The organism is Mycobacterium colombiense, from assembly GCF_001665835.1.
Taxonomy (GTDB): domain Bacteria; phylum Actinomycetota; class Actinomycetes; order Mycobacteriales; family Mycobacteriaceae; genus Mycobacterium; species Mycobacterium colombiense_A.
This window is the reverse complement of record NZ_LZSX01000098.1, coordinates 1-82643: the sequence shown is the minus strand read 5'-3', so window position 1 is coordinate 82643 and position 82643 is coordinate 1. Positions and strand designations below refer to the sequence as shown.

Sequence of the window (82643 nt, the reverse complement as noted above, 5' to 3'; positions counted from 1 at the left end):
CGCCGAGCCCCGACCGTTGTGCCGACCGCACCGCGATGATGCCCCGACGCACGCGCACCCGCGCCCAAAACCGGGCCGCCCGAATCACGGCCGAGCGCAAGCACAATCGCGAGGCACGGCAACCGAAACGTCGAGAGCGCGAGGCCGCCTACTTCGGTCCCGCGCCACCTGCCGACGGCGGCGAGGATCCGCCCCCGTTCTAAGAACGTTGCGCTGGCCGCCACGCGAGGCCGGCGCCGACATCTCCCTGTACTGCCGGCTGGCCGGGGTCCACCATCGACCTGAACGGGTGCAGTGGCTGACACCTAATCGGGGGAACCACCGCCCTTCTAGCTGCCCTGATGTGCCATGATGTCCAAGCTGTCAAGACTCAGGGAGCAGCAGTGGATCTCAATTTTTCGATGGTCACACGACCGGTCGAGCGGCTGATCGCCACCGCGCAGAACGGGCTGGAGGTCTTGCGGCTGGGGGGCTTGGAAACCGGTAGCGTGCCGTCGCCGTCCCAGACCGTCGAGAGCGTGCCGATGTACAAGCTGCGGCGGTATTTCCCGCCGGACAGCCGGCGCGGCCCGTCGCCCGTCGGGCCGCCGGTGCTGATGGTGCACCCGATGATGATGTCGGCGGACATGTGGGACGTCACCCGCGACGAGGGCGCGGTGGGGATCCTGCACGCCCACGGGCTTGACCCCTGGGTCATCGACTTCGGCGAACCCGACAAGGTCGAGGGCGGCATGCGTCGCACCCTGGCCGACCACATCGTCGCGCTCAGCCAGGCCATCGACACGGTCCGGGAAACAGCCGGCAGCGACATTCATCTGGTCGGCTATTCGCAGGGTGGCATGTGGTGCTACCAGGTCGCCGCCTACCGGCGCTCGAAGAGTCTGGCCAGCATCGTCACTTTCGGTTCGCCGGTGGACACCCTGGCCGCCCTGCCGATGGGCATCCCGGCAAACTTCGCCGCGCCGGCCGCGAACTTCATGGCCGACCACGTCTTCAGCCGGCTGGCCATCCCGAGCTGGATGGCGCGCACCGGCTTTCAGATGCTCGACCCACTCAAGACCGCCAAGGCGCGCGTCGACTTCCTGCGCCAGCTGCACGACCGCGAGGCGCTCCTCCCGCGCGAACAGCAGCGCCGGTTCCTCGAACGCGAGGGCTGGATCGCGTGGTCGGGCCCGGCGATCTCCGAACTACTCAAGCAGTTCATCGCCCACAACCGGATGATGACCGGCGGGTTCGCCGTCAACGGGCAGATGGTCACCCTCACCGACATCACGTGCCCGGTTCTGGCGTTCGTCGGCGAGGTCGACGACATCGGGCAGCCGGCCTCGGTGCGCGGCATCCGGCGCGCGGCACCGGACGCCGAAGTCTACGAATCCACCATTCGCACAGGGCATTTCGGTTTGGTCGTCGGATCCAAGGCGGCGCAACAGAGCTGGCCGACCGTCGCCGAATGGGTGAAGTGGCTGTCCACCGGGGGCGACAAACCGGACAGCATCGACCTGATGGCCGATCAGCCCGGCGAGCACACCGACAGCGGGGTCGCGTTGAGCTCCCGGCTGGCGCACGGCCTCGGGGAAGCCTCCGAGGCGGCGGTGGGGCTGGTGCGCGGCGCGGCCAACACGGTCGTCGCCGCCAACAAGTCCGTGCGCACCCTTGCTGTCGAAACGGCCCGCACGCTGCCACGCCTGGTCCGCCTGGGCCAGATCAACGACCACACCCGGATCTCGCTGGGCCGCATCATCGAAGAGCAGGCCCACGACGCGCCGCAGGGCGAATTCCTGTTGTTCGACGGCCGGGTGCACACCTACGACGCGGTGAACCGGCGCGTCAACAACGTCGTGCGCGGCCTGATCGACGTCGGGGTGCGGCAGGGCGACCGGATCGGCGTGCTGATGGAGACCCGGCCCAGCGCTCTCGTGGCCATCGCCGCGCTGTCCCGGCTCGGTGCCATCGCGGTGGTGATGCGGCCCGACGCCGATCTGGCCGCCTCGGTGCGGCTCGGCGGGGTGACCGAGCTGCTCACCGACCCCACCAACCTCGAGGCCGTGTTGCGGTCCGACCGCCAGGGGCTGCGGCAGGTGCTGGTGCTCGGCGGCGGGGAGTCGCGCGATCTGCACCTGCCCGAGGACTCCGACGTCATCGACATGGAACAGATCGACCCGGACGCCGTCGAACTGCCCGGCTGGTACCGCCCTAACCCGGGACTGGCCAGGGACCTGGCGTTCATCGCATTCAGCGCGGCCGGCGGCGAGCTGGTGGCCAGGCAGATCACCAACTACCGCTGGGCGGTCTCGGCCTTCGGTACCGCATCGACGGCCGCACTGGACCGCCGCGACACCGTCTACTGCCTGACGCCGCTGCACCACGAGTCGGCGCTGCTGGTCAGCCTGGGCGGCGCCGTCGTCGGCGGCACCCGCATCGCGCTGTCGCGCGGCCTGGACCCGACCCGATTCGTTCAGGAGGTGCGCCAGTACGGCGTCACCGTGGTGTCCTACACCTGGGCCATGCTCCGCGAGATCGTCGATGATCCCGCGTTCGTGCTGCAGGGCAATCACCCGGTGCGGCTGTTCATCGGTTCCGGTATGCCGACCGGACTGTGGGGGCGCGTCGTCGACGCGTTCACGCCCGCCCACGTCGTCGAGTTCTTCGCCACCACCGACGGGCAGGCCGTATTGGCCAACGTGTCGGGCGCCAAGGTCGGCAGCAAGGGCCGCCCGCTGCCGGGTGCCGGGCACATCGAGCTGGGCGCCTACGACGCCGAGCACGACCTGATCCTGGAGAACGAGCGTGGCTTCGTGCAGATCGCCGAACCCAAACAGGTGGGGGTCCTGCTCGCCGCCTCCAACGGCCCGATCGATCCGAACGCCTCGGTCAAACGCGGCGTCTTCGCCGCCGGTGACACCTGGATATCGACCGAATACCTGTTCTACCGCGACGATGACGGCGACTACTGGTTGGCGGGCCGGCGCGGCTCGGTGGTCCACACCGAGCGCGGCCTCGTCTATCCCGAGCCGGTCACCGAGACGCTGGGATGCATCACCGGTGTCGACCTCGCGGTGACCTACAACGTGCCGGTGGGTGACCACGAGATAGCGGTGTCGGCGGTGACGCTGTTGCCGGGAGCCTCCATCACCCCGGCCGACCTGACCGAGGCGTTCGCCAAGATTCCGATCGGCCTGGGGCCCGACATCGTGTGCATCGCGCCGGAGATGAATCTGAGCGCGACGTACCGCCCCACCGTCAGTGCCCTGCGTGCGGCCGGCATCCCGAAGCCGGGACGCCATGTCTGGTATTTCGATGTGGCGGCCGACCAATACCGCCGGCTGACTGCCGGGGTCCGTTCCGAGCTGGCTGGAGCGCAGTCATGATCGACGATGCACTGCTGAGCATCCTGGTGTGCCCGGACGACCGGGGCCCGCTGGTGCTGGTGGGATCCGAACTGCTCTACAACCCGCGGCTGCGGCGCGCCTACCGCATCGAGGATGGCATCCCGGTGCTGCTGATCGACGAGGCCCGCGACGTCGACGACGACGAGCACGCCCGGCTCATGGCACAAGGCCGTCCGGCAGATCCCCGGTGAGGTAGCGCTGCAGATTCGGCGCGATGGTCTGCGCGATCTGCTCGGGCGGCAGCGACGCGAACGGCTCCAGTCGCAGGATGTAGCGCGCCATCACCACGCCCACCAGCTGTGACGCGACGAACTGGACCCGGGTGGTGCCGCTGCCCGGCGGATTGTCCACGCGCGGGCCGATTTCCGCCGTGATCACGTCCTCGATGAACGTGCGGAACAGGTTGATCTCCTCGCCGGCCAGGACGGACCGCAGCGTGGCGATGAACGCCGCACCGATCTCGGAATCCCACAGCGGCAACAACATTGATGGGATCCGATAGCCGAGCTCGTCGACCGGCATCTCGCGCAACCGGCCGACGATGTCCATCGGATCGATCGGGATGTGCACGGCCGCGGCGAACAGCTTCTCCTTGGTGCCGAAGTAGTGGTGCACCAACGCCGAATCTACCCCGGCCGCCGCGGCCACCGCGCGGATCGAAGTGTTACGAATCCCGTTGCGCGCAAACAGCTCCCGGGCGCTGTCCAGGATGCGGTCGCGGGTGCCGGAGTTGCCGGCCGGGCGCCCCCGCCGCCGGCGCCCGGCGCTGGTGGCCGTCATGCTAGGACCCTCCATGACGACCCGCTGCGCCCGGCTGCGCCGCGCTTGCGATCGCCACTAGGGCGTCCGCCGTCGCAGCGTGGCCGCGGCCAGGCACAGCGCCGCCAGGGCGAAGCCCAGCACCACGACGATGTCGCGCACCGCGATGAACGTCAGTTCCGGGTGCGCACCAACCTGCTGCAACGCCTCCAGCGCGTAGCTGGCCGGCAGCACATTGCTGATCCATTGCAGCCAGTGTGGCATCAGCGCCCGCGGCACGATGATGCCGGCCAGCAGCAGCTGCGGCACCATCACCAGCGGAATGAACTGCACGGCCTGAAATTCGGTGCGGGCGAACGCACTACACAGCAGGCCCAAACCGACGCCAAGCACGGCATTGACGATCGCGATGACGAACACCCACATCGGGCTGCCGGCGGTGTTGAACCCCAGTAGCCAGAACGACACGATGCACGCCAGAGTGGCCTGCGCCGCAGCGGCGATGGAGAAGGCGGTGCCGTAGGCGATCAGCAGATCCAGGCGGCGCAGCGGCGTGGTCAGGATGCGCTCCAGCGTCCCGGAGGCCCGCTCGCGCTGCATGGTGATCGCCGTGATGATGAACATCACGAACAGCGGGAACAGGCCCAGCAGGATCAGGCAGGCGTTGTTGAACGGGGTCGGCCCGCCGGGGCGGTGCGGGGCGTTCTGGAACATGAAGTACATCAGGCTGATCACCAGGACCGGCACGAGCAGGATCATCGCGACACTGCGGTGATCGCCGACCAATTGGCGCAGGATCCGCGTCGTGGTCGCGGTGTAGCCGCGCAGGCTCAGCCCGCTTCGCGCATGGCGCTGCGCTTGATGATGGACAGAAACGCGTCCTCCAGTGACGTGCATCCGGTGTCCTCTCTCAGTTGGGACGGGGTGGTGTGGGCGACCAACCGGCCGTCGCGCATCAGCAGCAGGTCGCCGCAATGGTCGGCTTCGTCCATCACGTGGCTGGAGACCAGCAGCGTGGTCCCGGCACGGGCCAGCTCGGCAAACTGCTCCCAGAGATCCGCGCGCAGCACCGGGTCCAGCCCCACGGTGGGCTCGTCGAGCACCAGCAGGTCGGGCTGGCAGACCAGCGCGCACGCCAGCGACACCCGGGTGCGCTGACCGCCGGAGAGGTTGCCGCACAAGGCGGTCCGATGATCGGTCAGCCCGACACGGTCGATGGCGGCGTCGGCGGCCTGGCCGTCGAATCCGTAGAGCGCCGCGAAATAGCGGACGTTGTCCACGATCCGCAGGTCGTCGTAGATCGTCGGGTCCTGCGGCAGGTAGCCGATCCGATGGCGCAATTCGGCGCTGCCGGCCGGTTCGCCGAGCACGGTGACGGTGCCCTTCGAGATGATCTGGGTGCCGACGATGCAGCGGATCAGTGTGGTCTTGCCGCAGCCGGACGGCCCGAGCAGGCCGGTGATGCTGCCCGTGGCGATCCGCACGGAGAAGTCATGCAGAGCTGGGCGTTTGCCGCGGACGACGCGCAGGTGATCGATGTGCACCGCCGGTTCCCCGGGGCCGGTAATTAATTCATCATTGGATGAACTCATCATGCGATGAATAATCGTCCCGTCGCGCGGGGTTGTCAAGGTCGACATTGCGCGAGAGGCAGTCACCCATGTGGTGACTTGCGACACCGCTCGCGCAGTGCGGAATCGCCGCGTGGTCGGGAGACGCCGCGGGCGGGCGGCGCCGGATGCCTAATTCCGACGGCTAATTGAAGCGTTCGCCGGTGGCCGGGCGGCGCTGCGGCAGATGTCCGTGCACGCCTTCGGCGTAGGCGGTTTCGGCGTGCTGCGTGAGATCGACGCCCGTGGTCTCGTCTTCGGCGCTGACCCGGAAACCCATCAGCCGGTCGATGACCTTGCCCAGCACGAACGTCATGGTGAATGCGTAGAGCGCGACGGCCGCGATCGCCAGCGCCTGCTTGCCCAGCTGGCCGACGCCGCCTCCGTAGAACAGGCCCCGCGGGCCGGCCGTCATCACCGCCGTCGCGAACAGGCCGATCAGCGACACACCGACCACGCCGCCGACGAAGTGCACGCCCACCACATCGAGCGAATCGTCATAGTTGAAGCGCAGTTTCGCGCCCACGGCGAAGGCGCACACGACGCCCGCCGCCAGCCCGACGACCGTCGCGCCGAGCGTGTTGACCGTCCCGCAGGACGGGGTGATGGCGACCAGGCCGGCGACCACACCCGATGCCGCACCGAACGTGGTGGGCCGGCCGTCGCGGATCTGCTCGACCGACAGCCAACCGAGCATGCCCAGGCAGCCGGCGACCAGGGTGTTGAGGAAGATGGCCGCGGCAGTTCCGTTGGCGGCCAAGGCGGAACCGGCGTTGAACCCGAACCAGCCGAACCACAGCAGCCCGACACCGACGAACAGCAACGGCAGGTTGTGTGGCCGCATCGCGTCTTTCTTGAACCCGATTCGCGGCCCGAGCACCAGCGCCAGCGCCAGGGCGGAAGACCCGGAGACGATCTCGACGACGAGCCCGCCCGCGTAGTCGAGGACGCCCAGCTTGGCCAGCCAGCCACCCGGCCCCCAGACCCAGTGCGCGACAATCGAATACACGGCGACCGCCCACACCGGAACGAAGACCATCCAGGCTGCGAACTTGGCGCGGTCGGCGATCGCGCCGCTGACCAGGGCGGCCGTGACGATCGCGAACGTCAACTGGAACGTGGCATACAGCAGTTCGGGGACGGTGCCGTGGACGGTGTCGGGGGTGATTCCGAGCATCCCGAAATGCCTGAGGTTGCCGACGAGCCCGCTGCCCCCATCCTCGGAGAACGCGATGGTGTAGCCGACCAGCAGCCACGCCACCGTCACCAGCGGTATGGAGATGAAGCTCATCATGATCATGTTGAGCACACCGGTGGTACGGACCATGCCGCCGTAGAAGATCGCCAGGCCGGGGGTCATCAGCAGAACCAGTGCGGTGCTGGCCAGCAGCCACGCGGTGGCGGCGGGATCGATCGCATGCATGAGGTGGGCTCCTTCTCGCGGCCCTGAGGTCACGGGACACCGGGATACTGCCACGTCGGGCCTGCCGGTAGGTTCGTTGGGTTCAGAAAAGAGGATTCAGGATCTGATGTGGTCGAGGCTCGAGGACGATTTCGCGAAGGCGCGGCTGCGGCCCAGCTGTTAGTCGACCCGGTCGAGGCCGCGCGCCGGTTGCTGGGCGCCACCCTCACCGCGCGCGGTGTGAGCGGGATCGTCGTCGAGGTCGAGGCCTATGGGGGAGTCCCCGACGGTCCCTGGCCCGACGCCGCCGCGCACTCGTACAAGGGCCTGCGTGCCCGCAATTTCGTGATGTTCGGGCCTCCGGGGCGGCTCTACACCTACCGCAGCCACGGCATTCACGTCTGCGCCAACGTTTCGTGCGGACCCGACGGCACCGCCGCCGCGGTCCTGCTGCGCGCCGCCGCCATCGAGGACGGCACCGACGTCGCGCGTGCCCGCCGCGGCGAGCTGGTGCACACCGCCGCGCTGGCGCGCGGCCCGGGCAACCTGTGCTCGGCCATGGGAATCACCATGGACGACAACGGCATTGACCTGTTCGCCCGCGACAGCCCGGTGACGCTGGAACTGCACGAACCGCTGACCGCGACGGCCGGCCCCCGGGTCGGCGTCAGCCAGGCCGCCGACCGGCCGTGGCGGTTGTGGCTGCCCGGCCGCCCGGAGGTCTCGGCGTACCGGCGCAGCCCCCGCGCGGCCGCGCCGGGCGCCAGCGACTAGCCGGACCGATCTCGGGTGGAAGGATCTTGGATCATGGGCGACATGATCATCGACGAGCTGGGCTGGCGCGGACTGATCGCGCAGTCCACCGACCTCGATGCGCTGAGCGCCGAGGCGCAGCGCGGGCCGATGACGGTGTACGCCGGCTTCGACCCCACCGCGCCCAGCCTGCACGCCGGACACCTGGTGCCGCTGCTGGCGCTGCGCCGGTTCCAGCGCGCCGGCCATCGCCCGATTGTGCTCGCCGGCGGGGCCACCGGCATGATCGGCGACCCGCGCGAGGTCGGCGAGCGCACCCTCAACGAGGCGGACACGGTCGCCGAGTGGACCGAGCGGATCGGCGGGCAGCTGCGGCGCTTCGTCGACTTCGACGAATCACCCACCGGCGCCGTCGTCGTCAACAACCTGGACTGGACCAGCCCGCTGTCGGCGATCGAGTTCCTGCGCGACCTCGGCAAGCACTTCTCGGTCAACGTGATGCTGGACCGTGACACCGTCCGGCGGCGCCTCGAGGGCGACGGCATCTCCTACACCGAGTTCAGCTACATGCTGTTGCAGGCCAACGACTACGTCGAGTTGCACCGGCGCTACGGCTGCACGCTGCAGATCGGCGGCTCCGATCAGTGGGGCAACATCGTCGCCGGCGTCCGGCTGGTGCGCCAGCAGCTCGGCGCGTCGGTGCACGCGCTGACGGTGCCGCTGGTGACCGCCGCCGACGGCACCAAGTTCGGCAAGTCCACCGGCGGCGGCAGCCTGTGGCTGGACCCCGAACTGACCACGCCCTACGCCTGGTATCAGTACTTCTTCAACACCGCCGACGCCGACGTGATCCGCTACCTGCGCTGGTTCACCTTCCTGACCGCCGACGAGCTCGGCGAGCTGGAGCAGGCGACGGCCGAGCGGCCCCAGCAGCGCGCCGCCCAGCGGCGATTGGCGCGCGAACTGACCGTGCTGGTGCACGGCGAGGCGGCCACCGAGGCCGTCGAGCACGCCAGCCGGGCGCTGTTCGGGCAGGGCGAACTGGACCGCCTGGACGAGGCCACGCTGGCGGCGGCGCTGCGCGAGACGTCGATCGCCGAGCTCAAACCCGGTGGCCCCGACGGGATCGTCGACCTGCTGGTCGCCAGCGGCCTGTCAGAGAGCAAGAAGGCCGCGCGGCGCACCATCGGCGAGGGCGGCGTCTCGGTCAACAACGTCCGCATCGAGAGCGAGGACTGGGCGCCGCAACCGTCCGATTTCGTGCACGGCAAATGGCTGGTGCTGCGCCGCGGCAAACGCACCGTCGCCGGGGTCGAAAAGGTCTAACCCGGCTAGCCCTTTCAGGGCAGGAACCACGTGCGCAAAACGCGTGCGTGTACAGATCTTTACCTCACCGTGTCGTTGACGTGATCCTCGGCGACCACTGTTGTCACGGTGATTTTTGCGACGCGTGTGCGGTTGACCGTCCTGCCGATTCTGGGGGTGATCACCGGCCTGGTGTCGCTGGCCGCGGTCCTGTCGGCGCCGATCCGCGCCGACATGCTGGGCAACGCCTTCCTGTCCGCGCTGACGAACGCCGGGATCAGCTACACCCAACCGGCCACCACCACGGCGATGGGACAGTCGGTGTGCCCGATGCTGTTCGAGCCCGGCGGGTCGTTCGACGATGTGACCTCCAAGATGGCCGAGGGCAACGGATTGTCGTACGAGATGGCGGGCAAATTCACCATCGTCGCGATCGCGACCTACTGCCCGGCGGTGATCGCACCGCTGCTGAGTAACCGGCTGCAAAGCTAGGCGCGGGGCTGCCCGTATTCTCGGCAGCGTGGTCGACGACAGGCAAGGGCAGCGCGACGAGCGGCGGGGGCGGCCGGCATCCAATCGCTGGTCGGGTCCGGGCCGTGCGCGCCCGGCCCAGCCGCAGGGCGCCGCACGCCGGGATGCCCAGGCCGATCGCGCGCCGCACGACGGCCCGCCGATCCCGCCCGGCGTGGAAGCCAAGCAGCTGGCACCCGACATCCGCCGCGACCTGAGCACCCTGGACCGCGCCACCGCCGACGCGGTGGCGCGCCACCTGGTGGCCGCGGGCGAACTGCTCGACGAGGACCCCGAGGCCGCCCTGCGGCACGCGCGGGCGGCACGCGCCCGGTCCAGCCGCATCGCCGTCATCCGGGAAGCGGTCGGCATCGCCGCCTACCACTGCGGCGACTGGTCGCAGGCTCTCGCAGAGTTACGCGCGGCCCGCAGGATGGGCAGCAAGTCCTCGCTGCTGGCCCTGATCGCCGATTGCGAACGCGGACTTGGCCGCCCGGAGCGGGCGATCGAACTCGCGCGAGGGCCGGAGGCCGCCGACCTCAGCGGGGACGACGCCGACGAACTGCGCATCGTCGCGGCCGGCGCGCGCGCGGATCTCGGCCAGCTGGAACAGGCGCTCACCGTGTTGTCCACGCCGCAGCTGGATCCGACCCGCACGGGCACGACGGCGGCGCGGTTGTGCTACGCCTACGCCGACACCCTGCTGGCGCTCGGCCGCGGGGACGAGGCGCTGCAGTGGTTCCTGCACTCCGCGGCCGCGGACGTCGACGGCGTCACCGATGCCGAAGACCGCGTCAGTGAACTCGGCCGATGACGGGGCCGAATCACACCAAAACCCTTGCACAGCAATATGACTGCCTGCTGATCGATCTGGACGGCACCATGTTTCGCGGCCATCGGCCCACCGAGGGCGCGGTGCAGGCGCTGGCCGAGGTGCGCAGCCGCGCGTACTTCGTCACCAACAACGCGTCGCGCAGCGCCGACGAGGTGGCCGCGCACCTGACCGACCTGGGTTTCACCGCCGTCGCCGCCGACGTCGCCACCAGCGCGCAAAGCGCGGCGCGGCTGCTGGCCGACCAGTTGCCGCCCGGCTCGCCGGTGCTGATCGTGGGCACCGAGGCCCTGGCCAACGAGGTCACGGCCGTCGGACTGCGCGCGGTGCGCAGCTACGACGACGACCCGGCCGCCATCGTGCAGGGTCTGTCCCAGACCATCGGGTGGCCGGAACTGGCCGAGGCGGCCCTGGCCATCCGGGCCGGCGCGCTGTGGGTGGCGTCCAACGTCGACCTGACCCTGCCCACCGAGCGCGGGCTGTTACCCGGCAACGGATCGTTCGTGGCCGCGCTCCGGGCGGCCACCGGCGGCGAGCCTCAGGTCGCGGGCAAGCCGGCGCCCGGGCTGCTGCGGGATGCCGCGGCGCGCGGCGACTTTCACGCCCCCCTGGTGATCGGGGACCGGCTCGACACCGACATCGAGGGCGCCAACGCCGCCGAGCTGCCCAGCCTGATGGTGCTCACCGGGGTCAATTCCGCGCGGGACGCGGTGTACGCCAGGCCCGGCCAGCGCCCCACCTATATCGGCCACGACCTGCGCTCGCTGCACACCGGCGGCGAGTCGCTCGCGATCGGGCCGCAGCCGGGCTGGCGGGTCGAGGTCGCGGACGCGACGATCACCGTCAGCGGTGACGGGTCGGACGACGGCGACGGCCTGTCGATCGTCCGCGCGGTCGCCGGCGCGGTGTACGGCGCGGCCGGCTCCGGCTCCGGCGAGGTGCGCATCGAGGCCGCCGACGACCGGGCGCGCGCCGCGCTACAACGCTGGTCTTTGGTGCGCACCGACTGACGGGTGACTAGCGTAGTAACGCGATGACTATCGATCCCGATGAGATTCGCGCTGAAATCGACGCCCTGCTGGCCCGGCTGCCCCAGCCCGGGGACGGGGAAGACCCCGAGAAGGTGCCGTCGCTCGATGAGCTCGAAGAGATAGCACGCCGCCTGTCCGAGGCGCACGACGTGCTGCTGGCTGCGCTGGAGTCGGCGGAGAAGGGCTGAGTGCGCGGATGTCTCGACGCGCCCGCGTTGACGCCGAGTTGGTCCGGCGCGGCCTGGCCCGGTCCCGTCAGCAGGCCGCGGAGTTGATCGGTGCGGGGAAGGTGAGCATCGACGGGATGCCGGCGCGCAAGCCGGGCACCGCAGTCGCCGTCACCGCGGCCCTGACCGTCGCCGAGGACGGCGAGCGCGGCTGGGTCTCGCGCGGAGCGCACAAGCTCATCGGGGCGCTGGACGCCTTCGAGATTTCGGTCGCGGGCCGCCGCTGCCTGGACGCCGGCGCGTCGACCGGTGGCTTCACCGAAGTCCTGCTGGATCGCGGCGCGACCGAGGTGGTCGCCGTCGACGTGGGATACGGCCAGCTGGCGTGGTCGCTGCGCAGCGACGCGCGGGTGGTCGTCGTCGAGCGGACCAACGTTCGCGACCTGACGCCGGACGCGATCGGCGGACGCGCCGACCTGGTGGTCGCTGACCTGTCGTTCATTTCGCTATCCACGGTGTTGCCGGCGCTGGCTGGATGTGCCGCACCCGACGCGGATATCGTTCCCATGGTGAAGCCGCAGTTTGAGGTGGGCAAGGGCCTGGTCGGTGCCGGGGGTGTGGTGCACGACCCGGGCCTGCGCGCTGACGCCGTGCTGGCGGTCGCCGGTCGTGCGGGCGAGCTGGGCTGGCACACCCTGGGTGTGACCGCCAGCCCGCTGCCGGGTCCGTCGGGCAATGTCGAGTACTTCCTGCGGCTGCGCGCCCGGACCGATCGGCCGCTGGCCGGCGACGAGCTGGTGAGCGCGGTGCGGTGTGCGGTGGAAAGCGGGCCACAGTGAACGAACACGCTCCACGCACCGTGTTGATGGTGGTCCACACCGGCCGTGACGAGGCCACCGAGACCGCGCGGCGCGTGCAGAAAGTGCTGGGCGACAACGGGATCGCGCTTCGTGTGCTGTCCGCCGAGGCCGTCGACAAGGGGCCGCTGCACCTGGCCCCCGACGACATGCGCGCCCTGGGCGTCGAGATCGAGGTGGTCGACGCCGACCCGCAGGCCGCCGAGGGCTGCGAACTGGTGCTGGCGCTGGGCGGCGACGGCACGTTCCTGCGGGCCGCCGAACTGGCCCGCAACGCCAACATCCCGGTGCTGGGCATCAACCTGGGCCGCATCGGGTTTCTGGCCGAGGCCGAGGCCGAAGCCATCGACCGTGTGCTGGATCATGTTGTCGCACAAGACTATCGGGTGGAGAAGCGGTTGACGCTCGACGTGATCGTGCGCCACGGCGGCGGCGTCTCCGTGCACGGGTGGGCGCTCAACGAAGTCAGCCTGGAAAAGGGCCCCCGGCTGGGCGTGCTCGGGGTGGTCCTCGAGATCGACGGGCGCCCGGTGTCGGCGTTCGGCTGCGACGGGGTGCTGGTGTCCACCCCCACCGGGTCCACCGCCTACGCGTTCTCCGCCGGCGGCCCGGTGCTGTGGCCGGACCTCGAGGCAATCCTGGTGGTACCCAACAACGCTCACGCGCTGTTCGGCCGGCCCATGGTCACCAGCCCGGACGCCACCATCGCGATCGAGATCGAGGCCGACGGGCACGACGCCCTGGTGTTCTGCGACGGCCGGCGCGAAATGTTGATCCCGGCGGGCAGCCGGCTGGAGGTAAAACGTTGCGACACACCGGTGAAATGGGCCCGGCTGGACAGCGCCCCGTTCACCGACCGACTGGTCCGCAAGTTCCGGTTGCCGGTGACCGGGTGGCGCGGGAACTGACGGCTCAACCCTGGTGCTGACTGAATGCTGACCGAAATCCGCATCGAGTCACTCGGTGCCATCAGCGCCGCGGTCGGGGAGTTCGGCCGCGGCCTGACGGTGCTGACCGGCGAGACCGGTACCGGCAAGACCATGGTGGTGACCGGGTTGCATCTGCTCGGCGGTGCCCGCGCGGACGCCACCCGGGTGCGGTCCGGCGCGGATCGGGCGATCGTCGAAGGCCGGTTCACCACAATCGATCTCGACGAGGCCGTGATCGTGAAGCTGGACGACATGCTGGACGCGTCGGGCGCCGAACGCGACGAGGACGGCAGCGTGATCGCGCTGCGTTCGGTCAGCCGTGACGGGCCGTCGCGCGCCTACCTCGGCGGCCGCAGCGTGCCGGCCAAGTCGCTGGGCGACTTCACCGCCGGGCTGCTGACCCTGCACGGGCAGAACGACCAGCTGCGGCTCATGCGGCCCGAGGAGCAGTGCGGCGCGCTGGACCGGTTCGCGAAGGCCGGGCCCGCGCTGGAGCGCTACTGCAAACTGCGCGACGCCTGGCTGTCGGCGCGGCGCGACCTCCTCGACCGCCGCAACCGGATGCGCGAGCTGGCGCTGGAGGCCGACCGGCTGAACTTCGCGCTCAACGAGATCGACGCCGTGGACCCGCAACCCGGCGAGGACGACGTCCTGGTCGCCGAGATCCTGCGGCTCTCCGAACTGGACACCCTGCGCGAGGCCGCGGCGGGGGCCCGCGCGGCGCTGTCGTCGGATGAGGCGGACGGCTCCGGATTCAGCGCGACCGACAGCCTGGGAAAGGCAAGGGCCGCACTGGAATCGACGGATGACGCGAAGCTGGTGGCGTTGGCCGGCCAGCTCGACGAGGTGCTGACCGTGGTCGTCGACGCAGCCGGAGAGCTGGGCGGCTTCTTAGAGGAGCTGCCGGTCGATGCCAGCGCGCTGGAAGCCAAACTGGCCCGGCAGGCCGAACTGCGCACGCTGACCCGTAAGTACGCGGCGGACATCGACGGCGTGCTCGCCTGGGCCCGGGAGTCGCGGGAACGGCTGGCCCAACTCGACGTCTCCGAGGAAGGCCTGGCGTCGCTGGCGGCGCGGGTCGACGAGCTGGCGCGTGAATTGGCGCAGGCGGCGGTCGATCTCAGCAACATCCGGCGCAAGGCCGCCAAGCGGCTCGCCAAGGAGGTCACCGCCGAGCTGTCCGGGCTGGCGATGGCCGACGCGCAGTTCAGCATCGACGTCTCTATCGATACCGCGTCGGCCGCCGACGATGCGGCCGCCCTTACCCTGCCGTCGGGGGAGCTGGCCCGCGCCGGGGCCGACGGCATCGACCAGGTGGAGTTCGGCTTCGCCGCGCACCGGGGGATGGACCAGCTGCCGTTGGCCAAGAGCGCCTCCGGTGGCGAACTTTCCCGGGTGATGCTGGCGCTGGAAGTGGTGCTGGCCGCTTCCGCGGCGGGCACCACCATGGTGTTCGACGAGGTCGACGCCGGGGTGGGCGGCCGGGCGGCGGTGCAGATCGGCCGGCGGCTGGCGCGGTTGGCGCGCACCCACCAGGTCATCGTCGTGACGCACCTGCCCCAGGTCGCGGCGTACGCGGACGTGCACCTGGTGGTGCACGGCGCGGGGCCGAAGGGGACCAGCGTGGTGCGGCGGGTCGCCGACGACGAGCGGGTGGCCGAGCTGGCGCGGATGCTGGCCGGGTTGGGTGAATCCGACAGCGGCCGCGCCCACGCCCGTGAGTTGCTGGATGCGGCGCAAAAGGATGAGATCTAACCGCAGGGAACAAGTAATACAGATGTGACTAATGGGACTCTAGATAACTTATGAGGCTAATGTTACGGCGCGCCTCCCGTCCTCGCCGCAGCTTCGCGGACAGAATCGCCCCCATGAAGATGTCAGGCCTGCTCTCCCGTAATCCCGCCCGGCCGGGCCTCGTCGGCACCGCCCGCGTTGACCGGAACATCGACCGCCTGCTGCGCCGGGTCTGCCCCGGCGACATCGTGGTGCTCGACGTCCTGGATCTGGACCGCATCACGGCGGATGCGCTGGTGGAGGCCGACATCGCCGCGGTGGTCAACGCGTCTCCGTCGGTGTCGGGCCGCTACCCGAACATGGGCCCGGAGGTGCTGGTCAACAACGGGGTGACCCTGATCGACGAGGCCGGACCCGACATCTTCAAGAAGGTCAAGGACGGCTCCAAGATCCGCCTGCACGAGGGCGGGGTGTACGCCGGTGACCGCAGGCTGGTTCGCGGCACCGAGCGCACCGACCACGACATCGCCGACCTGATGCGCGAGGCCAAGAGCGGGCTCTCCGCGCACCTGGAGGCCTTCGCTGGCAACACGATCGAGTTCATCAAGAGCGAGAGCCCGCTGTTGATCGACGGCATCGGCATCCCCGACGTCGACGTCGACCTGCGCCGCCGGCACGTGGTGATCGTCGCCGACGAGCCCTGCGCCGCCGAGGATCTGCGCTCGCTCAAGCCGTTCATCAAGGAGTATCAGCCGGCGCTGATCGGCGTCGGCACCGGCGCGGACGTCCTGCGCAAGGCGGGCTACCGCCCCCAGGTCATCGTCGGCGACCCCGACCAGATCAGCACCGAGGCGCTCAAGTGCGGCGCCCAGGTGGTGCTGCCGGCCGATGCCGACGGGCACGCGCCCGGGCTGGAGCGGATCCAGGATCTCGGCGTCGGGGCGATGACGTTCCCGGCCGCGGGCTCGGCCATCGACCTGGCCCTGCTGCTGGCCGATCACCACGGTGCCGCGCTGCTGGTGACGGCCGGCCACACCGCCAACATCGAGACGTTCTTCGACCGCACCCGCGCGCACAGCAACCCGTCGACATTCCTGACCCGGCTGCGGGTCGGGGAGAAGGTGGTGGACGCCAAGGCCGTGGCGACCCTGTACCGCAACCACATCTCGGCCGGCGCCATCGCGCTGCTGGCGATGACCATGCTGATCGCCGTCATCGTCGCGCTGTGGGTATCGCGCACCGACGCCGCGGTGCTGCATTGGGTCACCGACTACTGGAACCACTTCTGCCTGACGGTGCAGAAGTGGGTCACCTAGATGATCTCGTTGCGTCAACATGCCCTGTCGCTGGCGGCCGTCTTCCTGGCGCTGGCCGTGGGAGTCGTGCTGGGCTCGGGCTTCTTGTCGGACACCCTGTTGTCCAGCCTGCGCGACGAGAAGCGGGACCTGAACACCCAGATCAGCGGGCTCAACGACCAGAAGAATGTGCTGAACGAAAAGCTCAGCGCGGCAAACAATTTCGACACCCAACTGGCCGGCCGGATGGTGCACGACGCGCTCGGCGGCAAGACGGTGGTGGTGTTCCGCACCCCGGACGCCAAGGACGACGACGTGGCCGCGGTGTCGAAGTTCATCGGTCAGGCCGGCGGGACGGTGACCGGCACGGTGTCGCTGACGCAGGAGTTCGTCGAGGCCAACTCGGCGGAAAAGCTGCAGACGGTGGTGAACTCCTCGGTGCTGCCCGCGGGTCAGCAGCTGAGCACCAAGCTCATCGACCAGGGATCGCAGGCGGGTGACCTGATGGGCATCGCCCTGCTGGCCAACGCCAACCCGGCGGTGCCCGCGGTGGACGACATCCAGCGCAACACCGTGCTGGCGGCGCTGCGCGACACGGGCTTCATCACCTATCAGCCGACCGATCACATGGGCGCGGCCAACGCCGCGCTCGTCGTCACGGGCGGCTCGCTGCCCCAGGACGCCGGGAACAAGGGCGTCAGCGTGGCGCGGTTCTCGGCCGCGCTGGCTCCGCACGGCTCGGGCACGCTGCTCGCCGGGCGTGACGGTTCGGCGACGGGAGGCGCCGCCGTGGCGGTGACGCGTGCCGACGCCGGGATGAACTCCGCGATCAGCACGGTCGACGACGTCGACGCCGCGCCGGGCCGCATCACCGCGGTCCTGGGCCTGCACGACCTGCTCAACGGCGGGCACGCCGGGCAGTACGGCACCGGTCACGGGGCGTCGTCAATCACGGTGCCCCAGTAGCGGGCGTGTTAGCCGCGGCACAGCGCGGTGGATGTTAGGGTGGGTTTCCGTGGGTCGGCAGGCCCATCTAGTTATTCGCTAGAACAATTTTCACGCCCTGCCCGTCTTCACGGAGGTCGCCTGTGCGAAAGCACCCGCAATCCGCCACTAAGCACCTCTTCGTCAGCGGGGGAGTCGCTTCCTCGTTGGGCAAGGGGCTGACGGCCAGCAGCCTTGGTCAGCTGCTGACGGCCCGCGGGTTGTACGTGACGATGCAAAAGCTCGATCCGTACCTCAACGTCGATCCGGGCACGATGAACCCGTTCCAGCACGGCGAGGTCTTCGTCACCGAGGACGGCGCCGAAACCGACCTCGACGTCGGCCATTACGAACGGTTCCTGGACCGCAACCTGTCCGGCTCCGCGAATGTCACTACGGGGCAGGTCTATTCGACGGTAATCGCCAAGGAGCGGCGTGGCGAATACCTCGGCGACACCGTCCAGGTTATTCCACACATCACCGACGAGATCAAAGCGCGCATCATGTCGATGGCCCAGCCCGACGCCCAGGGCAACCGGCCCGACGTGGTCATCACCGAGATCGGCGGAACCGTCGGCGACATCGAGTCGCAGCCGTTCCTGGAAGCCGCGCGGCAGGTTCGCCATGACGTCGGCCGGGAGAACGTCTTCTTCCTGCACGTCTCGTTGGTGCCCTACCTGGCCCCGTCGGGCGAGCTCAAGACCAAGCCCACCCAGCACTCGGTGGCCGCGCTGCGCAGCATCGGTATCACGCCGGACGCGCTGATCCTGCGTTGCGACCGTCCCGTCCCGGAGGCGTTGAAGAACAAGATCGCGCTGATGTGTGACGTCGACATCGACGGCGTCATCTCCACGCCGGATGCGCCGTCGATCTATGACATTCCGAAGGTGCTGCACCGCGAGGAACTCGACGCCTACGTGGTGCGCCGGCTGAGCCTGCCGTTCCGGGACGTCGACTGGACCGAGTGGGACGACCTGCTGCGCAGGGTGCACGAGCCGCACGAGACGGTGCGAATCGCCTTGGTGGGCAAGTATGTTGACCTGTCCGACGCCTACCTCTCGGTGACCGAGGCGCTGCGCGCAGGCGGGTTCAAGCACCACGCCAAGGTGGAGCTGGTGTGGGTGCCCTCCGACGACTGCGAGACGGCTGCCGATGCCGCGTCGGCGCTGGGCGACGTGCATGGCGTGCTGATCCCCGGCGGCTTCGGCATCCGCGGCATCGAGGGCAAGATCGGCGCCATCCACTACGCCCGCACCCGGGGGGTGCCGGTGTTCGGCCTGTGTCTCGGCCTGCAATGCATCGTGATCGAGGCCGCCCGCTCCGCCGGTCTGGCCGAGGCCAACTCGGCCGAATTCGACCCCGACACGCCCGATCCCGTCATCTCCACAATGGCCGACCAGGTCGACATCGTCGCCGGCGAAGCCGACCTGGGCGGCACCATGCGGCTGGGCGCCTACCCCGCGGTGCTGGAACCGGAATCGATTGTGGCCCAAGCCTATGGCGCCACGGAGGTGTCCGAGCGCCACCGGCACCGCTACGAGGTCAACAACTCCTATCGCGACAAGATCGCGGAGAGCGGGCTGAGGTTCTCCGGGACGTCTCCGGACGGGCATCTGGTGGAGTTCGTCGAGTACCCACCCGACGTGCATCCGTTCATCGTCGGCACCCAGGCTCACCCCGAGCTGAAGAGCCGGCCCACCCGGCCGCACCCGCTGTTCGTCGCATTCGTCGGCGCGGCCATCGACTACAAGGCGGGCGAGCGGCTGCCGGTGGAAATCCCGGAGCAGTCCTCGAACGGCATCCAGCACCGGGACAGCGCTGCGCGGCCTATACCTGAGCCCGCGACCCGTGGCTGAGCACATCTTCGAGACGGTGTCATCCGAAACGCTGTACACCGGAAAGATTTTCGCGCTGCGCAGCGACCGGGTGCGGATGCCGGGTGGCAAGGTCGTGACCCGGGAGATCGTCGAACATTTCGGCGCGGTCGCCGTGGTCGCGATGGACGACGACGGCAACATTCCGATGGTCTACCAATACCGGCACGCGTTCGGCCGGCGGCTGTGGGAGTTGCCCGCCGGACTGCTCGATGTCCATGGCGAGGCAGCCCATCTCACCGCGGCTCGCGAACTGATGGAAGAGGCGGGGCTCAAGGCGGAGACCTGGACGGTGCTCGTCGACCTCGACTCCACCCCGGGCTTCAGCGACGAGTCGGTGCGCGTCTATCTGGCCACCGGTCTGATTCGGGTCGACCGGCCCGAGGCGCACGACGAAGAAGCCGACATGACATTGGAGTGGTATCCGCTGGCCGACGCCACCCGCAAGGTGCTCGGCGGTGAAGTTGTCAATGCCATTGCCGTGGCGGGGATTTTGGCCGCCCACGCCGTGACGACAGGGTTCGTGCAGCCGCGTCCGGTGGACAGCCCGTGGCAGGACAAGCCGACGGCGTTCGCCGCGCGAAAGGTCGCGCAATGACGACGGTGGCGCTGGACACGCAGTTGCAGGGCTACCTTGACCATCTCACGATCGAGCGCGGCGTCGCCGCCAACACCCTGAGCTCGTACGGCCGCGACCTGCGCCGCTACACAAAACACTTGTCGGACCGCGGAATTCACGACCTGGCCAAGGTGGGCGAGAACGACGTGAGCGAGTTTTTGGTGGCGTTGCGCCGGGGAGATCCCGACACCGGGGTGGCCGCGCTGTCCGCGGTGTCGGCCGCGCGGGCGCTGATCGCGGTGCGCGGCCTGCATCGGTTCGCCGCGGCCGAAGGGCTGGCCGAACTCGACGTGGCGCGCGCGGTCCGCCCGCCGACGCCGGGCCGCCGGCTGCCCAAAAGCCTGACCATCGACCAGGTGCTGGCGCTGCTGGAGGGCGCCGGCGGCGAGAGCCCGGCCGACGGCCCGCTGACGCTGCGCAACCGGGCGCTGCTGGAACTCCTGTACTCCACCGGCGCGCGGATCTCCGAAGCCGTCGGCCTGGACGTCGACGACGTCGACACGCACGCCCGGTCGGTGTTGTTGCGCGGCAAGGGTGGCAAGCAGCGGCTGGTGCCGATCGGGCGTCCGGCCGTGGCCGCGTTGGATTCCTATCTGGTGCGGGGCCGTTCGGAGCTGGCCCGCCGCGGGCGCGGGACGCCGGGCATCTTCCTCAATGTGCGCGGCGGGCGGCTGTCGCGGCAGAGCGCGTGGCAGGTCCTGCAGGACGCCGCCGAGCGCGCCGGGATCACGTCGGGGGTGTCACCGCACATGCTGCGGCATTCCTTCGCCACCCACCTGCTGGAGGGCGGCGCCGACGTGCGGGTCGTGCAGGAGTTGCTCGGGCACGCCTCGGTGACGACGACGCAGATCTACACCATGGTCACCGTGCACGCGCTGCGCGAAGTGTGGGCCGAGGCCCACCCGCGGGCGCAATAGCCGCTCAGTCGCCGAGGTAGTCGGACTCCAGCACCAGGTCGGACAGCATCGTCTGGTACTCGACGTGCGTCTTGTGCTCGACGGTGCTGAACCGCTTGCCCTGCTGGCGGTGCATGTACTCGCGGTACTTCGGCGAGCCCGGAACCCGCACGTTGTCGGCGACCACGATCGAGCCCGGATGCAGCCAGCCGCGCTCCATGATGCTCTTCAGGTCGTCGAGGTAGGCGTCCTTGTCATGGTCGAGGAACACGAAATCCAGTGTTCCTTCGGCAAATCCGTGCTCGTTGGCCAGCGCGTCCAGGGTGCGCCCGCCGTCGCCGATGGTGCCGACCACGCACGTCACCTGGTCGGCGACGCCGGCGTGCGCCCAGATCTGGCGGGCGTTGGCGGCATTGGCCTCGGCGAGTTCGACCGAGAACACCTTGGCCTTCGGGGCGGCCCGGGCGATGCGCAGCGCGCCGTAGCCGCAGTAGGTGCCCAGTTCGAGCGCGAGCGCCGGATCGGCGCGCCGGACGGCGGCGTCGAGCAGCAGCCCCTTCTCGTCGCCGACGTTGATCAGCAGCGATTTCTCGTAGGCGAACTTGTCGATGGTGGCCAGCACGTCGTCGATGTCGCCGGCCCGCGCGTTCTGCAGCACGTACTCGACGGCGGCCGCTTCGCGCCCGTCACCGATCTGGCCCGTCGTGGTGATGTTCGTAGCGCCGGCGGCCATGCGCCAGACCGACCAACGCAATAGAGGTATGCGTCGCTTCAGGTTCATAGACGCCACGATAGGCCGGTGGAGGTTGCGGGCCGGTGCCGCCGCGAGGCGGCTAGGGTGGCGATGAGTGATTCCCGAAAGCGGTAGCGCCGGTGCTAGCGCGTTTCGAAGCCGCATGGCCCTCCGAAAATTGGTGCTGCTGTGACTGGAGTGAATAGGCTGTCGGGATGTGCGTTCGACCACCGATTTTCCCCCATATTGGCTGGTTAATTGCCTGCGGGTTGCCGGGTTTCCCGCGATGAACCCGTTAGACTTTCCGACGATGTTCACTTCCCGAACACCCCCGCCATGACCGAGCAGCCGGACAACGGCGTCGAGCTCGGTCTGACCGGGCGGCCGCCGCGGGCGATCCCGGAGCCACAGCCGCGCACCTCGCACGGCCCGGCCAAAGTCGTCGCCATGTGCAACCAGAAGGGCGGCGTCGGGAAGACCACGTCGACCATCAACCTGGGTGCCGCGCTCGCCGAATACGGCCGTCGCGTGCTGCTGGTGGACATGGACCCGCAGGGCGCGCTGTCCGCCGGCCTGGGCGTCCCGCACTACGAGCTGGAAAAGACCATCCACAACGTCCTGGTCGAGCCGAGGGTGTCGATCGACGACGTGCTGCTGCAGACCCGGGTCAAGCACATGGATCTGGTGCCCAGCAACATCGACCTGTCGGCCGCCGAGATCCAGCTGGTCAACGAGGTGGGGCGCGAGCAGACCCTGGGCCGCGCGCTGCACCCCGTGTTGGATCGCTACGACTACGTGCTGATCGACTGCCAGCCGTCGCTGGGGCTGCTCACCGTCAACGGCCTGGCCTGCTCCGACGGCGTGGTGATCCCGACCGAGTGCGAGTATTTCTCGCTGCGTGGGCTGGCGCTGCTGACCGACACGGTTGACAAGGTGCGCGACCGGCTGAACCCGAAGCTCGAGATCAGCGGGATCCTGCTGACCCGCTACGACCCGCGCACGGTCAACTCGCGCGAGGTGATGGCCCGGGTCGTGGAGCGCTTCGGGGATCTGGTGTTCGACACCGTCATCACCCGGACCGTCCGATTCCCGGAAACCAGCGTGGCCGGCGAACCCATCACCACGTGGGCCCCGCGGTCCACCGGGGCCATCGCCTATCGCGCGCTGGCCCGCGAATTCATCGACCGATTCGGCGCGTGAACGCGACCGAAACCGGTGAGGCGCCACAGCAGAACGGCCACGGAGCTGGCTTCCAAGTCCGCCTGACCAATTTCGAGGGCCCGTTCGACCTGCTGCTGCAGCTGATCTTCGCCCATCGCCTCGACGTCACCGAGGTGGCGCTGCACCGGGTCACCGACGACTTCATCGCCTACACCCGCGAAATCGGTCCGCAGCTGGAGCTGGAGGAGACCACGGCGTTCCTGGTGGTTGCCGCGACCCTGCTGGACCTGAAGGCGGCCCGGCTGCTGCCGGCCGGACAGGTGGACGACGACGAAGACCTCGCGCTGCTGGAGGTGCGTGACCTGCTGTTCGCCCGGCTGCTGCAGTACCGCGCGTTCAAGCACGTCGCCGAGATGTTCGCCGAACTCGAGGCCACGGCGCTGCGCAGTTATCCGCGCTCGGTGTCGCTGGAGGACCGGTTCACCGAACTGCTGCCCGAGGTGATGATCGGCGTCGACGCCGAACGGTTCGCCCAGATCGCCGCGATCGCGTTCACTCCACGACCCGTCCCCACCGTGTCCGTCGGACACCTGCACCAGGTCCAGGTCTCGGTTCCGGAGCAGGCCAAAAAGCTGCTGGCCATCCTGGAAGCGCGGGGCAGCGGCGCGTGGGCGACGTTCTCCGAGCTGGTCGCCGATTGCGAGGCGTCGATGGAGGTGGTCGGGCGCTTCCTGGCGCTGCTCGAACTGTATCGGTCCCGGACGGTAGCATTCGACCAGTCAGAGCCGCTTGGCGTGCTCCAAATCTCGTGGACCGGGGAACGTCCGGCCAGTGAAGCCTTGGTAGAAGTGCGGGACGAATAAGTGACTTGCGCCGCGACGATGCAGAGCGAAGCGATGAGGAGGAGCGGCGCTCATGAGTGAAGACATGCCGGACGTCGATTTCGAAACGGATCTCGACGTGGGCATCCCGGACATCGCCGAGGCCGCACCCATGGAAGCCGGGGAACTCGGTTCCGTGCTCGAGGCGCTGCTGCTGGTGGTGGACACCCCGGTGACCGCGGAGGCGCTGGCGTCGGCCACCCAGCAGCCGGTGTACCGGATCGCCACCAAGTTGCAGGAGATGGCCGAGCAGCTCACCGAACGCGACAGCGGCATCGACCTGCGGAAGAACAGCGAGGGCTGGCGGATGTACACCCGCGCCCGGTTCGCGCCCTATGTCGAGAAGCTGCTGCTCGACGGCGCGCGGTCCAAGCTGACCCGGGCCGCGCTGGAGACGCTGGCCGTCGTCGCCTACCGCCAGCCCGTGACGCGCGCGCGGGTGAGCGCGGTGCGCGGCGTCAACGTCGACGCCGTGATGCGCACGCTGCTGGCGCGCGGCCTGATCACCGAAGCCGGGGTCGACGAGGACAGCGGCGCGGTGACGTTCGCCACCACCGACCTGTTCCTGGAGCGCCTGGGGCTGACCTCGCTGGCCGATCTTCCGGACATCGCGCCGCTGCTTCCCGACGTCGACACGATCGAGGATCTCAGCGAATCCCTGGACCGCGAGCCACGTTTCATCAAATTGTCCGGCGGTCACTCGTCCGACCAGTCGCCGACGTTCGACGTGGACCAGGATTGATGGAAGAAGCTCAGGGGATCCGGCTGCAAAAAGTGTTGTCCCAAGCCGGAATTGCGTCGCGGCGGGCCGCCGAGAAGTTGATCATCGACGGCCGCGTCGAGGTGGACGGCCAGGTGGTGACCGAGTTGGGCACCCGCGTCGACCCGGACTCCGCGGTGATCCGCGTCGACGGCGCCCGGGTGGTGCTCGACGACTCGCAGGTGTACCTGGCCCTGAACAAGCCGCGCGGCGTGCACTCGACCATGTCCGACGACCGCGGCCGGCCCTGCATCGGCGATCTCGTCGAGCGCAAGGTTCGCGGCAACAAGAACCTGTTTCACGTCGGGCGGTTGGACGCCGACACCGAAGGGCTGATCCTGCTGACCAACGACGGCGAGCTCGCGCACCGGCTGATGCACCCTTCCCACGAGGTGCCCAAGACGTACCTGGCGACGGTGACCGGGTCGGTGCCGCGTGGGCTCGGCAAGAAGCTGCGTGCCGGCATCGAATTGGACGACGGGCCGGCCAAACTCGACGAGTTCGCGGTGGTGGACGCCATTCCTGGCAAGACGCTGGTGCGCGTGACGCTGCACGAGGGGCGCAAACGCATCGTGCGCCGGCTGCTGGCGGCAGCGGGATTCCCGGTGGAGTCGTTGGTGCGCACGGACATCGGGCCGGTCTCGTTGGGCAAGCAGCGGCCGGGCACCTTCCGGGCGCTGGCTCATCACGAGATCGGCCAGCTGTACAAAGCGGTGGGCCTGTGACCGACGTGGTGGTGGCCATCGACGGCCCGGCGGGAACCGGAAAGTCCTCGGTATCAAAGGGATTGGCACAGGCGCTCGGCGCGCGCTACCTGGACACCGGCGGGATGTACCGGATGGTGACGCTGGCCGTGCTGCGCGCCGACATCGACCCGGACGACGCCGAGGCCGTTGCGCACACGGCGGAAACCGTGCAGATGGCGATCGACTATCAGCCCGACGGTGACCGTTATTTCCTTTGTGGAGAGGATGTCTCGACGGAGATCCGCGGCGACCGGGTGACCGCCTCGGTGTCGGCGGTGTCCTCGGTTCCAGCCGTGCGCACCCGGCTCGTCGACCTGCAGCGCGAAATGGCCGAGGGCCCGGGCAGTGTCGTCGTCGAGGGCCGCGACATCGGCACCGTCGTGCTGCCCGACGCACCCGTGAAGATCTTCCTGACCGCGTCGGCGGAGACCCGGGCGCGGCGGCGCAACGATCAGAACGTGGCGGCCGGGCTGGCCGACGACTACGAGGCGGTGCTGGCCGACGTCCGCCGTCGCGACCATCTGGACTCCACCCGGGCGGTGTCGCCGCTGCGAGCGGCCCCGGACGCGGTGGTCGTCGACACCAGCGAGATGACCGAAGCCCAGGTGATCTCGCACCTGCGGGACCTGGTCAAGCAGCGAAGCGGAGCGGTGCGATGAGTCAAGACGGCACGTGGAGCGACGAAAGCGACTGGGATTCCGTCGAATTCGGCCTGGACGAACAAGAGGAGGCCGGCCCGGCGCCCGTGGTGGCGGTGGTCGGCCGGCCCAACGTCGGCAAGTCGACGCTGGTGAACCGGATCCTGGGCCGACGGGAAGCGGTGGTGCAGGACATCCCGGGCGTCACCCGCGACCGGGTGTCCTACGACGCGCTGTGGACCGGGCGCAGGTTCATCGTGCAGGACACCGGGGGATGGGAGCCCGACGCCAAGGGGTTGCAGCAGCTGGTGGCCGACCAGGCCTCGGTGGCGATGCGCACCGCCGATGCGGTGATCCTGGTGGTCGATGCCGTCGTCGGCGCAACCACGGCCGACGAGGCCGCCGCCCGGATCCTGCTGCGGTCGGGCAAGCCGGTCTTCTTGGCGGCCAACAAGGTTGACAGCGACAAGGCCGAGGCGGACGCCGCGATGCTGTGGTCGCTGGGGCTTGGTGAGCCGCGTGCGATCAGCGCCATACACGGGCGCGGAGTGGCGGATCTGCTCGACGCGGTGCTGGCCGCGCTGCCCCAGGTGTCCGAGGTGGCGCCCACGTCCGGTGGCCCGCGGCGCGTGGCGCTGGTCGGCAAGCCCAACGTGGGAAAGAGCTCGCTGCTGAACAAGCTCGCCGGCGATCAGCGCTCGGTGGTGCACGACGTCGCCGGAACGACGGTGGACCCGGTGGACTCGCTGATCGAGCTGGGCGACAAGGTGTGGCGGTTCGTCGACACCGCGGGTCTGCGGCGCAAGGTGGGCCAGGCCAGCGGGCACGAGTTCTACGCCTCGGTGCGCACGCGCTCGGCCATCGACGCGGCCGAGGTGGTGATCGTGCTGATCGACGGGTCGGACCCGCTCACCGAGCAGGACCAGCGGGTGCTGTCGATGGTCATCGAAGCCGGCCGGGCCCTGGTGCTGGCCTTCAACAAGTGGGACCTGGTCGACGAGGACCGCCGCGAGCTGTTGGAGCGCGAGATCGACCGCGAACTCGTGCAGTTGCGGTGGGCGCCGCGGGTCAACATCTCCGCCAAAACCGGGCGGGCGCTGCAGAAGCTGGTGCCCGCCATGGAGACCGCGCTGGCGTCGTGGGATGCGCGGATCCCGACCGGCCCGCTGAATTCGTGGCTCAAAGAACTAGTGGCCGCCACGCCGCCCCCGGTGCGTGGGGGCAAGCAGCCGCGCATCCTGTTCGCCACCCAGGCCACCGCCCGGCCCCCGACGTTCGTGCTGTTCACCACCGGTTTTCTGGAGGCCGGCTATCGGCGCTTCCTGGAGCGACGGCTGCGCGAGACCTTCGGGTTCGAGGGCTCGCCGATCCGGATCAACGTGCGGGTGCGCGAAAAGCGGGGAGCCCGGCGGCGCTGAGCTGAGCGGGGGTTTCTCGGGAGGCTGGCGGTCCCTCCGGACCAATAGGTGCCTCCCGATTCCGCTAGCGCATGCGCTAGCAAGTTTGGGGAGCACGTATTGGACAGGTCGATTGGCGGGGTAGCGGGTCGTCTGCGGTACGCTTTCGACCTGCTGCCGGTGGAAGCATCGGCGCGCGGGCTGTGGCGCAGTTTGGTAGCGCACTTGACTGGGGGTCAAGTGGTCGCAGGTTCAAATCCTGTCAGCCCGACCGGAGTTTGAGCAGGTCAGAGCATATTTTTGGCCTGAGGCGGTTCGCTTGTGCAATCCGTGTGCGGTAACTAACCGTTTAGGCGGGCGCCTGGGCGGTGGTGATGAGCTGTGTTGCATCCCTGACGATTGCCAGGGCGCCTAGCTCTTGGGCGGTACTACTGGCGCGTTCAAGCATGTCCAGCGCGCGCACGGCGTCGTCCTGGGTGTTTCGCGTAAGCAACATTTGTGCCCAGTACAGCAGGTTTCTTGCCTCGAACAGCGGCGCGCCGATGCGTTCGTGCACTGAGCTGGCGGCCGAGAAGTGCTCGTCGGCGTCGTCGAAGCGACCCAGAGCACCGGCCAGATGACCGAGGATGGTATGCGCGGACCAGAATGCCATCCCGATCGGGTTGATGAGGTGGGAGTGGTATGGGGACAACAGTTCGTAGATCGTCGCGGTGGCCTGGCGGTTGCCGACGCGCACGGCAGTGAGGCCCCAGTTTGTGAGCGCGAAGAGCAGGAAATTGTCGTAGTTAAGTGATTCGAACCCCGCTTGCGCCACGACGTCAAGCCGGTTATTGGCCTCCTCGATGCGGCCGAGTTCGGCCAGGAAGAACGCCGCCACGGCGGGTATCGAGGAGACACCGGGCATGACTTCGTGTGCATGCAGATGACCGTCGATGATTTCCTCAAGTCGCCCCTGTTCCCACCGCACGTAGCTCATTGGCGCGCCGTAGAAGAGGAAAACGTCCAGTACGCCGATATCGCGCCCGACCGCGAGCGCATCGCGAGCGAGCCTTTCGGTCAGCTTCAACTTGCCCGGGATCTGTGCCTCTAGCGTCGCGAGGAAGAGTGCGATCCATTTCAACCATGGCTGGTTGGTTTTCTCGGACAATCGACGCACCCGGCCAGCGCATTCGTGCGCTTCATCGATGTCGGCGATTTCGATCGCTGCTACGCACCGGAGCGCGGCCCCGGTGCAACCGCGGAACGGGTCACCGAGCGCATCGGTCAGGGACAGCAGCTCGGCGGTGAGCCGCATGCGCTCAGCGACCATGTCCGGCCGGACGAGCAGGGCCGCGCTGACCAGACCCAGCACATGCGCGAGGACATGCTGATCGGCATCTCGCCGCGCGAGTTCGAGCGCCTCATCGATGAGCGGGCGCACGCGCGTCGCGAAATCCCAGTCGAAGCAGACCTCCGAGGCGAGTTGGGCAAGCAGGCGGGGCAGATACGCGGAACCTGCGGGCAAGGCATTGATCGCCATTTGCAGGGCCTCAACCCGTTCCGTGTCGAACGCGGCCCAGCTGGCCCAACCGCGTGTGTTCGGTAGCGCTGCTCTGGCGATCCGATCCCTATCGCCCATCTGCTGCGCGATCTCGCCGGCCGCCAGTAGCGTTTCCCGATAGGCCGATTCCCCGGCCTGCCGCTGCGCCTCGCCGATCAGGATCATCAGATCGCACCGATCGGCGTCGCTAGCACCCGCAGCAGTGCCGAGCTGGTCGAGCGCCTGGGCAAACCAGCGCAGCGCCTCATCAGGGGCCAGCTGAGCTAGCGCGCGCTCGCCGGCGCGGCGCGCGTAGGAGATCGCTTTGGCGGGGTTGACCGACTGGGTTGCCGCGGCCCAGTGGTAGGCGAGCTGCCCGAGGCGTTCATCGCTGTTTTCACCGTAGGTGTGCTCGATGGCTTCGGCGATGCGGGTGTGCAGCCGCGCGCGACGGGTGCGGCTCAAATCCTCATACAGCGTGTGGTTGATCAGCGCATGCGTAAAAATGAACCGCCCCGGCGTCTGCGGGCTTTCCCGCAACACCGATCCGGCGACAGCGGCCTCGAGCGAGTCGAGCAGCTCGTCCTCGCCACGGTCGGTCACAGAGGACAGCAGCTCCAGATCGAACTCACGCCCGATGATCGCCGCAGCGCTCAACGCGCCGACCGCATCCTGTCCGAGGCGTCGGATGCGCTGACCGATGACATCGCGCACACTGCGCGGGATCCCCAGTTCCCCGATCCGCGTCGTGACGACGTAGCGGCCATCGGCACCCTGTGCAATCGCGCCCGATTCGAGCAGATGCCGCAAGATCTCTGTCACAAAGAATGGGTTTCCGTCGCTTTCACGGCGTACCGCCTCGGCCAGCTTGAGCCCCGCGGCGTCAAGGTCATGACCTGCGGCCGCCGCGATCAGCGACTCCACCTCGTCCTGCACCAGACCGTCCAAGCGCACCCACTCCACACCTTGTTCGCGGCGCAGGTCGGCCAGCAACGACGTCAGCGGATGATCGGCGCCGATGTCGGTGTCCCGGTACGTACACATCACCAACAGCCGAGCATCGACCATGTTCGATATCACGTGCTTGAGAAGCTGCAGTGACGGCTTGTCGGCCCAATGCAGATCATCGAGCAGGACGACCAGCTGTTCGGCCCCGGCGCGCTGCAGCAGTCCGACGATCGCAGCGAACAGCAGGTAGCGCTCGGTCTCGGGATCACTAACCTGCGGCCCGGGCACATCTGAGATCCGGCGCGCCAGCTCGGGCACCAGCCGGCGCAGCTCTCCGCCATGGTCGACCACATGCTCTTCCAACACCTCGATCGGGCAGTGCTCCACCAGCCCTTGCAGCGCCTGCACCCACGGTTGGTAGGAGGCCGCCAGCTCCTCATCGCAATGCCCGTATAGCACGATGGCGCCCTCGCTGTGCGCCTCCAACGCGACATAACTGGCCAGGCGCGTCTTGCCGATTCCCGGCTCCCCGGCGATCAGGACCAGCTGGCGTGCCCCCGCTTCAGCCTTCAGCCGCACTTCTGCCAACCGCGCCCGGATGTCCTCGCGGCCCACGTATGCGGTCTCGGGCAGGACCCGCAACCGCGGCGGCAACGGCGTCATCGCCGCGACCAGCGGCTCCCACGCCAACTCACACGCCGTCACCGGCTTGGGCAGTCCCTTCAGCTCTAGCTCGCCCACTGAGCAGAAGCTGTGATCGCCGCGACGGCCCACCATCATCCGGGTCAGATCGGTCAATAGGACCTGTCCGGGGCTGGCCTTGGCGCACAGCCGCGCCGCCTCGACCACAGGCGGTCCGAAGTAGTCGCCCTCATCGCGGATCGCGTCGCCCAGGCTGATGCCCACCCGGACCAGAAGTTGTTCACCCGCACGACGATTGCGCACCTCGTGGTGCTGCTGCACCGCCATCGCGCATGCCACCGCCGCCGCCGCCGATGGGAACACCACCATTACCCCGTCGCCGGTGTTTTTTACCTCAGTGCCGTTCGTGCCGGCGATCGCCTTGCGCAACAGGGCGAAGTGCTCGACGCGCAGCTCCTCGGCCCGCTCCGGACCCACCCGCGACGCCAGCTCGGTCGACGCCACCAAATCGGTGAACAACACCGCGATCATCTCGACCGGAGCAGCCATCACGGCCCCCTGAGCAAACAAGGCCGAACAGCGCCAGACACACCGCAAGATTGGCAGCATCTCCGGCGGCAGACCGTGGCGGTCAAGTCCATCGTCGCTCGGCTTGAACCACCGTCCAGCCACAATCAGTAACTGCTGCAACTGTACGCTGCCAAGTTCACACCGAGGGAGTTTGCTGACTTTCGTCGCAGACGGCGTAAAACGTTTAGTCACCGAGCCGGTGCACAGGCATCTCATCGTGCATCTCGGCGTCCAGGGGATATGGATCCTGCACCGAGGAAAAGGCGAAGAAGCGCGCAGGGTCATCCAGCAGAGACAGCATCCTCACCCATCATTGCTGCGACGGCTTTCGACCGGCGAGCTATCACCAGCAGCGCGATCATCGGCGATCTCGCGATCTGTCGCTTATGGCTTCGGTCGTCCACGCGGGTAGGAATGGCGCCCGGGTGAGGAAATGATCGCTTTGTTCGTGCCCACGCGTATGGGTAACTTGTCCAGCTGAGCAGAATCCCCCGGGAGCGGGGGAGGGTAATCGCGCCGCCCGGACCCGATGAGAGCATGGCCCGGATGACCACGCACACCTGCATGGGCTGCGGCCTCAAAACCCGCTACTCCTATTGGCGCAACTGCACCGGTTGCGGCTTAGACACCCGCTGCTCGTACGACCGAGATTGGCCGGATCGGTATCAGCAGGCCGCGGCAGCATTCGCGGCGCTCGCGAGGATCGCCACTCTGAGCGAGAAGCATCCGACGGCCGCGTTGGCGTTGATGGTGCCGGGCTCACTCATCGCCATGGCCGCAGTCGCCGCGTACCCACTGGTGTTCGTGCCATTGCTGATCCTGCTCACCGTGGCTATGGCCGCGTCCGTCCGTTACGAGGACACCCGCACCCCACCGAAGTAGTAGACCGGCCTACGGCTGAAAGGCCGGAAGAACATTGCCGGAATCGCGAATCTCCCAGATGCTGGCTTTGCTGATGCCGTCGAAGTTGATCTTGTCCAACGTCGCCCGCGAGTACGTGAGGTCGATGGCCACCTGAGTCGAGGTGTTGCCATACGGGTCGGTCATCGGGAAGGTGCCCTGCACGTTGACCGCGGACGCGTCCGGATAGGCAGCTCTGGCGTACTTGAGGATGTCGATGGTGTCCAGCCGGGCGCCGTCTTTGATCAGCTGCTCGGTGTAGTTGTCACGAATGGCGAATCGGGCGTTCACCACATCGCCGTTCGGGCCCGGAGCGGTGGTGAAGGTGACCCCCACCGGCTTCTTGGGGCCGGCCGGTGTCGACGGCGCTGCCTCCGTCGGTCCCGCCGCGACCGAATTGCTCGACGGGCTCGAGTGGCTGGCCTTCTTCGGGTCGAAAATCCAGCTTTTGCCCACGAGGATCACCAGGACGAAGACGCACAGCGCCGCCAGCGCCAGGACCGCCTTTCCGGAGAGGCCCTTCTTCGGCGGCTCTGCGGAGAACGCCCACTCGCTGGTCCAGCTGGTGCCGTCGAAGTACCGCTGCAGCCCGTGGCCTACGGCAGGGTCGGAATACCAGCCCGGCGCCGAGTTCGGCGGGGGCGGCGCCTGTTCAGACGGCATCTATCCATTTTCGTCGTGCCAGAGAGATCCGGGCTGCCCGGCCCGGCGGCCGCTCGAGACGGACCATTCAGTCCTCGCGGTCCGGCTCGTCGTGGTCCCTCTCTGATTGCTTGGCCATCGCAACCTCCTTCGTCGACCGACGGACCACCCGCAGCGTGCGATCTGAAGACCCCGAGGACGCAAACTTCGACTGCGGTAAGCCGCCCCGTCAAGCCTAGGCTCTGGACACGTCTGACGGCGCCGCACCCGCGCCGCGCCGGAGATGTGAATTCCAGATGGCCCTGGCGTGACGGTTCGGCGTTCGACGTGTCGGCGCGTCGGGTGCGGGATATGAATCTGGGCGTGAGCACCCACCATGTGAACCTGACCCCGCAGGAAAGCTCGTTGCTCGGCGAGAGTCATCCCGAGGCTCTCACGCGCATGGACGAGAAGTCGCTGAAGGACTTACAGAGCCGGCTCAGGCAGGCGCGCGAGAAGAACTTCAGCCTGTTGCGGCGTCAAGGCGCGGCCCGGGTGGCGACCGAAGGCGCCCGCGGCTCCGCCCAGCCGGCTAACGAAAAGCGCGGCGAAAAGCTGGAGATCTTCGACGAGGCGCTGGCACGGGTCGGCGAGCGCCTTGGCGCCATCGAGTAGCTGCCGGCGCGTCTGACGGGCGCAAACCGCTTGCGTTACGGCGCTTTCCGGAGATCGGCGAGCGAGTTCCGAAGCCCACCATCCATCCGGATCTGGACGGCGGCGACAGCAACCATGATCGCGGCGGTCACCAAGTGCACCACCGCGTCAACCGTGTTGTTGGGAAAGTTGAACACGAACGCGACCTGATGCGAGAAGAAGGCCCAAATCCCCGGCAGCGCACCGGCTATCGCGGCGAGCAGTAGATATAGCACGGCAAGCGACTTCCGCAGCGCGCACACGAGCCCCGGCGTGAACAGCGCCAGACCGGCGACGGCGTGCCAGCCGTTGTAGTCCATGCCGAGCAGCTGCACGGTCGGCGCATCGGGCCCGGTCGCGAAGCTGGGATTCAGGATGAACCCCACCACCGCCTGAATGACATGGAAAACGCAGATGATCACCAGCCCGACCTGGGCGAAGCTCCACCTCACATTGCACCCCCTTGTGCGCGGCGAGATGTCGCAATACTACGCCCTGTAGTAGATCTGGGTCAACGAAAGCGGTCGCTACGCTGTGCCGTCCCGTTCGATCCAACGGGTAAGCGCGTCTTCGAGCGCGGTCGCGACGTCCACACCGGCGCTGTCAGCTGCCTGCTCAAACCGCTCGACCAAGTCGGTGCGGACCGAGGCGCCCAACCGGGAGAACGGTGGTTTTGGCTTTGGCGGCAGGTCTACGGGCACGTGTCGCGCGACGGACGCGTCAATGATTTCGCGAAGTGCCGGTATCTGGTCGAGCAACGTGTCGAGATCGTCGCGTTCTATCCGTAGTAACTCGGCCGGCCCCATCGTCGTCACGGTCGCCGAACGGAGTCTGCCACGATGGAGCGCCGATTCGCCGATCACCTCGCCGGGCCCCAGCGAGGCGACGCGGTCCTGGCCGATGTACACCCCAACCTCCCCGCTGAGCAGGATGTAGCAGGAGTCCGACGGGGTCTGCTCATGAATCAGCGGCAATGCCGCGGATGTCGCAGTGCGATGAGCTACCCGGGCGAGACGCTGTAGTTGAGCATCCGAGAAGTTAACGAATGTGGCGTACTCCCGTAGCCGCCGAGCGTCTTCCTCATATTGCTTCGCGTCGGCCTTCATAGCGGACTCCTGAACGTGCGATGTGCCGCTGACATCGACGAGCGTATCGCGGATTTACGCTACGAATGTCACTTTCGACCGGGAAGTTTCGATACCGTCCGCACGATGGGCAACAGCGACTTCTGCCACAGTTTCCCCGGAATGCCAAGGGGCGGATCGAGATTGAACACGCGTGCGGTCGCGATCGTCTGCGATTCGGTGTACTTCAGCAGACCCTCGGGACCGTGCCGGCGGCCGACGCCGGACTGGCCCATCCCGCCCATCGGCGCGCTGAGGCTGCCCCACGCGAACGCGTAGCCCTCGTTGACGTTCACCGTCCCCGACCGCAACCGGGCGGCGACCCGCTCGCCCTCCGCCGAGGATCCGGCCCACACGCTGGCGTTGAGCCCGTACTCGGTCTCGTTGGCCTTCTCGACGGCCTCATCCACGTCGGCGACGGGATAGATCGAGACGACCGGCCCGAACGTCTCGTTGGCCGCGCATTCCATCTCCTGCGTGACGTCGGTCAGCACCGTCGGCTCGTAGAACAGCGGCCCGACGTCGGGCCGGGCCTTACCGCCCGCAATCACCTTGGCGCCCTTGGCTTTCGCGTCGTCGACGTGGTCCGTCACGGTGTCGAGCTGACCCGCGGAGATCAGGCTGCCCATGTCGACCGAGAAGTCATATGCGGTGCCCAGCTTCATGTTTCGCACCGCGGCACCGAACTTGCCGATGAAATCGTCGGCGATGTCCTTCTCCACGTAGATCCGCTCGATGGAGATGCACAGCTGGCCCGCGTTCGAGAAGCACGCCCGGGTGGCCGCCTTGGCGGCCTTGTCCAGGTTGGCGCCCCGCGCGACGATCATCGCGTTCTTGCCCCCGAGTTCGGCCGAGAATCCGATCAGCCGACGACCCGCGTGTTCGGCGAGCTCCCTGCCGGTGGCGGTCGAACCGGTGAACATCAGGTAGTCGCAGTTGTCGATGATCGCGGTGCCGACCACCGAGCCCGGCCCGGGCACGACCGCATAGAGCGCCCGCGGCAGGCCGGCCTCATAGAGCAGCTCGGCGCACGCGAGCGCGCAGTACGGGGTCTGGCTGTCCGGCTTGAGCACCACCGCGTTGCCCGCCAGCAGCGCCGGCACCGAGTCGGACACGGTCAGCGTCATGGGGTAGTTCCACGGCGAAATCACCCCGACCACGCCCTTGGGCTGGTAAGCGACCGTGGTCTTGCCGATCCCGGGAAGCAGCGCGGGCACCGTGCGGGGCTTGAGCAGGTCCTCGGCGACGCCGGCGTAGTAGTTCGCGTTCGCCATCAGGTCGATGATTTCCTCCTGCGCCGCCCAGCGGGCTTTACCGGCCTCGGCCTGCAGGAGATCCATCAGGAACTCGCGGTTCTTCACGACGAGGTCGCGATAGCGGGCGATAACGGCGACGCGCTCGCTGACCGGGCGGTTTGCCCAGGCGGCCTGGGCCGCGCGCGCTTCGGCGAACGCGGCTTCGACGTCGTCGGCCGTGCCGATCGGGATGGTGGTCAGCGGCCTGCCCGTGAAGACCTCGTCGATCGTCTTGGTCTGGCGTGCGGTGGTGTCTTTGATCGCGGCGAGCTGACGCAGGCGGTCGAAGACCTCGGCTGACGGTGCGGGCATGTCATTACCTCTCGAACGGCGTCCAAAGCACCAGACTATTGGTTTTGCATGTGCCTGCCGCCGACGACAAAGAAATGGTGGTCGCTTACCACAGCGAACGTTGGTAAGCAACGACCGGGAGCCGGCACCGCGAACATCGCAGCTGGTCCATGGGGGTGTCCCGACAACTTCTCCCGTGCGCAGGGCTGCCGGTCTCGCATCTCCTGTAGCCTCAGGGTCAACCAATAGGCAGGTACTCAACCAGATGATTCAGCCGTCCACCGGGCCGGTAGGTTCCGGGCGGGTCGCCATCTCACCCCGATCCGGTGGTGGGGGTGACGGCGGCAGTGGCATCAGCCGCGAGGCCGTGCCGACGAGCGTAGCCGCTGACCTCGCGCCGATCCTCGCCGCTTGCGCGTAACTGCCACTTAAAAGATCGGACGTGACCCACTTTGCTGCGGTTCGTGAACTTTTCCTGTCCGCGTGTCGCCGCGCGAACGCCGTACGTCACCGCGCGAACGCCGTACGTCACCGCGCGCAACAGGCAGTGAGCGTCGATGGCCATCACCGAAGTACCTGAATACGCCCATCTCAGCGCCGACGACCTCGATGCGCTCGCGATCGCGCTGGACGCGATCCGTTGCGAAGTCGAGGATTCGCGCGGTGTGAAGGACCGCGAGTACATCCGGCGCACCATCGCCTTTCAACGATGCCTCGAGCTCGCGGCGCGGCTCACGATCGGCGTCAGCAAAAGCAAGCCGGGATGGGCCGTGGGAACCGCCGCGCTGGCGGTGGCCAAGTGTGTCGAGAACATGGAACTCAGCCACAACATCACCCACGGTCAATGGGATTGGATGAACGATCCGGAAATCCATTCCAGTACCTGGGAATGGGACATGGTCGGGCCCTCGGCGCACTGGCAGTCCTCTCACAACCACCGACACCACATGTTTACCAACATCGTCGGCGTGGACGACGACCTCGGATTCGGAGTCGTGCGGGTCACTCGAGATCAGGAGTGGAAACCGAGCTCGCTACTGCAGCCATTGCGCGCGGGGCTGCTGGCGCTCTTATTCGAATGGGGTGTCGCGCTGCACGGCCTGTACGCGGTCCGGGATCGCGAGACGACAGACGCGCGTAAATCGATACACAAGATGGCGATGATGCGCAAGATCGCTCGCCAGGTCATCAAGGATTACGTTCTGTTTCCCGCGTTCAGCCGCCGCCGATGGCGCCGCGCACTTGCGGCGAACGTTGTCGCGAACCTGTTGCGCAACGTATGGGCGTACACGGTAATCGTCTGCGGCCACTTCCCGGATGGGGCGGAAAAGTTCACGCCTGCGGTTCTGGATAACGAGACGAAGGCCGACTGGTATCTCCGGCAAATGTTGGGTACTGCGAACTTTCGGGCCGGCCCGGTGCTGGCTTTCATGAGCGGGAACCTCTGTTACCAAATTGAGCACCACCTCTTCCCTGATCTGCCGAGCAATCGCTACCCAGAGATCGCGGACCGGGTGCGGACCTTGTGTGTCACCTACGATTTGCCCTACACCACGGGTCCGTTGATTCGGCAGTACCTACTCACCGTCCGCACGGTCTGCAAATTGGCGCTGCCCGACCGGTTTCTGCTCGCCACCGCCGACGACGCACCAGAGACCGCGTCCGAGAACAGGTTCCGTACCGCCGCGGACCGATCACGGGCGGCAAATGCCGGTGACGATGTGCGGCGAGGGGGACTGGCGACGGCGATAAGCTCTCGCGGTAATCGGCACCGGCGCAGAATTTGGTCTGCCTAACCGCAAATTACGCTGCGGCGCAAAGCCTTTCGCGAACGATGCGTTTTGGTGCTGTGGTCTGAGCGGTCTAGACGGCGGTGACTCCGACCGCCTGAGGGCCTTTAGGTCCCTGGGTGATCTCGAACTCGACCCGTTGATTCTCCTCGAGCGAACGGAATCCGCTACCTTGAATCTCAGAATGGTGGACGAACACATCCTTGGCTTCGCCGTCAGGAGCGATAAATCCGAAACCCTTCTCGCTGTTGAACCATTTTACAGTTCCCTGCGCCATACCAAACTTCTCTCTTTCAGTGGATGTAATTCGGATACATCCGCGCGGCAACCGTAGCACGGATCAACAAAACGGCTGCCGGCATAATCTTCGGTCACCTTCGGGACTGCGGGGTGTTGTTCGCGCGTTTCGTCCTTTGCGTCCGACCTACGCGAGACTTGCGCGCCGCAACGTTGTGACGGCTCCGGCCCCGCATGACGAGCCCCAGCATCGAGGACCTCGGTGCGTCAGGATTTCTTGGTATGAAGCAAAGGTTCGGTCGGTGAGCTCTGAGCTGCCTTGAGGCGCTTCGCGGCGCGTTTCTCTTTCAAAGACTGGCCCGATTTCTTGGCCATGGTTTTTCGTGGGGATTTGTCAGACACTGCGGCCCTTTGATTTTGGGGGCCTGAGTGGTCCCGGTCCGGCGAGTCTACACCTGATCGCGCTGCCAGGTTCTGCTCTACTCGGATCGGCCGCCGGAATTGTCCAAAAGCCTTGAAAAAAGCCCAATCCAGCGCCATCGGTGTCGACGGAATGCTTACCTTGGCGTCGAACTTCAAGCCAGCGGGCCTACGCGGGAGGGCGATCAGGACGGGCCGGACAACGGCCCGTCGGCCGAACGCTTTTCGCATTCGTGTGCCGGCCGGTCGTCAACAAGCGGACGCACGACGAGCCCCTGCTGGTCGACCTCATGGCCTGGCCGATCGGTGACACATGAGCCGCTGGAGGCGTACGGTCGAGGCAGAGCCGTTTCGTTGTCGGCACTGGCCTCGAACGCCGTTGCGCGAACGAGATCACGGACAATGCGATTCCTCCGTCGCCCCGACCTACGGGCCGATCGCTTCGAACTGTGAAGGGTCGATTCATGAATCGCGCAGATCCGTTGTTCGGACTCGTTGCGTCTGAGCAGAATCCGATATCAGGCGCGATGTTGCACTCGATCGAGCAGCGCCGAACGGATACGGCTGACCCGGCCGGAGTCACTCTCATGCGCGATCGGGGCAGTGCGGCGGCGTGGCCAACAGCCCCGCTGCGACTCACGCTGGCATCCCGGCTCGGGAACAAGATCGATGGCGCTTGGTGGCCTCGCACCGGACTGGTCTCGCGAGAACTGCCTGACTTGGTCTCCGTGTTGGACGCCCGCCTAGGCCAGGTCGTTGATATCAACGTCAACTGGTCATCGTTACAAGGCCAGCGGGATCTCAATTTCGGTTGGTTGCTAGGAATTCATCCACAGGTCATGACGGTCATTGGCCGGGATGCGCGGGCGGCGCTGCTGTTGGTTCCGTACCGAACTGCTACAGCGCTCGCGGTAATGATTTTGCGCCGGGCCGCCGGCCTGCCCGTCTACCCGATCCATCACGATTCACGAGCGTTCAAGACCGCCGAATGCATAGTCCGTGCGGCCCAGGGCGAGAGCATGATTGAAGTGCGTCGCCGAGTTCCGCTGAAGCGCGGTGCCGGAGCGCGATAGCAAGCCAAAAGGGGCCTATACGCGGGCCTTCTCTTCTTTCGCGCTGATCGTCAGCAGGCTGTCGACCGTCAAGGCATTGTTCGGGCCCGCTGCGGTCATCATGACGGCATGTGCCTGGTCTGGGTCGGCGTGCGGCGAAACCACCAGAAGAACGATTCTCGTGCGGTTGAGTCCGAGTAGCTCGACGGTGTTGACTGGCTGGAGGGTATATCCGTCGAGCCGTATCGTGCGATTCGCATATGTCAATTTCGCTGGCGCCGTTGACCATTCGGTGAGTTTATAGATTACCCGGCCAATCGGACCGAGTCGAACTGAAAGCACCGACAGCAGATCTGGCAGTTCTGCCGTGAGATCGTCACTGTGCGGCCACCACGCTCCGTCGACAAACCCGCTTTGGGGCGCTTTGGGCTTGAGACGCAAGCGCGGTGTGCGTAGCGGCGGGGTGCGCGCGCGCCCGACATCTGTGTGGACCGTCTGTGGCGCCATATTGACGCTCCCGTCTTGACCGCGGAACCGGCCAATCATTCGAATCGACGACGACATGGCTTTGAGTAGTCAGGTGCGAAATATCGCCGACGGGGTCCACACTACGCCAGTGGTCCGGTCCGGAGGCGAGCTTGCATCCGAGCCTCGGGTCGGTCGTGGGGTTCGAGCTTCGGCCCACACTCGATGTACTACCAATGCTGTTCTGGCACAACGCTACTCAAGGTCAGACTGTCGTCAGTTCTGGTTCCGTAGTTGATCAGCGGATGGAAACCAGTTGGTCGATGGAATCGCAAGGCAGTTCGCCATCAACAATGGCATTTACCAGCAGACGATTCAGCGTGATCGCGCCTTTGTGATTGTCGAGGAACGCTGTGTCGGAGGCGTCGCGACCGGTGGCTATCCGCACCAATGTCTGCCGCGGCGCCAGCAGTGTCGCGTCGACAACCCGCCAGTGCCCGTCGACGAAAGCCTCGGCGACGGCGTGGAAGTCCATCGGATATACGCCTGGCGCGTACACGGATGCCACGCGGGCCGGGACGCTGACCGCTCGCAGGAGCGCCACCACCAGGTGCGCGTAGTCGCGGCACACACCTGCGCCAGCGAGCATCGTGTCCACCGCCCCGTCAATCGGATCGCTAGAGCCGGGTACATAGTCCAGTCTGGTGCCCACCCAGGAACTAACGTGCTCCAGGAGTTCCGCCGAATCGCGATCGTTGCCGAATTCGGTTGCAGCGAAACCAAAGAACTTATCGGATTCGGCGTAACGGCTGGGTCGCAGGTACATCGACTGGTCGTATTCGGTCACCGGCGCTGGATCGGTCTGGCCCACGATTGTCGCCTCGTAGTTGACTTGCAGTGTGCCCGCCGCCGCGTCGAACTTATGGATACGGTTGCCGTGCAGCCCGCTGACTTCGAGGGGCGTGATCGGCCGTCCGTTCAAGACGAAGCGCAGCGACTCGAAGACCTCCGTTCGCGGATGCGGTGCGACAGCAATCTGAAACTCAAGCGTCGTGGCCGCGGTGATTTCGACTTCGAGCTCGGCGCCCACTTCTCGTCTCATAGCCAGATACTGCGTTAGTTGTTCTGGAATTGCTACCGGCACCCGATCGTCGGCAGGTTAGACACCGCAGCGAAACGAGTAAGCGGTCCCTCACAGTGCGCAATCAAGATCGGTTCGAGGCGATCGCCCGAAAAATGGTCCGGGGGGCATCGGGCGTGTGCTGCTTGCTTCTCGATCGCGATCTGCGGATACGCGCGGCAAGCAAAGACTACGAGCGCGTCACGCTCCGGGAGCGCGGCGAACTTCCCGGGCAGTACCTCTTCGACGCCTTCCCGGACAATCCCAAGGATCCGCACGCCGACGGGACGGCGAAGCTCGCGTCGTCGCTGGAGACCGCGATGGAGAGCGGCCACCCCCATACGATGCGGATGCAGCGGTATGACATTCCCGATCCCGGCGCCCCCGACGAATTCCTGCCGAAGGTGTGGAGCCCCACCAACTCCCCGTTGCTCGATCACGGCGAGCTGGTGGGCGTGGTGCAGGCCAAGGGCATGCTGATGGAGCGATTCGACATCGACGCCGATCGAGCGTTCGGCCTGCTGACCAGGCTCTCGCAGGAGACCAACACCCGGGTCGAGGAGATCGCCCGTAATTTGGTCCAGAGGGAGCGCCCGCCGCGTTCGGGCTGAGGCCCGACGCTTCAGAGGATGTGCAGACCCTGGGCCAGCTGCGACACCCCGACCACCGTGAACAGCGCCACCAGAATTTGCCGGTGGTAGGTCCGCACCCAGTCGTGCAGTACGAGCAAGAGAGATTGGGTTTTCGCCGGCGTGACCACGTAGCCGACGAGGATGACCTCGACGACGGCGTACATCAGGATGATGAACGCGACGGAAGCGCTGGCCTGGGCGGTGATCGATGCCCCCGAGGCCGCGATGATCGCGACGATGAAAAGGACACCGTCGACCGGGACCGAGATGATGCCGATCACCCACGCGACCCAGGACGAGCCGCTGTCCCACGCGTGGTGAATGCGGCCGAGGAGACGCCGGAATGGCGATGGGTTCTCGGTCGACTCATCGGGGACCCGGGTCAGCAGCCGCGGCATCGCGATCGGCGCACCCGAGACCATCGACAGTTCCCGGGAGCGGTCGTCCCCGGGTACGGGTTGCGGCGTCCGTGGACGGGTCAGGAAGCGCACCGTCATCACAGCGGCGATCGACAGGCCGACCACGCCGAGGCCGATCTGAATCTTGCCGAGGGTCGAGCTCGTCGACGGGGATGCCGAGCCGTGCGCAACGTGTCCGAACACCGGGGTGAAGTTCAGCAACATCAGCGGGATGAGCAGCTCGGGAATGCACACCGTCAATCCGCCGAGCCAGTACGCGAGCAGGCTGGGTCCGGGCCGTGGCCGGGAGATCATCAGCAGCGCGAGGCCTAGACGGACAGGATTGAGCGCAGCCAGGATCCCCAAGCCCAGCACTGACCCCCACATGGTTCGAGGCTCTACCCGGGAGCGGCAGGCTCTAAACGCCACCGAATTACCGGTAAGAACGCCAAACTCTCGTTCGGCAAAGCCGGCTATGAATCAGCTGTGTGCGCCGAAACTTGATCGTGTCCAACGGATTCGGGCTAAGCCGCCACAGGCACAGCGGCGCAGGTGAAGGCGCGGATCTGCGGGCCGATGATTCGCTGGCTTATGCCAGTGGTTTTGGGTAACCGCGTTAGCGGGCACGCGCGATGCACGTGCACTGGCGAACTCCGCGCCTATCATGGGTGCGTGAGATCAATCACAACGGGCCTGCGTGACGGCCTGCCCGGGTGCCGGCAGAAGCTAACCGGCAAACGTAGCCGGCGGCCGTCGGGCGCGTTCTACACAGCCCAACTGGCCGAGGCCGTCGGACTGAAGCGTCGTCGTGACAGGCCGCCCGTAGGGAGCTACGGGCGAAAAGGGTCTGGCGCGGATCGCAGCGATGATGTCCGCCTTCACATAGCAAGCGTCCATACGTTTTCACATGGTGTGAGTGTGAGATTCGACATCTGGGCGATCGACGCTAGGCTGGTACGAGAATATCCGTGAATGCCCTGCTAGGAGCCTTTTAGTGACGTATTTACGGGACTGCGCTCGGTAACGCCGCAGGCGACAGCCGTCTGCACCGGGCGAAACCGGAAGTCAGAAGCAAAGATTGGGTGATCATCCGGGCGCCGTTTTGCGCGTCGACTTCGGCAAACGGCCGACGCCGACGAGCCGGGCGGTCGCGCTGGCGCCCGGACGCGTGCACCGTGCAGTGATAAATGCAACACCGGTGCGACACGGTCGTTTGCTGCACGGCGACGCAAGTGTGCGCGCGTAAAATTCGTTGCGGATCGGGTTATGTAAGAACGGAATTCAGATGTTTCGGGAAGTGACTGTTGGGTATCCGCCGACCGTGGATCGCGACGTCGACGGTCGTAGTCGTAGTGCCAGCGCGCACTGGTTGCGCCGCTCGGTAAGCAGCGGCTGTCGGCGCGGGGCCGGGATGGGTACCGCGACGATCGTGTTGCGGCGCCGCCCCTCGCGACCGAGCTCACCGGCGCTGATATCCGGCGTGTGGGCAGGTCGACATTCTGGCCAAGCCTGACGGCTCAATCCTCAAGCGCTGCAAGGACGCTCGCGTTGCGTGCAGCGTGAATTTGTAGTTTTTCGTCTCGGTGTAAAGGGGGTCCATCCGTTGCCGCTCAATCCGTTCGATGACGACAATGGCAGTTTTTTCGTCTTGGTCAATAACGAAGAACAACACAGTCTTTGGCCAACATTCACTGTTGTTCCCGCCGGTTGGAGAGTAGTTTTCGGGGAAGCTGACCGCGCCACCTGCCTGCACTACATCGAAGAAACCTGGCCCGATATACGGGCGAAAAGTTTGCGCGACACGCTGACCGCGCCGGTTTGTGATCAATAGACCGCTGTCGGTATGAAGGGTTTCGGGGTCAACTTTTAGTGGGGGGCGTGTAGTGGAGCGTGCTGACCGGGCACTTCCTGTGACGCGGGGCCAGCTGGACATCTGGCTGGCGCAACAAACGGGCTACTTCGATGTGGCCTGGCAACTGGGTGTCCTCGTACACATCGAGGGTGCCATCAACGCTGGCTTGTTGCATCAAGCTATGCGACACGTGGTGAACGAGGCTGAGAGCCTGCGGGCTTCGTTCTTCGAGGTTGATGGCCAGGTCTTTCAGAAGGCCGTCGAATACGACGATGTCGATCTGGTCTTCTATGACCTGACCGAGTCACGGGATCCCGAGCGGGAAGTCCGCGAGACGGCTTCATCGATTCAGAACACGCCGATGCCGCTCACCGGCCCGATGATCAAGTTCGCGCTGTTCCGGACCGCGCCGGACGAGTACTACTGGTTCACGACGTGCCACCACATCGCCATCGACGGGATGGGCATTGCGTTGATCGGTCGCCGCATCGCGGCCGTCTACTCCGCGCTGGTCTCCGGAAAACCGATTCCGCCCGCGTTCTTCGGGTCGCTGCACGACCTGGTCAGCGGCGAACTGGAATACGAGGCGTCGGCTAAATTCGTTGAGGACCAAGAATATTGGACTGCTCACCGTCCCGAGGGCGACGGTGCGGATTACCCGGCGACCGCGGCCGACGATGGCCGTGATCCGTATTCACCTTCTCCGCCAGTGCAACTGGATCAGTCGGTGGTCGGCAAGGTCAAGGAGCTGTCCAAAGCGCTGGGCATCCGTCGGTCATCGGTGCTCACCGCGGCGTGCGCACTTCTGGTGCGCGGCTGGTCCGCCGACGGTGCCGATGAAGTCGTGCTCGACTTCCCGGTCAGCCGGCGAGTCGATCCGAAATCCAAGACGCATCCCGGCATGCTTGCCGGGGTGGTGCCGCTGGTGTTGAAGGCCGCACCGGACACGACGTTCACCGACTTCTGCCACCACGTCGACACGCGATCACGAGAAGCGCTGCGGCATCAGCAATTCCCGACGCGCACGCTCGACGGCGAAGGCGACTTCAGCGGTCCGCGGCAGACGCCGAACCGGGTGGTCGTCAACTTCGTCCCGGCCCGCCTCACGCTCAGCCTCGGCGATGTGCCGGCGACCGCGAAATACACCAGCTTCGGCCCGGTGGGCCACTTCGGGCTGTTCTTCCTGGGATTCGGCGATCAGCAGTTCCTGAGCACCGTCGGTACCGGGCAACCCTTCTCGAACTTCGACGTTTCGGATCTGGGGGAGCGGCTGCAGCGGATCCTGGCGACCATGGCGGCCGATCCGAGCCTGCAACTGTCGTCGCTGGATGTGCTGCACCCCGATGAGCACACCCGCCTGGACGAGGTTGGCAATCGGGCGGTTTGGAGCCGTCCCGCGAGCGCGCCGCTCTCGGTGGCCGCGCTGTTCGACATGCACGTCGACCGCTCACCCGATGCGGTGGCGCTGGTCTGCGACGGACGCTCGATGACCTACCGCGAGCTCGATGAGGCCGCAAATCGGTTGGCGCACTTGCTCGTCGGCCATGGCGCCGGCCCGGGGGAGTATGTGGCCCTGTTGTTGCCGCGTTCCGCCGAGGCGATCGTATCCATCATGGCGGTGCTCAAGACCGGGGCCGCCTACCTGCCCATCGAACCGGCGTCACCGGACGCGCGCGTGGGCTTCATGCTCGCTGACGCCACCCCGGTGGTCGCGATCACCACCGCCGACCTGGCCGACCGACTCGACGGCCACGACATGACGGTCATCGACGTCGCCGATCCGCGTATCGATGCCCAGCCCGGCACGCCGCTGCCCGCGCCGGATCCGGCCAACCTCGCGTACCTGATCTACACCTCGGGCACCACCGGAACCCCCAAAGGCGTGGCGATCACCAACCACAACGTCACCCAGCTGCTGGAGTCGTTGGATGCCGGCCTGCCGTCGCCGGGCGTGTGGTCGCAGAGCCACTCCTACGCATTCGACTTCTCGGTGTGGGAGATCTTCGGTGCGCTGCTGCGCGGCGGGCGGTTGGTCGTCGTCCCCGACGACGTCGCGCGCTCGCCCGAGGACTTGCACGATTTGCTGGTTGCCGAAGCGGTCACCGTCTACAGCGAAACCCCGTCCGCCGTGCAGATGCTGTCGCCGGAGGGGCTCGATTCCACCGCGCTGGTGATCGGCGCCGAGGCCTGTCCGGCCGAGGTCGTGGACCGGTGGGCGCCCGGGCGCGTCATGGTCAACGCGTACGGCCCAAGCGAGACGACGATGTGCGTCGCGATCAGTGCGCCGCTGCAGGCCGAGTCCGGTGCGGTGCCGATCGGCTCGCCGGTGCCGGGGGCGGCGTTGTTCGTCCTCGACGGGTGGTTGCGCCCGGTGCCCGCCGGCGTGGTCGGTGAGTTGTACGTCGCCGGTCGCGGGGTGGCCGCCGGCTATGTGGGCCGGTCCGGGCTGACCGGGTCACGGTTCGTGGCCTGCCCGTTCGGGCAACCCGGCGAGCGGATGTATCGCACCGGAGACCTGGCGTGCTGGGGCGACGACGACCAGCTGCGCTATCTGGGACGCGCGGACGAGCAGGTCAAGATCCGCGGATACCGCATCGAACTCGGCGAGATCCAGGCGGCGCTGGCCGCGCTGGACGGGGTCGGGGCCGCGGTGGCGATCGCCCGCGAGGACCGCCCCGGAGACAAGCGGCTCGTGGGTTACGTCACCGGGGCCGTCGACCCGGTCGAGGCGCGCGCCGCGCTGGCCGACCGGCTGCCGGCCTATATGGTGCCGGCCGCGGTGGTGGTGCTCGAGGCGCTGCCCCTGACGGTCAACGGCAAGCTCGACACCCGCGCCCTGCCGGCGCCCGAATACAGCACGGGCGAGTACCGCGCCCCGGGCAACGCGGTCGAGGAGATCCTGGCCGGAATCTATGCCGAGATACTCGGCGTGGAGCGGGTCAGCGTCGACCAGTCGTTCTTCGAGCTCGGCGGCGACAGCATCCTGTCGCTGCAAGTGGTGGCGCGGGCGCGCGCCGCCGGCCTGACCTGCCGGCCCCGCGACGTGTTCGTCGAACAGACCGTGGCGCGGCTGGCCCGGGTGGCCGGCGTGAGCGACGGGGCGTCCGATGTGGTCGACGAGGGCGTCGGCCCGGTGCTGGCCACGCCGATCATGCAGTGGCTGCACGGAATCGAGAGCGCCGGCGGCCCGATCGATCAGTTCAACCAGACCGTGATGGTTCAGGCCCCCGCCGGGGTGACCGCGGCCGACGTCGCAGTTGTGTTGCAGGCCTTGGTGGATCGGCACGCCATGCTGCGGCTGCGCGTCGACGACGACGAAGCCCGCGGCTGGTCGCTGCAGGTGCCCGAGCCCGGCTCGGTGCGGGCCGAGGATTGCCTGCAATCGGTGGAAAAGCTGTCCGACGACGCGCTGCTGCAAGCGCGCTCGCGGTTGAACCCGGCCGCCGGGACGATGCTGAGCGCGCTGTGGGTCGAGTCCACCGGCCAGCTGACGGTGATCATTCACCACCTGGCCGTCGACGCGGTGTCGTGGTGGATCCTGTTGGAAGACCTCAACATTGCCTGGGCTCTGCACAGCGCGGGGCAGCCGGTGGAGTTGCCGCCGGCGGGCACGTCGTTCGCCCGGTGGTCGACGGTGCTGGCCGAGCACGCCCACCGTCCCGACGTCGTGAGCCAGCTGGGCGCCTGGAAGAAGGTGACGGCGACTCCCGCCGCGCTGCCGGCGGCCGACCCCGAGGCGGATACCTATGCGTCCGCCGGACGCCTGTCCGTGGAGCTGGATGCCGAGACGACCGGGGCGCTGATCGGTGACGTACCGACGGCGTTCCATGCCGGAATCCAGGACATCCTGCTGATCGCGTTCGGCCTGGCCTGGGCCGAATTCCTGGGTGAAGGCGCCGACTCGATCGGCATCGACGTCGAGGGCCACGGACGCCACGAGGAACTCGGCGCGGACATCGACCTGTCCCGCACCGTCGGCTGGTTCACCACCAAGTACCCGGTGTCGCTGGGAGTGGCCGGGCTGCGCTGGGCGCAGGTGGCGGGCGGCGACGCGGCACTGGGCCCGGTGATCAAGCGCGCCAAGGAACAGCTGCGGGCCCTGCCGGACCCGCTGACCTACGGGCTGCTGCGTTATCTCAACACCGACGTCGACCTGACCGGTCCCGACCCGTCGATCGCGTTCAACTACCTGGGACGTCAAGGCGCGGCGTCCGATTCGGCGGGCGAGGGCTGGCGGATCAGTCAGGACGGCCTGTCGTTGATCGGCGCCGCCGCGGCGGTGCCCATGCCGCTGATGCACACCGTCGAGCTCAACGCCGGCACCATCGACACCGGCACCGGCCCACACCTGCACGCCGAATGGACCTGGGCGCCATCGGTTCTTGACGCCAGTCAGATCACCCGGCTGAGCCAGCTGTGGTTCGAGGCCCTGGCCGGGGTGTGCGCGCACGTGCGTTCCGGTGGGGGCGGCCTGACCCCGTCGGACATCGCGCCGGCCCGCCTGAGCCAGCAGCAGATCGATGAGCTGCAGCGCCAACACCACATCGCCGACATCCTGCCGCTGACCCCGTTGCAGCAGGGCTTGCTCTTCCACTCCAGCACCGCGCAGGGCAGCGACGACATGTACGCGGTGCAACTGGATTTCACCCTCACCGGACCGCTGGACCCCGACCGCCTGCGCGACGCGGTGCACGCCGTCGTCAACCGGCACCCGCACCTGGCGGCGCTGTTCTGCGAGCAGTACGACGAGCCGGTGCAGATCATCCCGGCCGATCCGGTCGTCGAGTGGCGCTACCTCGAACTCGACGGAATCGGCGACGCCGAGGCCGACGAGCTGATCGAGCAGCTGTGCGTGTCCGAACGCGCCGCGGTCTGCGACCTCGCCGGCCAGGCGGCGTTCCGTGCCGCGCTGATCCGGACCGCGGACGGTCGGCACCGGTTCGTGCTGACCAATCACCACATCCTGCTCGACGGCTGGTCGCTGCCGATCCTGCTGCGCGAGATCTTCACCAGCTACTACGGCCAGCGGCTGCCCGCGGCCGGCTCCTACCGGGCGTTCCTCACCTGGCTGGCCGCTCGAGACCTCGACGCGGCCCGCGAGGCCTGGGGTGAGGTGCTGCACGGCTTCGAAACTCCCACCCTGGTCGCACCGGAAGGACAACTGGGGCAAGGCAGCCGGGGCTTCGAAAAGTCTTGCGTGCCTGAGCAAACCACCGCGGCCCTCACCGAGCTGGCGCGCTCCTGCCACACCACCTTGAGCACCGTGCTGCAGGCCGCCTGGGCGCTGGTGCTGACCTCGCTGACCGGTCAGCACGACGTCGTCTTCGGCACCCCGCGGTCCAGGGTGGGGCAGCTGGAGGTCGACGACGCCGAACAGATGGTCGGGCTGCTCATCAACACTGTGCCGGTGCGCGCCGACATCACGGCGACCACCACGACCGCAGACCTGTTGGCGCAGTTGCAGAACAGCCACAACGACGCCCTCGAGCACCAGCACCTGGCGCTCAGCGAGATTCACCGCGTCACCGGCCACGACCAACTCTTCGACACGCTGTTCGTGTACGAGAACTACCCGATCGCCAGCGGCATGACGCTGGGCGAAGACGGGTTGGCCATCGCCGAATTCAGCAACCGGGAGTACAACCACTACCCGCTGACGGTGGAGGCCCTGCCGGGCCGCGAACTCGGCCTGCACATCGAATTCGACACCGACGTGTTCGACGCCGCCGGCATCGGATCGCTCGTCGAGCGACTGCAGCGCGTGCTGGTGGCGATGACGGCCGACCCCGGCCGGCGGCTGTCATCGATCGACCTGCTGGACCGTGACGACCGCGAGTTGGTGCTGGACCAGCTGTCCGGCGCCGGCGTGGCGGCACCGGTCGGGGTGGCCCCGCAGCTGCTGGCCGAGGTGGTGGCCGCCGACGCCGACGCGCCTGCGGTGGTCGACGGCACGCGGGAATTGACGTATCGCGAACTCGACGAGTGGTCAACCCGCTTGGCGCGCAAGCTGATCGACGCCGGTGCCGGGCCGGAGCGCGCCGTCGGCGTCGCGGTTGACCGGTGCGCCGAGTTGGTGGTCGCCTGGTGGGCGGTGGTCAAGGCCGGCGGCATCTATGCGCCGGTGGATCTGGACCACCCGGTCGAGCGCATCGCCTCGGTGCTGGACGCCGTGGACGCGGTGTGCGTATTGACCTGCGGCACCGACGAAGTCGCCGGCGCCGGCGCGCGCCCGATCGTGCGCATCGACGGCCTCGACCTGTCCGGGTATCCCACGCAGGAGATCACCGACGCCGATCGGCTGTCACCGCTGCGCGCGGGCGACACCTCGTATCTGATCTTCACCTCGGGTTCCACCGGTGTCCCCAAGGGCGTGGCGGTGAGCCACACAGGCCTGCTGGGCTGGGCCGCGGCCCAACGCGAGCTGTTCGGCCTGGACGCCGGCGCACGCGTGCTGATGGTCGCCTCGCCCACCTTCGACGCATCGGTCGGAGAACTGTTGCTGGCCGCGGGATCCGGTGCGGCGCTCGTGGTGGCGCCGCCACAGGTATACGCCGGTGACGCGCTGACCGCGCTGCTGCAAAACCAGCGGGTCACCGCCGCCATCTTGACCCCGACCGTGGTGTCGACGCTGGATCGTGCGCGCCTGGACGGGCTGCAGACGCTGATCGCAGTCGGAGAGGCCTGCCTGCCGGAGCTGGTAGACGCCTGGGCGCCGGATCGCCAGATGTTCAACGGCTACGGCCCGAGTGAGACCACCATCTGGGTCACCTGCGCCCGGCTGCACGCCGGGCAACCCGTCCGCATCGGCGCCCCCATTCCGGGCGTGTGCGCCCGGGTGCTCGACACCTGGCTGAACCCGGTTCCGGTCGGCGTGGTGGGCGAGCTGTACCTGAGCGGACCGGCCTTGGGCCACGGCTATGTGGGCCGGGTAGACCTGACCGCGGAACGGTTCGTGGCCAACCCATTTGGCAGGGCCGGTGAGCCCGGAACACGTATGTATCGCACCGGCGACCTGGTGCGCTGGATGCCCGACGGAACCCTGGACTACCTGGGCCGCGCCGACAGCCAGATCAAACTGCGCGGACAGCGCATCGAACTGGGCGAAATCGAAAACACCCTGCTGGCCTGCCCGCAGGTCACCCAGGCCGCCGTCACCGTGCAGGACAGCGCCACCGGCTCGCACCTGGTCGCCTACGTGACGCTGGATCAGGCCACCACCACCGACCGGGACGTCCGGCAAGACGCCGAAGACGTCGAGGAGTGGCAACACCTCTACGACGACCTGTACGGCGCCGACCTCGCGGCCGGATTCGGCGAGGACTTCCGCGGTTGGAACAGCAGCTACACCGGCGAGGCGATCCCGCTCGAGGAGATGGTCGAATGGCGTGCCGCCACGGTCGATCGGATCATGTCGCTGCGGCCGCGGCGCGTGCTGGAGATCGGCGCCGGCTCGGGATTGCTGCTGTCCCAGATCGCGCCGCAGTGCGATCAGTATGTCGCGACCGACTTTTCGCCCGTTGCGATCGACAACCTGGCCCGGTCCATGGAGCAGCTGCAGCTGCCGTGGCGTGACCGGGTCGAGCTGCTGACCCAGCCCGCCCATGTCACCGACGGGCTGCCGCAGGGCCACTTCGACACCGTCATTCTCAACTCTGTCGTGCAGTACTTCCCCAACGCGGGATACCTGGCCGAGGTCATCGACAAGGCGATGGGCCTGCTGGCCCCCGGCGGCTCGGTGTTCATCGGTGACATCCGTAACCACACGCTGCAGGGCGCGTTCCAGACCGCGATCGCGCTCGCTCGCGGCGGCGCCGCGAACGCGACAGAAATCCGCCAGCGGGTGCGTCACGCGATGCTCGGTGAAACCGAATTGCTTTTGGCCCCAGAGTTTTTCACCACCTGGGCCGACTCGCGCGAGTCCGCGGTGGGTGTCGACATCCGCATCAAGCGCGGAATGGCCGACAACGAACTGAACCAGCACCGCTACGACGTCGTGCTGCACAAGACTCCCGCACCCGTCCGCTCGGTGGCCGCCGAACCCACCTGGGCCTGGGCGCAGTGCGAAAGCCTGCGCGGGCTGCACGACGCGCTGACCTCCGAGCGTCCCGCGGCCGTCCGCGTCACCGACATCCCGCGCACCGGACTGATCACCGACGTCGCCGTCGAAAACGCGCTCGCCGCAGGGCTTCCCCTGGCCGACGCGCTGGCCGAAGCCGACGCTGAAACCGGCGCCGACGCCGTCATCGCCGAGGAACTGCATCGCCTCGGGGAGACCGCGGGGTACCGCGTCGCGGTCACCTGGGGTGGCCGACCCGGCACCCTCAGCGCGGTGTTCCTCGCGTCCGACGACCACGACGCCGCCGCGCTGACCGACGTCTACCTGCCGCCCGCCGGCGCCCAGAAACGCACCAGCCACGCCAACGACCCCCGCACCAACACCAAGATCGGTGAGGTGCGCGACCGGCTGAGCGCATGGCTGCCCGAATACATGGTGCCGACTCACATTGTGGCGCTTGAAGAATTCCCGATGACCACCTCGGGCAAGCTCGACCGCAAGGCCCTGCCGGCGCCCGAGTACCAGGACGCCGATCGGTATCGCGGCCCGTCCACCGCCGTCGAGGAGATCCTGGTCGGCATCTACGCGCAGGTACTCGGGCTGGAGCGGGTTGGCGTCGACGACTCCTTCTTCGACCTCGGCGGAGACTCGCTGTCGGCGATGCGCCTGATCGCCGCGGTCAACACCAGCCTCAACGCCGACCTCGGCGTGCGGGCCGTCTTCGAGGCGCCCACGGTCGCCGAGCTGGCGCTGCTTACCGGTGGCGACGGCGATCGGCCGGAGCCGCTGGTGGCGGGGGAGCGGCCAGCGGTCATTCCGCTGTCGTTCGCCCAGACCCGGCTGTGGTTCATCGACCAGTTCCAGGGCCCCTCACCGATGTACAACATCACGGTCGCGCTGCGGCTGCGCGGGCGCCTCGACGCCGACGCGCTGGCCGCGGCCCTGGCCGACGTGGTGGGCCGCCACGAAAGCCTGCGCACGGTGTTCGCGTCGGCCGACGGCATCCCGCAGCAGGTGGTGGTTCCCGCCGAGCGGATCGGCTTCGCCTGCGACATCATCGATGCCCGCGGCTGGCCCGAGGACCGGCTGCGCGAAGGCATGGCGGCCGCCGCCCGCTACACCTTCGACCTGGCCAACGAAAGCCCGCTGCACACAGAGCTTTTCAGCGTCAGCGACGACGAACACATGCTGGTGGTCGCGGTGCACCACATCGCCGCGGACGGCATGTCCATCGCCCCGTTCGCGCGTGACCTCGGGATCGCCTATGCCAGCCGGTGCGCGGGCGAGGCCCCCGCATGGGCGCCGCTGGCCGTGCAGTACGTCGACTACACGCTATGGCAGCGCGCACATCTGGGCGACGTGGACGACGCCGACAGCCGCATCTCCGCGCAGCTCGACTTCTGGGCCGACACCCTCGCCGGGCTGCCCGAACGGCTGCAGCTGCCCACCGACCGGCCCTACCCGCAGGTCGCCGACCACCGCGGCGCCCGGCTGGCGGTGGACTGGCCGGCGGAGCTGCAGCAGCAGCTGCGCCGGGTGGCGCGCGAGCACAACGCGACGAGCTTCATGGTGATTCAGGCCGCGTTCGCCGCGCTGCTGTCCAAGATGAGCGCGAGTGACGATGTGGCCGTGGGCTTCCCGATCGCCGGGCGCCCCGAACCCGCGCTCGACGAGCTGATCGGATTCTTCGTCAACACCCTGGTGCTGCGGGTCGACGTGGCCGGGGACCCGACCTTCGCCGAGCTGCTGGCCCAGGTGCGCCGGCGCAGCCTGGCCGCCTTCGAGCACCAGGACGTGCCCTTCGAACTGCTGGTGGAGCGGCTCAACCCCACCCGAAGCCTGACCCACCACCCGCTGATCCAGGTGCTGCTGGGCTGGGAGAACTTCCCCGGAGAGGTCAGCACCCCCGCGGCCGGGCTGGCCCTGGGCGACCTGCAGGTCACGCCGATGCCGGTGCACACCAACACCGCTCGCATGGACCTGACGTTCTCCCTGGCCGAACGGTTCACCGAGTCCGGTCAGCGCGCCGGCATCGCCGTCACGGCCGAATACCGCACCGACGTGTTCAATGCGGACACGGTCGAGGCGATGATCGAACGATTGCAACGACTGTTGACGGCCGTCACCGCCGAGCCCGAGCGGCGGTTGTCCTCGGTGGATCTGCTGGATTCCGCCGAGCACGCCCGCCTGGCGAAGTGGGGCAACGAGGCCATCCTGGCCGAGCCGATGGAACCCGTGACGGTCGCGGGGCTGTTCGCCGCGCAGGCGGCCCGCACTCCGGACGCGGTGGCGCTGACGTTCGAGGACCGGTCGATGACGTACCGCGAGCTCGACGAGGCCGCCAACCGATTGGCGCACGTCCTGGTCGACCGCGGCGCCGGCCCGGGAGAGTTTGTCGCGCTGCTGTTTTCGCGTTCGGCCGAGGCGATCGTGTCGATCCTGGCGGTGCTCAAGTCCGGGGCCGCCTATCTGCCGATCGACCCCGCGCTGCCGGCTTCCCGCGTCGAGTTCATGCTGACCGACGCCGCCCCGATGGCCGCGATCACCACGGCCGACCTGGCCGGCAAGTTCGACGGCTTCGACCTGATCGTCGTCGACGTGGCCGATCCCGCGGTCGCGGCACAGCCCAGCACCGCGCCGCCCGCCCCGGCGCCCACCGACCTGGCCCACATCATCTACACATCCGGCACCACCGGTGTGCCCAAAGGCGTTGCGGTAACCCAACACAACGTCGCGCAGCTGTTCGACGACCTGCGCCTCGGCTTCGCCCTGTCGGCCGAGCAGGCGTGGACCCAGTTCCACTCCTATGCCTTCGACTTCTCGGTGTGGGAGATCTGGGGTGCGCTGCTGCACGGCGGGCGGCTCGTCGTGGTGCCCGATTCGGTGTCGCGTTCACCCGAAGAGTTCCACGCCCTGCTGGTCCGCGAGGGCGTTACGGTGCTGACCCAGACCCCTTCGGCCGTGGGACTGTTGCCCACCGACGGCCTGGACGGGACGTCGCTGGTGATCGGCGCCGAGCCCTGCCCACCCGAACTGGTCGACCGCTGGGCGCCGGACCGGGTGATGGTCAACGTCTATGGCCCGACCGAGACCACGATGTGGGCCTGCAAGAGCACGCCGCTGCAGGCCGGGTCGGGATTCCCGCCGATCGGCTCGCCGGTGACCCGGGCGGCGTTCTTCGTGCTGGACGAGTGGCTGCGCCCGGTGCCCGCCGGCGTGGTGGGCGAGCTGTACCTGGCCGGCCAAGGCGTCGGCGTCGGGTACTGGCGTCGCCCCGGACTGACCGCGTCGCGGTTCATGGCCTGCCCGTTCGGCGAGCCCGGCACCCGCATGTACCGCACCGGCGACCTCGTCTGCTGGGGCCCGGACGGACAGCTGCGCTACTTCGGCCGCGCCGACGAGCAGGTCAAGGTCCGCGGCTACCGCATCGAACTCGGCGAAATCCAGGCCGCGCTGTCCGCGCTCGACGGCGTCGAGCAGGCCGTCGTCGTCGCCCGCGAGGACCGTCCCGGCGACAAGCGCCTGGTGGGTTACGTCACCGGGTCGGCGGAGCCCGGCCCGGCGCGCATCGCGCTGGCCGAGCGGTTGCCGGCCTACATGGTCCCGGCCGCGGTGGTGGTGCTCAACGCGCTGCCCGTCACGGTCAACGGCAAGCTCGACGCCCGCGCCCTGCCGGCGCCCGATTATCGGGCCGTCGACAACTACCGCGCCCCGAGCACCGCGGTCGAGGAAATCCTGGTTGGCATCTACGCCCAGGTCCTCAATGTCGAACGCGTCGGCGTCGACGACTCGTTCTTCGACCTGGGTGGCGACTCATTGTCCACCATGCGCCTGGTCACCGCGATCAATGCCGCGCTGGAAAGCGACCTTCCGGTGCGCGTCGTCTTCGAGGCGCCCACCGTCGCGCAGCTGGCACCGCGCGTCGCGGAGAGCGCGGGCGGCCTGGAGCCGCTGGTGGCCGGCGAGCGGCCGGCGGTGGTCCCGTTGTCGTTCGCGCAGAACCGGTTGTGGTTCATCGACCAATTCCAGGGCCCCTCACCGCTGTACAACATGGCGGCCGCGCTGCGGCTGCGCGGGCAGCTCGACGCCGAGGCCCTCGGCGCGGCGCTGGCCGACGTGGTGGGTCGCCACGAAAGCCTGCGCACCCTGTTCCCGGCGCGCGAGGGAACCCCCCAGCAGGTGGTGATGCCCGTCGAGCGCGCCGAATTCGGCTGGGACGTCGTCGACGCCACCGCATGGTCGGCGGGCCAGCTGGACGACGCCATCAAGGCGGCGACCCGCTACACATTCGACCTGGCAGCCGAAATCCCCATGCGAGCACAGCTTTTCGCGGTTGCCGAGGACGAGCATGTGCTGGTGATCGTGGTGCACCACATCGCCGCGGACGGGTTGTCGCTCACGCCGCTGGGCGCCGACTTGAGCGTGGCCTACACCAGCCGGTGCGCCGGGCAGGCCCCCGGATGGGCCGAATTGTCGGTGCAGTACATCGATTACACGCTGTGGCAGCGTGCCCAATTCGGCGACCTCGACGACAGCACCAGCCGCATCGGCACCCAGCTGGCCTACTGGGAGCAGGCGCTGGCCGGAATGCCCGAACGGCTGCAGTTGCCCACCGATCGGCCCTATCCGCCGGTGGCCGATCAGCGCGGCGACAGTGTGGTCGTGGACTGGCCGGCGGAGTTGCAGGAGCAGGTGCGCCGACTGGCCCGGGAGCACAACGCGACCAGCTTCATGGTGGTGCAGGCCGCCCTGGCGGTGCTGCTGTCCAAGATCGGTGCGAGTTCCGATGTGGCGGTGGGCTTCCCGATTGCGGGGCGGCGCGACCCCGCGCTCGACCAGCTGGTCGGCTTCTTCGTCAACACCCTGGTGCTGCGGGTCGACCTGGCCGGCGACCCCACCTTTGAGGAATTGCTGGAGCGCGTGCAGGCGCGCAGCCTGGCGGCATTCGAGCACCAGGACGTGCCGTTCGAGGTGCTGGTGGAGCGGGTCAACCCGGCCCGAAGCCTGACGCATCACCCGCTGGTGCAGGTGATGCTGGCCTGGCAGAACTTCGCCGGGCACGACGACCCGGCCGCCGGTCTGGCGCTGGGCGACCTCGAGGTCACATCCGTGCCGGTGTCGGACCAGTCGGCCCGCATGGATCTGGTGTTCTCACTCGCGGAGCGCTGGAATGCCGACGGCGAGGCCGCCGGCATCGGCGGGCGGGTCGAATTCCGCACCGACGTGTTCGACGCGGCCACCATCGAGACGCTGATCGCGCGGTTGCAGCGGGTGTTGACGGCGATGACCGCCGATCCCACCCACCTGCTGTCGTCGGTGGACCTGCTCGACGAGGCCGAGCACGCCCGCCTGAAAGAGCTTGGCAACAGCGGCGTTCTGACCGGGCCGGGAAGCGCACCCGCGTCGGTGCCCGAACTGTTCGCCACCCAGGTCGCCGCCGCGCCGGACGCCGTCGCGCTGGTGTGCGAGGGGCTGTCGGTGACCTACCGCGAGCTGGACGAGGCGTCGAACCGGTTGGCGCATTGTCTCGTGGACCACGGCGCCGGCCCGGGACAGACTGTGGCGCTGCTGTTTTCGCGTTCGGCCGAGGCGATCGCGTCGATCCTCGCGGTGCTCAAGACGGGGGCGGCCTACCTGCCGATCGACCCCTCCTCGCCGGACACCCGGATCGAGTTCATGCTCGGCGATGCCAAGCCGGTCGTCGCGGTCACCACCGCCGACCTGGCCGGGCGGTTCGACGGGTACAGCGTGCCCGTCATCGACGTCGACGATCGACGCATCGACACCCTGCCCGAAACGGGGCTGCCGCTGCCGACGCCGGACGGTGTCGCCTACCTGATCTACACCTCGGGCACCACCGGTGTCCCCAAAGGCGTTGCCATCACTCATCGCAACGTGACCCGGCTGCTGGGGTCACTGGACGCCGGCCTGCCGGCGGCGGGGGTGTGGTCGCAAAGCCACTCGCTGGCGTTCGACGTCTCGGTGTGGGAGATCTTCGGCGCCCTGCTGCGCGGCGGCCGGTTGGTCGTGGTGCCCGAATCCGTTGCGCGTTCACCGCAAGACCTGCACGACGTCCTGGTCGCCCAGGAAGTCAGCGTGTTGACCCAGACCCCGTCGGCGGTGGCGTTGCTCTCGCCGGAGGGCCTGGAGTCCGTGTCGCTGGTGATGGCCGGTGAGGCCTGCCCGGCCGAGGTGGTGGACCAGTGGGCGCCCGGTCGGGTGATGGTCAACGCCTACGGCCCGACCGAGACCACCATGTGTGTGACCATCAGCGCGCCCCTGGCGCCGGGCTCGGCCGCCAACGGGCCGGTGCCGATCGGGTCCCCCGTGCCGGGGGCGGCGCTGTTCGTGCTCGACGAGTCGTTGCGGCCGGTGCCGCCCGGTGTCGTCGGGGAGCTGTACGTCGCCGGATCCGGTGTGGCCGCGGGCTATGTCGGCCGGCCCGGCCTGACCGCGGCGCGCTTCGTTGCATGCCCGTTCGGCGGAGCCGGCACCCGCATGTACCGCACCGGCGACCTGGTGCGCTGGAACGCCGACGGCCAACTGCAGTACTTCGGGCGGGCCGACGAACAGGTCAAGATTCGCGGCTACCGCATCGAACTCGGTGAAATCCAGTCCGCGCTGGCCGGACTCGACGGCGTCGACCAGGCCGTCGTCATCGCCCGCGAGGACCGCCCGGGCGATAAGCGCCTCGTCGGTTACGTCACCGGCGGCGCCGACGCGACCCTGGTGCGCACCGCGCTATCCGAACGGCTGCCCGCCTACATGGTCCCGGCCGCGGTGATGGCGCTCGACGCACTTCCGTTGACCGCCAACGGCAAACTCGACACCCGCGCCCTGCCGGCACCCGAATACACCGCCGGTGAATACCGCGCCCCGGAAACCCCCACCGAGGAGATCCTGGCCGGCATCTACGCCGAAATCCTCGACGTCGAGCGGGTCGGCGTCGACGACTCCTTCTTCGACCTCGGCGGCGACAGCATCTCCGCCATGCGCCTGATCGCCGCGATCAACGCGAGCCTGGACGCCGGCCTCGCGGTGCGCGTCGTGTTCGAGGCGCCCACGGTGGCCCAGCTGGCGCCCCGGATCGGCGAGGGCGGAACCGGACTGGACCCGTTGACGGCCGGTGAGCGGCCGGCGGTCGTCCCGTTGTCGTTCGCGCAGAACCGGTTGTGGTTCCTCGATCAATTGCAAGGTCCCTCACCGGTTTACAACATGGCGGCCGCGCTGCGGCTGGACGGTCGGCTCGACGCCGACGCGCTGGGTGCGGCGCTGGGCGACGTGGTGGCCCGCCACGAGAGCCTGCGCACCCTGTTCGCGGCCCCCGACGGGACCCCGCAGCAGGTGGTAGTCCGCGCGGACAAGGCCGATTTCGGCTGGGAGGTCGTTGACGCCGGCGGCTGGTCGGCAAGCCAGCTGGAAGAGGCGATCGGCGACACGGCCCGCTACACCTTCGACCTGTCGGCGCAAATCCCGTTGCGGGCCGGGCTTTTCCGGCTCCGCGACGACCAGCATGTGCTGGTGGCCGTGGTGCACCACATCGCCGCCGACGGCATGTCCATCACCCCGCTGGTACGCGACCTGGGGGTGGCGTATGCCAGCCGAGCCGCCGGGCGCCGCCCCGACTGGACGCCGCTGCCGGTGCAGTACGTCGACTACACGCTGTGGCAGCGCGCGCAATTCGGCGATCTGGACGACGGCAACAGCCGCATCGCGGCCCAGCTGTCCTACTGGGAAGACGCCCTGACCGGGATGCCCGAGCGGGTGCAGCTGCCCACCGATCGGCCCTACCCGCTGGTGGCCGACCAGCGCGGTGCGACGGTCGAAATCGACTGGCCGACCGAGTTGCAGCGACGCGTCGGCGAAGTGGCGCGCCAGCACAACGCCACCAGTTTCATGGTGGTCCAGACCGCGCTGACGGTGCTGCTGTCCAAGATCGGCGCCAATCCCGATGTGGCGGTGGGCTTCCCGATCGCCGGCCGGCGCGACCCCGCGCTCGACGAGCTGGTGGGCTTCTTCGTCAACACCCTGGTGTTGCGCGTCGACGTCGCCGGTGACCCCACCTTCGCCGAGGTGCTGTCGCAGGTGCGCCAGCGCAGCCTGTCCGCCTACGAGCACCAGGACGTGCCGTTCGAGGTGCTGGTGGAGCGGCTCAACCCGACCAGGAGCCTGACGCATCACCCGCTGGTGCAGGTGATGCTGGCCTGGCAGAACTTCGCCGGGCACGACAGCGGTCCCGCCGCCGGGCTGTCCCTGGGCGACGTCGATGTCACGCCGATCCCGGTGGACACCCAGACCGCCCGCATGGACCTGACCTTCTCGCTGGGCGAGCGCTGGACCGACGGCGGCGAGCCCGACGGAATCGGCGGCACCGTCGAATTCCGCACCGACGTCTTCGACGCGGCCAGCATCCGGGCGCTGATCGACCGGTTGCAGCGCGTGCTGCTCGCGATCACCACCGAACCCGCGCAGGCGGTTTCGTCGGTCGACCTGCTCGACGACGCCGAACACGCCCGGCTCGACGACATCGGCAACCGCGCCGCGCTGACCGGATCGGCGAGCCACACCGATTCCGTCCCCGCGCTGTTCGCCGCCCAGGCGGCCCGCACCCCGGACACCGTCGCGCTGGTCTGCGACGGGCATTCGCTGACCTACCGCGAGCTGGACGAGGCGTCGAACCGGTTGGCACATTGCCTCGTGGAGCACGGCGCCGCTCCGGGACAGACTGTGGCGCTGCTGTTTTCGCGGTCGGTCGAGGCGATCGTGTCGATCCTGGCCGTGCTCAAGTCCGGGGCGGCGTACCTGCCGATCGACCCGGCGCTGCCCGAGTCGCGGGTCGAATTCGTGCTCGGCGATGCCGCCCCGATCGCCGCGATCACCACCGCGGAGCTGACCGAGCGGTTCGCCGGCCACGACGTCAAGGTGATCGACGTCAACGACCCCGCCATCGACAGCCGGCCCACCACCGCGCTGCCGGCACCGGGACCGGAGAACCTCGCCTACCTGATCTACACCTCGGGCACCACCGGCGTCCCCAAAGGCGTTGCCGTCACACATCGCAACGTCACCCAGCTGCTGACGTCCGGCGACTCGGGACTGCCGCGCACCGGCGTGTGGTCGCAGTGGCATTCGCTGGCCTTCGACGTCTCGGTGTGGGAGATCTTCGGCGCCCTGCTGCACGGCGGCCGACTGGTCGTGGTGCCCGAATCGATCGCGCGCTCACCCGAAGACCTGCACGCACTGCTGGTGGCCGAACAGGTCAGCGTGCTCAGCCAGACCCCGTCCGCGGCCGGAGCGCTCTCACCCACCGGGCTGGAGTCGGTCACGCTGGTGGTCGCCGGTGAGGCCTGCCCGTCTGAACTGGTGGACCGGTGGGCGCCGGGCCGGGCGATGATCAACGCCTACGGCCCCACCGAGGCCACGGTCTACGCCGCCATCAGCGCGCCGCTGGAGGCGGGGTCACCGGGCGTGGTGCCGATCGGCTCCCCGGTACCGGGCGCGGCGTCGTTCGTGCTCGACGAATGGCTGCGGCCGGTGCCCCCGGGCGTGGTCGGCGAGCTGTACGTGGCCGGCGCCGGGGTGGCCTGCGGCTACTGGCGGCGGTCCGGCCTGACCGCGTCGCGTTTCGTGGCCTGCCCGTTCGGCGAGCCCGGTTCGCGCATGTACCGCACCGGTGACCTGGTGCGCTGGCGCGCGGACGGGCAGCTGGACTACCTCGGCCGCGCCGACGAGCAGGTCAAGATCCGCGGCTACCGCATCGAACTCGGCGAGGTGCGCGCGGCACTGGCGTGGGTGGACGGCGTCGAGCAGGCGGTCGTGGTGGCCCGCGAGGACCGCCCCGGGGACAAGCGGCTCGTCGGTTATGTCACCGGCACCGCCGACCCGGCCGCGGTGCGTGCCGCGCTGGCCGAGCGGCTGCCGGCGTACATGATCCCGACCGCCGTGGTGGTGATGCAGGCCCTGCCGCTCACCCCCAACGGCAAGCTCGACACCCGGGCCCTGCCTGCACCGGACTACCAGGACGCGGACCGGTATCGCGCGCCCGACAACGCCATTGAAGAAATTCTGGCCGGAATCTTCGCCCAGGTGCTCGGCCTCGAGCGCGTCGGCGTCGACGATTCCTTCTTCGACCTGGGCGGCGACAGCATTTCGTCGATGCAGGTGGTGACGCGGGCGCGGGCCGCTGGCCTGGTGTGCAAGACGCGCGACATCTTCGTCGAGCAGACCGTGGCCCGGCTGGCCCGGGTGGCCGAAGTGGTCGACGCCGAATCCGCCGTCGCCGACGAGGGCCTCGGGCCGGTGCAGGCCACCCCGATCATCCGGTGGCTGCAGGACGTGGAAAGCGCAGGCGGCCAGGTTGATCAGTTCAACCAGACCATGCTGGTGCAGGCCCCGGCCGCGGTCAGCGAGGCCGATGTGGTCACGGTGCTGCAGGCCCTGCTGGATCGCCACGCCATGCTGCGGCTGCACGTCGACAAGGACGCGGCCACCGGCTGGTCGCTGACGGTGCCCGAGCCCGGCTCGGTGGATGCTCGCGCGTGCCTGCACGCGGTGGACGAACTGTCCGACGAGGCCGTCATCGAGGCGCGGTCCCGGTTGAACCCGGCCGCCGGCGTGATGCTCAGCGCGGTGTGGGCGAACACCACCCGCCAACTGGTGGTGATCGTGCACCACCTGGGCGTCGACGGCGTGTCCTGGCGAATCCTGTTGCAGGACTTGAATATTGCCTGGGCTCAGCATCACAGCGGGCAGCCCGTGGCGCTGCCCATGGCGGGCACCTCGTTCGCCCGGTGGTCGTCGCAGCTGGCCGAACACGCGCACCATCCGGACGTGGTGGATCAGGCCGACACCTGGAAGCGGGTGGCTTCAACGCCCGCGGCGTTGCCCGCGGTGCGCCCCGACGTGGACACCTTCGCCACGGCCGGACACCTCTCCATGGAGCTCGACGCCGAGACCACCGGCACGCTGCTCGGTGACGTCCCGGCGGCGTTCCACGCCGGGGTGCAAGACATCCTGCTGATCGCGTTCGGGCTGGCGTGCGCGGAATTCGCCGGCGATCCCGGCGCGCCGATCGGCATCGACGTCGAAGGCCACGGCCGCCACGAGGAACTGGGCCGCGACGTCGACCTGTCGCACTGCGTGGGCTGGTTCACCACCAAATACCCGGTATCCCTTGCAGTGCAAGGTGTTTCGTGGGCCCAGGTGGCTTCCGGCGGCGCCGCGCTGGGCGCGGTGCTCAAAGACGCCAAGGAACAGCTGCGGGCCCTGCCGGATCCGCTGAGCTACGGGCTGCTGCGCTACCTGAACACCGACGTCGACCTGGACGCGGGGGAGCCGCCGATCGGCTTCAACTACCTGGGACGCCAGGGCGGTGCGGCCGAGCTCACCGACGACATGTGGCGCCCCGAGCCGGACGGCTGGTCGGTCACCCGCGCGGCGACCGCGATCCCCATGCCGCTGATGCACACCGTCGAGCTGAACGCGGTCACCGTCGACGCCGAGGGCGGCCCGCAACTGCACGCCAACTGGACGTGGGCGCCCTCTGCGCTGAACGACGAGCAGGTCACCCGGCTGGGCCGGCTGTGGTTCGAGGCCCTGGCCGGCATCTGCGCGCACGTGCGCTCCGGCGGCGGCGGCCTGACGCCGTCGGACATCGCGCCCGCCCGCCTGAGCCAACAGCAGATCGATCAGCTTGCGCGCCAACACCACATCGCCGACGTGCTGGCGCTGACCCCCGTCCAACAGGGACTGCTCTTCCACGCCAACACCGCGCAGGCGACCGACGACCTGTATGCGGGACAGCTGGACATCAGCATCACCGGCCCGCTCGACCCCGACCGGCTGCGCGACGCGGTGCAGACGATGATCGGCCGCCATCCCAACCTGGTGGCCCGGTTCTGCGACCGGTACGACGAGCCCGTCCAGATCATCCCGGCCGACCCGGCGGCGTCCTGGCAGTACGTCGAGCTGGACGGAGACGCCGACGCCGACGCCGACGCGCGGGTTCAGCGGCTGTGCGCCGCCGAGCGCGCCGCGGTGTGCGGCGACCTCGCCGAGCAGCCGGCCTTCCGGGTGGCGCTGGTCCGCACGGCACCCGACCGCTACCGGCTGGTGCTGACCAACCACCACATCGTGCTGGACGGCTGGTCGATGCCGATCCTGCTGGGGGAGATCTTCGCCGGCTACTACGGCCAGCGGCTGCCGGCGGCCGCACCCTACCGCGGCTTCGTCGACTGGCTGGCCGAGCGGGACATCGACGCCGCCCGCACGGCCTGGGCCGAGGTGTTCGCCGGCTTCGATGCGCCGGCCCTGGTCGGCCCCCAGGACCGCACCGAACTCGGGCCGCAGGGCGTCGAGTCGTTCGCGCTGCCAGCCGAGCTCAGCCAGGCCATCACCGACCTGGCCCGCTCCCGCCACACCACCGTCAACACCGTGCTGCAGGCCGCCTTCGCGCAACTGCTGTGCGGCCTGACCGGCCAAGGCGACGTCGTGTTCGGCACCACCGTGTCGGGCCGTCCCGCCGAGGTCGCCGGCGCCGACACCATGGTTGGCCTGCTCATCAACACCGTGCCCGTGCGGGCGAACATCACCGCGACCACCACCACCGCCGAGCTGCTCGACCAACTGCAGGGCGCGTACAACCACACGCTGGACCATCAGCACCTGGCGCTCAACGAGATTCACCGCATCACCGGCCAGGACCAGCTGTTCGACACCCTGTTCGCCTACGAGAACTATCCGATCGATGCCAGCGCGTTGTCGGCCGACCAGGAGCTGGCCGTCACCGACATCACCAGCCGGGAATCCACCCACTACCCGCTGACGGTGCAGGCCCAGCCCGGCAAAGAACTGCGCCTGCAGGTCGAATACGACACCGACGTCTTCGACGCGGCACGAATCGCAACGCTGATCGAGCGGCTGCGGCGGCTGCTGGTCGTCATGACCACCGACCCGGCGCGGCGACTGTCCTCGATCGACGTGCTCGACGACGCCGAACACGACCGGCTGGACGGCTGGGGCGAGCGGGCCGTACTGGCCCAGCCCGGCACGTCTGGGTCCATCCCGGCGTTGTTCGCCGCGCAGGCGGCGCGCAGCCCGCGGGCCGCGGCGGTGACCTTCGAGGGCCGGTCTATGTCGTACCGGGAGCTCGACGAGAAGTCGAACCGGTTGGCGCACTTGCTGATTGAGCGTGGTGCGGGCCCTGGCGAGTCCGTTGCGCTGTTGTTCGGCCGGTCGGCCGACGCGATCGTGGCCATCCTGGCGGTGCTGAAAACCGGTGCGGCCTACCTGCCGATCGACCCGGCGCTGCCTGCGGCGCGCATCGAGTTCATGCTCACCGACACCGCGCCGATGGCCGCGGTCACCGTCGCGACGCTGGCGGACAAGCTGCGCGCCCACGACCTGATCGTGGTCGACATCAACGACCGCGCCGTGGCCCGCCAGCCCCGCACGGCCCTGCCGGCGCCGGCCCCCGAACAGGTCGCGCACATCATCTACACGTCGGGCACCACCGGTCTGCCCAAGGGCGTGGCGGTGAGCCACCGCAACGTGACCCGGCTGTTCGACGCTCCGGCCGTCGGCGTCCAGCTGTCCGCAGACCAGGTGTGGACCCAGTTCCACTCGTATGCCTTCGACTTCTCGGTCTGGGAGATCTGGGGCGCGCTGCTGCACGGCGGCCGGCTTGTCGTGGTGCCCGATTCGGTGGCCCGCTCACCCATGGAATTCCACGCCCTGCTGGTCGCCGAGAAGGTCACCGTGCTGAGCCAGACCCCGTCGGCGGTGCGGATGCTGTCGCCGCAGGGCCTGGAGTCCGCGGCGCTGGTGATCGGTGCCGAGCCTTGCCCGCCCGAGCTGGTGGACCGCTGGGCGCCGGGACGGACGATGGTCAACGTCTACGGCCCGACCGAGGCGACCATCTTCTCGTCGATGAGCACGCCGCTGGCCGCCGGTACGGGGGCGCCGCCGATCGGCTCCTCGGTGCCCGGCACGGCATTGTTCGTCCTGGACGGGTGGCTGCGACCGGTGGCGGCCGGAGTGGTCGGCGAGCTGTACGTCGCCGGTCGCGGCGTCGGGTACGGGTATGTGCGCCGGCCCGGGCTGACCGCGACGCGGTTCGTGCCCTGTCCGTTCGGCGAGCCCGGTTCGCGCATGTACCGCACCGGTGACCTGGTGCGCTGGCGCGCGGATGGGCAGCTGGACTACCTCGGCCGCGCCGACGAGCAGGTCAAGATCCGCGGCTACCGCATCGAGGTCGGCGAGGTGCGCTCGGCCCTGGCCGCGCTGGACGGTGTCGACCAGGCGGTCGTCATCGCCCGCGAGGACCGGCCCGGCGACAAGCGCCTCGTCGGCTACATCACCGGCGCCGCCGATCCCGCCGAGGCCCGCGCGCAGCTGGCCGAGCGGCTGCCCGGCTACATGGTCCCGGTGGCGGTGGTGGTGCTCGACGCGCTGCCGATGACCCTCAACGGCAAGCTCGACATCCGCGCCCTGCCGGCACCCGAATACTCCGGGGCCGGGTATCGCTCGCCGACCACACCCACCGAGGAGATCCTGGCCGGCATCTACGCCCACGTGCTCGGGGTCGAGCGAGTCGGTGTCGACGACTCCTTCTTCGACCTCGGCGGCGACAGCATCTCCGCGATGCGGGTGATCGCGGCCGTCAACAGCGCCATGGACGTCGGCATCCCGGTCCGCGTCATCTTCGAGTCGCCCACCGTCGCCCAGCTGGCGCCGCGCGTCGGCGAGGACACCGGCCGACTCGACCCGCTGGTGGCGGGCGAGCGGCCGGCGGTCATCCCGCTGTCCTTCGCGCAGAGCCGGCTCTGGTTCCTGGACCAGCTGCAGGGACCGTCGCCGGTCTACAACATGGCGGCGGCGCTGCGGATGCACGGACGCCTCGACGTCCAGGCGCTGGGCGCCGCGCTGGCCGACGTGGTGGCCCGCCACGAGAGCCTGCGCACGGTGTTCGCCGCGACCGACGACACGCCGCAGCAGGTGGTGGTCCCGGTCGAGCAAGCCGATCTCAGCTGGCGGACCGTCAACGCCCGCGGCTGGTCGGCGAGCCGCCTGCGCGAGGCCATCGATGCCGCGGCTCGCGAGACCTTCGACCTGGCCACCCAGATCCCGTTGCGCGCTTCGCTGTTCCGCGTCGACGACGACGAGCACGTGCTGGTCGCCGTCGTGCACCACATCGCCGCGGACGGCTGGTCGCTGCGGCCGCTGGTCCGCGACCTGGGCATGGCGTACGCCAGCCGGTGTGCCGGGCGCGCCCCCGACTGGGAGCCGCTGGCCGTGCAGTACGTCGACTACACGCTGTGGCAGCGTGCACAGTTCGGCGAGCTCGCCGACAGCGGCAGCCGCATCGCCGGGCAGCTGGCCTACTGGCAGGACGCGCTGGCCGGCATGCCGGAGCAGTTGCAGCTGCCCACCGACCGGCCCTACCCGCCGATCGCCGACCAGCGCGGTGCGGCCGTCGAGGTGGACTGGCCGGCCGACCTGCAACAGCAGGTCGCGGGGCTGGCCCGCGAGTACAACTCCACCAGCTTCATGGTGGTGCAGGCCGCCCTGGCGGTGCTGCTGTCCAAGATCAGCGCCAGCAAAGACGTAGCGGTCGGCTTCCCGATCGCCGGCCGGCGCGACCCCGCGCTCGAGGACCTGGTCGGCTTCTTCGTCAACACCCTGGTGCTGCGGGTCGACCTGGCCGGCGATCCGAGCTTCACCGAGCTGTTGACCCGAGTGCGCACGCGCAGCCTGGAGGCCTTCGAGCATCAGGACGTGCCGTTCGAGGTGCTGGTGGAGCGGGTCAACCCGACCCGGAGCCTGACGCATCACCCGCTGGTGCAGGTGATGCTGGCCTGGCAGAACTTCGCCGGGCAGGACAGCGAACCGGGCGCCGGGCTGTCGCTGGGCGACGTCCAGGTCACGTCGATACCGCTGGACACCCAGGTCGCCCGCATGGATCTGGTGTTCTCGCTGGCCGAGCGCTGGGCCGAGGACAACGAGCCCGCCGGTATCGGCGGGCGGGTGGAGTTCCGCACCGACGTGTTCGACGCGGAGACCATCCGGACGCTGATCGGGCGCCTGCAGCGCGTCCTGGAGGCGATGACGGCCGATCCCACCCGCGCGCTGTCGACGGTCGATCTGCTCGACCGACGCGAGCACGCCCGCCTGGACGCCCTCGGCAACCGCGCGGCGCTGACCGCGCCCGCCACCACCAACGCGTCGGTGCCGGCGTTGTTCGCCAAGCAGGTGGCGCGCACCCCGGACGCGGTGGCGCTGCGCTGCGACGACCGCTCGTGGACCTATCGCGAGCTCGACGAGGCCGCCAACCGCCTGGCCCACCGCCTGGCCGGCCTGGGCGTCAGCCGCGGCGAGCGGGTCGCGCTGCTGTTCCCGCGTTCGGCCGAGGCGATCGTGTCGATCCTGGCCGTGCTCAAGGCCGGGGCGGCCTACCTGCCGATCGACCCGGGGCTGCCGGCCGAGCGGATCGGGTTCATGCTCGCCGACGCCGCGCCGATGGTCGCGATCAGCACCGCCGACCTGGCGGAGCGGCTATACGGCCATCACGTCGTCGTCCTCGACGTCGGTGATATTGGGGCCCCCGCCGTCGACGCCCAGCCGTCGACCCCGTTGCCGACGCCGAACGCCGACGACATCGCCTACCTGATCTACACCTCCGGCACCACCGGCGTCCCCAAAGGCGTTGCCGTGGCGCACCGCAACGTCGCGCAGCTGCTGGCATCGGGGGAGTCCGGCCTGCCGCGCGAGGGCGTCTGGTCGCAGTGGCACTCGCTGGCCTTCGACGTCTCGGTCTGGGAGATCTTCGGCGCGCTGCTGCAGGGCGGGCGCCTGGTGGTCATCCCCGACTCCGCGGTCCGGTCGCCGGACGACTTCCACGCGCTGCTGGTCGCCGAAGAGGTCACCGTGATCAGCCAGACCCCGTCCGCGGCCGACGTGCTGTCGCCCGAGGGCCTCGAGTCCGCGGCACTGGTGGTCGCCGGTGAGGCCTGCCCGACCGAGCTGGTCGACCGGTGGGCGCCGGGCCGCGCGATGATCAACGCCTACGGCCCCACCGAGGCGACGGTGTACGCCGCGGTCAGCGCCCCGCTGCAGGCGGGATCGCCCACTACGGGGCCAGTGCCCATCGGCTCCCCGGTGCCCGGGGCCGCCGCGTTCGTCCTGGACGAATCCCTGCGGCCGGTGCCGCACGGCGTGGTCGGCGAGCTGTATGTGGCCGGCGGCGGCGTCGCGGTCGGCTACTGGCGCCGCGCCGAGCTGACCGCGTCGCGTTTCGTGGCCTGCCCGTTCGGGGCGCCCGGTTCGCGCATGTACCGCACCGGCGACCTGGTGCGCTGGGGCGGCGACGGGCAGCTGCAGTACCTGGGCCGCGCCGACGAGCAGGTCAAGATCCGCGGCTACCGCATCGAACTCGGCGAGGTGCGCTCGGCGCTGTCCGCGCTGGACGGCGTGGAGCAGGGCGTCGTCATCGCCCGCGAGGACCGGCCCGGGGACAAGCGCCTGGTCGGCTACATCACCGGGGGAGCGGACCCGGTCGAGATCCGCACCCGGCTGGCCGATCACCTGCCGGCCTACATGGTCCCGGCCGCCATCGTGGCGCTCGACGCGCTGCCGCTGACGGCCAACGGCAAGCTCGACGTGCGGGCCCTGCCCGCACCCGAATACCGCGACGTCAACCGGTATCGCGCACCCGGCACCCCCGTCGAGGAGACCCTGGCCGGCATCTACGCCCAGGTCCTGGGCGTAGACCGGGTCGGCATCGACGACTCCTTCTTCGACCTCGGTGGCGACAGCATCTCCTCGATGCAGGTGGTGACCCGGGCGCGGGCCGCCGGGCTGGTGCTGCGGACGCGCGACATCTTCACCGAGCAGACCGTGGCCCGGCTGGCCCGGGTGGCCGGCGTGACCGACGGTGAATACGGCGTGGCCGACGAGGGCGTCGGCGACGTCGCCGCCACACCGATCATCCGCTGGCTGCACAGCGTCGACGGCCCCGTCGATCAGTTCAACCAGACGATGGTGCTGCAGGCCCCAGCCGCTGTCACCGAGGCCGACGTGGTGACGGTGTTGCAGGCCCTGCTGGACCGGCACGCGATGCTGCGGCTGCGGGTCGACGACAGTTCAGCTGGGGGGGCCGGCGAATGGTCGCTGACGGTGCCCGAGCCGGGCTCGGTCGACGCGGCGCAGCGCGTGCACGCCGTCGAGGAGCTGTCCGACGCGGCGATCATCGAGGCGCGGTCGCGGCTGAACCCGGCCGCCGGGGTGATGCTCAGCGCGCTGTGGGTGGCCTCCACCAGCCAGCTGGTGCTGATCGTTCACCACCTGGCCGTCGACGGGGTGTCCTGGCGAGTGCTGCTGGAAGATCTGAACGTCGCCTGGGGCCAGTACCACCACGGGCAGCCGATCGCGCTGCCCGCCGGCGGAACGTCGTTCGCCCGGTGGTCGGCGCTGCTCGCAGAGCACGCGTCGTCGCCGGCCGTGGTCGCGCAGGCCGACGCCTGGCGGCAGGTAGCCGCGACGGCGGCCGCCCTGCCGGCGGTGCGGCCCGAAGTCGACACCTACGAGACCGCCGAGAACATGTCGGTGACGCTGGACGCGAAGACCACCCGCACGCTGCTCGGCGAGGCGCCGGCCGCATTCCACGCCGGCATCAACGACATCCTGCTGGTCGGGTTCGCGCTGGCCTGGGCCGAATTCCTGGGCCCCCACCTTGGGGTCGGCACCCCCATAGGCATCGACGTCGAGGGCCACGGCCGCCACGAAGAGCTGGCGCCCGGAGTGGACCTGTCCCGCACCGTGGGCTGGTTCACCACCAAGTACCCGGTCGCGCTGAACGTCGGCGGGCTGTCCTGGGCGCAGGTCACGGCCGGTGCGCCGATCCTGGGCGCGCTGGTCAAGGACGCCAAGGAGCAACTGCGCGCGCTGCCGGATCCGCTGAGCTACGGGTTGCTGCGCTACCTGAACACCGAGGTCGACCTGGACGGCGCCGACCCGGCGATCGGGTTCAACTACCTGGGCCGGTTGGGCGGCGCGGCCGCCGAGCTCTCCGACGAGCTGTGGCGGATCAGCACCGACGGCTCGTCGGCCACCGCCACCAGCACCGCGGTGCCCATGCCGCTGATGCACACCGTGGACCTCAACGCCGGCACCATGGACACCGCGGAAGGCCCGCAGCTGCACGCCAACTGGACGTGGGCGGCCTCGGCGCTGGACCGCGAGCAGGTCGCCCGGCTGAGCCGGCTGTGGTTCGAGGCCCTGGCCGGCATCTGCGCCCACGTGCGCTCCGGTGGCGGCGGACTGACCCCGTCGGACATCCTCCCGGCCCGCCTGGACCAGCGGCAGATCGACGAGCTCGAGCGGCGGCTGCGGGTCGCCGACGTGCTGCCGCTGACCCCGCTGCAGGAGGGGCTGCTCTTCCACGCCGACACCACGCGGGGCAACGACGACCACCTTTACGTCGTGCAGCTGGATCTCACCCTGACCGGCCCGCTGGACGCCGACCGGCTGCGCGACGCGATGCACACCGTGGTCGGCCGGCACCCGCACCTGGTGGCCCGATTCTGCGACCAGTTCGACGAGCCGGTCCAGATCATCCCGGCGAATCCCGCGATGGTGTGGCGGTACCTCGAGTTCAAGCCGAACGGCAGCGAACCCGAGGAGAAGATCCGGCGGCTGTGCGCCGCCGAGCGCGCCGCGGTCTACGACCTGGCCGACCAGCCCGCCGTCCGCGCGGCGCTGGTGCACACGGACGACGACCGGCACCGGCTGGTCCTTACCATCCACCACATCGTGCTCGACGGCTGGTCGGTGCCGATCCTGCTGAACGAGACGTTCGCCTGCTACACCGGGCAGCGGCTGCCCGCGCCCGCGCCGTATCGCAGGTTCGTCACCTGGCTGGCCGACCGCGACCTCGGCGCCGCGCGCGCGGCGTGGGGTGAGGTGCTGGACGGCCTCGACAGCCCGACGCTGGTCGGGCCGCCGCAACAGCGGGAGTTCGGCACCCGCGGCGTGCAATCGTTCGCGCTGTCCGAGGACACCACCCGGGCGCTCAGCGAGCTGGCCCGCTCCAGCCACACCACGGTCAGCACCGTGCTGCAGGCCGCATGGGCGCAGCTGCTGGCCTGGCTGACCGGCCAGCACGACGTCGCCTTCGGCACCACCGTGTCGGGCCGGCCGGCCGAGGTCGTCGGCGCCGAATCGATGGTGGGTCTGATGATCAACACCGTCCCGGTGCGCGCAAGCATGACGGCGGCGACCACCACGACCGAGCTGCTCGGCCAGCTGCAGCGCGGTCACGCCGCGACGCTCGACCATCAGCACCTGTCGCTGAGCGAGATGCACCGGATCACCGGTCACGAGAAGCTCTTCGACACCCTGTTCGCCTACGAGAACTACCCGCTGGACGCCTCGGCGATGGCGGTCGACCACGAACTCGCGATCGCCGACGTCAACATGTTCGAGCGCAACCACTATCCGCTGACGATGCAGGCCGCCCTGTCCGGCCAGGAACTGGGCCTGCGGGTGGAGTACGACACCGGCGTCTTCGACACGGCGACCATCGCGGCGCTCGGCGACCGGCTGGAGCGAGTGTTGCTGGCGATGACCGCCGACCCGGACCGGCCGCTGTCGGCGGTGGACCTGCTCGACGCGCCGGAGCACGCCCGACTGGACGAGATCGGCAACCGTGCGGTGCTGGACCGGCCGCTGCCCGCGCTGCCGTCGATTCCCGCCATGTTCGACGCCCAGGTCGCCGACCGGCCCGACGCGGTGGCGATCAACTGGGGCGGCACGTCGATGACCTACCGTGAGGTCGACGAGGCCGCCAACCGGCTGGCCCACCTGCTCGCCGAGCAGGGTGCGGGCCCGGGAGAGTCTGTGGCGCTGCTGTTTTCGCGGTCGGCGCAGGCGATCGTGGCGATCCTGGCGGTGCTCAAGACCGGGGCGGCCTACCTGCCGATCGACCCGGCGGCGCCCGGCACCCGGATCCGCTTCATGCTCGACGACTCCGCGCCGATCGCCGCCGTCACCTCGGCGGGCCTGCGGTCGCGGCTGAACGGGTCCGGCCTGACGGTCATCGACATCGAGGACCCGCGGATCGAGGACCAGGCGGCCACGCCGCTGCCGGCACCCCCGGCCGACGACATCGCCTACGTCATCTACACCTCGGGCACCACCGGTGTCCCCAAGGGTGTCGCCATCACCCACCGCAGCGTGACCCAGCTGCTGGAGTCCCTGGACGCGGGCCTGCCGCGGGTGGGCGTGTGGACGCAGAGCCACTCGTACGCCTTCGACGTCTCGGTCTGGGAGATCTTCGGCGCGCTGCTGCGCGGCGGGCGGCTGGTCGTGGTGCCCGAGTCGGTGGCGCGTTCGCCGAAGGACTTCCACGCCCTGCTCGTCGACGCAGAGGTCACCGTGCTGACCCAGACCCCGTCGGCGGTCGCGATGCTCTCGCCCGACGGCCTGGATTCGCTGTCGCTGGCAGTGGTGGGCGAGGCCTGCCCGGCCGAGGTGGTGGACCGGTGGGCGCCGGGGCGCGTGATGATCAACGCCTACGGCCCGACCGAGACCACCATGTGCGTGGCGATCAGCGCCCCGCTGACGCGGGGTTCCGGGACGCCGCCGATCGGGTCGCCGGTGGACGGCGCGGCCCTGTTCGTGCTCGACCCGTGGTTGCGGCCGGTGCCCGCGGGTGTGGTCGGCGAGTTGTATGTGGCCGGCGACGGCGTGGCCGCCGGGTACGTCGGACGGCCCGGGCTGACGGCGTCGCGGTTCGTGGCGTGCCCGTTCGGGGCGTCGGGAATGCGCATGTATCGCACCGGTGACCTGGTCTGCTGGGACGCCGACGGGCAGCTGCAGTACTTCGGCCGCGCCGACGAGCAGGTCAAGATCCGCGGCTACCGCATCGAACTCGGCGAGGTCCAGGCCGCGCTGGCGGCGCTCGACGAGGTCGACCAGGCCGTGGTGATCGCGCGCGAGGACCAGCCCGGCGTCAAGCGTCTGGTCGGGTACATCACCGGGACCGCCGACCCGGACGAGGCGCGCACCGCGCTGGCCGGGCGGCTGCCGGTCTACATGGTTCCGGCGGCGGTGGTCGCGCTCGACGCGCTCCCGTTGACGCCCAACGGCAAACTCGATACGCGGGCCCTGCCGGCGGCGCAGTACACCGGCAGCGGGTACCGGGCCCCGTCCACGGCGACGGAGCGGGCCCTGGCGGACATCTACGCACAGGTGCTCGGTGCCGACCTGGTGGGGGTCGACGACTCGTTCTTCGATCTGGGCGGCGACAGCATTTCGGCGATGCGCGTGGTCGCCGCGATCAACGCCGGATTGGGCGTTGACCTGGCGGTACGCACCTTGTTCGACGCGCCCACCGTCAAGGCGCTGAGCGAACGGCTGCAGGCCGAGGCGGCGGATGCCGACGAGGTGGTTCCGGTGCAGACCCTGAAGGAAGGGTCCGGAGTGCCGCTGTTCTGCATCCACCCGGCCGGCGGGGTGAGCTGGCCGTACCAGGTTCTCGGGAAGTACGTGGACTGCGCGATATTCGGCATCCAGCAAATCCCGCAGGCCGACCAGGCCGCACCGCGGTCCATCCGCGAACTCGCCGAGCTGTACGCCGACCGGATCCAGGAGGTCTATCCCGGCGGGCCCTACAACATCGTGGGCTGGTCGTTCGGCGGCGTCGTCGCCCACGAGATAGCCATCGAGCTGCAGCGCCGCGGTTCCGTGATCGGGCGCCTGATCCTGCTCGACGCGCAACCCAGCATCGACGACGGCATCGCCCTGCCGGAGCACGCGCTCAGCGAGCAGCAGGTGCTCGACGACGTCCTGCGGGCCTACAACATCAGCACCGACGCGCATACCGGCCCGCCCACCGACGAGCAGTTGGCCGAACTGCTGCGCGAGTCGGGGGTCGCGGACATATCCCGGCACCAACAGCTCGTCGATTTGCTGGTCGGGAACCTCAACGACAACATCGAGCTGTACCGGCTGCACGAACCGAGGCTCTTCGACGGTGACCTCACCGTCTTCTCCGCGGTGCGGGATCAAAGCGATCGCTGTTCGCTGCTGGCCCGATCCTGGGAGCCATACGCCTCCGGTGACGTCCTGACGTTCGCGGTGGACTCCACGCACAACGAGATGCTGACCGACGACTCGGTCGAGATGTACGGCGAACAGCTCCGGCGTCTGCTCCGCGCGGAGCGGCGTCGCGAACTGGCCCCGCACGAACGGTTCAACGCCGCGTCCGGCGACGACGAGCTGCCCAGGAAGCCATGAGCGTCTCGGCCAGTTCGTGGCGACGGTGCGATCCAGTTCACACGTCCGTCGATCGCGGTGATCACACTGTGTTGATCGCGGCCGTACGTGGCCCGTTGCAGCGCTTTTGGCGGATCTCATGCGCGCTTCGAATCGGACAACGGTAGGGTCGAAGGCGTGTGCGGAGTCACCGGGGAGGTACGGCTCGACGGGCAGCCGCCCGATGTAGCGGCGGTCTCGGCGATGGCCGCGGTGCTGACACCCCGGGGTCCGGATACCGGCGGCGCCTGGTCGCAGGGCCGCGTCGCGCTTGGCCATCGTCGCCTCAAAATCATTGACCTGACCGAAGCCGGCGCCCAGCCGATGGTCGACTCGGAGCTGGGCCTGTCGCTGGCGTGGAACGGCTGCATCTACAACTACAAGGAGTTGCGGCAGGAGCTCAGCGGGTACGGCTACCGCTTCTTCTCGCACAGCGACACCGAGGTTCTGATCAAGGCCTACCACCGGTGGGGCGACGACTTCGTCAGCCATCTGTTCGGCATGTTCGCCTTCGCCATCGTCGAACGCGACAGCGGGCGGGTGCTGCTCGGCCGGGACCGGCTCGGCATCAAGCCGCTGTACCTGACCGAGGACAACCACCGGGTGCGGTTCGCGTCCACGTTGCCGGCCCTGCTGGCCGGCGGCGGTGTGGACACCCGGATCGACCCTGTCGCCCTGCACCACTACATGAGCTTCCACTCGGTGGTGCCCGCGCCCAACACCATCCTGCGTGGGGTCCGCAAGGTGCCGCCCGCGTCGCTGGTGGCCATCGAGCCCGACGGCCGGCGCACCGTCACCACCTACTGGGCGCCCGACTTCACCCGCCACTCCGACCGCGCCGACTGGTCGGAGCGCGACTGGGAGGACGCCGTGCTGTCCACGCTGCGGCTGGCGGTCAAGCGCCGCCTGGTCGCCGACGTGCCGGTCGGTTGCCTGCTGTCCGGGGGCGTGGACTCCAGCCTGATCGTGGGCCTGCTCGCCGAGGCCGGCCAGCACGGCCTGTCGACGTTCTCCATCGGCTTCGAGTCGGCGGGCGGCGTCAAGGGCGACGAGTTCCAGTACTCCGACATCGTGGCCAAGCGCTTCGACTCCAACCATCACCAGATCCGCATCGAGACCGACCGGATGCTGCCCGCGCTGGACGGTGCCATCGGCGCGATGAGCGAGCCGATGGTCAGCCACGACTGCGTCGCCTTCTACCTGCTGAGCCAGGAAGTGTCGCGGCACGTGAAGGTCGTGCAGTCCGGGCAGGGCGCCGACGAGGTGTTCGCCGGCTACCACTGGTACCCGCCGATGGGCGAGGCCGCCGCGGCCACCCTGGACGGTGCCGTCGCCCAGTACCGCGGCGCGTTCTTCGACCGCGACGACGCCGGGGTCGACGCGCTGGTCGGATCGGGCATCGTCGCGCCCGGCGATCCCAGCCTGCGATTCGTCACCGAGCATTTCGCGCAGGCCGGCGCCGAAACCGGCATCGACCGCGCGCTGCGCCTCGACACGACCGTGATGCTGATCGACGACCCGGTGAAGCGGGTCGACAACATGACGATGGCGTGGGGGCTGGAGGGCCGGGTGCCGTTCCTCGACCACGAGCTGGTCGAGCTGGCCGCGACCTGCCCGCCGGAACTGAAGATCGCGCACGAAGGCAAGGGCGTCCTGAAACAGGCTGCGCGACGGGTGATTCCGTCGGAGGTCATCGACCGCCCCAAGGGCTACTTCCCGGTCCCGGCGCTGACCCACCTCGAGGGCCCGTACCTCGACATGGTCCGCGACGCTCTTTACGCGCCCACGGCCAAGGAGCGCGGCCTGTTCAACACCGACGCGGTCGACGCGCTGCTGGCCAACCCAAACGGCAAACTGACCCCGCTGCGGGGCAACGAGCTCTGGCAGATCGCGCTGCTCGAGCTCTGGTTGCAGCGTCATGGTGTAACGGGCCCGGTTGCGTGACCATGGTCGATCCGTCCGGCGACCACACCGAGGCGATCACGCTCGGTCTGCATGACGCCTCGCCGCAAGAGCTGGTCGACGCGATGGCCAAGGATGTCGAGCTCGAACTAGGTTGGGGCCGGCTGATTTTCGGGCAGACCTTCGCCAATTCCCAGGAACTGGTCGAGGCGCTGCGCCGCGAGGGACCCGGGCGTCGCGACATCTGCATCTACGCCCGCGAGTCGCACGTGGTGGTCGCCGAGGCGCCCACCGAGCTGTTCATCGATCCCAGCCACACCTACCGGCTGCGCTTCACCCCCAAGACGGAGAACCTGGCGCCGACGCCGCTGGGCGTGACGGTGCGCACGCTCAACGACCCGATCGATGCCGACGCCATGAACCGCGTCTACGTGCGCTGTGGCATGGTCCCGGCCGGTGTGGACGTGATCTGGGACAACCATCAGCACGTGCCGGCGGTGAAGTACCTGCTGGCGGTGCGCGACGAGGACGGGGCCGTGGTCGGCACCGTCACCGGCGTCGACCACGAGTTGCTGTTCAACGACCCGGAAGAGGGGTCGAGCCTGTGGACGCTGGCGGTCGATCCGGCCGCCGGGCTGCCGGGCGTCGGCGGCGCCCTGACCAAGGCGCTGGCCGAGCACTTCCGCAGCGCGGGCCGGGCCTACATGGACCTGTCGGTGGCGCACGACAACGCCGCCGCCATCGGGCTCTACGAGAAGCTGGGTTTCCGTCGCGTCCCGGTGCTGGCGATCAAGCGCAAGAACGCGATCAACGAGCCGCTGTTCAGTCCGCCGCCCGAGACGGTCGACGACCTCAATCCGTACGCCCGGATCATCGCCGACGAAGCGCTGCGCCGCGGTATCTGGGTCGAGGTGCTCGACGCCGAGACCGGCGAGATGCGTCTGACCCACGGCGGCCGCAGCGTCATCACCCGGGAATCGCTGTCCGAGTACACCTCGGCGGTGGCCATGTGCCGCTGCGACGACAAGCGGCTGACGCGGCGCCTGGTCTCCGAGGCGGGCATCACCGTGCCACGCGCGCGGCTGGCCACGTTCGACGAGAGCGACTTCGCCTTCCTCAAAGAGGTCGGCGAGGTCGTCGTCAAACCGACGCGTGGCGAGCAGGGCAAGGGCATCACGGTCGGGGTCGTCCCGGACAACGGGCCCGACGACCTCAGCTCCGCGCTGGCGCGGGCCCGCCAGCAACACTCCGACGTGCTGATCGAGCAGCGGGTGACCGGCGACGACCTTCGGCTGGTGGTGATCGACGGCCGCGTCGTCGCCGCCGCGCTGCGGATGCCCCCGGAGATCATCGGCACGGGGGAGCACAGCGTGCGGGACCTGATCGCGGCCGAGAGCCGGCGCCGCTCGGCGGCCACCGGCGGTGAATCCCGCATCCCGCTCGACGACCTCACGGAGTCGACGATCGCCGAGGCCGGCTGGCAGCTGGACGACGTGCTGCCGCAGGGGACCCGGCTGCGGGTTCGGCGCACCGCCAACCTGCATCAGGGCGGCACCATCCATGACGTCACCGCGCACGTGAACAGCGAACTGTTCCGCGTCGCCGTGACGGCGGCCGAAGCGATCGGCATCCCGGTGACCGGCATCGACCTGCTGGTGCCCGATGTCAGCGGCGCCGAATACGCCTTCATCGAAGCCAACGAGCGCCCGGGGCTGGCCAACCACGAGCCCCAGCCCACGGCCGCGGCCTTCATCGACTTTCTCTTTCCCGGCCACCCCGGCCAGCCGCAGGCCTGGACTCCCGAGGAGTCCCGGTCGGATCGAGGTTGACGCGGCGGGTGCGGCACCCGTTCGATACCCCGCGCGACGCTAGCGACGGGTCGGATTGGGTAAATCTCTGTCAAACCGGAACGGAGACCGCATGAGTGCGAGCGCGCAAACCAAGACCATCTCGACGCATGTGCCGGCGCGGCTGGATCGGCTGCCGTGGTCGCGGTTTCATTGGCGCGTCGTCGTCGGCCTGGGCGGGGTGTGGGTGCTCGACGGGCTCGAGGTCACCATGGTGGGCAACGTGTCGGCCCGGCTCATGGAGCACAACAGTGGGATCTCGCTGGACGCCGCGCAGATCGGCATGGCGGCCGCGATCTACATCGCGGGGGCGTGTTCGGGGGCACTGTTCTTCGGCCACCTGACGGACCGCTTCGGCCGGCGCAACCTGTTCATCCTCACCTTGGCGATCTATCTGGTGGCCACCGTCGCCACCGCGTTCGCGTTCGCCCCGTGGTATTTCTTCCTGACCCGTTTCTTCACCGGCTCCGGCATCGGCGGCGAATACGCCGCCATCAATTCGGCCATCGACGAGTTGATCCCGGCGCGGGTCCGCGGCCGGGTCGACCTGGTGATCAACGGAACTTATTGGCTGGGTTCGGCCGCCGGTGCGGGCGGCGCGCTGGTGCTGCTGAACACGTCGAACTTCCCGCCCAACGTCGGCTGGCGTCTGGCCTTCGGCATCGGCGCCATCCTCGGCATTTTCGTGCTGCTGGTGCGGCGCAACGTTCCGGAGAGCCCGCGCTGGCTGTTCATTCACGGCCGCGACGAGGAGGCCGAGCAGATCGTCGGCGAGATCGAAGAGGCGGTCGAGCAGGAGACCGGCCAACCGCTGCCCGAACCGCAGGGCAAGGCGCTGCGGATCCGCCAGCGCACGGCGATCTCGTTCCGGGAGATCGCCGCCGTGGCGTTCAAGCTCTATCCGCGGCGCGCGATCCTCGGACTGGCGCTGTTCATCGGGCAGGCGTTCCTCTACAACGGCGTCACGTTCAACCTCGGCACGCTGCTCAGCCAGTTCTACGCTGTGCCGTCGGACATGGTGCCGGTGTTCTTCGTGCTGTGGGCCCTGAGCAATTTCGCCGGCCCGCTGGTGCTCGGGCACTTGTTCGACACCGTCGGCCGCAAGCCGATGATCACGCTGACCTACATCGGTTCCGGTGTCGCGGTGGTGGCGCTGGCGATCGTGTTTCTCACCCAGGCCGGCGGCGTCTGGGCCTTCATCTGCGTGTTGATCGTCGCGTTCTTCCTGGCGTCGGCGGGCGCCAGCGCGGCGTACCTGACGGTCAGCGAGATCTTCCCGATGGAGACCAGGGCGCTCGCGATCGCGTTCTTCTACGCGATGGGCACGGCGATCGGCGGCATCACCGGCCCGCTGCTGTTCGGTCAGCTGATCAACTCGGGCATGCGCAGCGAGGTCGTCTGGTCGTTCCTGATCGGGGCGGTCGTGATGGCCGCGGCCGGCCTGGTCGAGCTGTGGCTCGGCATCGCCGCCGAGCAGCGCCCGCTCGAGGAGCTGGCGTTGCCGTTGACCGTGGAAGACGCTGAGCGTCAAGAGGATTCGGAGCCGGTCACGGACTAGGCCGGGCGGGTCAGCCGTACGCGTCCCACCACGTGTGCAGGTCTTCGGCGGTGGCCGGGTCGCCGGTGACGTCGCTGAGCATGAGCCTCGCGTCGTTCGACCAGATCACGTTCGGGTGGTTGTTGTAGGTGCCGCACGCGATCAGCCCGGCCATGTCGTCGGGGGTCTCGTCGTAGTGCCAGCTGACGGGTGAGCGTCCCTCGCCGGGGCAGTTCACCAGGCTGACGTTGCCGACGTCGTCGTTGAACGCCTTCTTCAGCCGGTCAGGCGTAGGGAACAGCCCATAGGTGGCCCGGGCCGGGCCGCCGGGCTGGGTGTTCTGTCCGCAGGTCACCATCGCCACCGCGGGCACCCAGATGCTGCCCGACTCGGGGGTGGCCGGCGTGCAGGTGCCGGGCAGGTAGCCCGGTGGGAGCAGGCTGATCAGTCGCGCCTGGTCGCCGCTGGGCGCGGCGGTGGACGGCGGCGCGGTCTTGCCCGAACTCGGCCGGTGCTGCGGCTGGCTGGTCGGTTTGAGCACCAGCCAGACGCCGACGGAGCAGATCGCGACGGCGACGACGGCCGCGGCGGCCACCACCGGCCAGCGGGTGCGCCGGGGCCGCGGCGGCGCGGGTGGGCTGATCGGGACCTCGGCGCCCGCGGTGTTGCTGCGCTCCAGGATCGTCGCGGCGCGTTCGCGTTCGGGGCTGGTCAGTGCCTTGTGCGCGGCGTCGGCCAGGGCGCCGGCGGTGGGGTAGCGCTCGCTCGGGTCCTTGGCCATTCCGGCCGCGATCACCGCGTCGAATGCCGGGCTCACGTCGGCGCCGTGCGCGCTGGGTTTGGGGATGGGGTGCATCATGTGCGCGGTGACCAGCACGCCCGTGCTGTCGGCGCCATACGGCGGCGCCCCGGTCAGGCATTCGTAGAGCACGCACGCCAGCGCGTACACGTCGGCCCGGGAAGTCACCTCGTCACTCGAGAAGCGTTCGGGCGCCATGTATTTCAAGGTGCCCACCGCGGTGCCCAGTTGGGTCAGTTTCTCGTCGGTCTTGGCGCTGGCGATACCGAAGTCGACCAGATAGGCGAAGTCGTCGCCGGTGATCAGGATGTTCTGCGGTTTGACGTCACGATGCGTCACCCCGGCGGCGTGGGCCGCGTCCAGGGCCGACGCGACCTGGTGGATGATGGCCACCGCGCGCGGCGCGGGCAGCGGCCCCTCACGTTCGAGCAGACTGTCCAGGTCGACACCCTCGATAAGGCGCATCTCCAAAAACAGCTGGCCGTCGATTTCGCCGTAGTCGTGGATCGGCACCACATGCGGCTCCAGCAGCCGGCCGGTGATGCGGGCTTCGCGCTCCATTCGCTTGCGGAACACCGGATCCTGGCTGAACGTGTGCGACATCAGCTTCAGCGCGACGGTCCACTGCTTGACGGTGTGCTCGGCCTCGTAGACCTCGCCCATCCCGCCGCGGCCGAGCAGCCTCCCCAGGCGGTACGGGCCGAACATCGTCCCCGACCGCGACCCCTGCGCGTCGCTCATCGCCGACTCCAATCAACTCGCCGCAGGAAAAGTACAACATCCCCGGGTACGGTGATCGCGGCTCGGCCGGCCGGCGGCCCCGGTTGGCCGCTTGCTATCCGGTGACTTTCGTCAGCCAGGCCGGATTCTGGTAGTTCACCGCGGTGGCGCCGTCCCACACGAAGGGTGTGGAATTGGCGTTGTCCGCCGACAGGCTCGAGTAGCCGTTCGCCGCTTTCGACTTGGCCGTGCCGATGTCGTCGCCGGACTTGATACAGGTGACGACGGCGGCGTCGGCGCCCACCGTCTTGGCCAATTGCGCGAGCTCGCCATCGGTGCGGTCTTCTGCGGCGCCCTCTTGCGGCTGAAAGTTGCTGGCGAACAAGCCGGAATAGAAGTCGGCGTAAACCTTGGGGTCGTTCTGCCCGGCGACGCAGTAGCTGGCCGCCACCGCGCGCGTCGAGTAGTCCTGGCTGTGCGACTTGTCGTCGAGGAAGTTCAGCAGGTGATAGCGCACGGCAAGCTTCTTGTTGTTCACGGCGGTGTCGATGTCGGTGGCGTTCGACCTGATGAAGCTGCCACACGGCGGGCAGATGGGTTCGTTGAAGATGTCGATCGTGGTCTGGGCTCTTATACACATC

The 82643-nt window shown here is 68.7% G+C and carries 50 protein-coding genes, 1 tRNA gene and 1 pseudogene; 34 read left to right on the top strand and 18 right to left on the bottom strand.

What is annotated here, in order from left to right:
- The 3 genes and pseudogenes from A5760_RS27465 to A5760_RS24085 all read left to right on the top strand — a co-directional run.
- Positions 1–203 (top strand): annotated as a pseudogene (locus A5760_RS27465) (hypothetical protein); the annotation flags it as partial.
- 138 nt (positions 204–341) lie between these two features.
- Positions 342–3368, top strand: a complete 3027-nt coding sequence (locus tag A5760_RS24090) for an acyl-CoA synthetase (RefSeq protein WP_155764453.1) — start codon at positions 342–344, stop codon at positions 3366–3368.
- Positions 3365–3580 carry a Trm112 family protein gene (locus tag A5760_RS24085; protein ID WP_064885509.1) on the top strand — a complete coding sequence of 72 codons (216 nt, stop codon included), beginning with the start codon at positions 3365–3367 and terminating at the stop codon, positions 3578–3580. Before A5760_RS24090 ends, A5760_RS24085 begins: the two co-directional genes overlap by 4 nt.
- Here A5760_RS24085 and A5760_RS24080 read toward each other — a convergent pair.
- From A5760_RS24080 to A5760_RS24065, 4 genes are all read right to left on the bottom strand, one after another.
- On the bottom strand, positions 3546–4169 hold the full coding sequence (locus A5760_RS24080) for a TetR family transcriptional regulator (RefSeq protein WP_064885507.1): 624 nt from the start codon (positions 4167–4169) through the stop codon (positions 3546–3548). The genes A5760_RS24085 and A5760_RS24080 overlap by 35 nt on opposite strands.
- 57 nt (positions 4170–4226) lie before the next feature.
- On the bottom strand, positions 4227–5045 hold the full coding sequence (locus A5760_RS24075) for an ABC transporter permease (RefSeq protein ID WP_196772194.1): 819 nt from the start codon (positions 5043–5045) through the stop codon (positions 4227–4229).
- Positions 4979–5743, bottom strand: a complete 765-nt coding sequence (locus A5760_RS24070; RefSeq protein ID WP_064885503.1) for an ABC transporter ATP-binding protein — start codon at positions 5741–5743, stop codon at positions 4979–4981. Before A5760_RS24070 ends, A5760_RS24075 begins: the two co-directional genes overlap by 67 nt.
- Before the next feature lie 160 nt (positions 5744–5903).
- Positions 5904–7181: an ammonium transporter gene (locus A5760_RS24065; protein ID WP_064885501.1), complete on the bottom strand. Its 1278-nt coding sequence runs from the start codon at positions 7179–7181 to the stop codon at positions 5904–5906.
- A 108-nt stretch (positions 7182–7289) separates the two neighbouring features.
- Between A5760_RS24065 and A5760_RS24060 the strand changes: the two genes are divergently transcribed.
- The 14 genes from A5760_RS24060 (at position 7290) to xerD (ending at position 20967) form a co-directional block, all read left to right on the top strand.
- Positions 7290–7934, top strand: coding sequence for a DNA-3-methyladenine glycosylase (locus A5760_RS24060; protein ID WP_064885498.1), 645 nt, complete (start codon positions 7290–7292; stop codon positions 7932–7934).
- 33 nt (positions 7935–7967) lie between these two features.
- The gene (gene tyrS, locus A5760_RS24055; protein ID WP_155764452.1) at positions 7968–9239 is read left to right on the top strand and encodes a tyrosine--tRNA ligase; all 1272 of its coding nucleotides are present in this window, start codon (positions 7968–7970) and stop codon (positions 9237–9239) included.
- A 108-nt stretch (positions 9240–9347) separates the two neighbouring features.
- Positions 9348–9710: a DUF732 domain-containing protein gene (locus tag A5760_RS24050; protein ID WP_196772193.1), complete on the top strand. Its 363-nt coding sequence runs from the start codon at positions 9348–9350 to the stop codon at positions 9708–9710.
- 28 nt (positions 9711–9738) lie between these two features.
- The gene (locus tag A5760_RS24045; RefSeq protein ID WP_155764451.1) at positions 9739–10542 is read left to right on the top strand and encodes a tetratricopeptide repeat protein; all 804 of its coding nucleotides are present in this window, start codon (positions 9739–9741) and stop codon (positions 10540–10542) included.
- Entirely contained in the window at positions 10539–11570 is a 1032-nt protein-coding gene (locus A5760_RS24040; protein WP_064885496.1) for an HAD-IIA family hydrolase, read from the top strand. The genes A5760_RS24045 and A5760_RS24040 overlap by 4 nt, the downstream gene beginning before the upstream one ends.
- Positions 11571–11593: 23 nt before the next feature.
- Positions 11594–11779, top strand: a complete 186-nt coding sequence (locus A5760_RS24035; protein WP_064885493.1) for a hypothetical protein — start codon at positions 11594–11596, stop codon at positions 11777–11779.
- 8 nt (positions 11780–11787) lie between these two features.
- Positions 11788–12597, top strand: coding sequence for a TlyA family RNA methyltransferase (locus A5760_RS24030; RefSeq protein ID WP_064885490.1), 810 nt, complete (start codon positions 11788–11790; stop codon positions 12595–12597).
- A complete protein-coding gene (locus tag A5760_RS24025; RefSeq protein WP_269199206.1) occupies positions 12594–13523 on the top strand; it encodes an NAD kinase in 930 nt (309 codons plus the stop codon). The genes A5760_RS24030 and A5760_RS24025 overlap by 4 nt, the downstream gene beginning before the upstream one ends.
- Positions 13524–13547: 24 nt before the next feature.
- Positions 13548–15299: a DNA repair protein RecN gene (recN, locus tag A5760_RS24020; RefSeq protein WP_064885488.1), complete on the top strand. Its 1752-nt coding sequence runs from the start codon at positions 13548–13550 to the stop codon at positions 15297–15299.
- Positions 15300–15412: 113 nt separating this feature from the next.
- A complete protein-coding gene (steA, locus tag A5760_RS24015) occupies positions 15413–16594 on the top strand; it encodes a putative cytokinetic ring protein SteA (RefSeq protein WP_064885486.1) in 1182 nt (393 codons plus the stop codon).
- Positions 16595–17539: a copper transporter gene (locus A5760_RS24010; protein ID WP_064885484.1), complete on the top strand. Its 945-nt coding sequence runs from the start codon at positions 16595–16597 to the stop codon at positions 17537–17539.
- Positions 17540–17661: 122 nt separating this feature from the next.
- On the top strand, positions 17662–19413 hold the full coding sequence (locus A5760_RS24005) for a CTP synthase (RefSeq protein ID WP_064885483.1): 1752 nt from the start codon (positions 17662–17664) through the stop codon (positions 19411–19413).
- The gene (locus A5760_RS24000; RefSeq protein ID WP_064885481.1) at positions 19406–20029 is read left to right on the top strand and encodes an NUDIX domain-containing protein; all 624 of its coding nucleotides are present in this window, start codon (positions 19406–19408) and stop codon (positions 20027–20029) included. The genes A5760_RS24005 and A5760_RS24000 overlap by 8 nt, the downstream gene beginning before the upstream one ends.
- The gene (xerD, locus tag A5760_RS23995; RefSeq protein ID WP_064885479.1) at positions 20026–20967 is read left to right on the top strand and encodes a site-specific tyrosine recombinase XerD; all 942 of its coding nucleotides are present in this window, start codon (positions 20026–20028) and stop codon (positions 20965–20967) included. The genes A5760_RS24000 and xerD overlap by 4 nt, the downstream gene beginning before the upstream one ends.
- Positions 20968–20971: 4 nt before the next feature.
- Here xerD and A5760_RS23990 read toward each other — a convergent pair whose 3' ends face one another.
- Positions 20972–21727 carry an O-methyltransferase gene (locus tag A5760_RS23990; RefSeq protein WP_064885476.1) on the bottom strand — a complete coding sequence of 252 codons (756 nt, stop codon included), beginning with the start codon at positions 21725–21727 and terminating at the stop codon, positions 20972–20974.
- 288 nt (positions 21728–22015) lie between these two features.
- On the opposite strand from A5760_RS23990, the gene A5760_RS23985 reads away from it, so the two are divergent.
- From A5760_RS23985 to A5760_RS23955, 7 genes are all read left to right on the top strand, one after another.
- Positions 22016–22879: a ParA family protein gene (locus A5760_RS23985; RefSeq protein WP_008257550.1), complete on the top strand. Its 864-nt coding sequence runs from the start codon at positions 22016–22018 to the stop codon at positions 22877–22879.
- Entirely contained in the window at positions 22876–23703 is an 828-nt protein-coding gene (locus A5760_RS23980; RefSeq protein ID WP_064885474.1) for a segregation/condensation protein A, read from the top strand. Before A5760_RS23985 ends, A5760_RS23980 begins: the two co-directional genes overlap by 4 nt.
- Before the next feature lie 52 nt (positions 23704–23755).
- Positions 23756–24463, top strand: coding sequence for an SMC-Scp complex subunit ScpB (gene scpB / locus A5760_RS23975; RefSeq protein WP_064885472.1), 708 nt, complete (start codon positions 23756–23758; stop codon positions 24461–24463).
- Positions 24463–25206 (top strand): pseudouridine synthase, encoded by a 744-nt coding sequence (locus A5760_RS23970; protein WP_064885470.1) that lies wholly within the window; start codon positions 24463–24465, stop codon positions 25204–25206. Before scpB ends, A5760_RS23970 begins: the two co-directional genes overlap by 1 nt.
- The gene (gene cmk / locus A5760_RS23965) at positions 25203–25886 is read left to right on the top strand and encodes a (d)CMP kinase (protein ID WP_064885468.1); all 684 of its coding nucleotides are present in this window, start codon (positions 25203–25205) and stop codon (positions 25884–25886) included. The genes A5760_RS23970 and cmk overlap by 4 nt, the downstream gene beginning before the upstream one ends.
- Positions 25883–27283 (top strand): ribosome biogenesis GTPase Der, encoded by a 1401-nt coding sequence (gene der, locus A5760_RS23960; RefSeq protein ID WP_064885466.1) that lies wholly within the window; start codon positions 25883–25885, stop codon positions 27281–27283. The genes cmk and der overlap by 4 nt, the downstream gene beginning before the upstream one ends.
- Before the next feature lie 176 nt (positions 27284–27459).
- Positions 27460–27533 (top strand) — tRNA-Pro (locus A5760_RS23955).
- 78 nt (positions 27534–27611) lie between these two features.
- Here the strand turns inward: A5760_RS23955 and A5760_RS23950 are convergent.
- The gene (locus A5760_RS23950; protein ID WP_196772192.1) at positions 27612–31133 is read right to left on the bottom strand and encodes an adenylate/guanylate cyclase domain-containing protein; all 3522 of its coding nucleotides are present in this window, start codon (positions 31131–31133) and stop codon (positions 27612–27614) included.
- 354 nt (positions 31134–31487) lie between these two features.
- Here A5760_RS23950 and A5760_RS23945 point away from each other — a divergent pair, with 354 nt between their 5' ends.
- Complete coding sequence (locus A5760_RS23945) at positions 31488–31823, top strand: hypothetical protein (protein WP_196772196.1); 336 nt, start codon at positions 31488–31490, stop codon at positions 31821–31823.
- Positions 31824–31832: 9 nt separating this feature from the next.
- On the opposite strand, the gene A5760_RS23940 is transcribed toward A5760_RS23945, so the two are convergent.
- Complete coding sequence (locus A5760_RS23940) at positions 31833–32504, bottom strand: DUF2510 domain-containing protein (RefSeq protein WP_064885460.1); 672 nt, start codon at positions 32502–32504, stop codon at positions 31833–31835.
- 330 nt (positions 32505–32834) lie between these two features.
- Here A5760_RS23940 and A5760_RS23935 point away from each other — a divergent pair, with 330 nt between their 5' ends.
- On the top strand, positions 32835–33137 hold the full coding sequence (locus tag A5760_RS23935) for a hypothetical protein (protein WP_196772191.1): 303 nt from the start codon (positions 32835–32837) through the stop codon (positions 33135–33137).
- A 35-nt stretch (positions 33138–33172) separates the two neighbouring features.
- Here A5760_RS23935 and A5760_RS23930 read toward each other — a convergent pair whose 3' ends face one another.
- From A5760_RS23930 to A5760_RS26845, 4 genes are all read right to left on the bottom strand, one after another.
- Complete coding sequence (locus A5760_RS23930; protein ID WP_064885458.1) at positions 33173–33607, bottom strand: DUF4383 domain-containing protein; 435 nt, start codon at positions 33605–33607, stop codon at positions 33173–33175.
- A 75-nt stretch (positions 33608–33682) separates the two neighbouring features.
- The gene (locus A5760_RS23925) at positions 33683–34261 is read right to left on the bottom strand and encodes a cyclic nucleotide-binding domain-containing protein (RefSeq protein ID WP_064885456.1); all 579 of its coding nucleotides are present in this window, start codon (positions 34259–34261) and stop codon (positions 33683–33685) included.
- A 68-nt stretch (positions 34262–34329) separates the two neighbouring features.
- On the bottom strand, positions 34330–35886 hold the full coding sequence (locus A5760_RS23920; protein ID WP_064885454.1) for a succinic semialdehyde dehydrogenase: 1557 nt from the start codon (positions 35884–35886) through the stop codon (positions 34330–34332).
- A gap of 292 nt (positions 35887–36178) precedes the next feature.
- The gene (locus A5760_RS26845; protein WP_155764450.1) at positions 36179–36430 is read right to left on the bottom strand and encodes a hypothetical protein; all 252 of its coding nucleotides are present in this window, start codon (positions 36428–36430) and stop codon (positions 36179–36181) included.
- Between A5760_RS26845 and A5760_RS23915 the strand changes: the two genes are divergently transcribed.
- The gene (locus A5760_RS23915; protein ID WP_064885452.1) at positions 36423–37661 is read left to right on the top strand and encodes a fatty acid desaturase family protein; all 1239 of its coding nucleotides are present in this window, start codon (positions 36423–36425) and stop codon (positions 37659–37661) included. The genes A5760_RS26845 and A5760_RS23915 overlap by 8 nt on opposite strands.
- 67 nt (positions 37662–37728) lie before the next feature.
- On the opposite strand, the gene A5760_RS23910 is transcribed toward A5760_RS23915, so the two are convergent.
- Positions 37729–37932, bottom strand: coding sequence for a cold-shock protein (locus tag A5760_RS23910; RefSeq protein ID WP_064885450.1), 204 nt, complete (start codon positions 37930–37932; stop codon positions 37729–37731).
- Between the two features lie 227 nt (positions 37933–38159).
- Positions 38160–38471 (bottom strand): hypothetical protein, encoded by a 312-nt coding sequence (locus A5760_RS26435; protein WP_155764449.1) that lies wholly within the window; start codon positions 38469–38471, stop codon positions 38160–38162.
- 305 nt (positions 38472–38776) lie between these two features.
- Here A5760_RS26435 and A5760_RS23905 point away from each other — a divergent pair, with 305 nt between their 5' ends.
- Positions 38777–39385, top strand: a complete 609-nt coding sequence (locus A5760_RS23905) for a DUF5994 family protein (RefSeq protein WP_231122730.1) — start codon at positions 38777–38779, stop codon at positions 39383–39385.
- Positions 39386–39400: 15 nt separating this feature from the next.
- Here the strand turns inward: A5760_RS23905 and A5760_RS26430 are convergent, their stop codons facing one another.
- Positions 39401–39871, bottom strand: a complete 471-nt coding sequence (locus tag A5760_RS26430) for a DUF5994 family protein (protein ID WP_082279600.1) — start codon at positions 39869–39871, stop codon at positions 39401–39403.
- Positions 39872–40127: 256 nt separating this feature from the next.
- Positions 40128–40931 (bottom strand): transglutaminase-like domain-containing protein, encoded by an 804-nt coding sequence (locus A5760_RS23895; protein ID WP_196772195.1) that lies wholly within the window; start codon positions 40929–40931, stop codon positions 40128–40130.
- Positions 40932–41026: 95 nt separating this feature from the next.
- Here A5760_RS23895 and A5760_RS23890 point away from each other — a divergent pair, with 95 nt between their 5' ends.
- On the top strand, positions 41027–41560 hold the full coding sequence (locus tag A5760_RS23890) for an ANTAR domain-containing protein (RefSeq protein WP_064885446.1): 534 nt from the start codon (positions 41027–41029) through the stop codon (positions 41558–41560).
- 11 nt (positions 41561–41571) lie between these two features.
- Here A5760_RS23890 and A5760_RS23885 read toward each other — a convergent pair whose 3' ends face one another.
- On the bottom strand, positions 41572–42366 hold the full coding sequence (locus tag A5760_RS23885; protein WP_064885444.1) for a GAP family protein: 795 nt from the start codon (positions 42364–42366) through the stop codon (positions 41572–41574).
- A gap of 1216 nt (positions 42367–43582) precedes the next feature.
- On the opposite strand from A5760_RS23885, the gene A5760_RS26425 reads away from it, so the two are divergent.
- The 5 genes from A5760_RS26425 (at position 43583) to A5760_RS23860 (ending at position 80504) form a co-directional block, all read left to right on the top strand.
- A complete protein-coding gene (locus A5760_RS26425) occupies positions 43583–43810 on the top strand; it encodes an MbtH family protein (protein WP_082279596.1) in 228 nt (75 codons plus the stop codon).
- Positions 43811–43862: 52 nt separating this feature from the next.
- Positions 43863–75179: a non-ribosomal peptide synthetase gene (locus A5760_RS23875; protein WP_064885440.1), complete on the top strand. Its 31317-nt coding sequence runs from the start codon at positions 43863–43865 to the stop codon at positions 75177–75179.
- A 156-nt stretch (positions 75180–75335) separates the two neighbouring features.
- Positions 75336–77141, top strand: a complete 1806-nt coding sequence (locus tag A5760_RS23870; RefSeq protein WP_064885438.1) for an N-acetylglutaminylglutamine amidotransferase — start codon at positions 75336–75338, stop codon at positions 77139–77141.
- The gene (gene ngg, locus A5760_RS23865; protein WP_064885436.1) at positions 77138–78928 is read left to right on the top strand and encodes an N-acetylglutaminylglutamine synthetase; all 1791 of its coding nucleotides are present in this window, start codon (positions 77138–77140) and stop codon (positions 78926–78928) included. The genes A5760_RS23870 and ngg overlap by 4 nt, the downstream gene beginning before the upstream one ends.
- A 91-nt stretch (positions 78929–79019) precedes the next feature.
- Complete coding sequence (locus A5760_RS23860) at positions 79020–80504, top strand: MFS transporter (RefSeq protein WP_064885434.1); 1485 nt, start codon at positions 79020–79022, stop codon at positions 80502–80504.
- Between the two features lie 10 nt (positions 80505–80514).
- Here the strand turns inward: A5760_RS23860 and A5760_RS23855 are convergent, their stop codons facing one another.
- Together A5760_RS23855 and A5760_RS23850 are read right to left on the bottom strand one after the other, a co-directional pair.
- Positions 80515–82023: a serine/threonine-protein kinase gene (locus tag A5760_RS23855; RefSeq protein ID WP_064885431.1), complete on the bottom strand. Its 1509-nt coding sequence runs from the start codon at positions 82021–82023 to the stop codon at positions 80515–80517.
- Positions 82024–82117: 94 nt separating this feature from the next.
- On the bottom strand, positions 82118–82643 hold a 526-nt coding region (locus A5760_RS23850), incomplete at its 5' end, for a DsbA family protein (protein ID WP_064885429.1).

Coding starts and splice junctions, on each gene's coding strand:
- A5760_RS24090 (WP_155764453.1), top strand. CDS start 342: ATGTGCCATGATGTCCAAGCTGTCAAGACTCAGGGAGCAGCAGTGGAT.
- A5760_RS24085 (WP_064885509.1), top strand. CDS start 3,365: ATGATCGACGATGCACTGCTGAGCATCCTGGTGTGCCCGGACGACCGG.
- A5760_RS24080 (WP_064885507.1), bottom strand. CDS start 4,169: ATGACGGCCACCAGCGCCGGGCGCCGGCGGCGGGGGCGCCCGGCCGGC.
- A5760_RS24075 (WP_196772194.1), bottom strand. CDS start 5,045: ATGCACGTCACTGGAGGACGCGTTTCTGTCCATCATCAAGCGCAGCGC.
- A5760_RS24070 (WP_064885503.1), bottom strand. CDS start 5,743: ATGATGAGTTCATCCAATGATGAATTAATTACCGGCCCCGGGGAACCG.
- A5760_RS24065 (WP_064885501.1), bottom strand. CDS start 7,181: ATGCATGCGATCGATCCCGCCGCCACCGCGTGGCTGCTGGCCAGCACC.
- tyrS (WP_155764452.1), top strand. CDS start 7,968: ATGGGCGACATGATCATCGACGAGCTGGGCTGGCGCGGACTGATCGCG.
- A5760_RS24040 (WP_064885496.1), top strand. CDS start 10,539: ATGACGGGGCCGAATCACACCAAAACCCTTGCACAGCAATATGACTGC.
- A5760_RS24035 (WP_064885493.1), top strand. CDS start 11,594: ATGACTATCGATCCCGATGAGATTCGCGCTGAAATCGACGCCCTGCTG.
- A5760_RS24030 (WP_064885490.1), top strand. CDS start 11,788: ATGTCTCGACGCGCCCGCGTTGACGCCGAGTTGGTCCGGCGCGGCCTG.
- recN (WP_064885488.1), top strand. CDS start 13,548: ATGCTGACCGAAATCCGCATCGAGTCACTCGGTGCCATCAGCGCCGCG.
- steA (WP_064885486.1), top strand. CDS start 15,413: ATGAAGATGTCAGGCCTGCTCTCCCGTAATCCCGCCCGGCCGGGCCTC.
- A5760_RS24010 (WP_064885484.1), top strand. CDS start 16,595: ATGATCTCGTTGCGTCAACATGCCCTGTCGCTGGCGGCCGTCTTCCTG.
- xerD (WP_064885479.1), top strand. CDS start 20,026: ATGACGACGGTGGCGCTGGACACGCAGTTGCAGGGCTACCTTGACCAT.
- A5760_RS23990 (WP_064885476.1), bottom strand. CDS start 21,727: ATGAACCTGAAGCGACGCATACCTCTATTGCGTTGGTCGGTCTGGCGC.
- A5760_RS23985 (WP_008257550.1), top strand. CDS start 22,016: ATGACCGAGCAGCCGGACAACGGCGTCGAGCTCGGTCTGACCGGGCGG.
- scpB (WP_064885472.1), top strand. CDS start 23,756: ATGAGTGAAGACATGCCGGACGTCGATTTCGAAACGGATCTCGACGTG.
- A5760_RS23970 (WP_064885470.1), top strand. CDS start 24,463: ATGGAAGAAGCTCAGGGGATCCGGCTGCAAAAAGTGTTGTCCCAAGCC.
- der (WP_064885466.1), top strand. CDS start 25,883: ATGAGTCAAGACGGCACGTGGAGCGACGAAAGCGACTGGGATTCCGTC.
- A5760_RS23945 (WP_196772196.1), top strand. CDS start 31,488: ATGACCACGCACACCTGCATGGGCTGCGGCCTCAAAACCCGCTACTCC.
- A5760_RS23940 (WP_064885460.1), bottom strand. CDS start 32,504: ATGCCGTCTGAACAGGCGCCGCCCCCGCCGAACTCGGCGCCGGGCTGG.
- A5760_RS23935 (WP_196772191.1), top strand. CDS start 32,835: ATGAATCTGGGCGTGAGCACCCACCATGTGAACCTGACCCCGCAGGAA.
- A5760_RS23925 (WP_064885456.1), bottom strand. CDS start 34,261: ATGAAGGCCGACGCGAAGCAATATGAGGAAGACGCTCGGCGGCTACGG.
- A5760_RS23920 (WP_064885454.1), bottom strand. CDS start 35,886: ATGCCCGCACCGTCAGCCGAGGTCTTCGACCGCCTGCGTCAGCTCGCC.
- A5760_RS23915 (WP_064885452.1), top strand. CDS start 36,423: ATGGCCATCACCGAAGTACCTGAATACGCCCATCTCAGCGCCGACGAC.
- A5760_RS26845 (WP_155764450.1), bottom strand. CDS start 36,430: ATGGCCATCGACGCTCACTGCCTGTTGCGCGCGGTGACGTACGGCGTT.
- A5760_RS23910 (WP_064885450.1), bottom strand. CDS start 37,932: ATGGCGCAGGGAACTGTAAAATGGTTCAACAGCGAGAAGGGTTTCGGA.
- A5760_RS23905 (WP_231122730.1), top strand. CDS start 38,777: ATGAATCGCGCAGATCCGTTGTTCGGACTCGTTGCGTCTGAGCAGAAT.
- A5760_RS26430 (WP_082279600.1), bottom strand. CDS start 39,871: ATGGCGCCACAGACGGTCCACACAGATGTCGGGCGCGCGCGCACCCCG.
- A5760_RS23895 (WP_196772195.1), bottom strand. CDS start 40,931: ATGAGACGAGAAGTGGGCGCCGAGCTCGAAGTCGAAATCACCGCGGCC.
- A5760_RS23885 (WP_064885444.1), bottom strand. CDS start 42,366: ATGTGGGGGTCAGTGCTGGGCTTGGGGATCCTGGCTGCGCTCAATCCT.
- A5760_RS23860 (WP_064885434.1), top strand. CDS start 79,020: ATGAGTGCGAGCGCGCAAACCAAGACCATCTCGACGCATGTGCCGGCG.
- A5760_RS23855 (WP_064885431.1), bottom strand. CDS start 82,023: ATGAGCGACGCGCAGGGGTCGCGGTCGGGGACGATGTTCGGCCCGTAC.